At 71.6% G+C, this 88453-nt stretch carries 75 protein-coding genes, 1 tRNA gene and 1 pseudogene; 41 read left to right on the forward strand and 36 right to left on the reverse strand.

Annotation, left to right across the window (positions count from 1 at the left end):
• Positions 1 to 81: 81 nt before the first annotated feature.
• Positions 82 to 708, reverse strand: coding sequence for a 5-formyltetrahydrofolate cyclo-ligase (locus ABZ883_RS36115; protein WP_360913960.1), 627 nt, complete (start codon positions 706 to 708; stop codon positions 82 to 84).
• Between the two features lie 81 nt (positions 709 to 789).
• On the opposite strand from ABZ883_RS36115, the gene galU reads away from it, so the two are divergent.
• The 7 genes from galU to ABZ883_RS36150 all read left to right on the forward strand — a co-directional run bounded on the left by galU (position 790) and on the right by ABZ883_RS36150 (position 5848).
• Positions 790 to 1698 (forward strand): UTP--glucose-1-phosphate uridylyltransferase GalU, encoded by a 909-nt coding sequence (gene galU, locus ABZ883_RS36120; RefSeq protein ID WP_360913962.1) that lies wholly within the window; start codon positions 790 to 792, stop codon positions 1696 to 1698.
• Positions 1695 to 3065 carry a gephyrin-like molybdotransferase Glp gene (glp, locus tag ABZ883_RS36125; protein ID WP_360913964.1) on the forward strand — a complete coding sequence of 457 codons (1371 nt, stop codon included), beginning with the start codon at positions 1695 to 1697 and terminating at the stop codon, positions 3063 to 3065. Before galU ends, glp begins: the two co-directional genes overlap by 4 nt.
• 54 nt (positions 3066 to 3119) lie before the next feature.
• Positions 3120 to 3602 carry a cyclic pyranopterin monophosphate synthase MoaC gene (moaC, locus tag ABZ883_RS36130; protein WP_360913967.1) on the forward strand — a complete coding sequence of 161 codons (483 nt, stop codon included), beginning with the start codon at positions 3120 to 3122 and terminating at the stop codon, positions 3600 to 3602.
• Positions 3599 to 4087 carry a MogA/MoaB family molybdenum cofactor biosynthesis protein gene (locus tag ABZ883_RS36135; RefSeq protein ID WP_360913969.1) on the forward strand — a complete coding sequence of 163 codons (489 nt, stop codon included), beginning with the start codon at positions 3599 to 3601 and terminating at the stop codon, positions 4085 to 4087. The genes moaC and ABZ883_RS36135 overlap by 4 nt, the downstream gene beginning before the upstream one ends.
• Positions 4084 to 4704, forward strand: a complete 621-nt coding sequence (locus tag ABZ883_RS36140) for a GNAT family protein (RefSeq protein WP_360914137.1) — start codon at positions 4084 to 4086, stop codon at positions 4702 to 4704. Before ABZ883_RS36135 ends, ABZ883_RS36140 begins: the two co-directional genes overlap by 4 nt.
• 140 nt (positions 4705 to 4844) lie before the next feature.
• Complete coding sequence (locus tag ABZ883_RS36145; protein ID WP_360913971.1) at positions 4845 to 5717, forward strand: hypothetical protein; 873 nt, start codon at positions 4845 to 4847, stop codon at positions 5715 to 5717.
• Positions 5718 to 5774: 57 nt separating this feature from the next.
• Positions 5775 to 5848 (forward strand) — tRNA-Ala (locus tag ABZ883_RS36150).
• A 787-nt stretch (positions 5849 to 6635) separates the two neighbouring features.
• On the opposite strand, the gene ABZ883_RS36155 is transcribed toward ABZ883_RS36150, so the two are convergent.
• Entirely contained in the window at positions 6636 to 7673 is a 1038-nt protein-coding gene (locus ABZ883_RS36155) for a LacI family DNA-binding transcriptional regulator (protein WP_360913973.1), read from the reverse strand.
• Between the two features lie 254 nt (positions 7674 to 7927).
• Between ABZ883_RS36155 and ABZ883_RS36160 the strand changes: the two genes are divergently transcribed.
• From ABZ883_RS36160 to ABZ883_RS36190, 7 genes are all read left to right on the forward strand, one after another.
• A complete protein-coding gene (locus ABZ883_RS36160) occupies positions 7928 to 8884 on the forward strand; it encodes a sugar ABC transporter permease (protein ID WP_360913975.1) in 957 nt (318 codons plus the stop codon).
• On the forward strand, positions 8881 to 9702 hold the full coding sequence (locus ABZ883_RS36165; protein WP_360913977.1) for a carbohydrate ABC transporter permease: 822 nt from the start codon (positions 8881 to 8883) through the stop codon (positions 9700 to 9702). Before ABZ883_RS36160 ends, ABZ883_RS36165 begins: the two co-directional genes overlap by 4 nt.
• The gene (locus ABZ883_RS36170; RefSeq protein ID WP_360913979.1) at positions 9699 to 12437 is read left to right on the forward strand and encodes a family 78 glycoside hydrolase catalytic domain; all 2739 of its coding nucleotides are present in this window, start codon (positions 9699 to 9701) and stop codon (positions 12435 to 12437) included. The genes ABZ883_RS36165 and ABZ883_RS36170 overlap by 4 nt, the downstream gene beginning before the upstream one ends.
• Positions 12438 to 12462: 25 nt before the next feature.
• Positions 12463 to 13725, forward strand: coding sequence for an extracellular solute-binding protein (locus ABZ883_RS36175; RefSeq protein ID WP_360913981.1), 1263 nt, complete (start codon positions 12463 to 12465; stop codon positions 13723 to 13725).
• Between the two features lie 84 nt (positions 13726 to 13809).
• Positions 13810 to 16077 (forward strand): alpha-L-rhamnosidase C-terminal domain-containing protein, encoded by a 2268-nt coding sequence (locus ABZ883_RS36180; RefSeq protein WP_360913983.1) that lies wholly within the window; start codon positions 13810 to 13812, stop codon positions 16075 to 16077.
• 218 nt (positions 16078 to 16295) lie between these two features.
• Positions 16296 to 18497, forward strand: coding sequence for an alpha-L-rhamnosidase C-terminal domain-containing protein (locus ABZ883_RS36185; RefSeq protein WP_360913986.1), 2202 nt, complete (start codon positions 16296 to 16298; stop codon positions 18495 to 18497).
• 235 nt (positions 18498 to 18732) lie between these two features.
• Positions 18733 to 19734, forward strand: a complete 1002-nt coding sequence (locus ABZ883_RS36190; protein WP_360913988.1) for a LacI family DNA-binding transcriptional regulator — start codon at positions 18733 to 18735, stop codon at positions 19732 to 19734.
• A gap of 51 nt (positions 19735 to 19785) precedes the next feature.
• On the opposite strand, the gene ABZ883_RS36195 is transcribed toward ABZ883_RS36190, so the two are convergent.
• The 3 genes from ABZ883_RS36195 to ABZ883_RS36205 all read right to left on the reverse strand — a co-directional run bounded on the left by ABZ883_RS36195 (position 19786) and on the right by ABZ883_RS36205 (position 22706).
• On the reverse strand, positions 19786 to 20487 hold the full coding sequence (locus ABZ883_RS36195) for a flavodoxin (protein ID WP_360913990.1): 702 nt from the start codon (positions 20485 to 20487) through the stop codon (positions 19786 to 19788).
• A gap of 177 nt (positions 20488 to 20664) precedes the next feature.
• A complete protein-coding gene (locus ABZ883_RS36200) occupies positions 20665 to 21648 on the reverse strand; it encodes an aldo/keto reductase (RefSeq protein ID WP_360913991.1) in 984 nt (327 codons plus the stop codon).
• Positions 21649 to 21728: 80 nt separating this feature from the next.
• Complete coding sequence (locus tag ABZ883_RS36205) at positions 21729 to 22706, reverse strand: aldo/keto reductase (protein ID WP_360913993.1); 978 nt, start codon at positions 22704 to 22706, stop codon at positions 21729 to 21731.
• A 220-nt stretch (positions 22707 to 22926) separates the two neighbouring features.
• On the opposite strand from ABZ883_RS36205, the gene ABZ883_RS36210 reads away from it, so the two are divergent.
• The 4 genes from ABZ883_RS36210 to ABZ883_RS36225 all read left to right on the forward strand — a co-directional run bounded on the left by ABZ883_RS36210 (position 22927) and on the right by ABZ883_RS36225 (position 28444).
• Entirely contained in the window at positions 22927 to 23844 is a 918-nt protein-coding gene (locus ABZ883_RS36210) for a helix-turn-helix transcriptional regulator (RefSeq protein WP_360913995.1), read from the forward strand.
• Positions 23845 to 24408: 564 nt separating this feature from the next.
• Complete coding sequence (locus tag ABZ883_RS36215; RefSeq protein WP_360913997.1) at positions 24409 to 25149, forward strand: IclR family transcriptional regulator C-terminal domain-containing protein; 741 nt, start codon at positions 24409 to 24411, stop codon at positions 25147 to 25149.
• Between the two features lie 609 nt (positions 25150 to 25758).
• A complete protein-coding gene (locus ABZ883_RS36220; protein ID WP_360913999.1) occupies positions 25759 to 26832 on the forward strand; it encodes a PP2C family protein-serine/threonine phosphatase in 1074 nt (357 codons plus the stop codon).
• 109 nt (positions 26833 to 26941) lie between these two features.
• Positions 26942 to 28444 (forward strand): ATP-binding SpoIIE family protein phosphatase, encoded by a 1503-nt coding sequence (locus ABZ883_RS36225; protein WP_360914001.1) that lies wholly within the window; start codon positions 26942 to 26944, stop codon positions 28442 to 28444.
• A 35-nt stretch (positions 28445 to 28479) separates the two neighbouring features.
• Here the strand turns inward: ABZ883_RS36225 and ABZ883_RS36230 are convergent, their stop codons facing one another.
• Positions 28480 to 29070, reverse strand: a complete 591-nt coding sequence (locus ABZ883_RS36230; protein WP_360914003.1) for a TetR/AcrR family transcriptional regulator — start codon at positions 29068 to 29070, stop codon at positions 28480 to 28482.
• Positions 29071 to 29651: 581 nt separating this feature from the next.
• Here ABZ883_RS36230 and ABZ883_RS36235 point away from each other — a divergent pair.
• A complete protein-coding gene (locus ABZ883_RS36235) occupies positions 29652 to 32438 on the forward strand; it encodes an AAA family ATPase (protein ID WP_360914005.1) in 2787 nt (928 codons plus the stop codon).
• A gap of 26 nt (positions 32439 to 32464) precedes the next feature.
• Here the strand turns inward: ABZ883_RS36235 and ABZ883_RS36240 are convergent, their stop codons facing one another.
• On the reverse strand, positions 32465 to 33262 hold the full coding sequence (locus tag ABZ883_RS36240; RefSeq protein ID WP_360914007.1) for an SDR family NAD(P)-dependent oxidoreductase: 798 nt from the start codon (positions 33260 to 33262) through the stop codon (positions 32465 to 32467).
• Positions 33263 to 33777: 515 nt separating this feature from the next.
• Here ABZ883_RS36240 and ABZ883_RS36245 point away from each other — a divergent pair.
• The 3 genes from ABZ883_RS36245 to ABZ883_RS36255 all read left to right on the forward strand — a co-directional run bounded on the left by ABZ883_RS36245 (position 33778) and on the right by ABZ883_RS36255 (position 36520).
• Entirely contained in the window at positions 33778 to 34599 is an 822-nt protein-coding gene (locus ABZ883_RS36245; protein WP_360914009.1) for an alpha/beta fold hydrolase, read from the forward strand.
• A 177-nt stretch (positions 34600 to 34776) separates the two neighbouring features.
• On the forward strand, positions 34777 to 35631 hold the full coding sequence (locus tag ABZ883_RS36250; protein ID WP_360914011.1) for an alpha/beta hydrolase: 855 nt from the start codon (positions 34777 to 34779) through the stop codon (positions 35629 to 35631).
• 133 nt (positions 35632 to 35764) lie between these two features.
• Complete coding sequence (locus ABZ883_RS36255) at positions 35765 to 36520, forward strand: IclR family transcriptional regulator (RefSeq protein ID WP_360914013.1); 756 nt, start codon at positions 35765 to 35767, stop codon at positions 36518 to 36520.
• A 226-nt stretch (positions 36521 to 36746) separates the two neighbouring features.
• Here ABZ883_RS36255 and ABZ883_RS36260 read toward each other — a convergent pair whose 3' ends face one another.
• A complete protein-coding gene (locus tag ABZ883_RS36260) occupies positions 36747 to 37322 on the reverse strand; it encodes a helix-turn-helix domain-containing protein (protein ID WP_360914015.1) in 576 nt (191 codons plus the stop codon).
• Positions 37323 to 37414: 92 nt separating this feature from the next.
• Between ABZ883_RS36260 and ABZ883_RS36265 the strand changes: the two genes are divergently transcribed.
• Complete coding sequence (locus tag ABZ883_RS36265; RefSeq protein ID WP_360914017.1) at positions 37415 to 38245, forward strand: oxidoreductase; 831 nt, start codon at positions 37415 to 37417, stop codon at positions 38243 to 38245.
• A 74-nt stretch (positions 38246 to 38319) separates the two neighbouring features.
• Here ABZ883_RS36265 and ABZ883_RS36270 read toward each other — a convergent pair whose 3' ends face one another.
• The 6 genes from ABZ883_RS36270 to ABZ883_RS36295 all read right to left on the reverse strand — a co-directional run bounded on the left by ABZ883_RS36270 (position 38320) and on the right by ABZ883_RS36295 (position 44661).
• On the reverse strand, positions 38320 to 38979 hold the full coding sequence (locus ABZ883_RS36270) for a fasciclin domain-containing protein (protein WP_360914019.1): 660 nt from the start codon (positions 38977 to 38979) through the stop codon (positions 38320 to 38322).
• A gap of 79 nt (positions 38980 to 39058) precedes the next feature.
• On the reverse strand, positions 39059 to 40630 hold the full coding sequence (locus tag ABZ883_RS36275; protein ID WP_360914021.1) for a molybdopterin-dependent oxidoreductase: 1572 nt from the start codon (positions 40628 to 40630) through the stop codon (positions 39059 to 39061).
• Between the two features lie 1003 nt (positions 40631 to 41633).
• Positions 41634 to 41972, reverse strand: a complete 339-nt coding sequence (locus ABZ883_RS36280) for a YbaB/EbfC family nucleoid-associated protein (RefSeq protein ID WP_360914023.1) — start codon at positions 41970 to 41972, stop codon at positions 41634 to 41636.
• Between the two features lie 251 nt (positions 41973 to 42223).
• Positions 42224 to 42967: a hypothetical protein gene (locus ABZ883_RS36285; RefSeq protein WP_360914025.1), complete on the reverse strand. Its 744-nt coding sequence runs from the start codon at positions 42965 to 42967 to the stop codon at positions 42224 to 42226.
• A 183-nt stretch (positions 42968 to 43150) separates the two neighbouring features.
• Positions 43151 to 43834, reverse strand: coding sequence for a pyridoxamine 5'-phosphate oxidase family protein (locus tag ABZ883_RS36290; RefSeq protein WP_360914027.1), 684 nt, complete (start codon positions 43832 to 43834; stop codon positions 43151 to 43153).
• 125 nt (positions 43835 to 43959) lie between these two features.
• Complete coding sequence (locus ABZ883_RS36295) at positions 43960 to 44661, reverse strand: type 1 glutamine amidotransferase domain-containing protein (RefSeq protein ID WP_360914029.1); 702 nt, start codon at positions 44659 to 44661, stop codon at positions 43960 to 43962.
• A 241-nt stretch (positions 44662 to 44902) separates the two neighbouring features.
• On the opposite strand from ABZ883_RS36295, the gene ABZ883_RS36300 reads away from it, so the two are divergent.
• Positions 44903 to 45802, forward strand: a complete 900-nt coding sequence (locus ABZ883_RS36300; protein ID WP_360914031.1) for a helix-turn-helix transcriptional regulator — start codon at positions 44903 to 44905, stop codon at positions 45800 to 45802.
• A gap of 22 nt (positions 45803 to 45824) precedes the next feature.
• Here the strand turns inward: ABZ883_RS36300 and ABZ883_RS36305 are convergent, their stop codons facing one another.
• Entirely contained in the window at positions 45825 to 46997 is a 1173-nt protein-coding gene (locus ABZ883_RS36305) for a hypothetical protein (RefSeq protein ID WP_360914033.1), read from the reverse strand.
• A 737-nt stretch (positions 46998 to 47734) separates the two neighbouring features.
• On the opposite strand from ABZ883_RS36305, the gene ABZ883_RS36310 reads away from it, so the two are divergent.
• The 3 genes from ABZ883_RS36310 (at position 47735) to ABZ883_RS36320 (ending at position 50305) form a co-directional block, all read left to right on the forward strand.
• On the forward strand, positions 47735 to 48721 hold the full coding sequence (locus ABZ883_RS36310; RefSeq protein WP_360914035.1) for a helix-turn-helix domain-containing protein: 987 nt from the start codon (positions 47735 to 47737) through the stop codon (positions 48719 to 48721).
• 7 nt (positions 48722 to 48728) lie between these two features.
• On the forward strand, positions 48729 to 49508 hold the full coding sequence (locus ABZ883_RS36315) for a GNAT family N-acetyltransferase (RefSeq protein ID WP_360914037.1): 780 nt from the start codon (positions 48729 to 48731) through the stop codon (positions 49506 to 49508).
• A 74-nt stretch (positions 49509 to 49582) separates the two neighbouring features.
• Positions 49583 to 50305: a VWA domain-containing protein gene (locus ABZ883_RS36320; RefSeq protein ID WP_360914039.1), complete on the forward strand. Its 723-nt coding sequence runs from the start codon at positions 49583 to 49585 to the stop codon at positions 50303 to 50305.
• 1205 nt (positions 50306 to 51510) lie between these two features.
• On the opposite strand, the gene ABZ883_RS36325 is transcribed toward ABZ883_RS36320, so the two are convergent.
• Positions 51511 to 53136 carry an IucA/IucC family protein gene (locus ABZ883_RS36325; protein ID WP_360914041.1) on the reverse strand — a complete coding sequence of 542 codons (1626 nt, stop codon included), beginning with the start codon at positions 53134 to 53136 and terminating at the stop codon, positions 51511 to 51513.
• Positions 53137 to 53172: 36 nt separating this feature from the next.
• Here ABZ883_RS36325 and ABZ883_RS36330 point away from each other — a divergent pair, with 36 nt between their 5' ends.
• A complete protein-coding gene (locus ABZ883_RS36330) occupies positions 53173 to 54810 on the forward strand; it encodes an IucA/IucC family protein (RefSeq protein WP_360914044.1) in 1638 nt (545 codons plus the stop codon).
• 10 nt (positions 54811 to 54820) lie between these two features.
• Here ABZ883_RS36330 and ABZ883_RS36335 read toward each other — a convergent pair whose 3' ends face one another.
• From ABZ883_RS36335 to ABZ883_RS36350, 4 genes are all read right to left on the reverse strand, one after another.
• Positions 54821 to 55234: a PIN domain-containing protein gene (locus ABZ883_RS36335; protein WP_360914047.1), complete on the reverse strand. Its 414-nt coding sequence runs from the start codon at positions 55232 to 55234 to the stop codon at positions 54821 to 54823.
• A complete protein-coding gene (locus ABZ883_RS36340) occupies positions 55231 to 55494 on the reverse strand; it encodes a CopG family transcriptional regulator (RefSeq protein ID WP_360914050.1) in 264 nt (87 codons plus the stop codon). The genes ABZ883_RS36335 and ABZ883_RS36340 overlap by 4 nt, the downstream gene beginning before the upstream one ends.
• Positions 55495 to 55547: 53 nt before the next feature.
• A complete protein-coding gene (locus tag ABZ883_RS36345; protein ID WP_360914053.1) occupies positions 55548 to 56501 on the reverse strand; it encodes a hypothetical protein in 954 nt (317 codons plus the stop codon).
• Between the two features lie 111 nt (positions 56502 to 56612).
• Positions 56613 to 58076, reverse strand: a complete 1464-nt coding sequence (locus ABZ883_RS36350) for an NAD(P)/FAD-dependent oxidoreductase (RefSeq protein WP_360914056.1) — start codon at positions 58074 to 58076, stop codon at positions 56613 to 56615.
• 259 nt (positions 58077 to 58335) lie between these two features.
• Between ABZ883_RS36350 and ABZ883_RS36355 the strand changes: the two genes are divergently transcribed.
• On the forward strand, positions 58336 to 58800 hold the full coding sequence (locus tag ABZ883_RS36355; RefSeq protein ID WP_360914059.1) for a helix-turn-helix domain-containing protein: 465 nt from the start codon (positions 58336 to 58338) through the stop codon (positions 58798 to 58800).
• A gap of 1 nt (position 58801) precedes the next feature.
• A complete protein-coding gene (locus tag ABZ883_RS36360; protein ID WP_360914062.1) occupies positions 58802 to 59161 on the forward strand; it encodes a hypothetical protein in 360 nt (119 codons plus the stop codon).
• 18 nt (positions 59162 to 59179) lie between these two features.
• On the opposite strand, the gene ABZ883_RS36365 is transcribed toward ABZ883_RS36360, so the two are convergent.
• Positions 59180 to 61687, reverse strand: coding sequence for a SpoIIE family protein phosphatase (locus ABZ883_RS36365; protein WP_360914065.1), 2508 nt, complete (start codon positions 61685 to 61687; stop codon positions 59180 to 59182).
• Between the two features lie 283 nt (positions 61688 to 61970).
• Between ABZ883_RS36365 and ABZ883_RS36370 the strand changes: the two genes are divergently transcribed.
• Together ABZ883_RS36370 and ABZ883_RS36375 are read left to right on the forward strand one after the other, a co-directional pair.
• Positions 61971 to 62408, forward strand: a complete 438-nt coding sequence (locus tag ABZ883_RS36370) for an OsmC family peroxiredoxin (protein WP_360914068.1) — start codon at positions 61971 to 61973, stop codon at positions 62406 to 62408.
• A 136-nt stretch (positions 62409 to 62544) separates the two neighbouring features.
• Entirely contained in the window at positions 62545 to 63141 is a 597-nt protein-coding gene (locus ABZ883_RS36375) for a TetR/AcrR family transcriptional regulator (RefSeq protein ID WP_360914071.1), read from the forward strand.
• Positions 63142 to 63208: 67 nt separating this feature from the next.
• Here the strand turns inward: ABZ883_RS36375 and ABZ883_RS36380 are convergent, their stop codons facing one another.
• Positions 63209 to 63517, reverse strand: a complete 309-nt coding sequence (locus ABZ883_RS36380) for a GNAT family N-acetyltransferase (RefSeq protein ID WP_360914074.1) — start codon at positions 63515 to 63517, stop codon at positions 63209 to 63211.
• On the reverse strand, positions 63514 to 63783 hold the full coding sequence (locus ABZ883_RS36385) for a DUF2630 family protein (protein ID WP_360914077.1): 270 nt from the start codon (positions 63781 to 63783) through the stop codon (positions 63514 to 63516). The genes ABZ883_RS36380 and ABZ883_RS36385 overlap by 4 nt, the downstream gene beginning before the upstream one ends.
• Positions 63784 to 63984: 201 nt before the next feature.
• Here ABZ883_RS36385 and ABZ883_RS36390 point away from each other — a divergent pair, with 201 nt between their 5' ends.
• From ABZ883_RS36390 to ABZ883_RS36400, 3 genes are all read left to right on the forward strand, one after another.
• Positions 63985 to 65502 (forward strand): MFS transporter, encoded by a 1518-nt coding sequence (locus ABZ883_RS36390; RefSeq protein WP_360914080.1) that lies wholly within the window; start codon positions 63985 to 63987, stop codon positions 65500 to 65502.
• 253 nt (positions 65503 to 65755) lie between these two features.
• Positions 65756 to 66952, forward strand: a complete 1197-nt coding sequence (locus ABZ883_RS36395; RefSeq protein WP_360914083.1) for a MarP family serine protease — start codon at positions 65756 to 65758, stop codon at positions 66950 to 66952.
• A gap of 153 nt (positions 66953 to 67105) precedes the next feature.
• Entirely contained in the window at positions 67106 to 68014 is a 909-nt protein-coding gene (locus ABZ883_RS36400; RefSeq protein ID WP_360914086.1) for a DMT family transporter, read from the forward strand.
• A gap of 63 nt (positions 68015 to 68077) precedes the next feature.
• On the opposite strand, the gene ABZ883_RS36405 is transcribed toward ABZ883_RS36400, so the two are convergent.
• Together ABZ883_RS36405 and ABZ883_RS36410 are read right to left on the reverse strand one after the other, a co-directional pair.
• A complete protein-coding gene (locus tag ABZ883_RS36405; protein ID WP_360914089.1) occupies positions 68078 to 69154 on the reverse strand; it encodes a glycerophosphodiester phosphodiesterase family protein in 1077 nt (358 codons plus the stop codon).
• A gap of 141 nt (positions 69155 to 69295) precedes the next feature.
• Positions 69296 to 69928, reverse strand: coding sequence for an HAD family acid phosphatase (locus tag ABZ883_RS36410; protein WP_360914093.1), 633 nt, complete (start codon positions 69926 to 69928; stop codon positions 69296 to 69298).
• Positions 69929 to 70139: 211 nt separating this feature from the next.
• Here ABZ883_RS36410 and ABZ883_RS36415 point away from each other — a divergent pair.
• Positions 70140 to 70705, forward strand: a pseudogene (locus tag ABZ883_RS36415) (Uma2 family endonuclease).
• A gap of 39 nt (positions 70706 to 70744) precedes the next feature.
• Here ABZ883_RS36415 and ABZ883_RS36420 read toward each other — a convergent pair.
• From ABZ883_RS36420 to ABZ883_RS36435, 4 genes are all read right to left on the reverse strand, one after another.
• Complete coding sequence (locus ABZ883_RS36420) at positions 70745 to 70966, reverse strand: hypothetical protein (protein WP_360914096.1); 222 nt, start codon at positions 70964 to 70966, stop codon at positions 70745 to 70747.
• A gap of 32 nt (positions 70967 to 70998) precedes the next feature.
• On the reverse strand, positions 70999 to 71262 hold the full coding sequence (locus tag ABZ883_RS36425; RefSeq protein ID WP_360914099.1) for a DUF397 domain-containing protein: 264 nt from the start codon (positions 71260 to 71262) through the stop codon (positions 70999 to 71001).
• A complete protein-coding gene (locus ABZ883_RS36430; RefSeq protein ID WP_360914140.1) occupies positions 71259 to 72041 on the reverse strand; it encodes a helix-turn-helix transcriptional regulator in 783 nt (260 codons plus the stop codon). The genes ABZ883_RS36425 and ABZ883_RS36430 overlap by 4 nt, the downstream gene beginning before the upstream one ends.
• 101 nt (positions 72042 to 72142) lie before the next feature.
• Positions 72143 to 72832: a MerR family transcriptional regulator gene (locus ABZ883_RS36435; protein ID WP_360914142.1), complete on the reverse strand. Its 690-nt coding sequence runs from the start codon at positions 72830 to 72832 to the stop codon at positions 72143 to 72145.
• 168 nt (positions 72833 to 73000) lie between these two features.
• On the opposite strand from ABZ883_RS36435, the gene ABZ883_RS36440 reads away from it, so the two are divergent.
• The 4 genes from ABZ883_RS36440 to ABZ883_RS36455 all read left to right on the forward strand — a co-directional run bounded on the left by ABZ883_RS36440 (position 73001) and on the right by ABZ883_RS36455 (position 76690).
• Positions 73001 to 74512 carry an NAD(P)/FAD-dependent oxidoreductase gene (locus tag ABZ883_RS36440; protein WP_360914102.1) on the forward strand — a complete coding sequence of 504 codons (1512 nt, stop codon included), beginning with the start codon at positions 73001 to 73003 and terminating at the stop codon, positions 74510 to 74512.
• Positions 74509 to 75438 carry an alpha/beta hydrolase gene (locus ABZ883_RS36445; protein WP_360914105.1) on the forward strand — a complete coding sequence of 310 codons (930 nt, stop codon included), beginning with the start codon at positions 74509 to 74511 and terminating at the stop codon, positions 75436 to 75438. Before ABZ883_RS36440 ends, ABZ883_RS36445 begins: the two co-directional genes overlap by 4 nt.
• Positions 75435 to 76328 carry an SDR family oxidoreductase gene (locus ABZ883_RS36450; protein WP_360914108.1) on the forward strand — a complete coding sequence of 298 codons (894 nt, stop codon included), beginning with the start codon at positions 75435 to 75437 and terminating at the stop codon, positions 76326 to 76328. Before ABZ883_RS36445 ends, ABZ883_RS36450 begins: the two co-directional genes overlap by 4 nt.
• Before the next feature lie 98 nt (positions 76329 to 76426).
• On the forward strand, positions 76427 to 76690 hold the full coding sequence (locus ABZ883_RS36455; RefSeq protein WP_360914111.1) for a hypothetical protein: 264 nt from the start codon (positions 76427 to 76429) through the stop codon (positions 76688 to 76690).
• A gap of 138 nt (positions 76691 to 76828) precedes the next feature.
• On the opposite strand, the gene ABZ883_RS36460 is transcribed toward ABZ883_RS36455, so the two are convergent.
• The 5 genes from ABZ883_RS36460 to ABZ883_RS36480 form a co-directional block, all read right to left on the reverse strand.
• A complete protein-coding gene (locus tag ABZ883_RS36460; protein WP_360914114.1) occupies positions 76829 to 77413 on the reverse strand; it encodes a hypothetical protein in 585 nt (194 codons plus the stop codon).
• A gap of 74 nt (positions 77414 to 77487) precedes the next feature.
• Positions 77488 to 78711 carry an AAA family ATPase gene (locus ABZ883_RS36465; RefSeq protein WP_360914117.1) on the reverse strand — a complete coding sequence of 408 codons (1224 nt, stop codon included), beginning with the start codon at positions 78709 to 78711 and terminating at the stop codon, positions 77488 to 77490.
• Between the two features lie 822 nt (positions 78712 to 79533).
• A complete protein-coding gene (locus ABZ883_RS36470; protein WP_360914120.1) occupies positions 79534 to 82899 on the reverse strand; it encodes a S41 family peptidase in 3366 nt (1121 codons plus the stop codon).
• 69 nt (positions 82900 to 82968) lie between these two features.
• The gene (locus ABZ883_RS36475; protein ID WP_360914123.1) at positions 82969 to 84195 is read right to left on the reverse strand and encodes a serine hydrolase domain-containing protein; all 1227 of its coding nucleotides are present in this window, start codon (positions 84193 to 84195) and stop codon (positions 82969 to 82971) included.
• Positions 84196 to 84281: 86 nt separating this feature from the next.
• The gene (locus tag ABZ883_RS36480) at positions 84282 to 85937 is read right to left on the reverse strand and encodes an FAD-binding dehydrogenase (RefSeq protein WP_360914126.1); all 1656 of its coding nucleotides are present in this window, start codon (positions 85935 to 85937) and stop codon (positions 84282 to 84284) included.
• A gap of 118 nt (positions 85938 to 86055) precedes the next feature.
• On the opposite strand from ABZ883_RS36480, the gene ABZ883_RS36485 reads away from it, so the two are divergent.
• A complete protein-coding gene (locus tag ABZ883_RS36485; protein WP_360914129.1) occupies positions 86056 to 86841 on the forward strand; it encodes an SDR family oxidoreductase in 786 nt (261 codons plus the stop codon).
• Between the two features lie 502 nt (positions 86842 to 87343).
• Here ABZ883_RS36485 and ABZ883_RS36490 read toward each other — a convergent pair.
• Positions 87344 to 88126: an ABC transporter permease gene (locus tag ABZ883_RS36490; RefSeq protein WP_360914131.1), complete on the reverse strand. Its 783-nt coding sequence runs from the start codon at positions 88124 to 88126 to the stop codon at positions 87344 to 87346.
• A partial coding sequence (locus ABZ883_RS36495) for a DUF4162 domain-containing protein (protein ID WP_360914134.1) occupies positions 88123 to 88453 on the reverse strand: 331 nt, incomplete at its 5' end. The genes ABZ883_RS36490 and ABZ883_RS36495, both read right to left, overlap by 4 nt.

Raw genomic sequence — 88453 nt, forward strand, 5'->3', positions numbered from 1 at the left:
CACCCGCGGGCGGTGCCGCCGTGCCCCGCGCACGCGCGCGTCGGGGGTGGGGGGGCCCCGCGGCCCCGCCCCTCCTCGCGTTCAGCGGCCCGCGGGCCCGGCGGGCCGTCCGGGCGGCCCGAACCGCCGTACGCCGTCCGGGGTGACCGCCGCGTCCACCGGCCGGTCGTGCGGCTCGGCGGGCACGCGCTCCAGGACTTCGTGCCCGTACAGCAGGACCACCAGGGCCGGCGTCGCCCCGCACGCCTCCAGCCGGGCCAGCACGCGGTCGTAACTGCCGCCGCCGCGCCCCAGGCGCAGGCCGCGGGTGTCGACCGCCAGGCCGGGCAGCAGCACGGCGTGGGCGGCCGTGACGGCGTCGGGGCCGAGGCGGGGGCCGGTGGGCTCGTACAGGCCGCGGGACGTCCGCACGAGCGCGTCCGGGCCCTCGTAGCGGCCCCAGTCCAGATCGTTGTCGGGGAGCAGGACGGGCAGCAGGACCCGTTCGCCGCGCTCGCGCAGTGCCTCCAGCAGCGCGCGGGTGCCCGGCTCCGTGCCCATCGAGACGTAGGCCGCCACCGTGCGGGACCCACCGGACAGTTCGGGCAACTCCAGTGCATGCCCTGCGATTCGCCGCTCCACGTCCGTCCGGAAACTGTTCGTCAACCTGTTCCTCATCTTGAGGAGGTCTTCTCGCAACCCGGCTTTGCTATCGTGACCGCTACTCATTTGGCCCACAAACGCCGCCTATCGTCCTCAAGCAACCGGAACTTCATCTTCACCTCATATACAGCGGTTATTGTGCAGACCATGACTCACGTGCGTACTCGGATCAGCAAGGCTGTCATCCCCGCAGCCGGCCTCGGCACCCGTTTCCTCCCCGCCACCAAGGCGACACCGAAGGAAATGCTTCCGGTCGTGGACAAGCCCGCCATCCAGTACGTGGTCGAGGAGGCCGTCGCGGCCAACCTCTCCGACGTCCTCATGATCACCGGCCGCAACAAGCGCCCGCTCGAGGACCACTTCGACCGCAACTACGAGCTCGAAGAGGCCCTGACCCGCAAGGGCGACGAGTCGCGGCTCGCCAAGGTCCAGGAGTCCAGCGACCTGGCCACCATGCACTACGTCCGCCAGGGCAACCCCCGCGGCCTCGGCCACGCGGTGCTCTGCGCCGAACCGCACGTCGGCGACCAGCCCTTCGCGGTCCTTCTCGGCGACGACCTGATCGACCCCCGCGACCCGCTGCTCAGCACGATGATCGACGTGCAGGAGCGGCACGGCGGCAGCGTCGTCGCGCTGATGGAGGTCGACCCCAGCCAGATCCACCTGTACGGCTGCGCGGCGGTCGCCCCCACCGACGACGACGGCGTGGTCCGGATCACCGACCTCGTCGAGAAGCCCGCGGCGGACGAGGCGCCTTCCGCGTACGCCATCATCGGCCGCTATGTCCTGGACCCGGCGATCTTCGCCGTGCTGGGCAAGACGCAGCCCGGCCGTGGCGGCGAGATCCAGCTGACCGACGCCCTGCGCGAACTGGCCCAGGAGGACGGCCCCGACGGCCCCGTGCACGGCGTGATCTTCAAGGGCCGGCGCTACGACACCGGAGACCGTGCCGACTATCTGCGTGCCATTGTCCGACTGGCATGCGAACGTGATGACCTGGGCCCGGACTTCCGGACCTGGCTGCGTTCGTACGTCAACGAGGAGATGCAGGCTTGAGCAGTAGTACGGCCGCCGGTGCCGATCGCGTCTGGTCCGTCTCGGAACATCTCGACAACATCCTCCGGCAGTTGAGACCCCTGGAGCCGATCGAGCTGCAACTGCTCGACGCCCAGGGGTGCGTGCTCGTCGAGGACGTCATGGTGCCGGTGTCGCTGCCGCCCTTCGAGAACAGCTCGATGGACGGCTACGCGGTGCGCACCACCGACACCCAGGGCGCGGACGGCGAGCACCCGGCCGTACTGACCGTCATCGGCGACGTGGCGGCCGGCAGCGGCGAGCCGCCGGCCGTCGGACCGGGGGAGGCGGCGCGCATCATGACCGGCGCGCCGCTGCCGCCCGGTGCCGAGGCCGTCGTCCCGGTCGAGTGGACCGACGGCGGCAGCGGCGAGCCGGGCCCCGTCAGCGGCATGGCCGCGGCGAGCCGTACGCCCGGGGCGTCGTCCGGCGAGGTCCGGGTCTACCGGCAGGTCGAGGCGGGCGCCCATGTCCGGGCCCGCGGCAGCGACGTGGTCGCCGGTGAGCTGGCTCTCGCCGCGGGCACGGTCCTGGGTCCGCCGCAGATCGCGCTGCTCGCCGCCGTCGGCCGTGCCGCGGTGCGGGTGCGGCCCCGGCCGCGGGTCGTCGTGATGTCCACCGGCAGCGAACTGGTGCCGCCCGGCGAGGCGCTCGGTCCCGGCCGCATCCACGACTCCAACAGCTACATGCTCACCGCCGCCGCACGGGACGCGGGCGCCCAGGCGTACCGCGTCGGAGCGGTCGCCGACGACGCGGAGACCTTCCGCGCCACCGTCGAGGACCAGTTGATCCGCGCCGACCTGGTGGTCACCAGCGGCGGCGTCAGCGTCGGCGCGTACGACGTGGTCAAGGAGGCGCTGGGCGAGGAGATCGAGTTCCGCACGCTGGCCATGCAGCCCGGCAAGCCGCAGGGTTTCGGCTTCGTCGACGCGGGCGCCCGTGCCGAGCCCCCGACTCCCCCGACAACCGATGCCGCCGCGGAGGACGAGGAGGCGGCCGCGGAGCCGGAGCGCACCCCGCTGGTCGCGCTGCCGGGCAACCCGGTCAGCGCCTACGTCTCCTTCGAGTTGTTCGTGCGCCCCGCGATCCGCACGCTGATGGGTGTCGAGCCGGTCCACCGGCCGTCGGTGCGGGCGGTCTGCCCGACGGGCGTGACCTCCTCGCCGAAGGGCAGGCGCCAGTTCCTGCGCGGACGTCACGAGGCCGACGCCGGCACGGTCACCCCCGTGGGCGGGGCGGGTTCGCACTTGGTGGGGGCGCTCGCCCACGCCAACTCGCTGATCGTCGTTCCCGAGGACGTCACGGAGATCGCCGCGGGCTCCGAGGTCGACGTGGTCCTGCTCGACTGAGCGGGTAGCGTACTCCCACGCGAGCACGCGCGAGCAGTGGGAGTGTCCGTAGCGATGACAGAACAGCAGCGCCTGACGCACATCGACGCCGCGGGGGCGGCCCGCATGGTCGACGTGTCGGAGAAGGACATCACCACCCGTACCGCGCGCGCCACAGGCCGGGTCCTGGTCTCGGCGCGCGTCGTCGAACTGCTGCGGGGCGAGGGCGTACCCAAGGGCGACGCCCTCGCCACCGCGCGCATCGCCGGCATCATGGGCGCCAAGCGCACCCCCGACCTGATCCCGCTCTGCCACCCGCTGGCGGTCTCCGGGGTGAAGGTCGACCTCGCCGTGGGCGATGCCTCGGTCGACATCACCGCCACGGTGCGGACCACCGACCGTACGGGCGTCGAGATGGAGGCCCTGACCGCGGTCAGCGTCGCCGCGCTCACCGTGGTCGACATGGTCAAGGCCGTGGACAAGGGCGCGGTCATCACGGACGTACGGGTCGAGGAGAAGACCGGCGGCGCGTCGGGGGACTGGAGCCGCGACCGATGAGGGCACTCGCGATCACCGCCTCCAACCGGGCTGCCGCAGGGGTCTACGAGGACCGCGGCGGCCCCCTTGTCGTCGCGGGGCTCACGGAGCTCGGCTTCGCCGTGGACGGCCCGCGCGTCGTCCCGGACGGCGAACCGGTGGGGCAGGCCCTGCGGCAGGCGGTGGCGGAGGGCTACGACGTCGTGGTCACCACTGGCGGCACCGGGATCTCTCCCACCGACCGCACCCCCGAGGTGACCCGCGACGTACTGGACTACGAGGTCCCGGGCATCGCCGAGGCCATGCGCGCCGCCGGCCGCGAGAAGGTGCCCACGGCGGTGCTCTCCCGTGGCGTGTGCGGCGTGGCCGGGCGCACCCTGGTGGTGAACCTCCCCGGATCGACCGGCGGCGTCAAGGACGGGCTGGCCGTGCTGGCCCCGCTCCTCGTGCACGCCGTCGAGCAGCTCCGCGGGGGCGATCACCCTACGTCTGGGAGACCGAGCTGAACGTGTCCTGGCCGGCCGAGCTGGTGGACGGGGACGTCCTCCTCCGCCCGATAAAGATGCGCGACCAGCGCGCCTGGCGCGAGGTCAACCGCCGCAACCGCGACTGGCTGCGGCCGTGGGAGGCCACCGTGCCGCCCGCCCCGCCCGGCCACGTGGCCCTGCGGCCCACCTACCGGCAGATGGTCCGGCACCTGCGCCACGAGGCCGCCTCGGGGCGCATGATGCCGTTCGTCATCGAGTACCAGGGGCGGCTGGCCGGACAGCTCACCGTCGCCGGCATCACCTGGGGCTCGATGTGCAGCGCCCACATCGGCTACTGGGTCGACGAGGCGGTCGCGGGACGCGGCGTGATGCCGACCGCCGTCGCCCTGGCCGTGGACCACTGCTTCCGCGCGGTCGGCCTGCACCGCGTCGAGGTGTGCATCCGGCCGGAGAACGGGCCGAGCCGGCGCGTGGTGGAGAAACTCGGGTTCCGCGACGAAGGACTGCGCCCCCGCTATCTGCACATCGACGGGGCGTGGCGGGACCATCTCGTGTTCGCGCTGACGGCGGAGGAGGTGCCGGAGGGGATGCTGAACCGGTGGCGCCAGGCACGACCCGGCACGGCTCACAAATAAGATATCTGTTCGAAATTCGTCGCCGTTTCGGCCCTCGCACGAACGCAATCAGAAAAAAATTTCGGCGTATCAGCCAGATCGTGCGACACACCGCGCCAAATTGCGTATCCGCCGTCGCGAACCCCCCTACCGTGTGAGGCGTGAGCAGCAGCGGCCTCATTTACGCAGTCATCGTCGGGGCCTGGGCTGCCTACTTGGTGCCGATGTGGCTCCGTAGGCAGGACGAGCTCAACGAAGCGCGCCCGACGGAACGCTTCAGCACCGCCATTCGGCTGCTGTCCGGACGCGCGGCGCTGGAGCGCAGATACGCCAAAACGGCGGACCCGGACGAGGAGACCGAGGGAGACCCCACGGTCGACGTCCGGGACCTCGCCGTGCCCGCGCCCGAGGTGCCGGCCCAGCCCAGGCCGCTCGCGGCCAAGCCGCAGGCACAAGCGCAGGCGCAGGCGCAGACCGGGGCGCAGCTCAAGGCCAAGAAGCCCAATCCCCGGGCCAAGGTGCTCGCCGCACGCCGGCGCACCACCACGCTGCTCTTCCTCGCCTTCACCTTCGGCATGATCGTGGCCGCCGTCGGCGGCGTCGCCTTCCTGTGGGCCCCGGGCATCCCCGCGGTGCTGCTCACGTTCTACATCGCCCACCTGCGGGCCCAGGAGCGCCGCCGCTTCGAGGTCAAGTTCGACCAGCGCCGCGCCGCCGAAGCCGCCAAACGCCTCCGCGACGCCCGCACGGCCCGCGAGCACGTCCCCGAGGCCCCCGAGGTGGCCGAGCCCGCGCCGCTGCCGCCGGCCGAGGAGCCGGCCACTGCCGACCGTCGGGCCCTCGTGGAGCAGACCGACCACGCCGAGTGGGTGGACCAGCAGCGCACCCCCACCGAGGACGCCTGGGAGGTCCCGGCCCCCCGCCCCACCTTCTCCACCGCCCCCGTGGCCCCCCGCCGCACCCGCGACCGCTCCCGCACCCCCCTGTTCGACCAGCACTCCGACCGCGACCGCCCCCGCGCCGCCAACGAGTGATCCGCACCGGGTGAGCGGAGCACCCCCGCCGGGGTGCTAGAGTTTTCCTCGTTGCAAGGGCCTGTGGCGCAGTCCGGTAGCGCACCTCGTTCGCATCGAGGGGGTCAGGGGTTCGAATCCCCTCAGGTCCACAACACAACACAACAGGGCTGTTCACGAGATCCCGATCCGACGGTCACCGTCGGGTCGGGATCTCGGCGTTTCGGCCTCAACTTGTGTGAAAGCCGCCGCAGGCATGGGGGGCAGGCTCCCGCGGTCTCGCGACGTGTCGATCTTCAAATATCGGGGTGCCGGCCCGTTCAGGGGCTGCGACTCTGTCTTGCCGGTCAGGCGTGCTTCTCTCCTCGGCGGTCGGGTAGGGCGGCAGGACGCCGCCGGGTTCGAGGTTGAGGCCGTGATGGGGCTCTGCTCGCTTGCGGCCAAGTACCGCGGACATGCGGTTTCGGAGCTGGAGCGTCGGCGCCGGTCGCCGACAGGGGACCGGCACAGCCCAGGAGGGCCCCGCCGCGGCAGTAAAACGAGGGGGGCACACGACGTGGGGCGATCCTGCGGCCAGGGAGCGGCTTGTCGTGCTCGCAGAGCGGTTGTCAGGCGGTGGCGTACTCCTCGTCGGTGACGGGGTCAGCCAGTGCACGACATCGTGGTCGGTGTCGCCCTCATTGATGGCCGGATGGACCATCAGCCGGTTCGGCGCGGTGCCGTACGGGGACGCCACAAGTGTGGCGACAGCTCTGCAGGGGTGGACACCAACATCCCCTCCAACTGCCCTGCTGGAAGGCAGGGAGGCTCCCTCGACGGCCTGCTGGAGTGGTCCGACATCGGGCTCTGACTGGCAGAGAGATCCACGCTGGGTGCGCAACCTGGGAAGCCGATGTTTCGACGCGGTGCGAGGCGCATGGTCCGGGAGAGTCCGTCCGATCAGTTCGGTGGGGGCGCCGTGGTTCCGCGTGGCACGAGGCTGGGGGAGAACTTGATCTGAGCGGTGGGGCGGGTCCGGTCGGCGATGCGCTCGATGAGCAGTTGGGCTGCATTCACGCCGATGTGCCGGCCGGCCTGGTCGACGCTGGTGAGGGAGATGGGGCCGAGAGCGGCGAAGGTGGTGTTGTCGTACCCGGCGATGGAAATGTCGTCGGGCACCTGGAGTCCGGCTTCGGAGACGGCCTGCAGGACGCCCATGGCAACGACGTCCGCGCCGGCGAAGACGGCGGTGGGCCGCGGGGAGCGGGCGAGCAGTTGCTGTGCACCGAGGTAACCGCCCTGCTGGGTGTAGGTGGTGGAGACGACGTCGATCTCGTCCTCGAGGCCGCGGGCGCGCATCGCCTGCCGGTAGCCGGCGGCGCGGATCGCGTTGGGCATCTCCTCGATGCGGCGCGGATCGGTCTCGTCGTGCTCGATGTGCGCGATCCGGCGGTGTCCGAGATCGGCGAGGTGGTCGACGGCGAGGGCGGCTCCGGCCAGGTCGTCGTCGGAGACGGTGTCGTACGCGGCGGACTGGCCGTGCCGGCCGACCACCACGGTCGGGACGATGCCGGCGACGCGCTCCAGGTGGGACCGCGACGACACGGGCGCGACGAGGATCATGCCGTCCATCCCGCGGTCGACCATGGCCTCGGTGACCTTGGCCTCGGCGGCTTCGCCGTTGCGGCCCGGCGCCATGAGGACCTGGTACTCGGTGTCCCACAGGGCGTCGGTGATCCCGTCGAGGATCTCGGGGAAGAAGGGGTTGCGGATGTCGGGCAGCATCACGCCGACCGTGTAGGTCTGGCCGCGCATGCCCCGGGCCCCGGCGTAGGGACGGTATCCCAGGTCGTCTATCGCCTGACGGACCCTCGCACGCATCTGGGGGCTCGTGCCGTACGCGTTGCGCAGCACCTTGGACACCGCGGTCGTGGACACCTGGGCGTGCCGTGCGACGTCGACGATCGTGACGCGCTTGGGCTGCGCGGGCGGTTCCATTCGTCTCCCTTCAGGACGCAAGGTGGGAAACGTTGCCTGCCGTGCGGACGACCCTTCAGGCGATTCCCGTCGCCGAACCGTACCCCTCAGTAGAGCGTTTCGGCAGCTCGTAGCGGAACAGAGTAGGCCCGGGGTTCAGTAACTGCGCTGCATCGTGTCCGACATCTTGACGTTACGTCGCGCCCCTCCCTAGGGTCTGTCACACATTTTGGGGAACGTTACCCATTGATTTGAAACGTTTAAGAAGGGGGGTGATGTCAGTGTCCACAGCCTCGCGCGATCAGCTGTCGCCACGGGCCCCTGCCGTTCCGGGGCGCTCCGGCGGGGGCTTGCGGGTCCGGCGTCGCGCCGCTTCACCGTGGTGGTTCGCCGCCCCCGCGATGGCGCTGTTCGCCTTCGTCGTCCTCGTGCCGAGCGCCCGGGGCGTGTATTACGCCTTCACCAACTGGGACGGTCTCGACCCGAGTTTTTCGTTCGTCGGCCTGGACAACTTCACCGGCTTGCTGGACGACCCGGACGCGGTGCAGGCCATCTGGCACACGCTGCTGATCGCAGTGTCGATCACCATCGTCCAGAACGCGTTCGGGCTCCTGCTGGCACTCGGGGTCAACAGCCTCATCAAATCCCGCAACGTGCTCCGGGTCCTGCTCTTCGCGCCCGCTGTGATCACACCGATCGTGACCGCTTACCTGTGGCGCAACCTGCTCGGCCCGGACGGCGCGGTCAACAGCCTGCTCGACGCGGTCGGCCTGGGCTCCCTTCGACAGGACTGGCTCGGTGACCCGCAACTGGCGCTGTGGTCGGTCGTGGGGGTCATCGTGTGGCAGTTCGGCGGGTACTCGATGGTCATCTTCCTGGCCGGGCTGCAGTCGGTGCCGAAGGAGGTCCTGGAGGCGGCCGACATCGACGGCGCCGGCCCGGTTCGCCGGTTCTGGTCGATCACCCGCCCACTGTTGGCCCCCGCCTTCACCATCAACCTGATGCTGTCGATCATCGGCGGGATCAAACTCTTCGACCAGGTCTACGCCCTGACCGGCGGAGGCCCGGGCCACGCCACCGACACGCTGTCCACACTGATCTACAAAGACGCCTTCACCCTGGGCGAGTTCGGCTACAGCGTCGCTCTCGCGGTTGTCCTCACGCTCATCGTGGCGGTGGCGTCGACCGGGCAGTACCTCGTGCTGGCCCGCGGCGAGAGGGCCGCCTCGTGAACCGCTACCGCAAGCGCACCCTGGCGCTGGAGCTGGCCATGATCACCGTTGCCCTGGTGGTCGCCTTCCCGGTCTACGTCCTGGTCAACCTGGCTGTGCGACCGACGTCGGACAACTCCTCGCCGATCCGTCCGACGACCTCGCCCACCGTCGACAATTTCGTCCAGGCCTGGCAGCAAGGTGGCCTGGGGGGCGCGCTGTTCAACAGCGTGCTGGTAACGGCCGGCAGCGTGGTCGTCGTCCTGGCCGTGTCGTCGTTCGCCGCATACCCGCTGGCCCGGTCGACCGCACGCTGGTCGCGCGGACTGTTCCTGCTGGTGATGCTCGGACTGGTCCTGCCCTTCCAGCTCGCCGCGCTGCCGCTCTACCAAACGATGCGCGACCTGCATCTGCTCGGCACTCCCTGGGCCCTGATCCTCTTCTACTCCGGCTTGCAGGTGCCCTTCACCACCTTCCTCTACACCGGGTTCCTGCGCGCCCTGCCGCGCGACTTCGAGGACGCCGCACTCATCGACGGCTGCACACCGGTGCAGGGCTTCCGCCATGTGGTGCTGCCCCTGCTCAAACCCATCACCGTGACCGCGCTGGTCCTCAACGCCGTCGCGGTGTGGAACGACTTCTTCACACCGCTGCTGTACCTCAGCGGCAGCACCCAGCAGACCCTTCCCGTGGCGATCGCCGGATTCGTCGGGCAGTACGTCACCGACTGGAACCTGGTCTTCGCGGCCCTGGCGATCAGCATCGTGCCCGTTCTGGCTCTCTACTTCGCACTGCAACGCAGCATCATCAGCGGCTTCGCCGGAGGGCTGAAGGGATGACCCACGCCGTGAACCCCTCGCTCCTCACCCCCTACGCCCTGCAGACAGAGCAGCGCACCGAACCCCTCGGGACAGGAGAGCGGCACCCGAGGCTGTCCTGGAGACTCCGCAGCCGCCGCCGCGCTGCCGCCCAGAGCGCCTACCGCATCACCGTCGCGAGCCACCCCTCGGATCTGAACACCCCTAGCCGCCTGCTCTGGGACACCGGCCGCCGCACATCGTCCGACACCCTGCTCATCGGCTGGGACGGACCCGCTCTGACCTCCGCCACGCGCTACCACTGGCGTGTCGAGGTCTGGGACGAGACCGGCACACGCGGAGGCAGCGCGCAGTCCTGGTTCGAAACGGGCCTGCTGAACCCGGACGACTGGACGGCCCAATGGGTGGGCCGGGACGTGGTCAACCTCCCCACCTTCGACCCGCCCGAGGACGACGACCCCGAGGGCTCGGCACTGCAGTCACCGCCCCTGCAACTGCGCCGCGCCTTCCGGGCAACCAGCCGGCCGGTACGGGCCCGCCTGTACGCCACCGCACGCGGCGTGTACGAGCCCCGTCTGAACGGCGTCCGCGTCGGCGACTCCGAACTGTCCCCCGGCTGGACCGAATACCACCGGCGGCTTCAGTACCAGACCTACGACGTCACCGACCTGATCACCGAGGGCCCCAACGTCCTGGCCGCCATCGTTGCCGACGGCTGGTGGAGCGGGTACGTCGGCTTCGACCCGCGGCGCGCCGCACAGCACTACGGTGAGCGTCCTGCCCTCTGGGCCCAGTTGGTGCTCGACTTCGCCGACGGCTCCCGCCAAGTGGTCGCCACCGACCCCGAATGGACCGAACAGCCGGGGGCGATCCGCGCCGCCGATCTGCTCATGGGACAGACCGCCGACGCCCGCCGCCGCACGCCCGGTTGGGACGCACCCGGCCCGGAGCCCGTGGGTTTCTCCCCCGTGGCCGTCCTCGACACCGCGCCGGGACCCCTGGTCGCCGAGTCCGACGACCCGGTACGCGTCGTCCAGGACAAGCCGGCGGTCTCCGTGCACCACCTCGGCGACGGCCGGTACATCGTGGACTTCGGGCAGAACCTGGTCGGTCGCGTCCAGCTGACCATACGGGGCGCCGAACCAGGGCGGCGGATCGTCCTGCGCCACGCCGAAGTCCTCGACGAGGGCGAGCTGTACCTGGACAACCTCCGTCGCGCCCAGGCCACCGACGTCTACGTCGCCGACGGCACCGGCACCGAGGTCTTCGAGCCGCAGTTCACCTTCCACGGCTTCCGGTACGTCGAGATCGACCACTACCCCGGCGACTTGGCGGCCGGCGACGTGACGGCCCGGGTCCTGCACAGTGACACGCCCTGGACCGGCAGCTTCGACTGCTCCGATCCCACCGTCAACCAGCTGCAGTCCAACATCGCCTGGGGGCAGCGGGGCAACTTCCTCGCGGTCCCCACGGACTGCCCGCAGCGCGACGAACGCCTCGGCTGGCTCGCCGACGCCCAGATATTCGCCCCGACGGCGAGCCGCAACGCAGACGTGTCCGCCTTCTTCGCCCGCTGGATGCACGACATCCTCGACGGACAGGACAGCGACGGCGCGTTCCGGGACGTCGCCCCCGTCATGACACTGGACCGTGAGGCGGCACCGGCCTGGGGCGACGCCGGGGTGATCATTCCTTGGCACCTGTGGCGCACCTACGGCGACCTGCACGCCCTGGAAGGCTCCTTCGACGCGATGGCCGCGTGGGTCGAGCACATCCGCAGGCACAATCCCGACCTGCGGTGGCGGCACCGGACCGGCAACTCCTACGGCGACTGGCTGCAGGTCGGCGTCACCACCCCGCGCGATGTGCTGTCGACCGCGTACTTCGCCCGCAGCACCCAGGTTGTGGCCGATGCCGCCGAGATTCTTGGCCGCTCGCAGGCAGCCGCGCACTACAGAGCGCTCCACGCCGCCATCCGCTCGGCCTTCGTGGAGTCCTATGTCCACGACGACGGCAGCATCGAAGGAGGCACCCAGACCGGATACTTGCTGGCCCTGGGCTTCGGGCTGCTGCCGGAGGCGCTCGTGGACGCCGCCGTCGGCCACCTGGCCGCCGACATCGAGAAGCGCAACACCACGCTGACCACCGGGTTCGTCGGCACCGCCCTGCTCTGCCCGGTTCTGACCGACCACGGCCGCGCCGATCTTGCCTACGCCCTGCTGCACCAGGAGGCGTATCCGTCCTGGGGGCACTCGATCCGGCACGGCGCCACGACCATCTGGGAACGGTGGGACGGCTGGACCAGCGAGGGCGGCTTCCAGTCGGCCGCGATGAACTCCTTCAACCACTACAGCCTGGGCAGTGTCGGAGACTGGCTCTTCGGCCGGGTCGCGGGCATCGACCAGACGCTCTCCTCCGTGGCTTACAGCGAATTGCTCCTGCGCCCTCAGCCCGGGGGCCGGCTGACCTGGGCCAGGGCGGAGCAGGAGACCGCGCGCGGCCGTGTGGCCTGCGGCTGGTCCCTCGCCGACGGCCTGATCACGGTGACCGTCACCGTGCCGCCCGGTGCCACCGCCAGGCTGCACCTGCCCACGTCCGACCCCGCCGGCGTGAGGGAAGGCGACGCGCCCGCAGCCGGACGGCCCGGCGTACTCGCCATCGAGTCCCACCCGGCCGGAGCCGCACTACGGCTCGCATCCGGCCACTACGTCATCAGCGCCGCCGCCCCGGAGCCGACATTGCCGGTCCCTCAATGACCGCCACTTCACCGCGGGAGACACCATGAACAGACCCAGACTGTCCGCCCTGGTAGCGGTAGTGACGGCTGCAGGGCTGCTGGCAGGCTGCAGCGGTGGCACCAATGCCACCGCCGGAAAGTCCTCCACCACCTTGACCCTCGCCTCGGTCGACCAGGGATCCATCGAGGACGTCGTCAAAGCCTTCGAGAAGGCCAACCCCGGCGTCGACGTTCGCTTCACCACCAGCGGCGCCGACCAGTACCAGCAGCAGATCCGTACCAAGCTCGCGTCCGGCACCGCGCCGGACGTGATGTCGGTCTGGCCGGGCAACGGCAACCCTGGGGCCACCTACGTGCTGGCCAAGCCCGGATACCTCCTCGACCTGTCGGACCGGCCGTGGGCCGCCGAACTCCCCGACGCGGTCAAGACCGTCTCCCAGTACCAGGGCAAGACCTACACCGGGGTCTTCGGACTCAACGGCATCGGCGCCGTCTACAACCAGGACGCCCTGGACAAGGCGGGCCTCACCCCGCCCGGCACCTGGACCGACCTCCTGGACTTCTGCCATGCCGCCGCCGCCAAGGGAACCCCGGCCTTCGCCCTCGGCATCCAGGACAACTGGGTCACCCAACTCGTCCTGTACGCCCTGGCCGCCACCACCGTCTACGGCCCCGACCCCGACTTCGACCACAAGATGCAGGCGGGCCAGGCCACCTTCGCGAACTCGCCCTGGACGACCGCCATGGCCAAGTACCAGCAGATGGACAAGGCCGGCTGCTTCCAGAAGAACCCGCTGGGCACCAGCTACGAGGCCAGCCAGGAACTCGCCGCCACCGGCAGGACCCTCGGCATCGTCCAGGGCAACTGGGTCATCGCCCTCCTCAAGGGCAAGAACCCCAGCGGGAAGTTCACCCTCAAGCCCCTGCCGGCCACCGACACCCCGGCACAATTCCTCATGCCCGCCGCAGCGGGCGCCGGCTACGGAGTCAACGCCAAGGCCAAGAACAAGGACCTCGCGCTGAAGTTCGTCGACTTCGTCATGTCGCCGCAGGGCATGAACCTCTTCGTCACGAAGCAGGGCGGCCTTCCGGCCCTGGCGGACACCGGCTTCACCCCCGACCCGTCGCTGACGGAACTCTCCACATTCCTCAACGACGGCCGCACCGTGCCCTTCATGGACCAGCTCTGGCCCAACCCCAAGGTGCAGCAGACCATGCTCAGCGGCCTCCAGGAGATCTTCAGCGCCCAGTCCACACCGGACAAGGTTCTCCAGGCCATGGACGCCGACTACAAAACCGGCTCCTGACACAGACCCCGGCCGGGGTGCCTGACCACCCCGGCCGGTAGGGCGCACTTTTTCCGACACCCCTCCAAGGGAGAACACACCTTCATGATGAAACGATTCAACTCGGAGCGCGGGAACTCCTTCCGCGTGCCCCGGCGCTCCCGCGTCGTCATCGCCGCGGCGCTGCTCGCCACGATGAGTTCCGTCGTGGTCCAGGCCGAGGCCGCAGCACCCCAGGACCCCGCCTGGTACTCCTACGTCCTGGGTCCTGCCACGCCGCAGGTCTCCCCGGTCGACGTGGAAGCGCGCGGCACCGTGTCCCACCCCAACTCCCTGGTCAAGGGCAAGGGGAAGGAGACAACCCTGACGACGGTCGCCGGCGGCGCGCCAGCCTCGGTGCTGCTGGACTTCGGCAAGGACATCGCGGGCGCCCCTTACTTCGACGTCACCGCGCTCGAAGGCAACCCCACCCTGTCGCTGGCCACCTCCGAGGCCCGCCAGTACATCCGCACCCGCGCCGCCACCACCGTGTCCACCGCGGCGGCCACCGGCGCCACACAGGTGACCGTCGCGTCGGCGGCGAACCTCGAGGTCGGCAACGCGATCACTTTCGGCACCGGCGCCAACGCCCAGACCCGGACGATCACCGCGTTCAACACCACAGCCCGGACCGTCTCGTTCACCCCCGCCCTGACCGCGGGCCTTACGGCACAGACCGCGACGTCCTCCTCGCCGGGTGCGCCCAGTTCCGACGAGTCCCGCAGTCTGGCGGGCGTCGGCGGCATCGACACCCTGCAGCCCACCGCCACCGGCCGCATCTCCGGCAGCTACCACGGCGGGTTCCGCTTCGTGCTGCTCACCCTGACCTCGCCCGGCAGCATCTCCCTGTCCTCCGTCGGTGTGGACTTCCAGGGCGTGCGGGCCACCCCCGCCGACTACAAGGGCTGGTTCCTGTCCAGCGACGACGAGCTCAACAAGATGTGGTACTCCGGCGCCTACACGCTGCAGCTGAACCTGAAGCCCGCGGGGCTGAACGGCCTGCCGGACCAGCGGATCTACGACGGCGCCAAGCGGGACCGCAGCATCTGGACCGGTGACCTCCTGGTGCAGGGACCCACTGCCATGAGCACACTCGGGGACGAGGGCGCCGGCTACGTGAAGTCCTCCCTCGACGTGCTGCTGGCCACCCAGCGCGCCGACGGCGCCATCCCCGGATCACCGGACTTCAGCAAGGGCAGAAACCCCGCCGGCTCCCCGCTGTTCTACTCCAACAACTACTCCGGCTACGGCGCGCGCGCCGTCATCGACTACTACCGGTACACCGCGGACCGGGACTACATCGTCAAGGCTCTGCCCGCCCTGCGGGCCGAACTCGCCTACAACGACCGCTCCCTGACCGCGAACAACCTCGTCGCCTCCAACGACCGCGACTTCTGGCAGGCCAGCCAGACCGGCGAGGTCACCAAGTACAGCATCGACTACTACATCCTGCTCAAGGAGATGGCCTGGCTGGAGCGGCAGGTCGGCTCCGCCGCCAACGCTGACGCCGACGACGCCAAGGCCGAGGCGATCAAGCAGGCCGTCAACGCAAGGCTGTGGAACCCGCAGCTGGGCGCCTACGGACAGAGCAGCACCCACCCCGACGTGATGGTCGAGGACGCCAACGCCCTCGCCCTGCAGTACGGCTTCGTCCCCGCTGACCGGCAAACCAGTGTGCTCAACGCGCTGAAGACGCTGTGGACCCCGTACGGCGCCATCATGGGCCCCGGTCTGCTCGACCCGACCGGTCACACCATCGAACCGTTCGGCAACGGCATGGAGACCGCCGGCCGCTTCGCCGTCGGTGACGCGGGCGGCGCCTTCGACCTGATGCGCCGGACCTGGGGGCCGATGGTCGACGAGGACAACCCGCTGTACACCGGCGGCTTCTGGGAGTTCAAGAACAGCAACGGCGGCGTCAACCGCGCCACCGCCAGCCTCGCCCACGGCTGGGCCGCCTCTCCGACCGTCCAGCTCACCGAACAGGTCCTGGGCGTCACCCCGGTCGACGCCGGCTACGCCACCTGGAACATCAAGCCCCACACCGGAGACCTGAAGTGGGCCCAGGGGTCGGTCCCGACCAAGTACGGCAACGTCGCCGTGCAGTGGCAGGCCAACACCAAGACCGAATGGTTCACCCTCCACGCCGAGACGCCCGCCGACACCAGCGGCACGATCTCCGTTCCCGTCGGTGACCGCGCCACGGTCACCGTCAACGGCCGGACCGTGTGCAAGGCAGGCACGTGCAGCGCCTACCAGGGCACCGTCGCCGACGGCTACGCCCAGCTCACCGTTCCCGGCGGCACGTACGACATCACCGTCAGCCGCGGCTGACACACAACAGCCTGGTCCCCGCGCGTTCCTCGCCGCGCGCGCGGGGACCAGGCCCCACCGGCACCACTGGATCTGCGCTGACAGTCCCCGCGGCGGGGCCGACCGCCCCGGCCGCTCAGCCCCGCGTTCCCCTCAACGCCTCCCAAGGGAGATCCCACGTGCTGAACCACTTCCACCGCAGATGCGCAAGCCACTCCCGTGGATTCAGACGCTCTCGCGTGATCGTCGCTTTAACGCTGCTCGCCACGATGAGTTCCGCCCTCGTACAGGCCGAGGCCGCGCCGCCGCAGAACCCCAACTGGCAGTCCTACGTCCTGGGCCCGTCCACTACGCAGGTCCCTCCGGTCAGCGTGGAGACCCGGGGGAGCGTGACCAACCCGAACACCCTGGTGACCGGCCAGGGGACCCCGACCACCCTGACGACGGCCGCGGGCGGTGCACCCGCGTCGGTCCTCCTGGACCTCGGCAAGGACGTCGCAGGCGCTCCCTACATCGACGTCACCGCCCGCACCGGCAACCCCACGCTGTCGCTGGCCACCTCCGAGGCACGCCGCTACATCCGCACACCTGCCTCGACCACCGTGTCCGCTTCGGCGGCGTCGGGCGCCACGCAGGTGACCGTCGCGTCGGCGGCGAACCTCGAGGTCGGCAACACGATCACCTTCGGTACCGGCGCGAACGCCCAGACCCGGACCATCACCGCCTTCGATGCCTCCAGCAGGCGCGTCACGATCACGCCCTCACTGACCCGGAGCCTGACGGCGCAGACCGCGGCAACCAGTTCCCCGGGCGCGCCCAGTTCGGACGAGTCCCGCGGTCTGGCGGGCGTCGGCGGCATCGACACGCTCCGCCCCACCGCGACGGGCAGGATCTCCGGCAGCTACCACGGCGGGTTCCGCTTCGTCCTGCTCACCCTGACCTCGCCCGGCAGCGTCTCCCTCTCGGCCGCGGGCGTCACCTTCCAGGGCGTCCGGGCCACCGCCGCGAACTACAAGGGCTGGTTCGTATCCAGCGACGATCAGCTCAACAGGATGTGGTACTCCGGCGCCTACACGCTGCAGCTGAATCTGAAGCCCGCGGGGCTGAACGGCCTGGCGGACAGGCGGATCTACGACGGTGCCAAGCGGGACCGCAGCATCTGGACCGGTGACCTCCTGGTCCAAGGGCCGACCGCCATCAGTACCCTCGGCGACGAGGGCGCCGGCTACGTGAAGTCGTCCCTCAACGTACTGTTCGCCGCCCAGCGCTCCGACGGCGCTCTGCCGGGGTCTCCCGACTTCAGCAAGGGCAGCAACCCGGCCGGGTCCCCGCTGTTCTACTCCAACAACTACTCGGGGTACGGCGCACGCGCCGCGATCGACTACTACCGGTACACCGGCGACCAGGCCTACATCACCAGCGTCCTGTCCGACCTGCGTGCGGAACTCGCCTACAATGACCGGTCCCTGACCGCCAACCGCCTGGTCGCCTCCAACGACCGCGACTACTGGCAGGCCAGCCAGAGCGGCGAGGTCACCAAGTACAGCATCGACTACTACATCCTGCTCAAGGAGATGGCCTGGCTGGAGAGGCAGGTCGGCTCCGCGAGCAACGCCACTGCCGATGACGCCAAGGCGGAGTCGATCAAGCAGGCCGTCAACGCCCGGCTGTGGAGCACGCAGCTGGGCGCCTACGGACAGAGCAGCACCAAGCCCAACGTGATGGTCGAGGACGCCAACGCCCTTGCCCTGCAGTACGGCATCGTCCCGGCCGAACGGCGCACCAGTGTGCTGAACGCACTGAGGACGCTGTGGACTTCGTACGGCGCCATCATGGGCCCGGGTCTGGCCGACCCGACCGGTCACACCATCGAGCCCTTCGGCAACGGCATGGAGACCGCGGGCCGCTTCGCTGTGGGAGATGCCACCGGTGCCTTCGACCTGATGCGCCGCACCTGGGGGCCGATGGTCGACACCAGCGATCCCCTGTACACCGGTGCGTTCTGGGAGTTCAAGAACAGCAACGGTGGCGTCAACCGCGCCACCGCCAGCCTCGCCCACGGCTGGGCCGCGTCCCCGACCGTCCAGCTCACCGAGCAGGTCCTCGGCGTCACCCCCGTAAATCCCGGCTACGCGACCTGGAACATCAAGCCGCACACCGGCAACCTCCAGTGGGCCCAGGGATCCGTCCCGACCGGCTTCGGCAACATCGCCGTGCAATGGCAGTCCGACTCCTCGGCGTTCACCCTTCACGCCGAGACCCCGACCAGCACCAGCGGCACGATCGCCGTGCCGGTCACCGCCCAGGCCACCGTCACGGTCAACGGCCGTACCGCCTGCACCGCAGGCACCTGCAGCGCCTACCAGGGCACCGTCGCCGACGGCTACGCCCAGCTCACCGTGCCCGGCGGCACGTACGACATCACCGTCACCCGCGGCTGACCGCGATCCGCCTGGTCCCCGTACCTCCCCGCGGTCGGGGACCAGGCCCGCCGACCCGCTGCGACCACGGAGTCAGTGTTGCCCGGGGGCACTGCTCCTCCTCTCCGCGTGTGCCGGAATCAGAACAGGTCCGCACCGGCCTGGTCACCAGTAACCCGTCTGCCTCACACCGCATGCGGCAGGACGTCGCCTCGAGTCCCGGGAGTATCGGCTGAACCGGACGACGATCCGTGATGTGGCCGCCGCGGCCGGCGTGTCCGCCTCCACGGTCTCGAACTACTTCCACTGCCCGCACAAACTCACCGGCGCCACCCAGGAACGCGTTCGGCAGGCGGTGGAGACTCTCGGCTTTGTTCCCAACGACGCGGCCCGCATGCTCCGGACGGGAACGAACCCCGTGATCGGGTACATCGCGGCCGACCCCTTCGGCGCGGGGGCGTCCGAGGCTGTACGTGCCGTCGAGCAGCGGATCGCAAAGGAGAACATGCACCTCCTCATGGCTCACGGGAGCTCTGAGGAGCGCGAACGATCCTATCTACGGCTGTTCGCACAGCAACGAGTGGCCGGGATCATCGTCGAGCCCGTCGGAGACGTCGAATCCGAACTCGCAGCGATCCGCGCCCACGGCATTCCCAGCGTGCTGATCACACGGCAGGCGACTTCGACCACCCAGGCGTCCGTTGCGGCGGATCATGTCTTCGGAGGCCGCATCGCCGTCGAGCACCTCATCGGCCAGGGCCGAAGGCGGCTCGGCTTCGTATCGGCTGATCTCGACAACGTGCGTGTTCAAGACCAGCTCCGCGGTGCTGTGCTGGCTCTCAGCTCCGCACCCGGCGTTGCTCTGGAGGTCATTCGCGCAACCAGTGGATCCGTGGACGCGGGAGTCGCCTGCGCCGAGAGCATCGCTCAAAGACCGCAAGGAGAACAGCCGGATGGACTCTTCTGCACCAACCCCATGTTGGCGATCGGCGCGAGCCGGGTTTTCGCCGCCGGGTACGGCAGGGAAAAGTCCATGGATGTTGCCATCGTCGGCTACGACGCCCCCGAGATGACGTCCCTGGCCGCGGTACCTGTCACGGCCCTCCGAATCCCCTACCGGGAGATGGGCGCTGCGGCAGTGAACCTGCTCTTCGAGAGCATCTCCCAGATCCAGGAGGAGGGGAGCGCGTCTGGCGCTTCCACACGCTCTCACGTACGGCTCAACCCGGAGATCGTGTCGCTGGTGTCCACGGCGTAGGCCCACTGTGCCGACCCACGGGGCCACCGCGCCGCCCACCCGAGGGCGTGGTCATACGTGGGGAATCCCGACGCGTCGCAGCCACGCTTCGATGTCGGAATCAGCGCCTTCGACGTGTTCGCCGCGGACCGCGAGACCCTCTGCGACGGCGGCGCCGGGGCAGGAGGCGGCGTAGTCGCGTTGGGTCGTGCCCAGGCCGCTCATGGCGTAGGTGGTGACCGGGTGGACGGTCTTGCCCCGCCAGTCGAGGGCTTCGGTGAACGTCGTCATGATCATCGGTGCTCTGATGTTCCAGACGGGACTGCCCAGCAGGATCGTGTCGTAGCCGTCGAGAACGGGCAGGCGGCCGGCGATGGGGGGCCGGGCGTCGGTGTCCTGCTCGCGGACGTTGCGCCGGACGGTTGCGTCGTAGTCGTGCGGGTAGGGGTCGGCCGCCTGGATCCGGTAGGTGTCGCAGGTGATGCGACTGCTGATCTTCCTCGCCAGGACCTCGGTGTTGCCCACCTTCACGTCGGTGCGGCGGCCGTAGTAGTAGTTCTCGCCCGGCCGGGAGAAGCAGACCAACAGGACTCGCCTTCCGCTGCTTCCGGTCGTGGCAACCGACTGGGCGGGCGTGGAGGTTTCCGGCTGTGGTGAGGAAGGCGAGCAGCCCGTCAGGTGGCTTCCGGTCAGGGCGGCGGCCCCTGTGAGCAGTGCCCGGCGCAGGACGGTGCGCCGGGCAGGCATGGCAGTGCTGTGCTGTGGCGTGATCACGGTGGACACCTCCCGGTGAACCTCGGGCAGGGCGGGTGCCAGGCGGACGCCCCGAGCAGGTCGCGCAGGACATCCGCGATCGGCGGCGGTTGAGGGTGGGCACGGGGTGCTGCTGACGCCCAGGTCAGTCGTCCAAGCGGCGTTTGATGAACCGGACGACCGTCGGTGGGCCGTACATCAGAACCAGGTGGGCATGCGGGGCACGTAGGGCTCTTCCAGAGCGTGGATCTCCTCGTCGGTGAGTTCGAGGTCGAGCGCGGCGGCGGCGTCGGCCAGGTGGTGGGGTTTGGTGGCACCCACGATCGGCGCTGAGACGACAGGGTTCTTCAGGACCCAGGCCATCGCGACCTGCGCCATGGGTACGCCGCGGGCCTCCGCGATCTTCTGCACCGTTTCGACGATGGCCTGGTCGCTGTCGAGGAAGAGCGGCCTGCCCTTGGGGTCGACGACGGGATAGTCCTTCCCGCGGCGGGTGGCGGACTGCGCACCCCAAGGGCGCGCGACCCAGCCCGCCGCCAGAGGGCTCCAGGGCATGCTGCCTACGCCCTGGGCGGCGAGCAGGCCGAACATCTCCCGCTCTTCCTCACGGTGGATCAGGTTGTACTGGTCCTGCATGGACACGAATCGCGTCCACCCGCGCGTCTCGGCGGTGTGCTGCATCGTGGCGAACTGCCACGCCCACATCGAGGAGGCCCCGATGTAGCGGGCCTTGCCGGCCTTGACCACGTCGTGCAGGGCTTCCATCGTCTCCTCGACCGGGGTTTCGGGGTCGAAGCGGTGGATCTGGTAGAGGTCGATGTAGTCGGTGTCCAGGCGCCGCAGGGAGGCGTCGACCTGCTCCATGACGGCCTTTCGGGACAGGCCGGCTCCGCCCGGTCCCTGGTGCATGGGCTGGAACAATTTGGTGGCCAGTACGACGTCGTCGCGCTGTACGTACTTCTTCAGAGCCCGTCCTACGATCTCTTCCGACGTGCCCAGGCCGTAGATGTTCGCGGTGTCCCAGAAGGTGATGCCCAGGTCGACGGCCTGCCGGAAGACGGGTTCGGCCTGGTGGTCGTCGAGTACCCACGGCATGCGTTTGGCCGGGTCGCCGAAGCTCATGCAGCCCAGCGCGATGCGGCTGACCTTCAGCCCGGACGTCCCCAGGCGGGTGTACTTCATGACGTGTGTCCTTTCTCCAACACGCCGGCTCCCTGAGGCGCCGGCCATGCGGCCTTCGTGCGGGTGGGTACGGGCGCTGGTCAGCGCTCCATGATGCGCATGCCGGCCTCTTCGTGACTGTCGCCGGACGCGGGGGTGAGGTTGTTCAGCTGCTTGATCTGCTCAGCGGTCAACTCCACGGCGTCGGCAGCGGTGTTCTCCTCAACACGTGCTGCGCGCTTGGTGCCGGGGATCGGGGCGATGTCGTCGCCTTGTGCGAGCAGCCAGGCCAGGGCGACCTGGGCGGGCGTGGCGTCGGCCTGATCGGCGACGGCCTGGACCTCGTCGGCGATCGCCAGGTTGCGCCGGAAGTTCTCGCCGGTGAACCGGGGGTTGTTCTTGCGCCAGTCGGTGTCGTCGAAGTCGACGGTGGAACGAATCTGCCCGGTGAGGAATCCGTGGCCCAACGGCGAGTAGGGCACGAAGCCGATGTTCAGGTCCCGCAGCACGGGAAGTACTCGTGCTTCGGGGTCCCTGGTCCACAGGGAGTACTCCGACTGGACCGCGGACACGGGGTGGACCGCGTGGGCCCGGCGGATCGTGTCGGGGCCGGCCTCCGAGAGGCCGATGTGGAGGATCTTGCCCTCAGTGATCAGGTCGGCCAGGGTCCCGATGGTCTCCTCGATCGGCACCTGAGGGTCGACGCGGTGCTGGTAGTACAGATCGATGTGATCGGTGCCCAGGCGCTTCAGTGAGCCTTCGACGGCCGTGCGGATGCTGGCCGGGCTGCTGTCGAGCTGTCCGGACGGCCGTCCGGTGTGCGAGAGGAATCCGAATTTCGTCGCCAGCACCACATTCTCGCGGCGGCCCTTCAGAGCGCGGCCGAGCAGTTCCTCGTTGGTGTACGGGCCGTAGACCTCGGCAGTGTCCAGGAACGTGACACCGAGCTCCAGTGCCCGGTGGATCGTTCGGATCGATTCGGCGTCGTCCTCGCCTGCTCCGGTGTAGCCGTGGGACATCCCCATCGTGCCCAGGCCGATACGGGAAACATTGAGGTCACCGAGTGTTGCGTGCTTCACGACGTTGAGTCATCTCCACTTCAGATCCCATTCGGGGGGATACCGAGCCGTCCGGCTCGGATCACCGCGCTCCGTCCCACGATCCGCAGGACGGCTGCAGAGCGGCCGTATCCCACTGTTGCCCGTATGCGGCGCAGGTGGCAGGCCGGATCGTTCGGGGGTAACGACAGGGCCCCCCAGTCCGCTGCCGCCCAGGTCGGCGTGGTGTGACACTGAAGCCATGGCATCCGAGCACCCCACCGGCGACAGCGAGGGCGCGGAGCTGGGACGTTTCCTGCGCGCCCGCCGCACCCAGACCAGCCCGCAGCAGGCGGGTCTCACCGTCGGGCCGGGGCTGCGGCGCACGCCGGGCCTGCGCCGGGAGGAGCTGGCCACACTCGCCGGGATCAGCATCGACTACTACGTGCGCCTGGAACGCGGCAAGGAGACCCGACCCAGCCCGTCCGTCCTCGACGCCCTCGCCCGCGCACTGCGCCTGGACGACCAGGAACACCAGCATCTTCGGGATCTCGCCGCTCGGGCGGCCCGCTACGCACCCGAGCCGCCGCCCGCTCCGAGCCGCGTCGTGCGCCCGCACCTGAAGCTGCTGCTGGAGTCGCTGCGGCCGAACCCCGCCTACGTCATCAGCCGCAGCATGGACCTGCTGGCCTGGAACCCCGGCGGCCTCGCCCTGTACGCCGGCCTGGAGGACTGGCCGGTCAAGCACCGCAACCTCGCCCGCTACCTCTTCCTCCACCCGGCCGCCCGCGACCTGTTCCCGGACTGGGACCGCCAGATCACCGGGTGCGTCGCCCGGCTGCGCGCCATCGCCGGCACCGCCCCCGACGCCCCCGACCTGACCAACCTGGTCGGCGAACTCCTCCTCAAAAGCGCCGACTTCGCCGGACTCTGGGAGCGCTACGAGGTCACCGGCCACAAGCCCGCGCAGAAGACCTTCCACCACCCCCGGGTCGGAACCCTCACCCTCACCTCCCAGTCCATGCATCTGGAAGGCACCCCTGGCCAGCGCATCGGCGTCTACACCGCAGAACCCGGCACTGCTGACCACGACGCCCTGCTGCTGCTCGACATGACCGCGCCCCGGCCGGCGCAGGGCTCGGCCGGAGCGGACGCGGAGCAGGCCCGTCAGCGGCGCTGAAGAGGACTGCCGGGACCGCTGCCCCTTCCGTTGACAGCGGTCTGGCCCTTCTACCGCCCAGCCCGGGAAACGATCGCCTGGAGTAAGGCCGATCGACTTCATCACATCCGCGATGCCCACCTTGGTCACGCCGTCCTCGCGGAACAGCCGGGAGGCCGCGGGCACCACTCGCTCCCGGTTGGCCTTCGTTTCTGCTGGCGAGACGCGACTCATTCATCACCTTCCGTAATACCGGCCGGACCGACACCGCCGATCCGTGTCCCAGAAGGCATGGACGACGACCCGTACGTAAGATGGCGAACAGAATCTAATATCGCATCGCCGCCCGGACCGACCGGGGTCGGCGGCCATCTGCTCTAGAGCCGAAGCGGGCCCCTCGGCGCATTCTCCGTGATGTCGTCGCGCCTTTCGCCGATCGACCGGACATCCATTCCCCGTGTTTCGGGTTCCGGTGGCAACTTTCGTGGAGCAGCCGTAAGGAGTCCCGGCCGGGCGGCACTGCCCGTGGGGCCGGTCGGGCGGGATCCGCGACATGCCCGGAGAGGGACCGCGCAGGAGGCCACCATGACGACATTCGGACCGCCGGCCGCAAAGGGTGTCGGGCAGGTGCTCCAGGAATGGTCACGCATATTGGACTGCTTCTCGGTGGAAACGCCGTACCTGCACACATCCGACATCGTCCGCATGGCCGGCGTGCCGTCGTCGACCGTGGCGGACATGCTGCCCGCACTGGTCGACCAGGACCTGCTGCGGCGTGACGGTCCCTTCTACCGCGTCGGCCTGCGCATGATCCGGTGGGGAGCCTCGGCCGACGCGGCCTCGGAGCTCGTGACAGTGGCCCGGTCCTCGCTGCCTGCACTGCGGGACCGGACCGGGGAAGGTTGCGGCCTGCAGATCCGCCGGGGCAGTATGCACGTCACCGCGTTCTGGGCGCATTCACCGCAGGCGTTTGCGTATCCCGGATACGTGGGCCGTGTGCAGCCGCTGCGCGGCAGTGCGGCTGGTGGCATCTTCATGGCCCACGACGCGCATGCCCTCCGACTCGCCGGGGAGGGTGGCCCTCGGACCCTGGAGGGCTCCTTGGAGCGGATCCGCCGCCGCGGCTGGACTTCTGTCGACGACCCGCGGTTTCCCGGAATGGGCACCCTGGCGGCCCCGGTGTTCGATGCGAACGGCGCCGTCGCGGCCGCTGTCACCCTCGCAGGACGAATACAGAAACTGACCACCGATCGGGTCGAGGAACTCGCCGCGCAGGTCATGGGGTACGCACTCGGCATATCGCGCTATCTGTCGGCGTGCGGGTGAGAGTGCCGGAGGCGGAGCACAATGCGCCGCCCGCGGCGTGTGGGTTCGGTCCATTCGTCGCCGAAGGCCGTTGTTCCCACGTGCGGTTGAACACCCCGCTCGGCCGTCGCCTTCAAAAGCAGCCCCCGCGTTACTCGATTGCCTTTCACGTCCCGGGAAATAGCGCGTGGTTGGGCACGCGGTCCCGCCTCTCGCGCCGGGTCATGGTGGAGAGGCGAGTAGGTCGCTTGACGTACCGAACCGCCCGTCGCACAGTTGAATCACCCATGGATAAACGGCTTTCACTCAGTGGAAAGACGAAAGGCGGTGGAGCTGTGACCCATCCGGAGTCGCGTGGAAACCGAAGACGTCACCGCAACGGCGTGGACCCTCGCCGCCCATCGGATCTCAACCCGCCCTTTTCCGCCGCGATGGCACGAAAGCCGCGCCATGTTGATACGACGCAGCCCTTCCAGGGATATCCGGTCGCTCCCCCGACTCGTGATGCAGCTCTTCCCGCACGCCCCCGTCACCGGCGGCGGAGCCCGCTTGCTCCGGGGTCCTGAAGTCCCCGGGCGACCGAAGGCCCATGGCCGCGGCACTCGCACCCCGGGCTGGCGCGGTCGCGCTGTGCCGCCGCTCCTGCTGATCGCGGCCATCACCTCGGCCGCGTCGTTCGCCCCCCTGGCGATTCACCTGTCCCCCCTGCTCGTCGCGGCCCCCTCGTGCACCGGAACGTTCGCACGGGCACGCTTCACCGGCGTCGTCGCGCTCCTGACCGCCGCGGCAGTGTTCCTCGTGGACCGGCACGACGGCCTGCTCCACTCACCACTGCTCCCCATCCACATCGGAGCGGTCCTCATCGTCTCCGCGTTCGTCATCGCCTCCCGGGCGCTGCATGACCGCGACTTGCGCGAACTGGCCCAGGTACGGGCTGTCTCCGAAGCGGCCCAGCGCGTGCTGCTCCGGCCGATCCCGAGGGAGCTGGGCCCCCTCATCGTCGCGTCGATGTACCGCGCCGCGGCGGCGCACGCACTGGTGGGCGGTGATCTGTACGCGGCCGCCCGTACCGGCCACAGCACGCGCATCCTCATCGGCGACGTCCGCGGGAAGGGGCTGCCGGCCATCGACGACGCCTCCGCCGTCCTGGGCGCCTTCCGGGAGTCGGTCCAGCAGTACCCCACGCTCCCGGAACTCGCGGCCTCCCTGGAACGCAGCGTTCGCCGGCACCTGAGCGAGCTGCCCCGTATCGCACCCGACAGCAGCGAGCGGTTCATCACCGCCCTGCTGATCGAACTCCCCGACGACGAGGACATCGCCAGAGTCGTCAGCTGCGGGCACCCGCCGCCCCTGCTGCGCCAGGGCAGCCGGTTCACCCTGCTCCCCGTCACCCGGCCCGCCCCGCCGCTGGGGCTCGCACCGGACACTCCCGGGGCCTTCTGCCTCGACACTGTCGCCTTCGGCCCCGGAGACACCCTGCTCCTCTACACCGACGGCCTGGCGGAGGCCCGTGACTCCGCAGGCGACTTCTTCTCCGTCCTCGACCGTGCCGAGACATGGACCTGGGACTGCCCCAGCCGCCTCGTACAGCACATCAGCGTCGATGTGGACCGGCACGCGGGCAAGAACCTCCAGGACGACCTGGCCCTCGTCGCTGTCCATCACCCACGCAAGCCCGTCCGTTCCGATCGGGCCGCACCGTGAACGTCCACAGTCCGAAAGCCCGCGCAGACACCTCGGACTCCGAGCCGCGGATAAGGGGCGCGCCGTTTCGCGGGGCGCTGCGCACGACCTCAGAAGAACGGTGACGAGGATGGCCATACCGAGACTCCTCCTGCTCCGGCATCCGGGTGCACTGCTCGCCGGCTATCTCGCCGCGACCTGCGCCGTGCAACTCAACGCCTCCGCGGTGGGCCTGGTCCGCTGGTCGGACTACTCGGTCCTGGCGCCCCCGATGGCCGCGGCCCTGCTGCCCGTCCGGCACACCCTGGTCGTCGGAGCCTCCACGCTGGCGACCAGTGTGGCCATCTACGGTTTCGTCATTCCGGGCGTGTCGGAGGGCGGCCGGACGGTGGTCATCGCCGCGGCCCTCCTGTCGCTGGCCATGAGCCTGGTCATCTGCCGCGTCCGGATGCGCCAGAAGGCCAGGTGCGCCTTCGCCATCCCTCCCCCCGGCGCGGAGAAGGGAGGCCGCATGGCTGCCGAGCCGCGTCGCGACACCGGCGATCCCTGCGCGTCCCTGCTCGCCGGGGGATCCCCGACCGGGCGCCTCCCGCAACCGGCAGCCGTGGAACTCTCCTACTGCCGGGCCGACGACGGAGGCCCGCAGGGGTACTGGCTGGACGCCATCCCCCTGCCCGGAGCCCGGGTGGCCCTGGTCGCCGGCAGTGTGACCGAGGACGGAGAGCCGGCCCCCACCCTGGTGCCCGAACTCCGCGCCGCGGTACGCACGCTGGCGGACATCGACATGCAACCGGACGAGACGCTGACCCACCTCCAGGACGTCCTCCACCGGCTGCAGCCGGACGAGGCCGCCCACGACGTCACGGCGAGCTGCCTGTACGCCGTCTACGACCCCGTGACCGCGGACTGCACCCTCGCCTCCGCAGGCCATCCCGCCCCCATCGTCCTCAGCCCCGAAGGTGCGCCGATCGCCGTCGACCTCCCCTGCGGAACACCGCACGGACGCACACGGGCACAGGTCGCGACCGCCGAGATCCGGCTCGGCAGAGGCAGCGTGCTCCTGCTGCACACGCACTCCGCGCCGCCCACCGGATCCGGGCCCGGGCCCGACGGATCCGCGCTGCCCGGACGACGCATCGAGCCGCAGCCCTCGCTCGCGGCCACCTGCCACACCGCCCTGCGGGCCCTCGCGGCAGAGGGCGGTCCCCGTCACCTGCGCGTGCTCGCCGCACGAACCCTCACACTCGACACCACCACCGTCGCCACCTGGGACCTCGCCGCCGATCCGGCGGCCGTCTCCGTCGCGCGCCGGCACGTCACCGCCCAGCTGACGGACTGGGGCCTGGACGACGCCACCCCCACGACCGTCCTGATCGTCAGCGAACTGGTCACCAACGCCATCCGCCACGCCCAGCCACCGCTGCATCTCCGCCTGATCCGCTGCGACACCCGTCTCACCTGCGAGGTCACCGACGGCAGCACCACCACCCCGCACCTGCGCCGCGCCCGGACCCTCGACGAAGGCGGCCGGGGCCTGTTCATCGTCGCCCAGCTCACCTGCCGCTGGGGCACCCGCCACCACGCACAGGGCAAGACCATCTGGGCCGAACACGCCCCGCAGCACGAGCCGTAGAAGCCGGCGTCGGCGGACGCCGGCGTGCCCTGCCGTCAGCCCGCCGCGACGACCAGGCCGACGCCCTGGGCCAGGGTGCGCGCCGCGGTTTCGGAGTCGCCGAGGTAGCCCGCGACCATCGCTCCGTCACGCAGGGCGACCACCAGATCGGCGGACCGCCGGGGGTCCGCGACGCCCATGGTCGCGAGGGTGTCCTCCAGCACCTGGCGGAACCACTCGCGGTGCCTCAGCACGACTTGGTGGATCGGGCACTTCCTGTCCGGGTACTCCGCGGCCGCGTTGATGAAGGGGCAGCCCCGGAACCCCGGACCGCAGATCTCCTCGCCGATGCTGTGCGCGACGACATCGAGCAGCGCCGCACCGCCCCCCGTCCTCTCCGACGCGACGGCCACCCGGGCCCGGATGTCGTGATCGGTGGCGTCCAGGTAGCCGCGTACCAGGTCGTCCTTGCCCTCGAAGTGCCGGTAGAAGGTGCCGCGCGCGATGTCGGCCTCCGCCATGACCCGGTCGACGCCGACAGCGCGAATCCCTTCGGTGTAGAAGAGCCTGCTCGCCGTGCTCAGCAGTCGCTCCCGCGCCGCCGACTTGCGGCCGGTCGTGGCAGGCCCGCTGTTCGTCTCCGTCATGGACGCATTATATAGAACGTTCCTTCCAGGAACGGGCGCGGCGACCGTGCGCCCGGAGGCGGGGGCAGCCGTGCACGGCGTGCGAGGCCCCCTACGCGGACCGGCGGTACCGGCTGTTCCCCGGCGGGAGGGCGGGAGAAATAGCGGTGGGGGAAACGGGCGGCCTTTGTCCGCCGGAACGGAGGCGTCACGCCCGGGGGCGGGAGGGCGCCTTTTCCGCTCGCCTCGTCACCCGCGTCCCGGATTGCGCGCGGGGTCGCACCTGCCGCCGGACGGGTCACCCCGACTGCTCCTCAAGCGGCGCAGGTGACCGCCCGCCACCTGCGGATTTCCGTCGACGGAGCCCGTGCCCGGACGCCACACTACCCTCCGCGGAAGCTCACCGGATTCCCGCTTTCACTCAGTGAAAGAAATCTTCTCCCGGCTTTTCCGGGTGTGCCGAAGGTGTTATCGGAAATGCGGCCCGGCACGGCGATGCCGGAGCTTCGCGCGGTAGCATGAGCCTCCCCTTGTCAATGAATTCAAGAATTTCCGCCGAGTGGACTACGGCGGACGTGGTCGGCTGACGGGAGCGTGGACGGGTGGGCTACGGCGACCCCTTTGACGACGGAGCCGCCGGCGCTCTGGTGGGGCGTGCCAAGGAACTGGATCGCATACGCGACTTCCTCGGTGCCACCGACCGCGGCGGGGCGCTCCTGCTGTCGGGACAGGCGGGGGTGGGCAAGACGGTTCTGCTCGACGCCGTGGCGGAGTCGGCGTCCACGGCCGGGACGCGGGTGCTGCGTGCGGCCGGCGTCGAGTTCGAGGCCGACGTGAGCTACTCCGGGCTCAACCAGCTCCTCTTCCCCCTCTCCGAGACGTTCGGTGAGCTGGACGGCACCCATCAGGAGGCCCTGCGGGTCGCGCTGGGCTTCGGCAGCGGTGCGTCGCCGAACCGGCTCGTCGTGTCCAGCGCGACCCTGATGCTCCTTCGCCACGTGGCCGCGGCCGACTCCCTGCTGCTCGTCATCGACGACCTGCAGTGGGTGGACCGCGCCAGCGCCGCCGTGTTCGGCTTCGTCGCCCGCAGGCTCGGCGGCAGCCGGGTCGCCTTCCTGGGCGCCGTGCGGCAGGGGAGCGAGTCCTTCTTCAACCGCGGCGGACTGCCCGAGTACGAGGTGCCGCCACTGGACGAGACGGCGTCGCGGGCCCTGCTCGACGCGCGCTTCCCGAACCTCGCCGAACGCGTGCGGCGCCGGCTGCTGTCCGCGGCCGAGGGCAACCCGCTGGCCCTGCTCGAACTGCCCACCGTGCTGAGCGGGCAGCAGCGCATGGCGCTGGAGAACCTGCCCCCGGTCCTGCCGCTGAGCCAGCGGCTCCAGGCGCTGTTCCTCTCCCGGGTCTCCGGCCTCCCGGCCGCCTCCCGCCGTGTGCTGCTGCTCACCACCATGGACGGGACCGGCGATCTCGGGGTCCTGCAGGCGGCGGCGAGGGAGGCCGACTGCGGCGCCGACCTCGAAGATCTCGCCCCGGCCGAGCAGGACCAGTTGGTCACCGTCGACGAGGGCACCCGGCGGGTCGTCTTCCGCCACCCCCTGATCCGCTCGGCCGTCGTCGACGCCTGCTCCAGCGCCGAGCGCCGCGCGGCGCACCGGGCGCTGGCCCGGGCTCTGGCGCATCAGCCCGAGCGCCGGGCCTGGCATCTCGGTGAGGCGTCCGTCGAGCCGGACGAGCAGGTCGCCGCCCTGCTGGAGGAGACCGCCCAGCGCATCACGGCGCGCGGCGACGCCCTGGGGGCGGTCGCGGCACTGATACGGGCGGCCGACCTGAGTCCCCACGGGTCGGACCGGGCCCGCCGCCTGGCCGAGGCCGCCTACATCGGTGCCGACGCGACGGGGGAGCTGCGCGGCGTCTCGGAACTGCTCGAGGACGCCCGGCGCGCCGACCCGGACCTGGCGGGGTCGCTGCGCTCCGCGGCCGCCGCCGTCTATCTGGTCATCAACGGCGACGGCGACATCGACACGGCCCACCGCCTGCTGGTGGGCGCCATCGAGTCGGGTACCCACCAGTACGACGCCGAGGACAACGCTGTTGTGGACGCCGTGCACCTGCTGCTGCTCCTGTGCTTCTTCAGCGGCCGGGCGGAGCTGTGGGACCCCTTCTACGCCGCGCTCTCCCGCTTGCGCCCGGAGCCGCCCGCACTGCTGTCCGTCGCCGGCAGGACCTTCTCCGACCCGGCCCGTTCGGGGGCGGCCGCGCTGGACCGGCTGGAGGACATCCTCGGCGGGCTGCCCGAGGAGACCGACCCCGGCCGCATCGTCAGGGTCGGCACCGCGGCGCTCTACCTCGATCGGCTGCCGGCCCTCCGCGAGCCCTCGTGGCGGGTCGTCCGCCAGGGACGGGACGGCGGCCCGGTGCGCCGGCACCTCGGCGCCTTGATGCACCTGTGCCTGAACGACTACCTGACCGGCAGGTGGGACGAGTGCGTCGAACTGGCCGAGGAAGGAGCCCAGCTCTGCGAGGACTCCGGATACCGGTTCTTCACCTGGTACTTCTGGTACTGCCGGGCCGTTGTCGCCGCCCCCCGCGGGGAGGACGCGACCGTCGGCCTGCTCACCGGCCGCATCGAGCGATGGGCGGCGCCGCGAGGCGTCGGGACGGCACTGCACTACGCCCGGCACATACGCACCCTGGCCGATCTCGGACGCGGCGACTTCACCGGCGCCTACGGGCACGCGACGGCGATCAGTCCCTCCGGCACCTTCGCCTCCCATGTGCCGCACGCCCTGTGGGTGATGATGGATCTCGTCGAATCCGCGGTCCGCACCGACCGCCCGGCGGAGGCGGCCGCTCATGTGCGCGCGATCCGGGACAACGACATCGCCGCGCTCTCCCCGCGGCTCGCGCTCCTCGCCGGAGCTTCGGCCGCCCTGTCCGCCACGGACGACGAGGAGTCGGTGCGCCTGTTCGGCGAGGCACTGGCCCTGCCGGATGTCGAGCAGTGGCCGTTCGAACTGGCCCGGGTGCGGCTGGCCCATGGCGAACGGCTGCGACGGGCCCGGGCCAACACCGAGGCCAGAGCACAACTGACGCCGGCCCACGACGCTTTCGCCGAGCTCGGCGCCCGCCCCTGGATGGATCGCGCGGCCAAGCAGCTGCGGGCCGCCGGATGGGTCGCGCCGCGGGGCGACGCGGGCGGGAAGGTGCTCACGCCGCAGGAGCGGGAGATCGCGGACCTGGCGGCATCGGGGCTGAGCAACAAGCAGATCGCCGAACGGCTCTATCTCTCGCACCGCACCGTCGGGGCGCACCTCTACCAGATCTTTCCCAAGCTCGGCATCACCTCCCGCGCGGCGCTCCGCGACGCGCTCGGCGCCTTGGAGGAGTGAGACCCGCACGCTCCGCCCGCCCGCCGTCACCGGTCCCCGGCGGTGACCCGCGGCGGACGAGCGCCCTTCGGGCTGTCCACCACGGCCGCGACGGCCCGCGCCGTGCGGGCGAGACACGCCGCGGTGACGGCCTGACCGGCCAGGTGCACGTCGACGCGATCGACCAGACCGGGATACCGGCCCTCGTACGCCTGCGCCGTACCGAGGTCGTCGGGAAGGACCAACTGCGGCCGCCGGCCACCGGCTTCGGGCGCGACCAGGCCGGCCACGACGACCGCGGCCTCCACCCCGAAGCCGGCCAGTTCCTTCGCGTAGCTGGCCGCCAGGTGGTCGATCACCGCGACGCTCTCGGAGTGCAGGGCGAGCAGGGGGGCCTCGTCCGAGGGATCGGGGTGGGACACCACCCAGACCAGCAGACCGTCCCGGCGCTCGCGCATCTGCGGCAGCACGGCACGGTTCACCCGCTGGGTCGACAGCACGTTCGCGTCGTAGATCTGGGCCAACTGATAGGGGGTGAAGGACTCGACGGGGCCCCGGGGCACCGGTCCCATGGTGTGGACCACGCAGTCGATCCGCCCGGCTTCCGTCGTGATGCCGGTGACCGCGGCGCTGACCGAGCGCTGATCGGCGACGTCGAGGGCGATCGGACGCGGCCGAGCGCCCGGCCGGCCCGCGTTCCCGTCCGGTCCGGCGGCGACCGGGAGACGGCCTGGGGCCGTGTCCATTCCGGCATAGGCGATGTGGCCGGCTTCGGCCAGGGCCTGGGCAGTGGCTGCCCCGAGGCCGCCGGACGCCCCGGTGACAAGGATGATCTTCGACATCATGCTCCTCGGCGCATGGTGGGAGCGGTGGGACGGCCACGGTCCTGGCAGTCCGGCGCCGGCGCGTGACAGCGCGGGCACCTGCTCAGTATCGGTACCGGTGCCACCGGACCGCATAAGTCGTATGACAGTGCCGACGACTGGGGCTCACGGCTTGTTCCGGTCCGAGCGGCGGCCGAACCCGGTCGCCCGGGCTGCGGGACGCGGCTCCCGCAAACTTTCCGCCGAGGAATCCGGGCCGCGCACGGTCCGTGGCACCCGCGCTGCCGCCCGCCGACCGAGCGGACACCTGGCGCGCTGTCGAAACGACTGCCCGGCACGGCTCGGTGACGGTTTTCCCGCAGATGTTCGACGGATGTGGGTCCTGGGCCTGCGACGACACTCTGGGACCGCTGCAGGAGGTCGGCGCACGCTGCCTGCCTGACAGCCGGCCCCTGCTTTCACGGCTCCGCTTGCCCGCGGGCACCGGTTCGACTAGCTTAAATGAACAGAACGTTCTATCCATTTCGGAGGTCCGTATGCATGAGCCCCATGCCCCTGAGGCAGCCACGATCGTGCTCATCCACGGCCTGTGGGTGAACCCGCGCAGCTGGGAGGGATGGAAGAAGCACTTCGAGGCGCGGGGGTTCAGAGTCCTCGCTCCTGCCTGGCCCGGGCTCGACCGCGAGGTGGAGGAACTGCGGCGCGACCCCTCGGGCATCGCGGGCATCGGACTCCTCGAGGTGGTCGACCACTACGAGAAGGTCATCCGCGACCTGCCTCGTCCGCCCATCCTCATAGGCCATTCCTTCGGCGGCACCGTCGTGCAGATCCTGCTCGACCGGGGTCTGGGCAGTGCCGGGGTCGCCATCGACTCCGCGGCGGTCAAGGGAGTTCTGCCCCTTCCGCTGTCCACCCTCAGATCGGCCTGGCCGGTCCTGAAGAACCCCGCCAACAAGAACAAGGCGGTCCCGCTGACGGCGCGGCAGTTCCACTACGCCATCACCAACACGTTGAGCGAGGACGAATCGGCCGCCCGCTACGAGCGCTACGCAGTGCCCGGCTCGGCCCGCGTCCTCTTCCAGGGGGCGTTCGCCAACTTCAACCCCCGGGCCGTCACCCGGATCGACTTCCGGAACGGCCGCCGGTCCCCGCTCCTGTTCATCGCGGGAGAGGTCGACCACATCGTGCCGGCCAAGGTCAACAAGGCGAACTGGAAGCTCTACCGCAAGTCGCCGGCCCTCACGGAGTACCGGGAGTTCCCCGGCCGCTCGCACTTCATCATCGGCCAGGACGGCTGGCAGGAAGTCGCCGACTTCGCGCTGGACTGGGCCGTGGAGCACTCGCCCGCCCACGTGTGACCGCGGTCCGCGGCAGCACTGACCACGGAACCCGCTGACCGCCGGCCCTGATCGGCCGGCCTTCGACCGCATGAACGCGCCGTCCGTCACCGACGCTTCGGCGCGCCGCCCGCCGCCCTTCACGGGGGCTCCCCCGGGGACGCGATCGTCGCGCACCCATCGCTCAAGGAGAAACCCATGCTTCGCCGTCGTACGTTCCGTGTCGCCGTTCTGGCTACGGCCGGGGTCGCCCTCGCCGGCGGTGTGACCGCCTTCGCGTCGGCCGCGCCCGCCCACCACACCCCGGCCGGCCCCAAGCCGACCATCGTCCTGGCCAACGGCGCGTGGTCCGACGCCGCCAGCTGGGAGGGCGTCATCGACCGCCTGCAGCGCGAGGGCTACCCGGTCGTCGCGCCGCCCACCGGTCTGCGGGGCGTGGCCGCCGACTCCACCTACCTGGCCTCCTACCTCAACACCATCAAGGGCCCCGTCGTCCTGGTCGGCCAGTCCTACGGCGGCATGGTCATCACCAACGCCGCCACCGGGAACAAGAACGTCAAGGCGCTCGTCTACATCTCCGCCTTCGCGCCGGACAAGGACGAGACCGTCGAGGGCCTGACCAAGAAGTTCCCCGGCTCCCAGATCAGCAACGACCCCAACGCCCAGGTCCCCACCGCCCTGTTCCCCGTCGGCTACCCCAAGGCCGACGGCAGCATCGGGGTCGACCTGTACGCCAAGGCCGACCAGTACCGAAACCTCTTCTTCAGCAACCGCGTCAGCAGCAAGAAGGCCGCTGAACTCGCCGCCACCCAGAGCCCCATCAACGCCGCGGCCCTCAGCGAAGTCTCCCCCGGTGAGCCCGCCTGGAAGACCATCGACTCCTGGTACCTCGTCTCCAAGGACGACCATGTGATCCCGCCCGCCACCGAGCGCTTCATGGCCGAGCGCGCCCACGCCCACACCGTCGAGGCCGACACCCCGCACGCCGCGCAGGTCACCCATCCCGGCACCGTCGCCAACCTCATCGAGAAGGCCGCCGAGTCGGCCCACTGACGGCAGGCGGCCCCGGCATCGCCCGGCGCCCGACGCTCCCCGCACGACGGCCCGGGTCGTCGTGCGGGGAGGGGCCGCGGACGGTGCGTCCGGCGAACGGCGCGGAGACCGTCCCGCACACGAAGGAAGGGGCATGGACATGTCCGACGAACACGGCATGTCGGTGACCGGCAAGGTCCTGGCGCTGCTGGAGGCGTTCACCCACGAGAACCCCGCTCTCACCCTCACCGAGTTGTCCAGGCGAACGGGCCTGTCGCTGCCCACGGTTCACCGTCGTGCCGCCGAACTCGTCGCCTGGGGAGCCCTGGAGCGCGGACCCGACCGACGCTACCGGGTGGGGCTGCGCCTGTGGGAGGTGGCTGCCCTCGCACCCCGCGGCGTCCCGCTGCGCGATGTTGCCCTGCCGGTCCTGTACGACCTGTACGACGTGACGAAGGAGCAGCACATCCATCTCTCCGTGCGGGACCACCTGGACGTCGTCTTCCTGGAGCGCCTGAGCGCGCCGGGCGCCCCGCAGGCCGACAGCAGGGTGGGAGGCCGCTTCGGAGCGTTCGCCACGGGAGCGGGACTCGTCCTGCTCGCCCACGCGCCCGACGACGTCCGGGAGGAGTACCTGAGCACCCCGCCGCGTCGCTACACCAGCAACACGATCACCTCTCCCGCCCAGCTCCGCTCCCTGCTGGCCGATGTCCGCAGGGAGGGCTACGCCAGCAGCGACAGAATGGTCGGGCCGGACGTCCACTGCGTCGGAGCCCCGGTCCACGGTGCGGGCGGCTCGGTCGTGGCGGCCCTTTCGATCGCCTTCAGGGCGGGCAGTCAAACCCCCCAAACGCTCGGCCCCGCCGTTCGGGCGGCGGCCCGAAGGGTTTCCCGCGCCTTGCGCGAGTGAACACGTCCCGCGCCGGCCGTCAGTGGCCGGTGCGGGGGTTCCGTTGCGTGCCACTCGGAGCCGCTGTCGACAGCGGGCGCCCGATGCCCCCGCTCGTCGGACGGCCATCTCCTCGCGGATCAGGCGGGCCAGTTCCTCCGGGTGGGAGAGGAACCGGGAGTGCCCGCTGTCCATCACCCGCACGCGGTCGGCCTGATGGCCGGCGACACCGTCGCCTTCCTGGTCGTCAGCTCTGTGCCCGCCGGGGCCGGGAGGTCAGTCCCGGAGTGATCAGGGCGAGCCAGCGGGCGCGGGCTGCTGGTGGCTGATCGGTGGGTGCGGTGGAGAACAGCAGGTAGATGTCGCCGACGGTGATGTCGGGGTGGATGTCGCCGTCGGTCTGGCCGGCCTGGATGACAGCGGCGACGGCGGCTCCCGCGCGGGCCTCGTCGGCGTGGTCGCCCGGCTCCGCGCCGAGGACCTGGGCGGCGGCTTTCACCGCACGGTCGGTCGCGGAGGCCTCGACGACGCGGCCGAGGAACGCGGTCAGTTCGTCCGCCGCGCGGGCTCCGGCGTCGACGCGGGCGAGGACGGCTTCCGCGTCGTCCGCGACCCGGGCGAGCTGCTCGGCGACGACGGCCGCGACGAGGTCGGTCTTGGTCGGGAAGTGGCGGTACAAGGTGCCCACGGCGACCCCTGCCGCGGCGGCGATCTCGTCCATGCCGACCTCGGGGCCGTTCTCGGTGATCTGTTCCCCGGCGGCGGTGAGGATCTTCTTGCGGTTGCGGACCGCGTCGGCGCGGGGCGCCCTGGCCTGGGTCACGGGATTCGCCTGCCCTTTCACTTGCGTAAAGATGAACCATGGTTCAGGATGCTTTATGAACCGGAGTTCATCTTACTTGCGAGGACCTCATCATGCCCGCCAAGACCGCCCTCGTCACCGGTGCCTCTTCCGGCATCGGCGAGGCCACCGCCCTCAAGCTCCGCGACCTCGGCTACACCGTCTACGGAGCCGCCCGCCGCGCCGACCGCCTCGCCAAGCTCGCCGACCGTGGCATCCGCCCACTGGCGATGGACGTCACCGACGACGACTCCATGCGGGCCGGCATCGACAGGATCATCACCGAGACCGGACGTGTCGACGTCCTGGTCAACAACGCCGGCTACGGCTCCTACGGCGCCCTCGAGGACGTCCCCCTGGACGAGGCCCGCCACCAGTTCGAGGTCAACGTCTTCGGCGCCCTGCGCCTGACCCAGCTCGCCCTGCCCCACATGCGCGCCCAGCACTCGGGCACCGTCGTCAACATCACCTCGATAGGCGGCAAGATCCACAGCCCGCTCGGCGGCTGGTACCACGGCACCAAGTTCGCCCTCGAAGCCCTCAGCGACTGCCTGCGCCTGGAGACCAAGCCTTTCGGAATCGACGTCGTCGTCATCGAGCCCGGCGGTATCGCCACCGAATGGGGCTCCATCGCCGCCGACACGCTGGAGAAGTCCTCTGCCGACGGCGCCTACACCGCCCAGGCCGCCGCCATGGCCGCATCCATGCGCTCCGAGGTGAACGCCAAGCGCAGTTCCCCGCCCACCGTCGTCGCCGACACCATCGGCCGGGCTGTCACCGTCCGCCGCCCCAGAACCCGCTACGCCACCGGCTTCGGCGCGCGCCCGCTGATGGCTCTGCGCCGCCTCCTGCCCGACCGGGCCTTCGACACCGTCATCTCCCGCGCGAGCGGCATGCCCCGCTGAGCTGCCCGCGAGGCTCGTGAACCGTTCGACCGGCCGGGCCCGCGCGTGGCGGGCCCGGCCCATCGGGCTGCGCCCTACTGGGGCATGAGGACGGTGTCGACGATGTAGACGGTGGCGTTGGACGTGCTGACGTTGCCGCACACCACGTGGGAGGAGTCGTTCACGGTGTAGTCCTCCCCGGACCCGGCCGTGGTGAGCTTGCCCTTCTCCAAGGTCTCGAAGGACCCGTTGGCCAGCTGGGCCGGGGTGAGCCGCTGCCCCACCACGTGATAGGTGAGGACCTTGGTCAGCGTGGCCTTGTCGTTCAGCACCTTGTCCAGGTCGGCCTTCGGGATCTTCGCGAACGCGTCGTTCGTGGGCGCGAACACCGTGATGTTCTGGGCGTTGTTGAGCGTGTCGACCAGGCCGGCCTTCTTCACCGCGGCCACCAGTGTGGAGAGCACCGGATTGTTCGAGGCGGCCGTGGCCACCGGGTCCTGAGCCATTCCGTCGAAGCTGCCCGCGCCGTCCTTGGGCACCGCGGAACAGGCCGCGCCGAACGGCTTGTCCATGGCCATCGGGTCGCCGGGGCTCTGGTTGGCGGAGCCGTCGCCGGCCGGGCCGGAAGACGCCGTCGTGGACGAGGCGTCGGAAGCCTTGTCCTGGTTGTCGCCGCCGCAGGCGGTCAGGGCCAGCGGCAGGACGGCGGCAGCGGTGATCGCGATCGCGGTGCGGCGCAGGTGCAGGGCGTTCATCAGGGATTCTCCTTGATTGTCAGGGAGGTGAAGGCGGGCCTGTGGAGTGCCCGCCCGGAGGTGGAGACGGTGAGCCGGGTCAGTCCACGGTGATCACCACCGAGTGCCGGCCGCTGGCACCGTCGGGGACGGTCCGCGTTCGCAGGGCGGTCTGGACCACTCCGGTGCCGTCGGTGGCACGTGCGGTCAAGGTGTGCGGCCCGGGGGCGGCCTCCCAGGGGAACGACCACTGCCGCCAGGTGTCGGTGCTGGCCTGCGCGGCGAGGCGGGCGTCCCGCCACGGGCCGTCGTCGACGCGGACCTCGACGCGCTCGATGCCGCGGTGCTGGGCCCAGGCGACACCCGCGACCACGACGGTCCCGGCCTTCGGGCGGGCGAACGGCCTAGGTGTGTCGATGCGGGACTGCGTCTTGACCGGGGCCTCACGCGCCCACGCGCGCCTGACCCAGTAGGGGTCGTAGGCGGCGAAGGTGGTGAGTTCGAGATCCTCGATCCACTTGCACGCCGAGACGTATCCGTACAGGCCGGGAACGACCATGCGGACGGGGAAGCCGTGCTCCAGCGGCAGCGGTTCGCCGTTCATGCCGACCGCGAGCAGCGCGTCACGCCCGTCCATGACCTCTTCGACGGGCGTCCCGATCGTCATGCCGTCCACCGAGCGGGAGACCAACTGGTCCGCCGGGCCGCCCCGCGAGGGCGGCCGTACGCCGGCCTCGCGCAGCACGTCGGCGAGACGCACACCCAGCCAGCGGGCATTGCCCGCGTACGGGCCTCCGACCTCGTTGGAGACACACGTCAACGTGATGTCCCGCTCGATGAGTTCACGGCGCAGCAGATCCCGGAAGCCGAGATCCAGCGGCCGGGTGACCCCGATCCCGTGGACGCGCAGTCGCCACCGCGTCGCGTCGACCTTCGGGACCACCAGCGCGGTGTCCACCCGGTAGAAGTCGGCGTTGGGAGTGACGAACGGGCTGATCCCGCGGATCCGCAGTGCCGCACCGCGCGGTAACGGACGGGCGGGCGACCCCGGCAACGGCAGCCGGACGGCGGCGCGGGAGGCTGCCGCCTCCTTGCCGGAGGAGGAGGCCAGGGCGCGTCCCAGTGCTCCGGCTGCGGCGGACCCGGCGGCCGCCGAAGCGGCGGCCAACAGGAAGCGACGGCGGTCGCCGGCCGAATCCGACCCGGCTTCGCCGACGGGCGTGCCGACCCGCGTCAGGCGACCGGTCAGGAACCACAGCACAGCCGCGCCGGCCAAGGCGCCCGCCAGCGACGGCAGTACATCGATGACGCCGGCGGAGTCCGGCCGACTCAGCGCGGCCGCCGCTCCCACCCCGCCGAAAACGAGCACACCCGCCGCGCCCGCGCGCCGGTGCCGCACGGCCAGCAGGCCCAGCACGACCGCAAGAAGGCCCAGCACGGCGAGAATGCCGAGTTGCAGCACCAGCTTGTCGTGCGTGCCGAACGAGCGGATCGCCCAGTCCTTCACGGCCGCCGGCGTGCGGTCGATCGCCGCACCGCCCACCGCGACCACCGGGCCCGCCTCCGGCCGCAGCACACCCGCCATCAACTCCGCGGCCGCCAGGGCGGCACTCGCGGACAACAGCCCGGACAGCGCGCCCAGTACGCCGTGCCTCGGTTGCCACGTGCTCAAGATCCTCACACCGGTGATTCGTCACGCCCCCGGCCCGGGATTGGTGACTCACCCGAACGAGCGACCGGAGCCGCGACCACGCACGGCGTGACCTGGGCGTACAAGGACGTCCGAGTTCCCGGCGTCAACACCGCCGATGGGGGCCCGGTGACCCCGTCGCTCGGCACCGCGCGCGTGGACAGGTGCCGCCGGCGTCCCGTGAGGGCATGCACTGCGGAGTCGACGGACTTCGGACGTCCGTTGCCGCCCTCGATGCGGGACCGCGGCGACCCGCGGGCCGTGGCGGCCTCCTGCCGCGTGCGGGGCACGACGTGCGACGGCACTGTCACGGCGCCCTCGCGGAGCCTGCCCGCTGCGACGACGGCGGTCGTCCACCGGCCGGCGCTCTCCTGGGGCACCTCGGGCGCAGCGTCGAACGACCTGATCACCACCCGCACATCGGGGGTGTTCGACCCATGCGTCGGCTCGGGGGCCGCTGGCACAGTGGCGCCGGTGGACGTCTCCGTGCGAGGTGCCCGGTCGGAAGGTGCGTGGACCGTGCGGCCCCGGCCGATGAAGTGGCTGATTCGATCCTGCGGATCGACAACACGTTGAACGGGGTGAGTTGGGGTGGGTGGCCAGGAGTGCCGACAAGGCGCACGCCTTCCGCGAACGCCGGATCGCGGTGATGAAGCAGATGTCCGGCGGGAAGGACGGCCGGATCGGCGCACGTTCCGTGCCGGCCGGGGGACTCCGGACAACGGCTGCCGCGTTCAGTCCCGCGGAGTTCGGGCTGGAGACGGCATTCCCCGATTTTTCCGATGAGCCGGCTGCTCCGTCCGCAGACACGTCGGGCGGACCGGTCGTCGGTGTCACGGTGACGGTCGGGGCGCGGACCAGGAACGCGGTGCGGCGCACCCGGTTCCGGCAGGCGCGGCCGCTACGTCGAGCACTCGCCGGCAGACGAGGGAGTCGGCGGTGCAGCGCGCGGTCGGCGCCTTCGTGGACCCCGGCTCCCCGTGCCTCAGCCGGGGAGGTCCTCCACGTCCGTCCGGAGCGCGTCCAGCACGGGCGTCATCCGGGCGGCCTGCCGGGCGACGAGGGACTCCTGCGCTTCCCGGACGGCGGCGACGATCAGGGTGGCCAAGCCCTGTGCGTTGTCCGGGTCGGCGACGACGGACGAGATCCTCAGGTCCTGGAGCGTGCCCTGGCCGTCGACCGTCGCCCGGACCGCGCCGCCGCCCGCGGTTCCCTGGACGCTCGCGGAGCGCAGTTCGTCCTGGGCCTTGGCCAGTTCCCGACGGAGCCGCTGGGCGCTGTTCAGGAGCTTCCGCATACCGGGGCTGTCGCCGTCGAGATCCATCGTCGTCTTCCGATCGTGGGCGGCCGCGCTTTTCCGGGTCGTGGTGAGGGCCGGGAACACGCTGCCCCGGCCCGGCTGTCCACGTTCATGACCCCGGTCCCGCGGCCGGACCGGTCACCGAGCGCCGATGCCTCGCCGACTCCTTGGCCCAGGCCACTGTGCCAGCGGTGCCGCGACCGCCGCATGGGTCAAACACCCCTGACGTGCGCACCGCGCCCGGGTCGTTCGACGCTGCGAGCGGCGTGCACACGTCACCAGATGTAGCCGGAGTACCAGGAGGACAGAGGCGCGGCGGTGTCCGCCGTTCCCGCGAAGGTCGCCTTCCACATGCCGGAGCCCTGCGTGGTGACGGTGGTCCGGAAACGGCCGTCGCTGTCGGTGGTGTGGTAACTCCCGGGATAGCAGGTGGCGGTGCAGAACTGGAGCAGCACCTGCTGTCCGGCGTAGGGCTCGTCCGCGTGGGTCTCCCAGTTCGCCCGGGTCAGCCATCCGGACACGGTGGCGCTCTGGCCCTTCACCTTCGTCGAGATGCTTCCGACGAGCTTGCTCGACCGGAGGACGCGGAAGGTCGCGGCCGTGTCGGCGAAGTAGTGGTCCGAGGGGTTCCCGGAGGCGTAGGCGGACATCGTCCACGTGCCCGCCTGCGAGTTCTTCAGCGCGTCGAGGGTCGCGCCCACGGAGCAGGAGGCGTGGGTGACGCCCGTGAAGGTGCAGGAGCCGAGGCGCAGACTGCGGTCGTAGGTGAAGACGTTCGGGCCGTGGAAGATGCTCCCCTCGGCACTGCGGAGCCCCTCGGGATCGGACACGTTCATCGTGGCCGACACGTACGTCGACCCGGAGCTGCCGACCTCCAGGGAGGCGCCCCCGGACATGACGACAGGTCCTACGCGTGTGTTGCCGGAGACGATGTCGGCCTGTGCGTGCGGCGCGGCGAAGGCCCCGACGACCAGGGCGGCGGCGACGGCGGCCATCAGTGAGCGGACAGGTGCGCGCATGGAATCCCACTTCCCGGACTTCACTGCCGGACGATCCGGCACCACCACGGTGCCGTTCGCCGCGGGCGCGCACCCGGTCCCGCGGTACCCGGTGGCTCCCCCCGTGGGCTGAGCCCCCGCCCCGCGAACCGGTACGGCAGGGGGATGCGCGGACATCCCGCCGCCCCCCCGGGGCAGGCCGGGTCAGGTGTGCTCGATGCCCCGCCCGGTGACCCGCTCGGGGTCGACCCGGATCCACAGGTCGCGCTTGCCGCCGGCCCAGGGTTCCGCCGCCTGCTCGCACAACCGCCGTACGGTGTCCGGATCGCTCACGTGCTCGGCCGTGCCGACGGTCAGCACGCTCCATCCCGAGCTCAGGGCGTCGTCCACGTGGTCGACCTCGATGGCGACCTCCGAGCCCTCGGCGGCGGCCGTCACGGCGTCGGGATCGGTGCGGTAGACGATGGCGCCGCCGAGCACGGTGTAGTTGACCGGCAGAACCACCGGGCCCTCCGGCGTCGTCATCGCGACGCGCCCGACTCCGTGCGTGCCGACGAGATCCCGGCACTCCTCGGGGCCGAGCTTCCGGAGGACCGGCCGGGGCGCGGCGTCGCCCTGGCCCGCGGGCGCGTCGGCGGGACCCTCGAGCAGTTCGCGGGGAGTGGTGCGCAGGGCGGCCGCGACCCGGAACACGCCCGCCGGGTCGAAGTCGCGGCTGGTGTCCAGCAGTTGTTCCAGGTAGTGCGGTGACATACCCGCCCGGCGTGCCACGTCTTCGAGGTTCGTGCCGAGCATCGCGCAGCGCTGCCGCACACGACGGGCCACAACACCGGATCGAGGCTCCGGTGTCCCGGCCGGCCGGTGGGAGGACATCGAGTTCTCGCTCACGGCCATGCACCTCCTACGCCCGAGCATGCCACCGATGGCGTCCGAGTTCCTGTCGTCCGCGCCGCCCGGGCGGTCCTCGCGGGGAGGACCGCCCGGGTGCGGCGCCGCGGGGCGTGCGGCCGGGGTCAGCGGCCGGTGAGGGCGGCGACGAGCCTCTCGGCCAGCGGCTTGCTGGAGGCGGGGTTCTGACCGGAGAACAGGTTGCCGTCCACGACGACATGCGCGTCCCAGGCCGCGTCCGCGGACCGGACGACGGCGCCGCGGGCCGACAGCACGGTCTCCACCAGCCAGGGGGCGAGGTCGGCGGTCCCGTTGAGCCGCTCCTCCTCGTTGGTGAACACCGTCAGGGTGCGCCCCGCGAAGAGCCAGCGCCCGCCTGGCAGGTTCGCCGACAGCAGCGCGGCCGGGCCGTGGCACACCGGGGCGATGATCTTCCCGGCGGCGTCGGCCTCGACGAGGAGACGGCCCAGGTCCGGGTCGTGCGCCAGGTCCTCCATGGGGCCGTGGCCGCCGGGCAGGAAGATCGCGTCGTAGTCGGCCGCGTCGACGTCGGACAGCGCCTTGGGCGCGGCGAGCAGGTCGGCCGCCGCGTCGATGTAGGCGGCGAGGGCCTCCGCCTCCGGTCCGGCGACGTCGGGCCGCAGGCTCACGGGGTCGGCGGCCGGCCTGCCGCCCACCGGGGCGGCGATGTCGACGGTGAACCCGGCCCCCGTCAGGATGCGGTGCGGGACGACGAACTCCTCGGCCCAGTAGCCGGAGGGGTGCTTGCTGCCGTCGGTCAGCGTCCAGTAGTCGACGCCCGACAGCACCATCAGGATCCTGGCCATGTCGGCACTCACTTTCTCTCGCGTGGGATGCCCCGTGGGGGGATGCGTGGAGGGGACCGGGAGATCGCCCGGTTCCGGGGCCCGTGGGCCGCCCGGTGTCCTCCGCGATCCAGCACACCACGCACGGCACGGGCCGCGGGGGCCGCTTCCCGGGCCTGACCTGCCAGGGAGACCGCTGCCTGGGACGGAGCGACCCCCTTTCCCCGGTCGACCGGGCAGGGCCGCGGAGGACAATGGGGACATGGCCAGAAACGTCGAGCTCAGCGAGTTCCTGCGCCGGTGCCGCGGCCGCATCACCCCCGAGTCGGCGGGGCTGCCCGAGCGAGGGGCCTACCGGCGGGTGCCGGGGCTGCGCCGGGAGGAGGTCGCCCAGCTCGCGGGGGTCAGCACCGACTACTACACGCGGCTGGAACAGGGGCGGCAGATCAGCCCCTCCACGGGGGTGCTGGACGCGGTGGCCGCCGCGCTGCGGCTTGACGACGCCGAACGCACCCATCTGTTCGACCTCGTCGGGCCCAGGCCCGGCACGGGCCGCCGGTCCGCGCCGACTGTGCAGCGGGTCCGGCCCGGGGTGCGGCGGTTCCTGGACTCCTTCACCGACCAGGCCGGCGTCGTCCTGGGGCGCCGGACCGACGTGCTCGCCACCAACCACCTCTTCCGCGTGCTGATGGCCGACTTCGACGCCATGCCCGCCCGCGAGCGCAACCTCACCCGCTGGGTGCTGCTCAGCGATGCGGCGCGGTCGCTGTACGCGGACTGGGAGCGGATCGCCGCCGAGATGACCGCGATCCTGCGCCTCGACGCCGGCCGCCGTCCCGAGGACACCCGTACCGCGGAACTGGTGGGCGAACTGGCCATGAAGAGCGAGCACTTCCGGCGCCGGTGGGCCGACCACGAGGTCTTCGACCGCACCCACGGGCACAAGCGCCTGCGGCACCCCGTCGTCGGCGACCTGGGCATCGACTACCAGGCGTTCACGATGCCGGGCGAGACCGACCAGACCCTCTTCATGTACCTGCCCGCCCAGGACCAGGGCTCGCAGGACGCCTGGAAGCTGCTGGCCAGCTGGAGCGCCGTGGAACCGGCGGCGGGCACGGGCGCCTCCTCCCCGGCCCCTCGCGAGGCCGGGCGGCCCCGGTAGAAGGCCGGAACGCCGTCGGCGCTCAGGCCTCGGCGGGCTCGGACGCGGCGGGCTCGGCGTCCTCGGCGTCCTCGGCGTCCTCGGACACGGCGGGCTCGGACGCGGCGCGGCGCGGCGCGGGGACCCCGGCGTCGGGTGCCGCGGTGGCCGCGGTCGCGCTCGCCGTCACGGTCGCCTCTGCCGTCGCGGTCGTGCCCGCGGTTCCGGCCGGAGCGGCCGCCACGGCCGCGGGGACGGGAGCCGGTCCCCCTTCGACAAGGTTGTCGGCGGCGATGACGGCCGGGCGCCGGTCGCGGCGGACGTCCCCGACGGTGAGAGCCACCACGGCCGCGGAACCCACGAACTCCAGCACGTGCTGCGAACCGTCCACGAGGGTCTGCCCCATCGCGTCCTGGACGTACGCCCACAGGTCGGTGAGCGCCGGCGGCATCATGAACAGCGACAGGCCCGTGGAGAAGCCCGTCGCGACCGGGCGGCGCCTGGCGGCCAGCAGCATGCCGGCCCCGCACAGCAGGGTCAGGCAGGCCCACTGGTACGGCGTGGACACCCCGAGGATGGCGCGGCCGGTGCCCTTGCCGACGAGCAGGTCGCCCAGCACGCTCGGGCCGACCTGGAAGGCGGTCACCGTGTTCCGGCAGATGTAGAAGACGTTGAGCACGCCGAGCAGCACGCCGGAGGTGGTCGCCGTGACCTTCACGGGGCGGATCCTGCCGGCGGGCGTTCCGTCGGCGGCGGCGGCCTCGTACTCGATGTGCCGCGCCAGGAGCAGGAGCACGCCGAGGATCAGGGCGAGCGCCACGGCGAGGACGGCGGAGCCGCCGACGGCGTTCACCGAGGGGCCCTTGAGGGAGCCGAACCACGGGTCGTCGGGCGAGTTCAGCAGGAAGTACCAGACCGCGGGCAGGCGGAAGCCGAGTGTCACCGCGCAGGCGGTGACCAGCAGTCCGCCGGCTCCCCGGGTCCCGCGGAACGCGGCGATTCCGGCGGCGAGTTGCAGGGCCGCCAGGCCCAAGTCCAGGGAGGACGTGGCCGACAGGCCGGGGACCCAGCCGGTCGTCCACATCTCCCACGCGTCCGGCAGGCCGCGCACGGCGGCGTCGTACACGAGCCAGAAGGAGGTCTGGACGAACAGCGCGAGGCTGAGCACGGCCACGGCGATACGCAACTGATGGACCGACACGGCGGGCTGATACATGGCGCGCTGTCCCCTTTTACGTCTTCTGTGTGTCTGTGTCGGACGGTTGCCGAGGCGGCGACGACCCGATGACGGAGCAGATCATAAACCGGTTTCCGTACGGCGGGAGAACTGAACAGGTCCAGGAAGAACACAGCGTGACAAAGCATCAGACACAAGGGAAATGATTCGTCCAGGATCGACGCCCGCATTCGATTCCCGGACGCGGTCCTTCCATTCCCGCCGAGGTGCCGCCCGGCGCCTGTCCGCGGAACCGGGATCGTGCGCGGTGCGCCCGGACCCGGGAACGTCCCGCATTCCGCGCGGGCGCCGGTACGGGGACCCGGCGGGGCGGCCGCCCGGGACTTCCCGCCCGCTTGCGGTTCATGGGAGCCGAGTGCCGCCCTTGCCGCACCGGAACCGCACTCTGGCGCGGCCGTACTATTTCGGGAGGTGTGGGGTCGGCAATAATGCGGGAAGCGGCCTTCGACCCGGCCGCGGCGCGTTGTGCGCGCCGCGCCTCGCCGCGGGGACGACCCGCCGCGAACGCCTCAAGGGCAATGGCGCCCGCTCGATGTGCCGGTCCCCGGTGGGGGGCGCGGACCCGAAACCGGCGGCCGACCGCAATGGATCAAGGAATTGCCTTCAGCTTCGATGACTGAGTCACGTATGACGTCCCTGCGCGCCCGGACGGCGCGCGTGGCCGCGCGCCCGCTCCGCGCCCGCACCGGGAGGGCCGGCACCGCGGGAGAGGCGCCGTGAACCCCGCGCCGCCCCACGACGACGGGGTCCGCTACCGCGAGGACATGGTCCTCACCGCCGAGCAGGCGCGGACGTCCGCGCGGCATTTCCGGGACTGGGAACGCGGTCCCTTCTCCCACCTCGTACGCCTCGCCGTACCGGAGGCGGCCGTCCCCCGCGGATTCCGCTTCGTCGCGAACGGCCATCTCATCGACGGGCTGCTGTCCGCCAAGGTGTACTGCGACACCCTGACCGGCGTGTCGGGGAGCCATCTCGACCAGGACCCGATCGTCGCCGACCTGGTGACCTCGGGCTGGATCGAGTTCGCGGAGGGGAAGCGGAAACACTCCGTACAGCCGGGGCAGATATGCATTCGCGACACGAAGGCGTCCTGGGAGTTCGCCTGCGCGCCCGCGACGACCGCGCACGTGATCTCCATTCCGCGGCACCTCGTGCTGCCGCACATCGGATCACGGAGAACCATCGGGCGGGCCCACATATCGGACGTCGATGTTCCCGAGGTTCGCTTCTTCGTCAATTTTCTGGAAGCGATCAACAAAAGCAGCGGCGACCTGGAGGGTTCGGACACCGCGCGGAAGATGGTCCGGGACGCCTGCGCGACGCTGTTCTCGCACATCATCTCGGAGCGCCCCGGCGCCGGGCCGAGTGATCATCCCGAAGCCGTGGTGGTGGCCGCCAAGAGCGTCATCGAAGAGAATCTCGACAGCGGCGACCTGTCCCCGCCGATGGTCGCCCGGAGCGTCGGGGTGTCCCTGCGCACGCTGCACCGGTGCTTCTCGGCCTCCGGCGAATCGGTCATGGGATTCGCGCGCCGGCGGCGTCTGGAACGGGCGCACGACGAACTCGTCGCACCGGGCGGCGCGGCCGGAATGTCCGAGATCGCCGCACGCTGGCTCTTCTCGGACGCGAGCCACTTCATCCGGCAGTTCAAATCCGTCTACGGGGTCACCCCCGCCGCCTACGTGAGAGACCAGAGAAAGTGAGTACCGCATGACGACCCGAGGGCACGACCCGCTCGCACCGATCGCGTCCGCGTACGCCGGCCTCGTGGAGAACCTGGCGTCCCTGACCACCGGGCGCACGCGACGGGGTCCGGGGGGCGCCGTGCTGGCCGTCACCGGGGCACCGGTCGCCTCCCTGAACGGAATCGTCGCGCCCGGCCTGGAGCCGGACCCGGACGAGATAGCCGCGCTGGCGGCCTCCGAGCCGTGGGACGTTCCCTGGGGCGTCCACGTCCGCGGGGTGCCGGGACCCGGCGTCACCGAGGTGGCCGCGTGGCACGGACTGACCCTGTTCCACCGCACACCGCTCATGGTCCGGCACCCCGAGCAGGGGATGCCGGAGGAACCGGCGACCGGGTCGCTGAAGGTACGGGCGATCGGCGGCAACGAGTTCGACGTGTACGTCGCGACCATGGCGGAGGGCTTCGAGGTGCCGCCGGAGGTCTTCCGGGTCTTCGCCGATCCGGCCCTGGACCGCATGACCGGTGCCACGTTCTTCCTGGCCGAGGCGGACGGTGTGCCGGTGGGGACGGGGATGGCGATCGTGACCGGCGAGCTGACCGGGATCTTCAACATCTCCACGCTCCCGGCCCACCGGCGCCGCGGGCACGGCACGGCGATCACCACGGAGATGGTCAGGACCGGCTGGGCCGCCGGCGCCACCACCGCCTACCTCTACGCGAGCGAGATGGGCCAACCCGTCTACGCGGCCGCCGGGTTCCGCACCGAGGAGTACCTGACGACGATCTCGGCCCCGTCCCCGGCGTGACGGGCGGCGCCCCGCCTACTGTGGGGCGGGGCGGCCCGGCCGGACCGTCACCGGACGGAAGGGGGCACGGGGAGATGGGGATCGGGCTGGAGAAGGTGGCCGCCGCGGCGCCCGGGCTGGTGGGGCTCTACAAGGGCGCGCGGGTGTCCCTGGAGAAGGCCGGGGCCGCCGGGGAGCGCGCGGCGGTCTACCTGGTGCTGGACCGCTCGGGCAGCATGCGGCGGCACTACCGGGAGGGAACGGTCCAGCGGCTCGCGGAACAGGTGCTGGGGCTGGCGGCGAACCTGGACGACGACGGGGTCGTGCCCGTTGTGTTCTTCTCCACGGAGGTCGACGGCATCGCGGAACTCGGGCTGGAGCACTACGCGGGCCGCGTGGACGCGCTGCACGAGAGCTACGGCCACATGGGACGCACGAACTACCACCTGGCCATGCGGGCGGTGATCGACCACTACGAGGCGTCGGGCGCCCGGGAGCCCGCGCTGGTGGTCTTCCAGACCGACGGCGGACCGACCTCGCGGACCGCGGCGGAGCGCCTGCTGTGCGAGGCGGCCCGGCTGCCGCTGTTCTGGCAGTTCGTGGGTTTCGGGGAGCCCGCGAGCAAGGAGTTCGACTTCCTGCGCAAGCTGGACGAGCTGCCCGTGCCGGGCAGGCGGCCGGTGGACAACGCTGGCTTCTGGGCGGCGGGTCCGGAGCCGCGCGACGTACCGGACGCGACGCTCTACGAGGCCCTGGTGACCGAGTTCCCCCAATGGCTGGCGGCCGCCCGGGCGGCCGGGATCGTCCCGGCCCACTGAGGGGCGGCCCGGCGGTCCGCGTGAGCGCGGGACCTCGCGGCTGTGCCTTGTCCCCTCGCGGTGCGCGTCGGTGCGGGATGTCGCGGATGTGCCTGCGGTGTGCGGTGTTGCGGTCGTTCGTGACGCCGAGGGCTGGGGGCGGCTCGGGCAGTCGGGATTGCCCCGGCGGTCCACGTCGCCGCGGGACGTCGCGGATGTGATGTGCCTGCGGTTCGCGGCGGCCGAACGGCATGTACCGCTGGGGTCGTTGGTCGCGCCGAGGGCTGTGGGCGCGGCGGGCGGGGGTCGTTGAGGGGTGGCCCGGCGGTCCTCGTGAGTGCCTGTTGCGGGCGGCAGTCGAACGGCGTGTGGTGCTGGGGTCGTTGGGCATGCCGAGGGCCGGCAGCGGCCCGGGTCCCCTGGCGGTCCCGCGTCGGCGTGAGACGTTGCGGTGTGCCGTGTTGTGGTCGTTCGTGATGCTGAGGGCTGTCGGCGGCTCGGGCGGTCGGGATTGTCCCCTGGCGGTCCGCGTCGGGGCGGGACCTCGCGGTACGGCACGTGCCCACTGGCCGCGGGGCGCGCGGTGCGGCCGCGTGGGCCTCGGCGGAGCGGGTGTGCGGGCGGGGCGTGGCGGTCGTCCGCCGCGGGTCCGTGCAAGGACTGCCACCGGCCGATCCGGGCCTGGCGCGCTGCCCCCGTGGGGGCACGGCGTGCGCCCGTACCGGGCGGTTGCCGGACGGGCCGGACCGCAGCAAGGCAGCGGTGCCGTGACGCGGCGGTCCGCGTCGGCGCCGGACCTCGCGGCCCGGCACGCGCCCCACTGGCCTCGGCGGAGCGGGTGCGCGGTGGGGCGTGGCGGTCGTCCGCCGCGGGTCCGGCAGGGACTGCCGCCCGGGGACCGGCCGATCCGGGCCTGGCGCACTGCCCGCGTGGTGGCACGGCGTGCGCCCGTACCGGGCGGTTGCCGGACGGGCCGGACCGCAGCAAGGCAGCGGTGCCGTGACGCGGCTGCCCGGGTCCCCTGGCGGTCCGCGTCGGCGCGGGACCTCGCGGTACGGCACGCGCCCACTGGCCGCGGCGGAGCGGGTACGCGGGTGGGGGCGTGGCGGTCGTCCGCCGCGGGTCCGGGCAAGGACTGCCACCCTGGGAGCGGCCGATCCGGGCCTGGCGCACTGCCCCCGTGAGGGCACGGCGTGCGCCCGCGGCGGGAGCCCGAACGGTACGGGTCAGCGCAGGGGGTTGGGGAGGCGGGCCCACCGGTCGCCCGGGGTGGAGGTTTGCAGGCGCATCAACGTCAGGGCCTTGACGGGGAGTTCGGGGGCGAACAGGGCCGCGCGGTCGGTGCGGGTGTCCGGGGTGTCCGGGAGGTCGTCGCAGGCGCGGGCGGCCTCCGCCGCGACGGCGGCCCACAGGCGGGCCTCGGTGGGGCGGTGCGCCTCGCCGAGCGCGGAGACCAGACTGCCGAAGGTGGTGGCCACCAGGGAGCCGTACGCCTTGGCGTGCAGCACAGCCGGGTCGTTGCTCAGCCCGCGGCCCAGCGAGGGCGTCGCGAAGCCGTTGCGGGCCAGCCGGGCCGGGCTGATCCGTACGTCGGCGAGGTCGCGGTAGACCAGCCGCCGCGGCCGGGCCCGCCGGTCGAGGACGACCAGCAGGTTCTGGCCGTGGGCCTCCAGCGCGACACCCCAGGACAGCAGCCGGAGCACGGCCGGCAGCGCGAGCCGTGCGAACGCGGTGAGCCACGCCTCGCCGTCCTCCGACAGCAGGGAGCGCACGAGCGCCGGTCCGCCGTCCGCGGGGCGCCCGATGAGTGCCGCCACCGGCACCACGGTCTCCCCTTCCGCGGGGTCCGCGAAGTCCTCCGGGGACTCCCGCACCAGCGCGGCCAGATCGGGACTGGGCGTGCCGCGCAGAACCGCGGAGGCCGCCGCCAGGTTGCGCGTGACGCGCAGGCTGCCGCCCTCCAGCCGCCGGGTCAGCCCGTCCAGCAGTTCCGACAGCCGGGCGCCGTCCGCGACGGACTGGGCCGAGATGTCGCGCACCGCGGAGGTCATCCGCATGCTGAGGGCCGTCTTGAGGTGCGGCCCGCCGTCGAGCGGTGCGAAGGTCCGCACCGACATCAGCGGCCGCGCGGCGATCGCCGCGGTGGCGTGGGGGCGTACGCCGAGGCCCGCCAGGACGTGCCGGGTCTGCCACGGGTGGACGGGCAGCAGCAGCCGGTCGCCGTCCCGCAGCCGGTCCGGCCAGTCGCCCGACACCACGGCCTCGGCGGCGGGTACGGCGACGAGGTCAAGGCCCACGACCGGCCGGTGCTCGGGGCCGTAGGCCAGTTGCTCGGCCGGTGAGAAGCCGGGGCGGCTGCGGCAGCAGGGGTGGTAGGGGTGCCCGTCGACCACGCCCTGCTCGAAGCCGCTCAGGGCGTCGGCGGGGCCGTCGGGCGCGGGCGCGCCCGCCCGCGACAGGGCCAACGAGGCGACGCTGTGCTCCAGTTCGTCCAGCAGCGGCCCGGAGCCGGGCAGGCCCAGGGCCTCCAAGAGCGCGGCCGGGTGGTCGTACGGGCGGCCGTCCAGCCGCAGGACCAACTCCTCGTGCGCGGCGCCGAGATCGTGCGGAAGTCGCGGCGGCCCGGTCAGCGACCGCCCGTCGTCCAGGCGCACCTGCCCCGGCCCGTGGACGGTCAGGCCGGGCAGCGGTTCCAGGAGCAGGCCGCGCCAGAGGCGGCCGAGGACGGCGGCGCGGGCGCCGGGCAGCGCGGCGGCCCAGGCATCGGCCAGGCCGGGACGCAGGGCGGTCAGCCCGGTGGCGAACGCCGCCTCCGTGGGGCGCCGCGTCGCGGTCGTCGAATCGGGGTGCATGATGGGTTCTTAGCCTACGCAGGAGGACGCCGCACCGTGGAACGAGCAGCGGGAGCACCGGCGCGGACCCGCGACCGGGCCGACGAGCTGGCCGCGACGGCCTTGCTGAACTGCCTGGTCCGCGAAGTCGCCGAGCCCGCCGAGCCCGCCGAAGGTGCCGAGCCCGGCGGGCCCCCCGTCCCCGGCGTCCTCCGGCTGCCCGCGACGGGCCGGCTCCTGCGCGTGCGCCCCGGCCGCCACCCGTCCCGCCCCGAGCTGCTCGCCCCGGACGGCGACTGGCACCCCCTGACGTTCGACGGGCTCGTCGACCTCACCGCCGGCGAGCTGACCGCCCGCACCGGCACGGCCAACGCCACGCTGCCTGCCGAGATCCGCGACAGCCGCGACGTGCTGGCGGCCCTGCTGGCCGCCCGGGAGGACGCGCCGCCGCCGGCCGATCCCTACCTGCGGTCCGAGCAGTCCCTCGTTGCCGGGCACCGGTACCACCCCGCGCCCAAGGCCCGCGGCGGCGGCGCCCCGGCGAGCTGGCTGCCGTACGCGCCCGAGGCGCACACCGCGTTCCCGCTGACGCTGCTCGCCGTGCGCGCCGACCTGCTGGCGGGGGAGGGCGACACCTCGGCCGTCGACCGCCTGCACGACGACGTGCCGGACGGCTACCGGCTGCTGCCCGCCCACCCGTGGCAGCTGGAACTCCTCGGCGACCTGCCCGCCCTGCACGACGGCCGCATCCTGCGGCTCGGCCGCACGTCCGTGGCCGCCGTGCCCACGGCGTCGCTGCGCACGGTGTACCTGCCGGACGCCGACCTGTTCCTCAAGTTCAGCCTGGACGTGCGGATCACCAACGACATCCGCCGGCTGTGGCGGCACGACCTGCACTGGCTCGGCCCGGTGGACGAGGTCCTGCGGACCGTCACCGGCGCGGAGATCCTCTCCGACCGCGGCCACCGCACCGCCGACCTCGGCAGCCGGGACGCGTACGAGGCGCTGGCGGTCCTGGTCCGCGACGGCCTCGGCGGCCACGTCCGGCCCGGCCTCACCCCGCTGCTGGCGGCGGCCGTCGCCGAGGGCGGCTTCGAGGGCGACCCCCTGGAGGCGGCGCGGCGCGACGAGCACACGGCCCTCGCCTGGTGGCAGGCGTATCTGGAGAGCGTCGTGCCCCCCGTGCTCGCGGCCTGGTTCGGGCACGGCGTGGTGCTGGAGGCCCACCTGCAGAACGTCGTGATCGCCGTGGACGGCGACGGCCTGCCCGCGCAAGCGGTCTTCCGCGACCACGAGGGCGTCAAGCTCGACGAGGAGCGGCACCGCGAGCTGCTGCGCCGCCACGCGCGGGACGGCGAGCCGGCACCCGGCGTGAGCCCGGTCCACGGCTGGCAGCGACTGGTCTACTGCCTCGTCACCAACAACCTGCTGGAGATCGCCGGAGCCGTCGCCGACGGCCGCCCGGACCTCACCCCCGTGCTGTGGGCCCGCGCCCACGCCCTGCTCGCCGACTGGGCCCGCGCCCACGGCGACCCGGCACCCGTGCGGGAGCTGCTGGCCGCACCGCACATCCCGGCGAAGACCAACCTCCTGCTGCGCTGGACGGCCGCGGACGGCGCCGCCTCGCGCTACGTGCCCCTGACCAACCCCCTGCTGCCCCGCAACGCGGCCGTGCCCGCCCTGCGGCTGCGGTGACGGACGCGGGTCACACCTTCAGGACGGTGACCCGCCCGCCGCACAGTGCGGCGAGGTCCTCGGGGTCGGAGGTGAGGATCGTGACGGGTCCGGGTGCGGCGAGTGCCGTGGCGCCGAGCATGGCGTCGATGGCGTACCGGTGGCCGTGCAGACCGGCATCGGCGAGAAGCGCGGCGGCACGACGGGCGATCGTCTCGGTGACCGGCTCCACGACCAGGCGGGAGAGCGTCCACTCCAGAGCCGGACGGTTGATCCCGGGGTGCATCACTTCCACGAGTGTGGCCGCCGAGGTGATCACGCGCAGGTCGTCGGCACGGGCCAGGGCGAGCCATCCTGACATCGTCCGGTCCCGCAGCACCGCCTTGGCCAGTCCTTCGCTGTCGAGGACGAGGGTGCCACCAGGGGAGGCGGCGGAGGGGCTCACGCGGCGCTCGCCCCGGCTTGCGACTGCTCGTTCCGCGCCTGCTGGAGTTGGTCACGAAGTGACTGGATCTCCTCGTCCGTGACGGGGCCGTGCTCCGCTTCGGCGACCTGGACGAGTTCGTTGAGGTTGTCCCGTTCGATCTGGCGGGCGACGGCCGCCGCCACGTAGGCGGACAGGCCGGACGGTCCGCTGCGCGCTTTCGCCGCTTCGGCTATGTCGCGGGGCATCGTGATCGAGTATTTGCCGGTGGGCTCGCTCATGCCACCCATCCTACCCCTGGTGGCATCGGAGAGGGCGTGCCTCCACCGGGGGCTCAGCGTTCCTCGCCGGCCTGGTCGGGGACCAGGCGTTCCAGGACGTTCTGGAACTCCTCGCCGACGGTGATGAGGAGTCCGTCGCCGTCCTTCTCGCTGAGCTGGGTGAGGACCCCGTCCCGCCACCAGTAGACGTACGGGCTGATCGGCCCGACCGCCTCCTCGTGGCCGGCGGCCGCGAAGCCCGCCATGCCGTTGAGGGCCGGGATGACCGCGCTGTCGCGGATGGCGTGGAAGGCCAGCTGGTGGCGGAACGGCATGGCGACGAGCGCCCCGTCGTCGGTGAGCGGCGCTCCCGTGACGCGTTCGACCAGCTCGTCGAGGGCCAGGACCCGCGCGGCGGTGAAGAAGGAGTCGCCGACGACGACGTCGAAGCGGACATCGGCGTGGCGGACGACCTCGTGCCGCTCCACGGGCAGGTCGCGGAGGTTGAGCAGAGCCCGGCCGCGCAGCTCCCGGATGTCGCCCAGCGGGGCGAGCGCGTGGTCGGCGAGCGTCATGACGCTCTCGGGCAGGTCCAGCGCGAGCACTTCCAGCAGCCCGGGGGCGGCGATCCGGGCGTACCGGAAGGTCTCGGGGTCGATCATGTCGGGGGTGACCAGCCGCGGGTAGAGCCGCTCGCGGATCTCCTCGGGCGGCATCGTCTCCAGCGGGGACGGGCCGTCGAGGGTCCGCAGCACGGCGCCGACGTGCTCCCGGGCCAGCTGCGGCCACACCCGCGGACCGCGCCGGTCGTTGTGGCACAGCGCCGCCAGGTTGCCCGTGCCGAACTTGCGGCCGGAGCTGTCGGTCACGAGGTCCGCGAAGACGGTGACCTCCAGGCCGAGTTCGGCGAAGGCCTCACGCACATGGGCGCGAAAGCGCGCGCCCTCGTCCACGGAGAAGAAGGCGTACTCGGGGTCGCGAGGCGCGTCCCGCTGGTCGCGCTTCGGCCCGCGCCGGAAAATCCCCACCTCTGCAGCTCCCTGGACCTGGACTCGACGGGCAGAGCGCGATCCTATCGGCCGCTCGCGCCTTCCCGATGGTGAAGCGTCCTCCGCGCGGAGGCGCGGAGGACGGGGGGTCTACTGGTCCCGGTACGCCTCCAGCAGCCGCAGCCAGACCTCGCTGATCGTCGGGAACGACGGAACGGCGTGCCACAGCCGCTCCATGGGCACCTGGGCGGCGACGGCGATGGTGGCCGAGTGCAGCAGCTCAGCCACCCCCGGCCCGACGAAGGTGACGCCGATGAGGTGGTTCCGGTCGAGGTCCACGACGGCGCGGGCGTGGCCGCGGTAGTTCTCGGCGTGCAGGTAGGCGCCGGAGACATTGCCGATCTCGTAGTCGACGACCTTGATGCGGCGGCCCGCGCGCTCCGCCTCCTCGGCGGTGACGCCGACCGCGGCGGCCTCGGGCTCGCTGAAGACCACCTGGGGGACCGCCTCGTGGTCGGCGGTGGCCGCGTGCGCGCCCCAGGGGGCGGTGTCGAGCGGCTCGCCCTTGGCCCGGGCGGCGATGGCGGCGCCGGCGATGCGCGCCTGGTACTTGCCCTGGTGGGTGAGGAGGGCGCGGTGGTTGGTGTCGCCCGCGCAGTACAGCCAGCCGCCGTCGACGTTGCGGACCTGGCAGCTGTCGTCCACCTCCAGCCAGGCGCCGCCGGCCAGGCCCACGGTGTCCAGGCCGAGGTCCTCGTTGTGCGGCACGCGGCCGGTGGCGAACAGGATCTCGTCGGCGGTGAGTTCCGAGCCGTCGGACAGCGTCGCGGTCACCGGGCCGGAGTCGCCCTCGCGGCGCACGGCGGTGACGGACACCCCGGTCCGCAGGTCGACGCCGGCGCCCCGCAGCCCCTCCGCGACGAGCTCCCCGGCGAAGGGCTCCCAGCGCGGCAGCACGCCGGAGCCGCGCACGAGCACGGTCACCTGGGTGCCGAGCGACTGCCAGGCGGTCGCCATCTCCACCGCCACGACGCCGCCGCCGACCACCAGCAGGCTCCCGGGCACCTCGTGCGCGCTGGTCGCCTCACGGCTGGTCCAGGGGCGCACCTCGGCGACCCCGGGCAGGTCGGGCAGGAGCGCGCGCGTGCCGGTGCACACCGCGACCGCGTGGCGGGCGGTCAGCACCCGCTCGCCGCCCTCAGGGGTCCGGACGACGACGCGCCGCGGCCCGTCGAGCCGGCCGACGCCGCGCACCAGGTCGACGCCGACCGAGTCCAGCCAGCCGACCTGCCCGTCGTCCTTCCAGCCCCCGGTGGCCCAGTCGCGCCGGGCCAGCACGGTGGCCGCGTCCAGCTTCCCGCCGGCGGCCTCGCGCGCGCCGGGGACCGCGCGGGCGGCGCCCAGGGCGGCCTGCGGACGGAGCAGGGCCTTGCTGGGGATGCACGCCCAGTAGGAGCACTCACCGCCCACCAGTTCGGCCTCGACGATCACGGTGCTCAGCCCGGCCGCCTGGGTGCGGTCGGCGACGTTCTCGCCGGTCGGTCCCGCTCCGATGACGATGACGTCGTAGGTGTCCGTGCTGCTGTCTGCGCTGGTCCGCGCCGCGGTGGTCATGGTCCCACCGTAGGCAACACCGCGCCGTCGCACAGCCGGAACGGCCACCCTCGTACGCCATCACCCGCCGCCGCCCCGGCGAAGGCCGGTGCGGCGGTGCGACCGGCTGAGCCGGAGCCGGCGCGCAGGTGGTGGCCGGCGGCATACCCGAGAGGTCGGCCGACCGGGTGAGTTCGGTTCGGACGAGGCTCGTCCCTCGCTTCGGGTTGCGTTTGTTTCGTTTGTTGCGAATAATTCGATTACGGCAAGGGAGGGAACAATGGGCACGGTCGTAGGCAGGAAGATCGAACCGGGTGCGGTCGACGCGAAAGACGCGCAACGGGCACTGAGGCGGATCAACGACTACCTCTCGCACGCGGCCCGGGGTGACGGCGGCATCCGGGCTCACCTGGAGACGGGCGCAGCCGACGAGGCGCTTGTTCTGCCGCGGCCGGTGGCGGAGATGTTCGCGTCGATACTGGCGGCCCTTGCGCAGGGGCAGGGCGTCCAGATCCTTCCGGTCGACGCGGTACTGACGACGCAGCAGGCCGCCGACATGCTGAGCGTGTCCCGCCCCTACCTGATCGGCCTCCTGGAGTCCGGCGAGATCCCCTACACCTTGGTGGGGCGGCATCGCCGTATCCGCTTTTCCGACCTGCGCCAGTACCTGCGCGAGGACGATGTGAAGCGCAAGGATGCGGCTGACGAACTGATGCAGCTGGATCAGGAATTGGGACTGCTCTGACGTGGCATTCGCGGTGGTCTACGACGCATGCGTCCTGTATCCGAACACGCTGCGTGATCTGTTGATCCGTGTCGGCCGGAGCGGGTTGGTCCGTGTCCGCTGGACCGACATGATCCTCGATGAGGTGGACCGGAACATCGCCCGGGACTATGACATCGCTCCAGAGAAGCTGCAGCGCCGGAGAGCCCTCATGGATCTCATGGGACTGGACGATCGCGTCGTCCATGCCTGCGTTCAGGAGATCGCCACCTCTCGGCGCCGCCCGCCGCAGACCTTTGAGGACGTGCTGGGTCAGCTGGAGAGATCAGGGCTCACCGAGTCCGTCGCCGCTCTGCGCCTCGGTCCGGGAGGCGTGAACTGAAAGGGACGGACGCGGCGGTCACGCCGGGAGTTGCTGTTCGGTCCAGATGACCTTGCCCTGCTCGGTGTAGCGGGTGCCCCAGCGGCGGCAGAGCTGGGCGACCATGAAGATGCCGCGGCCGCCCTCGTCGGTGGTGGCCGCGCGGCGCAGTCGGGGGGAGGTGCCGCTGGCGTCGGCGACCTCGAAGACCAGGGCCCGGTCGCGCACCAGACGGGCCTGGACGGGGCCCTGGGCGTGCCGGAGGGCGTTGGTGATCAGCTCACTGGCGATCAGCTCGGTGGTGAAGGTGAGTTCGTCCAGGTCCCATGCGCGCAGCCGGCGGGTGATGGCGCAGCGCAGCGCCGAGACGGCGGCCGGGTCGTCGGGGACGTCCCAGCAGGCGACCTGCCCGCCGTGGAGGGCGCGGGTGCGGGCGACCAGCAGCACGATGTCGTCGGCCGTGGGTGCCGGGCGCAGCGCGGACTCCACGGCCGCGCACAGCTCCTCCGGAGTCCCGTCCCGGGGCGCGGCGGCCAGCGCCCGGCCGAGTCGGCGCATGCCGGCCTCGGGGTCGGCGTGCCGGCCCTCGATGAGGCCGTCGGTGTAGAGGACCAGGGCGGTGCCCTCGGGGAGGTCGAACTCCGTGGTCTCGAAGGGGATCTGGCCCAGTCCGAGGGGCGGTCCGGCGGGCAGTTCCGGGAAGCGCACGTCGCCGTCGGGTCCGAGCAGTGCGGGCGGCAGGTGGCCGGCGCGGGCGAGCTGGCAGCGCCGGGCGACGGGGTCGTACACCACGTACAGGCAGGTGGCGCCGGCCAGTCCGGTGTGCGCGCCGCCCTCCTCGTCGAGCCGTACGGCCAGGTCGTCCAGGCGGCCGAGCAGTTCGTCGGGGGGCAGGTCGAGGGCGGAGAAGTTGTGGACCGCGGTGCGCAGCCGGCCCATCGCGGCGGCCGCGTGGATGCCGTGGCCGACGACGTCGCCGACGACGAGGGCGACCCGCGCGCCGGAGAGCGGGATGACGTCGAACCAGTCGCCGCCGACGCGTCCCGGGGCGGGCAGGTAGCGGTGGGCGACGTCGACGGCGTGCTGCGCGGGCAGGCCGTGCGGGAGGAGGCTGCGCTGGAGTTCCAGCGCGAGGTGGTGCTCGCGGGTGAACAGCCGGGCGTTGTCGACGCAGACGGCCGCGCGGGCGGCCAGTTCGCGGGCGAGGGTGAGGTCGTCCTCGGCGAAGGGCGGGCTGTCGGCGGTCCGGTGGAAGGTGGCGACGCCGAGCGGGGTGTCCCTTGCGCGCAGCGGTACGGCGATGAGCCCGTTGCCCGCCCGCACCGGGCCGTCGCCCGCGAGGGCGCGCGCCTGGGGGCCGTCCGGCGCGGCCGGGACGGGGTCCGCGGGGGCTTGCGCCGCGCCCGTCCCGGTGTCGGCCACCCGGCACAGGTCCGGTGCGGCGGTGTCGTCGGGCTGCGGGGTGCCGCCCAGGACGACGGGGGCGAGGAGGTCCACGGTGGCCCGGTCGGCGAAGCGCGGGACGGCGGCCTCGCAGAGTTCCGCGGCGGTGCGGACGACGTCGAGCGTGGTGCCGATGCGCAGGGCGGCGTCGCTGAGCAGTTCCAGCCGCAGCCGGGCGGCGACGGCGAGCCGGCCGACCCCCGCGTCGCCGACGAGCAGCGGCCGGCGCCCGGCCCGCGGCCCGGTGTCGCCGGAGATGCTCACCTCGACCACCGCGCCCTCAGCGCCCTCCGCGCCCACCGCGCCCTCGGTGAGTGGCCGGCACAGAAGCACGGCCGTGCGTCCGCGGGAGAGCGGCAGTTCGGCGGCGTCGCGCCGTCCGGCGGCGATGAGGCGGGTGGCGGTCTCGGCGAGGGACGCCTCGTCGCCCGCGGTGAGTCCGGCGGGGGGACCCACGGGCTGGATGCGGCCGTCGCCGTCGAGCCGCAGCGCGGCGGGGCCCGGCATGCGGTGCTGTGCGGCCAAGTACGAGTGCAGCATGGCGCGTTCGCGGCGCCCGGAGTCCTCCAGCAGCCGGTGCTCGATGGCGAGGGCGGAGCCGCGGGCGAGTTGCGGCATGAGGGGGTGGGCCTCGTCCTGGAGGCTGGTGAGGTCCAGCACCCCTTCGATGCGTCCGGTGACGGGGTGCCGCAGGGGTACGCCGAAGCAGGTGAAGCGGCGCAGGGCGGCGCAGTAGTGCTCCTCGCCGCTGACCCGGACGGGGCGCCGGGCGGTGAGGGCGGTGCCGATGCCGTTGGTGCCGGCGTCGCGTTCGTGGTAGCCGAAGCCGGGGGCGAGGCCGACGTCGTCGAGGGCGGGAAGCAGCGGGGGCCGGGCGGCCCTGCGGTCCAGGACGAGCCCGCTGCCGTCGGTGAGCAGGACGGCCGTGCCGGACCCGGCGAGGGCGTCGGCGAGCCGGTCGAGGACCGGCCGGGCGGCCCGGGCGAGCGGGCCGGCGAGGTCGATGTCCCGGGTGTACGGGACGTCGAGGCGTTCGGGATCGAGGCCGGCGGCCTGGCAGCGTTCCCACGACGCGAGGATCGGCACCCGTACGGATTCCTCCACCTGGCTCACTCCTTGACGTCCGCGTCCTCTTGCCGAACGTAGGACCGGCGGCGACCGGCCGGGGGCGGGACCGTGAAATCCCTGCGTAGAGCCACTCTTGTGGGTGACGAGCCGTTTGACAGGGGCAACATGTCACCGGAACGCCCGCCGATCGACGTCGCGAAGCGGCGGCCGGTGGTGGAGACTTGGACGCGCCGCAGGCCGCCGCCCGGGTGCCGGACCGCCGTGCACGCCGGGGAGCGCCCCGGAGGCGAACCGAGCCACATATTCGGAAGGATCCACCATGACCACGCCCAGCGAGACGACGCGCGTCGCCCACACCGTGTGGGACGGCTCCCTCATCGAGGGCAGCGGAGTCGTCACCCTCGACTCCTCCGGGGTCGGCGAGTTCCCGGTCACGTGGGTGGCCCGCTCCCAGGAGCCGGGCGGGAAGACGAGCCCGGAGGAGCTCATCGCCGCCGCGCACTCCAGCTGCTTCTCCATGGCCCTGTCCGCCGGCCTGTCCCGGGCCAAGACCCCGCCGGCGCAGCTGCGCACGCAGGCCGACGTCACCTTCAAGCCGGGCACCGGCATCACGGGTATCCACCTGACCGTGGTCGGCGAGGTGCCGGGTCTGGACGAGGCGGAGTTCATCAAGGCCGCCGAGGACGCCAAGGCCAACTGCCCGGTGAGCCAGGCCCTCGCGGGCACCGTGATCACCCTCACCGCGTCCCTGGCCTGAGCCGGTCCCGCCGCGCTCCCCGGCGCGGCCCGGACGTTTTTCACCGCCCATCGAAACGTTTCGGTTTCGGTGGGCGGTGCCATATTGTCGTTGGATACGAAACCGTTTCGCAGGGGACGAGAGACGGAGAGCCGAGATGACCACGGACGCGAGCGCCCCGGCGCGGCGTACCCGCCTGACACCCGAGCGTGAGCAGGAGCTCTACGAGGCGGTGATCGAGCTGCTCGGCGAGGTCGGTTACGAGGCGCTGACGATGGACGCGGTGGCCGCCCGCACCCGGTCCAGCAAGGCCACCCTCTACCGGCAGTGGAAGAGCAAGCCGGAGCTGGTGGTCACCGCGCTGCGCTGCACCAAGCCGGCGCACGCCCCCGTCGACACCGGTTCGCTCGACGGCGACCTGCACGCGATGGCCGACGGGTTCGGCGACGGCTCCGAGGTGGACACCTCGCTGATGCGGGGCCTGGCGCACGCCTCCGCCACCAGTCCCGACCTCGCCGAGGCGATGCGCGAGCACCTCATCGACCCCGCGCTCGACGGGATGCGGCAGTTGCTGACCCGGGCCGCCGACCGCGGGGAGATCCCCGGGGACAGCCCGGCGGCCGCCTTCATGCCGCACATGATTCTGGGGGCGGTGATCACCCGTCGCATGCTGGAGGACGTGGAGGTCGACGCCGGCTTCATGCACCGCTACATCGACGCGGTGGTGCTGCCGGCCCTGGGCTTCCGGCGCTGACGCGACGGGCCGCACCGCCCGTCGCCCGGCGCCCGTCCCCCGTCGCGTCGCCCGTCCCCGGCCCGGCTCAGTCGCTGACCATGCTCCGCGGCTTGTACTCCAGGTCCTGGTACTCGGGGTGGTGCGTGATCCAGCCCGCGATGAAGGGGCAGGCCGCCAGCACGCTCTGCCCGCGCTCCCGGGCCTCGTCCAGCGCCTGGCGGGCGAGCGCGGAGCCCACGCCGCGGCCCTCGAACTCCGGGTCCACCTCGGTGTGCAGGAAGGCGATCATCTCGGGCGTGCGGATGTACGCCGAGAAGCCGGCCAGCCTGCCGTCCACGTGCGCCTCGTAGCGGCGGGTCCCCGGGGAGTCGGTGATCGTCGGTACGGCGCTCACGACTGGTAGCCCTCCACTGTGCCGGAGGGCCGCACGCGGGCCTGGCCCGGGTCCTCCCCGATCTCGGTCTTGGCCCGGCGCTGGCGCAACAGGTCCCAGCACTGGTCGAGTTCGCGTTCCAGTGCGTCGAGCCGGTCGCGCTCGGTCGCGCCGTCGATCTGCCCGGCGGCGAGCAGTTCGCGCAGCGTCCGCTCGTCGGAGACCATCGCGCTGATCCGTTGCAGTATCGCCTGTTCCGGGCGATTTCCCGTGTGCTGGTCGGCCACGGTACGCACCTCCTCGTTCGCTCGGCACCCACTCTAGGCAGCGTGTCGCGGCCAGGCGATCGAAACTCTTGCGTTTCGATGGATCGGGACCTAGGCTTCAGGCGTACGAAACGGTTTCGTATCGCTCGTACCCGGTCACCCGTGGCCATGCCTGTCCCACGCCTGTCCCACGCCTCTTCCGAACGACGGGAGCACGTCCCCATGTCCCAGAGCACCGCCGAGCCCCGCGCCGGCGTCGCCGCACCCCCCGCCGGGGGGACGCAGGGCGATCACGACGGCCACGCCAGGCGCTGGTGGGTCCTGGCCGTCATCGGTGTCGCCCAGCTGATGGTCGTGCTGGACGCGACCATCGTGAACATCGCCCTGCCCTCCGCCCAGGCCGACCTCGGCTTCACCGACGGCAACCGGCAGTGGATCGTCACCGCGTACGCGCTGGCCTTCGGCAGCCTGCTGCTGCTCGGCGGCCGGATCGCCGACCTCTTCGGCCGCAAGACCGCGTTCCTCATCGGCGTCGCCGGCTTCGCCGCGGCCTCCGCGCTCGGCGGCGCGGCCGGCAGCTTCGAGATGCTCGTCACCGCGCGCGCCCTCCAGGGCGGATTCGGCGCCCTGCTGGCGCCCGCCGCGCTGTCGCTGCTGACGACGACCTTCACCGAATCCAAGGAACGGGCGCGGGCGTTCGGCATCTACGGCGCCATCGCCGGGTCCGGCGCGGCCGTCGGCCTGCTGCTCGGCGGCGTGCTGACCGAGTACCTGAACTGGCGCTGGACCCTGTACGTCAACCTGGCCTTCGCCGTCGTCGCCTTCCTCGGCGGCATGACCATGCTGGAGCGCGCCCAACGCCGTCCCGGCGCCACCATCGACCTGCCCGGCACGCTGCTGGTCACCACCGGTCTGTTCGCCGTGGTCTACGGCTTCTCCAACGCCGAGAGCCACGACTGGGGCTCCCCGCAGACCTGGGGCTACCTGGTCGCCGGCGCCGTGCTGCTGACCGCCTTCACCTGGTGGCAGACCCGGGCCGCGCACCCGCTGCTGCCGCTGCGCGTGCTGCTCGACCGCAACCGCGGCGCCTCCTTCGCCGCCTCGCTGGTCTCCAGCGCGGGCATGTTCGCGGTCTTCCTGTTCCTGACCTACTACCTGCGCCTGACCCTCGGCTTCTCGGCGGTCAGGACGGGTCTGGCCTTCCTGCCGCTCGTCGCCGCGCTGATGGTGGGCGCCCAGGTCGCCACCGTCGTGCTGGTGCCCCGCATCGGGCCCAAGCCGGTGGTCCCCGTGGGCTTCGGCCTCTCCGCCGCGGGCCTGGTCTGGCTGACCGGCCTCGGCCTGGACAGCGGGTACCTCACCGACGTCCTGCCGCCGCTGCTGGTGATCGGCCTCGGCATGGGCCTGATCTTCCCGCCCGCCATGAACCTGGCCACCACCGGTGTCGGCCCCGAGGACGCGGGTGTCGCGTCCGCCGCCGTCAACGCGATGCAGCAGATCGGCGGCTCGATCGGCACGGCCCTGCTCAACACCCTCGCCACGAGCGCCGCCACGGACTACATCGCCGGCAAGAACCCGGCCGACCCGCTGGTGAAGGCGAACGCCGCGCTGGAGAGCTACTCGACCGCCTACTGGTGGGCGGCGGCCTTCTTCGCGGCCGGCCTGGTGATCAGCTTCGTGCTCTACCGGCGCGGGGCGCCGCAGCAGGACCCCGGCGCGGCGCCCGTCGTGCACATGTGACGTCGGCGCTCCCCGGCCGCGGGACCTCTCCTGGAGCGGTGGGACGGTCCCGTGCGCGCCCACCCGTGGGGACGGGGTACGGCGCGATGAACGGCCCGGTGACGGCCTCCGTAGAACGTCTACGGAGGCCGGAACCGGGCCGTTCGTATGGCTTTTCGGGCAGATAGCGCGTGCGGTGCGACACAAAAGGGAACCGATGGTCGGTTAATGTGCGTTTTTACGAGTCCATACGGTTTCGGGAAAGGCCTCTCGGTTGAACCTGCTCGACCTGCTGCTGCTCGTGCTGACGGTCGCCTACGCGGTCGCCGGCTACCGGCGCGGACTGGTCGCGGGCACCATCTCGCTCGCGGGCTTCCTCGGCGGGGCCGTGATCGGCGTGTGGCTGCTGCCGTACGTGCTCCAGTACGTCGAACCGGGCACCCCCCGCGCCACCCTCGTCGCCCTGCTCACCGTCCTCATCCCGGCGGCCGCGGGCCACGCCGTCGCCTCGGGGGTCGCCTGGAAGGTGCGCACCGGACTGGACTGGGGGCCGCTGCGCTGGCTCGACGGCGTCGGCGGCGCGGCGGCGAACGCCGTGGCGGTGCTGCTGGTCGCCTGGGTCGCCGCGAGCGTCCTGGTGACGGCCTCCTCCAACGTGCTCGCCCAGTCGATCCGCGGCTCCGCGGTGCTCGGCGCCGTCCAGGACACGATGCCGCGGCAGGCGCCCAGCTGGTTCAGCAGGGCGACCAGCGCCCTGGCCGAGGCGGGTTTCCCGCAGGTCTTCAACCCCTTCGAGTCCGAGCCCGTCAACGGGGTGCCCGCGCCGTCCGGCGACAGCGTCACCGACGCCGCCACGCGGGCCGCCGCCCGCAGCACGGTGAAGATCGAGGGCATCGCCTTCGTGAACGGCCGCCGCCAGGGCCAGGAGGGCACCGGCTTCGTCTACGCCGACGGGCACGTCATGACCAACGCCCACGTCGTCGCCGGCGTCGACGACCCCGCCGTCCAGATCGGCGGCGCCGGGCGCGCGTACCGGGCCACGGTCGTGCTCTTCGACCCCGGCAAGGACGTCGCGGTCCTCCACGTGCCGGGGCTGCACGCCCCCACGCTGGACTTCACCGACGCCGCCGAGCGCGGGGACGGCGCGGTCGTGGCCGGATACCCCGAGGACGGCGGCCTGGACCTGCGCGCGGCGACCGTGGCCGGCCGTATCCGCGCCACCGGCCAGGACATCTACGGGGACGGCATCGTCACCCGCGACATCTACCAGGTGCGCTCGATCGTGCGCCCCGGCAACTCCGGCGGCCCGCTGCTGAACACCGCGGGCCATGTCTACGGGGTCGTGTTCGCCCGCTCCACCACCGACGCCACCACGGGCTACGTCCTCACCGCCGACGAGGTCCGCGACGACGCGCGCCGCGCGGCGGCCGCCACGCAGGCCGTGGACACGGGCAGCCGCGCCGCCCTGTGACCCCGGGCGGTGCCCGCGGGCGCGACGTTAGACTGACTCTTTGATCGGACATTCCGGACTCGCCGGCCGTCGCGGACCCCGCGACGCACAGCGGCCCCGCGCCGGAACAGGGACCGGACGAACCAGCGCAGGCAGGGGAGTGGTGCAGCCGACATGATCCTGTCGGTCCTCTTCGCCGTGATCGCGGCGTGCAGCAACGCCCTCGGGACGGTGCTGCAACGGCAGGCGGTGCTCAAGGTGCCCGCCTCCACCTCGCTGCGCCTGGGACTCATGCGCGACCTGCTGCGCACCCCGGTCTGGCTCGCCGGCATCGCCGCGGTGATCGGCGCCGCGGTCTTCCAGGCGCTCGCCCTCGGCACCGGCTCCCTCGCCACCGTGCAGCCGGTCTTCATCCTCGAACTGCCGCTGGCCCTCGTGATCGGCGGAGCCGTCTTCCACGTCGAGCTCTCGCAGAAGGCGTGGCTCTGCGTCGGGTGCATCGCCGTGGGACTGGGCGTCTTCCTGTTCTCCCTGGCCCCCGCCGGAGGACGCGAACAGGTGCCGGGCATCTGGTGGGTGCCGACGCTGCTCATCGTCGGCGGGCTCGGCGCGGCCCTGGTGGTGGCCGGGCTGCGGCGCCCGCTCGGCCTGACCCGCGCCGCCTGCCTCGGGGCGGCGGCCGCCGTGGGCAACGCGCTGACGGCCGCACTGATCAAGTCGTCCATGGACATCCTCGGCCACCAGGGCATCGCGGCCTGGCTGCTGTCCTGGCAGACCTACGCCTTCGCCGCCACGGGCGGCTTCTCCCTCTTCCTGCTCGGCACCGCCATGCAGGGCGGCCCGCTCATCGCCTCCCAGCCCGCCCTGACCCTCTGCGACGCCGTGGCGGGCTTCGCCCTCGGGGTGATCCTCTACGGGGAGCAGCCGCGGACCGGGCTGTGGATGCTGCCCGCGGTCGCCGGCTTCGCCCTGCTCACCTACGGCGTCTTCGCGCTCTCCCGCACGCAGTGCCTGTACAAGTGCGTCCACCCCGAGGAGAACGTGCCGGTGGCCGCAGGGCAGCCGGCCGGATCGCGCATGTGAACGCGCGAACGCCCCCGGAACCGCGCGGTTCCGGGGGCGTTCGCATGCCTGCCGCGCCGTTCGTCAGTGACGGGGCGCCTTGTAGGCGCGGGGCATGCGCATGCCGCGCTCGGCCATGATGTCGCGGACCCGGTTCGGGTAGTCCGTGATGATGCCGTCGATGTTCATGTCGAGCAGCGCCTTGATGGTGGCGGGGTCGTCACAGGTCCACGGGACGACCCGCAGGCCGAGCCAGTGGGCGTCGTCCACCATCTTCTTGTTGACGTAGAACGTGAAGTTCGGGTCGGCGACGGTGCCGTTCTGCGGCAGGCCGTACACCGGCGAGAGCGCCGTGACGCCCGGGATGGCCGCGGCGGCCTTCACGAAGTCGCCGTCGTAGTCGTCGGCGTCGATGCCGCCGAGCCACGGCGAGGCGCCGGGCTTGCCGACCTGGAGGAAGTCGAAGTTGGTGAGCGCCACCAGCGGGTACTTCGGCGCGAGCTTGTGCATCTCGTTCAGCGCGCCCCAGTCGAAGGACTGGATGGTGACCTGCTTCTCGATGCCCGAGCGGTGGATCTCCTCGAAGACGCGGCGCACGAACAGCTCGCGCGGCGCGGTCTGGGTCGGGGCGCCGGCCTCCACCTTGGTCTCGATGTTGAGCGTGACCTTGTTGGCCCGGTAGCTCTTGACCAGGTTCAGGACGTCCTTGAGCTCCACCATGCGGAAGCCCTTGATCTGCTCCTGCTCGGGGAAGCCGGGCAGCTGCTGGTAGCCGCAGTCCATGGTCTTGATCTGCGCCAGGGTCAGGTCCTTGATGTACTTCCCGACGTACGGGTACATCGGGTCGCCCGGCGTCACCGGCGCGGTGTCCTTGCACTTCTGGGCGCTGATCTGCCGGTCGTGGTTGACCACGACCTTCTCGTCCTTGGTGACGTGCGTGTCCAGCTCCAGGGTGCTCACCCCGAGGCGCAGCGCCTTGCCGAAGCCCTCGAGGGACTCCTCGGTGGTCATGCCGAGGCCGCCGCGGTGGGCCTGGAGGTCGAAGTGGTTCTTCTGGGACGGAACGTGGTGGTGATGGTGGTCCGTGGCCGCCTGGGCGGTCGCGGGGACCACCAGCGCGGGCACCACGGCCAGGGCGGCGACTGCATGCCGGAGGGACATTTATACCTCGTCTACTTCAGGCGAACTGGACTTCGGCGAAGGTAGGGGGCAGGTAAAGCCCGGACCAAGCATCGGTATGAGGACATGGTGAACGCCCGGGGAACGGACGTTCCCCGGGCGTGGCGCGGCGTCGGCGGGACCTCAGTCCAGAGTGCCGTTGTAGTCCGGCAGCTTGAACGTCCGCTCGGCGTGGCCGCCCACCAGGTCGGTCGTGTTGTTCCCGATGTTCGCGATGATCGTGTAGCCGCGCTGCTCGATCGCGGCGCGCTGCGCCGTCTTGTACGCGCTGACCTCGGCAAAGAGGTCCGGGATCGAGCGGCCGTACAGGCCCGCGACCGGGTAGCCCTCGTGGTCGAGGTTGTAGTACGTCGCCGGGTAGATGAAGTCCGGCCGCGCGGTGACGAAGAAGATGTCCACGCCGCGGGCGTCGGCGTAGCGCGCCAGGTCCCGGGTCGGCGCGACCGCCTGCGGGAACCACCAGTCGAAGTAGGTCTCCAGCGACGTGTTGTCGATGTCCAGCACGATCGCGAGCTTCTCGCCGGGGGCGGGCTCGGCGGTGCGGTCCTGCACATAGGTGTGGGCCTGGTCGATGACCGCGCGGACGTCCCGCTGCCAGGTGCCGTAGTCGACGGAGGCGCTCGCGCTCACGCGCGGGGCCACCGGCGCCTCGGCTGCGTGCGCGGATGCGGGGAGGGCGAGGCCGGTCATCCCGGCGGCCGCGATCGCCACGGTGAGGAGGCCGCGTCTGACGCTGAAGGGCTTGAGGCTTGTCATGCACCGCACGATTGCTTGCCCGGGTGAGCGCCTGCCGACGCGGTGGTTACCTGCGGGTAACGAATGCCCGGGCGGGCTTGGTTGGGGCCTCTCCCGGCCGGGCCCGATGCCAAGGCCGGCATCGGTGCGCCGGCAGCCACGCATGCGTCCCGCCCTCATGGGCTGAGCGTCCGTGGCGCGGGTCCGTCGCCGTTTCCGGGGGAGGTGCGCCGTGACCGCCGACATGACCGTGCCGGAGTGGATGCACGCCCCGATCACCGCGGCGCAGTACGACTCCTGGCCCGCGGAGCAGTGCGGGGGCATCGAGATCGTGGACGGGATGGTCGCGGTGAGCCCGAGAGCGTCCCAGCGCCACCATCGGCTGGCTCGGCTTCTGGCCAATGCCCTGGACGCGGCCGCATCCCCGGAGTGGAATGCCGCTACGGATGTCGATGTCCGCCTTCAGGACCTGCCGTTGACGCATCGTCGTCCGGACGCCGTGGTCTACAAGGCGGACACCATCGACGTCACGCCCACCCGGCCCGAGCATGTGCTGCTGGTCGTCGAGGTGGTTTCGCCCGGCTCGGAGACCACTGACCGGATCGCGAAGAGGGAGCAGTACGCCAAAGCCGGGATCTCCTTCTTCTGGCGGGTGGAGCAGACAGCCAACGGAGTCCCTCTGGTGTACACCTACGTGCTCGGTCCCGCGGCTGGGTCTATCGGGACGGGGATGTCTTCGCGGATGTCGTCAAGACCACGGTGCCGTTCCCGATCGAGGTCGGCCTCGGCTCGATCTGATGCGTGACTTGGCCTCGCTCGACAGCGCCGGAGTCGCGCTCAGTCGTCTTCGGGCAGGTAGAAGTAGACCGTCCCCGATCGCCAAGGTCCGTGCTCGGTCATCTCCGACTCGATGACGACATCCTGAACCTCAACAGGGCCCAATGCCTCGATCGAATCGGCCAGCCTCCGCAAGAGCGCCGACACGTTGTCGCAGCCCGGACCCGCAGGGTTGGCCTGGGAGAAGTGGCGAATGGTCCAGGACTCCGGAGTGCTCGTCATGGGCTTGATCGTAAGTCCCGCTCCCGCCTGGCCTATACGGCGTCCTGGGCGGTCGCGGCGGCGAACGCGACGAACCCGACGAACGCGGCCCACGCGTCGGGCGGGAACGTGAGCACGGGGCCCGTCCGGTCCTTGGAGTCCCGCACGTGCACCGCCGCCGCGCAGGACGCGACCTCGACGCAGTCGCCGCCGTCGCTGCCGCTGTGGGTCGACTTCCGCCAGTCGAGGGCGACTTCAATGCATTGGCCGCCGTCGTCACCGCTGTAGCTGGACTTGAACCACACGAGTGCGCTCACAGCTCGCCCGCAATCTGCTCGATGACCTTCGCCGAATCCTCGGGGGTGAGGGCCTGCGCCCGGATCGTGCCGTAGCGGTGGTACAGGTCACTGACCCTCGCGCGATCATCGCTCAGGTACCCCCCGACCTGTCCCTCAGCGTAGGCCAGCCACTGCCGTTCGGCCGTTTCAAGGAACGTGAAAGGTCCGTTGAATCCGGCCACGGCCTCGTAGCGCGTCGGCATGACCTGGATCTGCACGTTGCGGCGCTCTCCGAGTTCGAGGATGCGCCCCAACTGGTCCTTCATGGCCTGCCTTCCACCCACGGGCCGGCGCAGAAGCCATTCCTCCAGGACGAAGGACAGCATGCACACCGGCTTGCGCGTGATGAGCGCCTGGCGGGCGAGTCGGCCCTCCGTCCAGTGGTCGATCTCGTCCTCTTCGAGCGCCGGGCAGCGGGCGTTGAACACCGCACGCATGTAGGCCTCGGTCTGCAGAAGCCCATTGACCACGTGGGCGTCGTAGAATCCGATGCTCGTCGCCCGAGCCTCCTCGTCCGCGTACTCGCCGTACCCCGCGGGCAGCTTCTCTCGGGACAGGTGCGGCGCGACCGCCCGCAACGCACCGGGGGAGCCGAGCAGTTCCTCCGCCTTGTCGATGAAGGCCTTGCTGGCGAGGCGTTCGCCGGACTCGATCTTGATGGCGAGCGATTTCGAGTAGCCCGTGTGCGCGGCCAGTGCGTCCAAGGTGATCCCCCGGCCCTCGCGGAGGGCGCGGAGGAGGTCGCCGAAGATCGCCATGCTCACGGAGCGCTTGTCCTTGGGCACCGTCACATCAACCCCCGTCCGTGAAGCGACAGTCACTCTCGGTAACGGTAGCCTCTCCGGACACCAGGCGCGGGCTATCCCTTGAGTTCCTCGCGCAGTCTGCGGTCCATCGCGAGGGCGAGTTCCACCTCGACGACGACCTCCACCAGGGGGCGCAGTCGGGCTATCGCCTCCGTGAGGCGGGTCGTGTCGCCGGCCTGGAGGTCGGCCTCGGCGCCGGGGAGGACGTGGGAGCGGGCGAGTTGCACGAAGAGCTCGGCGAGCAGGTCCATGCGGTGGCGCATGTCGCGGCCGGCGGACAGTACCTCGGCGAGCGGGATGCCCTCCTTGACCAGGCCGGACGAGGCCTCCAGCAGGCGGCGGCTGACGTGCACGACGTCGTCCCCGTCGACGGCGATGTAGCCGATGTCCAGGGCGGTGGCGAGGTTCTCCGCGGTCGCCTGGTCCCCGTAGTAGTCGGCCAGCGCCTCGGGGGTCAGCCGCAGCGGCTCCTCCTCCGACCAGGGGGTGGGCAGGGCCGGGTCGAGGCCGAGCAGTTCGCCGACGTCGTGGCGGCCGCTCTCCCAGGCGTTCATCAGCTCGGCGATGCCGCCGAGGGTGTGGCCGCGCTCCAGCAGGGCGGTGATGGTGCGGAGCCGGGCGAGGTGGTGCTCGTTGTACCAGGCGATGCGGCCCTCGCGGCGCGGGGCGGGGAGCAGTTTGCGCTCCCGGTAGAAGCGGACGGTGCGGACGGGCACGCCGGCGGCCTCGGCCAGTTCGTCCATCCGGTACTCGCGCTCGTGCGTTGCCACGCCCGCCAGCCTAGGCGGTGCGCCGGGGCAACTCGCGCGCTCCGACCTCTACCGCTGGTAACGCGTTCTGGTCTACGCTCCGAATCGCGCCAGTGAACACTGGCGCGATCAGGTCCGAGGGCGGCACCGAGAGGCGGCGGTATGGCCGGGCGCAGCGAACACGTACGGGTGGCGGTCATCGGATCCGGCTTCGGCGGGCTCGGCGCGGCCGTGCGCCTGCGGCGGGAGGGGATCACCGACTTCGTGGTGCTGGAGCGGCGCGACTCCGTCGGCGGCACCTGGCGCGACAACAGCTATCCGGGGTGCGCGTGCGACGTGCCCTCGCACCTGTACTCCTTCTCGTTCGCGCCGAATCCGCAGTGGCCCCGTACGTTCTCCGGCCAGCCGCACATCCGGGCCTATCTGGAGCGCGTCGCGGACACCTTCGGCCTCCGTCCGCATCTGCGGCTGGAGACCGAGGTCCGCCGGGCCCGCTGGGACACCGAGGCGAAGCACTGGCAGGTCGCCACCTCGCGCGGCGAGCTGACCGCCGACGTCCTGATCTCGGCGGGCGGCCCGCTCTCCGACCCGAAGCTGCCGAACGTGCCGGGCCTGGACTCCTTCCCGGGCGCGGTCTTCCACACCTCGCGGTGGGACCACGACTACGACCTCAAGGGCAAGCGCGTCGCGGTGATCGGCACCGGCGCCTCCGCCATTCAGATCGTGCCGGCGATCCAGCCCGAGGTGGCGAGCCTGACCGTGGTGCAGCGGACCCCGCCGTGGGTGATGCCGCGCATGGACCGGGACATCACGGCGGCCGAGCGGTGGCTGCACGCCAAGGTCCCGGCGACCGCCACGGCGCGGCGCGGAATGCTGTGGCTGCTGCGGGAGTTGCAGGTCGGCGCCTTCACCAAGCGCCCGGCGCTGCTGCGCGGCGTGCAGCGGATCGCGGCGTCGCACCTGGCGAAGTCGGTCAAGGACCCGGTGCTGCGGGCGAAGCTCACCCCGGACTACCGGATCGGCTGCAAGCGCATCCTGCTGTCCAGCGACTACTACCCGGCGCTCACCCGGCCCAACACCGAGGTCGTGGCCTCCGCGCTGAAGGAGGTGCGCGGCTCGACCGTCGTCATGGCCGACGGCACCGAGCGCGAGGTCGACGCCATCGTCTTCGGCACCGGCTTCCACGTCACCGACATGCCGATCGGCGACCGGGTGGTCGGCGCCGACGGCCGGACGCTGGCCGAGCACTGGAAGGACGGGATGGCCGCGCTGCGCGGCTCCAGCGTCGACGGCTTCCCCAATCTGCTGTTCGTCATCGGGCCCAACACCGGCCTCGGGAACAGCTCGATGATCCTGATGATCGAGTCCTCGCTCAACTACATCGCCGACTACCTGCGGGCCCTGGACACCACCGGCGCCGTCGCGCTGGACGCCCGGCCGGAGGCGGTGCGGTCGTGGAACGAGGATGTGCAGCGCCGGATGGTCCGCACCGTGTGGAACACCGGCGGCTGCGTCAGCTGGTACCTGGACGACCAGGGCCGCAACACCACCGTCTGGCCGGGCACGACCGCCGGGTTCCGGCGCGCCACCCGCCGGGTGCGGCTCGACGAGTACACGATCATGACCGCCGGCGCCCCCGAGCAGCGCCCGGCCCCTGTGGAGGTGGCTTCATGACCAGCGGCGTCTTCGACCTGCCCAAGGCCCGGTACGCGCACGTCGTGCGCTCCGCCGACGGCACCGCGATCAACGTGGAGGAGTACGGCCCCGAGCCGGGCGCGGCGCCGACCGTCGTGCTGATCCACGGCTGGACCTGCAACACCCGCTTCTGGGCCCCGGTCATCCACGAACTGGCCGGTCAGTACCGGGTCGTGGCGTACGACCAGCGCGGCCACGGCCGCAGCGGGACCCCGCGCCGCGGCGGCTACAGCACCGACGCGCTCGCCGACGACCTGACGGCGGTGCTGGAGTCCGTGCTCCCCTCCGGCGAGAAGGCGGTGCTGGTCGGCCACTCCATGGGCGGCATGACGGCGATGGCGGCGGGCGACCGGCCTGAGATCCAGTCCCGTACCGCAGCGGTGCTGCTGGCCAGCACCGGCAGCGGGCGGCTGCTCGCCGAGACGCTGGTGCTGCCGCCGCGGGTGCGCGCCCAGCGGGTACGGGACGTCTTCCACCGCTTCCTGCTGGTCAGCGCGGCACCGCTGGGCCCGCAGTCCGCGGTGACCAGGGCGGCCCTCAAGTACGGCATCCTGGGCCCGGATTCGAGCCCGGAACTGGTGGCCGCGACGGCACGCATCGTGCACGCCTGCGGGCGCAGGCAGCGCGCGGCGTGGGGCCGGGTGCTGGCCGGGCTCAACCTGGACGCGGGGGTGGCGGCGCTGCGCATGCCGACCGCGGTGCTGGTGGGCACCGCCGACAAGCTCACCCCGCCGGTGCACGCCCGCGGACTGGCCGCCCGGCTCTCGCACTTCGCCGGGCTCACGGAACTGCCGGGGCTCGGCCACATGACGCCGCTGGAGGCCCCCGCGGCGGTCGCGGGCGTGGTCCGCACCCTGGTCACGGACCATCTGCCGCAGGCCCGGGTCACGGAGGAGACGGCATGAGCAGGTCGCTGGACGGCCAGGTCGTGGTGGTGACCGGCGCCGCCCGCGGGGTCGGTGCGCTGCTCGCCCGCACCCTCGCCGCACGCGGCGCCCGCCTGGCGCTCGTCGGACTGGAGCCGGACGAACTGAAGGCCGTCGCGGCGGAGATCGGCCCCGGCACCGGGCACTGGACGGCCGACGTCACCGATCGAGAGGCGATGGCGCGTGTCGCCGAGGAGGTCGTGGAGCGGTACGGACGCGTCGACGCCGTGGTCGCCAACGCCGGTGTGGCGACGGGCGGTCCGTTCCTCGACACGGACCCGGCCGACTTCGACCGGGTCGTCCAGGTCAATCTGCTGGGCGGCGTCGTCACCGCCCGAGCCTTCCTGCCGGCGCTCATCGCCTCGCGCGGCTACCTGCTGCAGATCGCCTCGCTCGCCGCGATCGCCCCGGCACCGCTGATGACCGCGTACTGCGCGAGCAAGGCGGGCGTCGAGGCGTTCGCGCACTGCCTGCGCGCCGAAGTGGGCTTCAAGGGCGTGCGGGTCGGCGTGGGGTATCTGAGCTGGACCGACACCGACATGGTGCGCGGCGCCGACGAGGACGCCGTGATGCGCGAGGCGCGCCGCCGGCTGCCGTGGCCCGCCAACCGCACCTATCCGGTGGCGCCCGCGGTGGAGCGCATCGCGGACGGCATCGCCCGCCGTGCGCCGCACGTCTACGCCCAGTGGTGGCTGCGCGGCATGCAGTCGGTGCGCGGCGTCCTGCCGGGGCTGATCGGCGGCGCGATCGGGCGGCGCGAAATGCGCCGCCTGGAACCGAGGATCGCGGCGGCGGGCGGCATACGGCCCGGTCTGGTGGGCCCCGGTGGCGCGGCCGATGCGCGGTCCCGGGCCGAAAAGGCGCTCTGACCAGGAGCGTTCACGCTGCGCATTCGTACGAAATGCGTAGCGTGTCCGGACGTGTCAGCCTGGTCGAGGCCCAGTCCACACATCACGAAGGAGTGATCATGGGCAAGAACGACCCCACGCGAAGCAAGGCCGGGCAGCAGCGCCAGCAGGACCGCCCGCAGGAGCGGATCGGCCAGACCCGGGACAAGTCCCAGGGCATGACCGACGAGCAGATGCGCCAGCAGGGCGAGCAGGGCAGGACGCAGCAGCGGCAGCCCGGCCAGGGTCAGTCCGGCAAGCAGTCCCCGCAGTCGGGCTCCAAGGGCACCGGCCGCGAGCAGTCCGGCGCGCCGCGCGACGACCGGCAGCACCGGGACCACTGACCCGCGTGGTCAAGGCGTGAACGCCGAGGGGCGCGTCCGCAAGGGCGCGCCCCTTCCCGCGTCCGGCCGCGTGCGAACCCGGGCCCGGCGCACACTTCCCGGCCAGGATTGAAAGGCCGCCCCAGTGACCGAGTGCGCTTAGTGGGGAACCTCCCAACTGGAGATATCTTCAATAAACTCCTGGTAGGAGCGATTCGACCCCATGGGTTTCGTCAGCAGTCCATTCGTCAATGCCGCCGATGCGATCTCAGGGCCATCGCTCTCCCTGAAGCGTGGAGTGGTGAGAATACCCTCGAGGTCCTCCTTTGGAGTCTGGCGACGCCCGCTATCTTTCCCCTGCCACGCCGCCGGGATTTTCCATGAAGGTCGGTAGAGCGTAAATGCCTCCGGGAAGAGGAGGAGCCACGCTTCGGACTCCGCCGCAGCAAGTGCATAGACGGAAGCGGAAACGCCAGTCGCCTTGGCCAGCGCATTGGAGACGGCCTTCCGTGCAGAGTCATAGGCAGGGCCAGGGCAGGCGTCCATGTCCTCATGAACAGCGATACCTACGAAGTCACCGGCCTTCAGGCGGGCTTTACCGCGCGCCTTACCCACCAGGGTGCCCGCTGCCGTTGCCAGCTCGGCGCCCGATTTTTTCCGCAGCCGCACAGGGTCGGTGATCTCAGTGAGAGTGATGGCGGCCACAAGTTCAGGATGGGCCGCCCTTATGAACGTAGCCAGCATGCGGCGATCGTTAACACTCTCGCCCGCGAGTACAACGACACCCCGACTCAAGGACTTGTGTATTCGCCTGTGACTCACAGGTCGTCCTCAGTCAAGTCGCCGCCAAGAACGCCGGAGAACCACAGCTCCCCAAGGGGCTGATCGCCTGTCTCTGCGACGATGGCCTCGATCTCTTCCGTAGTTAGAGCAGGAATAATGGACGCACCACCTTCGTCGCGATCGCACACGATGAACTCGTGAGGCTCCAATCTGTCGACGAGTGCCGGTGAGTGGGTCGCCACAATAAATTGCGTTCGCTCTGACGCTTCCCGCATCCGCTCCACAATGAGCTCCAGGGCTTGTGGATGCAGACCATGGTCGATCTCTTCAACGCACGTCAGCGCCGGAGGCCGGGGATCGTAGAGCATGGCCAATAGACCGAGTAGGCGCACGGTTCCGAATGAGGCGTCAACAAGGGGAGTGGTCCGGCGCAGGCCTCGTTCATGAAGCACCACAGCAAGTCGATCCGCATAGCCCCCGACCTGCTCGAATTCGATGGACGCCAATTGCGGAAGGATGCGGCGGGCATCTCGCGTTAACAGTGCCCAACGCTCCTCGTCGGTGCTGAGTTGGACCAGAAACGCTGCCAGGTTCTCAGCGTGGGACTCCAAGCGGCCGGCCTTGATCGAGCGGGCACGCGTTGGTTGTCGAGCAGCGGTAACGTCGACGTCGAAAACCCTAAAAGATGACAAGCGGTCTGCAACTCTTGCAACCTCTTCCCCGCCGTCCGAACGCCCCAACCGGGGCAGGGTGGAGAGGCCACTGCTCAACCTCTGGATACCAAAACTACCCCCATCGGACTCGCGACCGGCTCTCCTGTCTACGACACGGGCTTCATCGCCAGAAATGGTGATGCGCCGACCTCGGCCCTGTGTTCGCTTGAACTGGAAGCTCTCCTGGCGTGACAACGTGTAAGAGTCACGGCTGCTAGGCGAGGAACGCCTACGAATGGTCAGTGAGTACTCGTCAGGTGCTTTGGCGCTTGCATGCGTCGTCCAGTCCGCTTTGAGGCGGATGGCCATGGATGTCGGCGGCTTGTCGCCACCCCAGAAGGCTACCTCGTCGAAGCCACCGCGCTCGTCGAGCGCAGGCTGGAGGTCAGTTCGGATGATTGCGGCAAGGAAGTCGAACACCTTCAGTACGTTCGACTTTCCCACTCCGTTGGGACCCACCAGGACCGTAAGCGGGCCGAGTGGGATGGTCACGTCACGAAGGCTGCGGAAGTTCTCAACGTGTAGTTCTAGAAGGCGGCCGGGCATGAGACGAACCTATCGGGTAGCAGATCGCCGGGTGGCGTATGTGTCCGGGGTGGGCAGCGTCGAGCCTGATGTGCTCTTGTACTGCCACAAAGCAAGCTGGGATCCGAGGTGCCGGCACATCGTCGAGGGCTGCCTGCAGTGCGAGTGTGCAGGCCGCAATGTCGAGTAGCCTCCTTCGTGGCCGTCGTTACACCCGGACCGCGCACCCCGGAATGGCGCTAGCGGTCCCTCAAGCGGCAACAGCCGCGAGTGCAGCGTAGTTGGTGCAACTGACACAGGAGCCTGCCTCTGCAAAGGTTAGAAGGCCGATTGGTTCGTAGGAGAGCGTGAGTGGCGACCCCGTCAAGGAATGGCGCATCTCAACTCATGTCCGCCCCTTTCACCCATAAGCCTGAATAATGCAACGATCGTTCGGGCCCGCACCGAGTGCCCACCCACCCTCCTGTGCCACGGCTGAGGCGGTGCGAGCAGTGAGCTAACCGCGACAGCATTGCACGGCGTCAGAGAGGGGGTGCACTCTTCCATCTGAGTGACGATCCGGCGCTGCCCCGGCGATCGACGCACAAGTAGCTGGTTGCGGTCGCGTCATTTCGGCTGTGGCGGCTGGGCAGCAGGGCCTCCAAAGCTAGTTCACCGCTGCTTGAGGCCAGAGGACGAGGTTGCTCAACGAGTTGTCCGGCCGGTCGTGAAGGGAGCCGGCGCATCACATCTCCAACGCCTTGGCACCCTGATAGTCCACTCTGCCAGCCGCGGACTATCTGTGGACCCATCGCGTCGGTGCTGCCGCGTGCAGCACTTTGAATGGACTGGATACACCGTCGCTCAGCGCCGCGGCGGAAGCGGCGGTCGCCGCCGGTCGGGGCGGTCGGACAGATCGGGGGGCGTGGCGGCGGGATGCTTCTCCAGCAGGTCCAGCGCGGTCTGCACCGCCACCTCCAGGTCGGTGCGCCGGCCCTCCGCCCAGTCCAGCGGGGTGCGGATGCAGGGGATGTCCGGTTCCACGCCGTGGTTCTCCACCGACCAGCCGTACGCCTCGAACCAGGCGGCGTTCATCGGCACCGTGATCACCGTGCCGTCGCCCAGCCGGTGCCGGCCGGTCATGCCGACCACGCCGCCCCAGGTGCGGTGGCCCACCACCGGGCCGATCGACAGCAGCCGGAACGTCGCCGTGATCATGTCGCCATCGGAGGCGGTCGCCTCGTCGGCCAGCGCCACGATCGGCCCGCGTGGCGCGTTGCCCGCGTAACTCACCGGCTGCGCGTCGCGGATCCAGTCCCAGCCGAGGATCCTGCGGGTCAGGCTCTCCACGACCAGGTCGCTGATGTTGCCGCCCGCGTTGCCACGCACGTCGACGATGAGCGCCGGGCGCACGACCTCCATGCGCAGATCGCGGTTGAACTGCGCCCAGCCGGAGCCGCCCAGATCCGGGATGTGCAGATAGCCGCACTTGCCCTCGCTCAACTCCCGGACCACCAGGCGCCGTTTGGCAACCCAGTCCTGGTAGCGCAGCGGCCGCTCGTCCACCAGCGGCACGACCGCGACCCGGCGCGGAGGGCCGTCGCCGGGGGGTGTGAACGTCAGCTCCACGGTGGTGCCGCCCGCCGCCGACAGCAGCGGACCGGGACCGTCGACCGGGTCCACCTCGCGGCCGTCGACATGGGTGAGCGCCGCCCCCTCCGGAATGCCGGTGCCCGCCAGCGGCGAACGCGCCCTGGAATCGGAGGACTCGCCGGGCAGGATGCGGCTCACCACCCACCGGCCGTCCTTGGTGTGCGCGAAGTTGACGCCCAGCAGCCCGATCGGCCGCTGGTAGTGCGGAGGCCCCTCGTTGCGTCGGGCCGGGGCGACGTACGCGTGCGAGGTGCCCAGCTCGCCCAGGACCTCGCGCAGCAGATCGGCGAACTCGTCGGGCGTGGAGACCTGTTCGAGCAGGGGACGGTACTGGTCGAGCACCGCGGGCCAGTCGATGCCGCACATGTCCGGCGCCCAGAAGTAGTCGCGGATGATCCGCCCGGCCTCCGCGTACGCCTGGCGCCACTCGGCGGGCGGGTGCGCCTCGTGCAGCACGCGCCGCATGTCGATGTAGACGGTGGAGTCCATGTCGCCGGGCTCGTAGGCGGGCACGACGGTCAGTTCGCCCTCGTCGAAGACGACCAGTTGCGTGCCGTCGCCGCTGACCCGGTACCAGTCCATGTGCCGCACCAGCTCGACCCGCTTGGACTTGGCCAGGCCGAAGTACTCCAGCGTCGGCCGGGCCGAGGGATCGGTCGGATTGACGAACGTCTCGCCCAGCGCGCCCGAGATCGGCCAGCGCAGCCACGTCAGCCCGCCGCGCACCGCCTCCAGCGAGCTGTACTTGGAGGCGGGCACCGGGAACGGCGTCACCCGCATCGGCAGCCCGGCCGCCTCCACCGCCAGCGGGCCCTCGGTGAAGCCCGCCGGGTCCAGGCCGCCGCCGGGAGGCCTGCCCTCCACGGGCAGCGCGAAGGGGGACGGCGTCGCCGAGTGCAGCGGCACCAGGTGCGGGCGGCAGCCCAGCGGGAAGGACAGGTCACCGGTGTGCACGTCGTACACCGGGTCGAAGCCGCGCCAGGACAGGAAGGCCAGATAGCGGCCGTCACGGGTGAAGACCGGCTGCTCGTCCTCGAAGCGGCCGTTGGTGACGTCGATGACCGTGCGCTCGCCGTCCTCCGGGTCCGGCGCCAGCCGGGCGATCCGGATCTTGCGCAGCGAGCGGCCCACCACCGGATGCGACCAGGCGATCCACGCCGAGTCCGGGGAGAAGGCCAGGTCGCGCACGGGACCGTTGTCGGAGCGGTCGAGTTCGCCGACCGCGCCCGTCTCCGCGGAGACCAGCAGCAGCCGCCCGTCGTGGGCCGCGACCGCCATCGTCTCCCCGTCGGGGGAGGGCACCAGCTCCTGCACCCGGCCGATCTCCCCGCACGCCAGGCGTGCGCCGCCACTGTGGCAGGGGGCGCGGGCGCCCTCACCGGCCGCCTCGTCAGCGCCCTCCGCGGCCTCGGCCCCCGCCTCCCCTCCCTCCCGCAGTGCCTGCGCCACCGCGTCGTCCTCGTCGGCGATCTCCGCGACGGCCAGCGCCGCCGGGCGGCCCGGCAGCGCCGCGATCTCGATCGCGTCCTCGCCGTCGGCGTCCGTGACGAAGGCGATCCGGCCGGTCTCGCCCAGCATCGCGGGCAGCCGGACCCGGGAACCGGGCTCGTCGGAGATCGTGCGGGCCGGGCCGTCGCGGTGCGTGAGCCAGTACAGGCTGCCGCGTACGCACACCGCGCTCGCCCGGCCCGTACGGTCCACGGCCAGACCGTCCAGATAGGCCGCGGCCGGGACCTGGTACGGGCGCCGCCCGGCCCGCGTGCCGCCGAGGTCGATCTCCAGCCGCCGCGGCACCGAGTCCGCGGTCAGCTCCCCGACCATCCACAGCGCGCCCGCGCACTGGTAGACCACGCGCCGGCCGTCGGTGGACGCGTGGCGGGCGTAGAAGTCCGCGTGGTCGGTGTGCCGCCGCAGGTCCGTGCCGTCGGGCCGGCAGGAGTACAGGTTGCCGATGCCCTCGTGGTCGCTGAGGAAGGCGATCCGGTCGCCCACGAACATGGGGGACTCCAGATGCCCGCCGATGTCCGGCGCCAGCAGCTCGCCCTGGAGCCACAGCCGGCCGGTCGCCCCGCCCCGGTACCGCTTCCACGAGGCGGGCTCGTGCGGCGCGGTCGCCGACAGCAGCAGCGTCTGGTGCTCCCCGGCGGCGCTGTCCCGCACGGCGATGTCGGACACCGGCCCCCACGGCAGCCGGCTGCCCGGCCCGCCGTCGGCCGGGACGGCGTACCCCCACGTGTAGTGCGAGAACGGCTCACCGTGCGAGGAGACGGCCAGGATCCGGCCGTCCGGCGTCCAGGACCGCACGCGGGTGTCGGGACTGCCCCAGTAGGTGAGCCGGCTCGCCTGCCCGCCCTCCACCGGCGCGAGATGGACCTCGGGGTCCAGCGAACGCCAGCTGTTGAAGGCGATCGACGAACCGTCCGGGCAGAAACGGGGATGGCCCACCCGGGTCCGGTCGGCCGTCACCCGCCACGCGCGCCCCTCGTCCAGGGGCGCGACCCAGATGTCGTCCTCGGCGACGAAACAGAGCCGTTCACCGTGGACATGCGGAAACCGGAGGTACGCGGCGTCGCTCACCCATCCATCGTTCGCGGGTCCCGGAGCCCGGGCAACTTTTGCCGTGGTTCGCCCGGTTCCCGCCCTGCGTCAGCGCAGGCACTCCCGTACCGCCCGCACCAGCGCCTGCGCCCGCGGGTCGGCGGTGACGTTCTTCTGCATGCCGTTGGTGACGTAGCCGAAGCCGATCCCCGAGTCCGGGTCGGCGAAGCCCAGCGACCCGCCGCGACCCGGATGCCCGAAGGAGCCGGGGGACAGGAACGGCGAGGACGGGCCGTGCAGCATGTAGCCCAGACCGAAGCGGGTGTTCACCACCAGCACCCGGTCCGGTCCCTCGGACTCGGCCGTGCGCGCCGAGGTCAGCGTCGCCGGGGCGAACAGCCGCGGACCGCCGTCCGCCAGGCCGCCGACCAGGGCGGCGTAGAAGCGGGCCAGCGAACGCGCGGTGGCGATCCCCGCGGACGCCGCGAGTTCCGCGGCACGGTAGGCGGGGTCGTTCTCGTCCGGCAGCGGCTCGATGGCGCCGAACGCCCGCCGGGTCAGCGACTCCGGGTCGTCGTACGCCTCGCTCACGCTGCGCTTCGGACGGGCCCGCAGCCCCGCCGCCGGCGGCGCCTCCGGGGCCGTGATCGCGGCGATCCGGCCGACCCGTGCCTCCTGCCCGGCCGGCAGGCCCACCCACAGGTCCAGGCCCAGCGGACGGGCGATCTCCTCCGCCACGTAGCGGCCGATCGACCGGCCGCCGCTCGCGCGCAGCACCAGCTCGCCTATCAGCCAGCTGTAGGTCATCGCGTGATAGCCGTGGTCGCTCCCGGGCGCCCAGAACGGCGCCTGCGCCGCTAGCGCGCGCGGGCCGCTGACCCCGTCCAGCGCCTGCGCCGGGGTGAGCGGGACGTCCAGCGCCGGCACGCCCGCGCGGTGCGCGAGGGCGTCGCGCACGGTCACCCGCTCCTTGCCGGCCGTCTTGAACTCGGGCCAGTACGTGCCCACGGGCGCGTCCAGATCGAGCTGGCCGCGCTGGTGCAGCAGCAGCAGGCACGCCGCCGCCACACCCTTGGTCGCGGAGCGGACCACCTGCGCGGTGTCCTCCGCCCACCGGGGCCCGTCGGCCGCACCGTCGGCGTGCGCGGCACCGGCCCACAGGTCCACGGCCTTCTCGCCGTCCCGGTACACCGTCACCGCGGCGCCGAGCTCCCCGCGCTCCTCGAAGTTCCGGGCGAAAGCCTCCCGGACCGGTTCGAAACCGTCCGCCACCGACCCCAGGACGTCCACCACTGCCCGTACTCCCGCCTTGCCGCCGCCGCTGCTCCCCTCCATGGTGCCTCCCGCGCGCGGCGTCCCCGGACCGGGGTCGCACACCGGTACGGCCCGGGCCGGCGGAGGCGCGCGGCGCGCGGCGCAGCTCAGGCGGTCGCCGCTGCCGCCGCCCGGCCCGCCGTACGACCCGAGAAGATGCAGCCGCCGAGGAACGTCCCCTCCAGCGAGCGGTAGCCGTGCACCCCGCCGCCGCCAAAACCGGCCGCCTCGCCCGCCGAGTACAGACCCGGCAGCGGCTGCCCGTCGGCGCGCAGCACCCGGGCGTCCAGGTCCGTCTCCAGCCCGCCGAGCGACTTGCGGGTCAGGATGTTCAGCCGCACCGCGATCAGCGGGCCCGCCTTCGGGTCCAGCAGGCGGTGCGGGGCCGCGGTGCGGCTCAGCTTGTCGCCGAGGTAGTTGCGGGCCCCGCGGATCGCGGTGACCTGCAGATCCTTGGTGAAGGTGTTGGTGATCTCCCGGTCGCGGGCCACGATCTCGCGGCGCAGCGCGTCCTCGTCGAGCAGATCGTCCTTCGTGACCGCGTTCATGCCCCGCACGAGCGCCGCCAGGTCGTTCTCCACGACGAAGTCCACGCCGTGCTCCTTGAACGCCTCCACCGGGCCGGGCGCGCCCGGCAGCACACGGCGCAGCACCTCGCGCACGCTCTTGCCGGTCAGGTCAGGGTTCTGCTCGGAGCCCGACAGCGCGAACTCCTTCTCGATGATCCGCTGGGTGAGGACGAACCACGTGTACTCGTGGCCGGTCCGCATGATGTGCTCCAGCGTCCCCAGCGTGTCGAAGCCCGGGAACAGCGGCACCGGCAGCCGCCTGCCCGTCGCGTCCAGCCACAGCGAGGACGGGCCGGGCAGGATACGGATGCCGTGCCGGGCCCAGATCGGGTTCCAGTTCTCGATGCCCTCGGTGTAGTGCCACATCCGGTCGCCGTTGATCAGATGGCCGCCCGCCTGCTCGGCGACGCCCAGCATCAGACCGTCCACGTGCGCCGGGACCCCGGAGAGCAGCTTCGCCGGCGGCGTGCCCAGCCGCTCCGGCCACGCCTTGCGCACCAGGTCGTGATTGCCGCCGATGCCGCCCGAGGTGACGACCACCGCCTGGGCGGAGAGCCGGAACTCCGAGCGGACCTCCCGCGAACTCGCCTTGCCGCGCTCGGCGTCGCTGTCCACCAGCACCTCGCCCGCGACACCGTCCACGGTGCCGTCGGTCGTCGTCAGTGCCGTCACCCGGTGCCGGAAACGCAGCTCGACCAGGCCCTTGGCGACCGCCTCCCGCACCCGGCGCGCGAACGGCGCCACCACCCCCGGCCCGGTGCCCCACGTGATGTGGAAACGCGGCACCGAGTTGCCGTGCCCGGTGGCCAGGTAGCCGCCGCGCTCGGCCCAGCCGACCAGCGGGAAGAAGCGCAGGCCCTGCGCGTGCAGCCAGGCACGCTTCTCGCCCGCCGCGAAGTCCACGTACGCCTCGGCCCACTTGCGCGGCCAGTGGTCCTCGGGGCGGTCGAAGCCGGCCGTGCCCATCCAGTCCTGGAGGGCCAGCTCACGGCTGTCCTTGATGCGCATCCTGCGCTGCTCGGGCGAGTCCACGAGGAACAGGCCGCCGAACGACCAGAACGCCTGCCCGCCGAAGTTGGACTCCGGCTCCTGGTCGAGCAGGATCACCTTCCTGCCCGCGTCGGCGAGTTCCGCGGTGGCGACCAGCCCGGCCAGTCCCGCTCCGACGACGACGACGTCCGCGTCCAGCGCCATGGGTGTGTGCCTCTCCGCTCCCGTTCGGTGTGCGTGCACGTTACGCTACGCGCCAGTAGCCGGGCGAGAGGGTGCGCGCGACGAAATGCTCTCCCCGGAGCGGCGGAAGGACCCGGGCATGCGCAGATTCGAAGGACACGTCGCCGTTGTCACCGGAGGCGGCCAGGGCATCGGCGCGGCCACCGCGCGCCGGCTGATGTCCGAGGGGGCGGCGGTCCTGCTCGCCGACGCCGACGGGGAGCGGGCGGCCGCGACGGCGGCCGCGCTCACGCAGCAGTCCGATGGCGGCGGCCTCGCCGACGCGATCGCCTGCGACGTCGCCGACCAGGCCGCGGTCGACGCGGCCATGGCCCACGCCGCGGACCGCTTCGGGCGGATCGACGTCCTGGTCAACAACGCGTACGCGTGCCACGTCGACCCCCCGCGGTTCGAGGACCTCCTCGACGCCGACTGGTACGAGGACATCGAGGTCACCCTCACCGGCGCGATGCGCTGCGCGCGGGCCGCCCTGCCGTGGCTGACGCAGGCCGGCGGGCGCGGCGCGATCGTGAACATCGGCTCCGTCAACGGCCACGTCGACTTCGGCAACCACGCCTACAGCGCCGCCAAGGCCGGCCTCGCCTCCCTCACCCGCACGCTCGCGGCCCATGCCGCGCCGCGCGGCGTCCGCGTCAACCTCGTCGCCCCGGGCACGGTCCGCACCCCCGCGTGGGCCGGCCGCGAGGCCGACCTCGACCGCATCGCGGAGATCTATCCCATGGGGCGCGTCGGCGAGCCGGACGACATTGCGTCGGCGGTGGCGTTTCTCGCGTCGGGGGACGCGGGGTGGGTGACGGGGGTGGTGCTGCCGGTGGACGGGGGTGTGCTCGCGCACCACGCGGGCTTCGCCCGCGCTCGTCCCTGACGCGATCTGTCCGCCTGGTTTTTCCCCGCCCTCCCGCCCGAGTACCCGGCGCGGTAAGTGCGGGCCCCGCTCTGTTCGTTGTGGGGGTTCGGTGCCGCGCCGGGGTACGTCCTCAGCGCTCGCGGTTTGCGCCCACATTGTTCGGCATCGACCACGCGGTCTCCGCTCGTCGCTTCCGGGCGCACCCCGCCACACCCCCTCCCGGGTTCGTTGGGGCGACTGACGGCCGGTGGGGGTTCAGAAGGGCACTTGCGCCAACCCCGGACCGCTTCTCACCCACCCACCGGGGATCAGGCGCGAGAGCTCACGGAGGGGGCGGGGGAGTTGGGGGCACCTCCCAGCGGTAGCTGGGGGAGGGTGGTGTTCTGGACTGTGGAGCATATTTGGGTGCACAACCCGGGGCACGCAGCAGCAAGTTCCTGAGGCACCTAAATGTGCTGTCCAGAATGGCAGCCCCGCTGGGGGCACCCCCGGCCGGAGGTTGGGGGAGGGCGGGCGGGTGCTACCTGCGGTTGAAGGCCGCGTTGGACCAGACGTAGCCGAGCGCGGCCAGCGCGACGCACCAGCCGACCGCGAGCCAGCCGTTGTTGCCGATCTCCGTGCCGAGCAGCAGGCCGCGCAGGGTCTCGATGGCCGGCGTGAACGGCTGGTACTGGGCGATCGGCTGGAACCAGCCCGGCATCGCGTCGATGGGGGTGAAGGCGCTGGAGATCAGGGGCAGCAGGATCAGGGGCATGGCGCTGTTGCTGGCGGCCTCGGCGTTGGGGCTGGCCATGCCCATGCCGACCGCGATCCAGGTGAGGGCCAACGCGAACAGGGCGAGCAGTCCGAGCGCGGCGAGCCATTCCAGGGCGGTGGCGTCGGTGGAGCGGAAGCCGATCGCGACGGCGACGGCGCCGACGAGGACCACGCTGGCGATCGACTGCAGGACGCTGCCGACGACGTGCCCGATGAGTATCGAGCCGCGGTGGATCGCCATGGTGCGGAAGCGGGCGATGATCCCTTCGGACATGTCCGTGGCCACGGAGACGGCCGCCCCGATGACGGTGCTGCCGATGGTCATGAGCAGGATCCCGGGGACGATGTAGGCGATGTAGGCGGCCCGGTCGCCGCCGCCGTCGATGCCGGCGCCCATCACGCCGCCGAAGATGTAGACGAACAGCAGCAGCAGCATGACGGGGGTGAGCAGCAGGTTCAGGGTGAGGGAGGGGTAGCGGCGGGCGTGCAGGAGGTTGCGGCGCAGCATGGTCGTGGAGTCGCGGACGGCGAGGGCCAGGTTGCTCATCGGACGGTCTCCTTGGTCTGGGCGGTGTCGGTGTCGGTGTCGGTGAGGGCGAAGAAGACGTCGTCGAGGTCGGGGGTGTGCACGGTGAGTTCGTCGGCCTCGATGCCGGCGGTGTCGAGTTCGTCGAGGAGGGTGCGCAGGTCGCGCTGGGTGCCGTCGCTGGGGATCTGGAGGGTGAGGGCTTCGTCGTCCCGGGTGGCCTTGCGCAGGGCGGAGGCGGCGCCGAGGTAGGCGGCGGGGTCGGTGAAGCGGAGCCGGACGTGTCCGCCGGGGATGAGGCGCTTGAGTTCGTCGGCGGTGCCCTCTGCGGCGATGGTGCCGTTGTGG

The organism is Streptomyces sp. NPDC046977 (assembly GCF_040644455.1).
Taxonomy (GTDB): domain Bacteria; phylum Actinomycetota; class Actinomycetes; order Streptomycetales; family Streptomycetaceae; genus Actinacidiphila.

Bases quoted from the DNA above. Each gene is read 5' to 3' on its own strand.
- ABZ883_RS36240 (WP_360914007.1), bottom strand. From the start codon at position 33,262: ATGATGTCGAAGATCATCCTTGTCACCGGGGCGTCCGGCGGCCTCGGG.
- ABZ883_RS36390 (WP_360914080.1), top strand. From the start codon at position 63,985: ATGTCCCAGAGCACCGCCGAGCCCCGCGCCGGCGTCGCCGCACCCCCC.
- ABZ883_RS36460 (WP_360914114.1), bottom strand. From the start codon at position 77,413: ATGCTGGCTACGTTCATAAGGGCGGCCCATCCTGAACTTGTGGCCGCC.
- ABZ883_RS36315 (WP_360914037.1), top strand. From the start codon at position 48,729: ATGACGACCCGAGGGCACGACCCGCTCGCACCGATCGCGTCCGCGTAC.
- ABZ883_RS36270 (WP_360914019.1), bottom strand. From the start codon at position 38,979: ATGAACGCCCTGCACCTGCGCCGCACCGCGATCGCGATCACCGCTGCC.
- ABZ883_RS36225 (WP_360914001.1), top strand. From the start codon at position 26,942: ATGGCCATACCGAGACTCCTCCTGCTCCGGCATCCGGGTGCACTGCTC.
- ABZ883_RS36435 (WP_360914142.1), bottom strand. From the start codon at position 72,832: ATGGACGAACTGGCCGAGGCCGCCGGCGTGCCCGTCCGCACCGTCCGC.
- moaC (WP_360913967.1), top strand. From the start codon at position 3,120: ATGACAGAACAGCAGCGCCTGACGCACATCGACGCCGCGGGGGCGGCC.
- ABZ883_RS36115 (WP_360913960.1), bottom strand. From the start codon at position 708: ATGAGTAGCGGTCACGATAGCAAAGCCGGGTTGCGAGAAGACCTCCTC.
- ABZ883_RS36400 (WP_360914086.1), top strand. From the start codon at position 67,106: ATGATCCTGTCGGTCCTCTTCGCCGTGATCGCGGCGTGCAGCAACGCC.
- ABZ883_RS36450 (WP_360914108.1), top strand. From the start codon at position 75,435: ATGAGCAGGTCGCTGGACGGCCAGGTCGTGGTGGTGACCGGCGCCGCC.
- ABZ883_RS36410 (WP_360914093.1), bottom strand. From the start codon at position 69,928: ATGACAAGCCTCAAGCCCTTCAGCGTCAGACGCGGCCTCCTCACCGTG.
- ABZ883_RS36455 (WP_360914111.1), top strand. From the start codon at position 76,427: ATGGGCAAGAACGACCCCACGCGAAGCAAGGCCGGGCAGCAGCGCCAG.
- ABZ883_RS36155 (WP_360913973.1), bottom strand. From the start codon at position 7,673: ATGGAACCGCCCGCGCAGCCCAAGCGCGTCACGATCGTCGACGTCGCA.
- ABZ883_RS36255 (WP_360914013.1), top strand. From the start codon at position 35,765: ATGGACATGTCCGACGAACACGGCATGTCGGTGACCGGCAAGGTCCTG.
- ABZ883_RS36440 (WP_360914102.1), top strand. From the start codon at position 73,001: ATGGCCGGGCGCAGCGAACACGTACGGGTGGCGGTCATCGGATCCGGC.
- ABZ883_RS36280 (WP_360914023.1), bottom strand. From the start codon at position 41,972: ATGGATCTCGACGGCGACAGCCCCGGTATGCGGAAGCTCCTGAACAGC.
- ABZ883_RS36350 (WP_360914056.1), bottom strand. From the start codon at position 58,076: ATGACCACCGCGGCGCGGACCAGCGCAGACAGCAGCACGGACACCTAC.
- ABZ883_RS36300 (WP_360914031.1), top strand. From the start codon at position 44,903: ATGGCCAGAAACGTCGAGCTCAGCGAGTTCCTGCGCCGGTGCCGCGGC.
- ABZ883_RS36180 (WP_360913983.1), top strand. From the start codon at position 13,810: ATGATGAAACGATTCAACTCGGAGCGCGGGAACTCCTTCCGCGTGCCC.
- ABZ883_RS36490 (WP_360914131.1), bottom strand. From the start codon at position 88,126: ATGAGCAACCTGGCCCTCGCCGTCCGCGACTCCACGACCATGCTGCGC.
- ABZ883_RS36485 (WP_360914129.1), top strand. From the start codon at position 86,056: ATGCGCAGATTCGAAGGACACGTCGCCGTTGTCACCGGAGGCGGCCAG.
- ABZ883_RS36230 (WP_360914003.1), bottom strand. From the start codon at position 29,070: ATGACGGAGACGAACAGCGGGCCTGCCACGACCGGCCGCAAGTCGGCG.
- galU (WP_360913962.1), top strand. From the start codon at position 790: ATGACTCACGTGCGTACTCGGATCAGCAAGGCTGTCATCCCCGCAGCC.
- ABZ883_RS36295 (WP_360914029.1), bottom strand. From the start codon at position 44,661: ATGGCCAGGATCCTGATGGTGCTGTCGGGCGTCGACTACTGGACGCTG.
- ABZ883_RS36445 (WP_360914105.1), top strand. From the start codon at position 74,509: ATGACCAGCGGCGTCTTCGACCTGCCCAAGGCCCGGTACGCGCACGTC.
- ABZ883_RS36285 (WP_360914025.1), bottom strand. From the start codon at position 42,967: ATGCGCGCACCTGTCCGCTCACTGATGGCCGCCGTCGCCGCCGCCCTG.
- ABZ883_RS36465 (WP_360914117.1), bottom strand. From the start codon at position 78,711: ATGCCCGGCCGCCTTCTAGAACTACACGTTGAGAACTTCCGCAGCCTT.
- ABZ883_RS36175 (WP_360913981.1), top strand. From the start codon at position 12,463: ATGAACAGACCCAGACTGTCCGCCCTGGTAGCGGTAGTGACGGCTGCA.
- ABZ883_RS36430 (WP_360914140.1), bottom strand. From the start codon at position 72,041: ATGGCGATCTTCGGCGACCTCCTCCGCGCCCTCCGCGAGGGCCGGGGG.
- ABZ883_RS36325 (WP_360914041.1), bottom strand. From the start codon at position 53,136: ATGCACCCCGATTCGACGACCGCGACGCGGCGCCCCACGGAGGCGGCG.
- ABZ883_RS36480 (WP_360914126.1), bottom strand. From the start codon at position 85,937: ATGGCGCTGGACGCGGACGTCGTCGTCGTCGGAGCGGGACTGGCCGGG.
- ABZ883_RS36215 (WP_360913997.1), top strand. From the start codon at position 24,409: ATGACGACATTCGGACCGCCGGCCGCAAAGGGTGTCGGGCAGGTGCTC.
- ABZ883_RS36375 (WP_360914071.1), top strand. From the start codon at position 62,545: ATGACCACGGACGCGAGCGCCCCGGCGCGGCGTACCCGCCTGACACCC.
- ABZ883_RS36160 (WP_360913975.1), top strand. From the start codon at position 7,928: ATGTCAGTGTCCACAGCCTCGCGCGATCAGCTGTCGCCACGGGCCCCT.
- ABZ883_RS36250 (WP_360914011.1), top strand. From the start codon at position 34,777: ATGCTTCGCCGTCGTACGTTCCGTGTCGCCGTTCTGGCTACGGCCGGG.
- ABZ883_RS36370 (WP_360914068.1), top strand. From the start codon at position 61,971: ATGACCACGCCCAGCGAGACGACGCGCGTCGCCCACACCGTGTGGGAC.
- ABZ883_RS36305 (WP_360914033.1), bottom strand. From the start codon at position 46,997: ATGTATCAGCCCGCCGTGTCGGTCCATCAGTTGCGTATCGCCGTGGCC.
- ABZ883_RS36245 (WP_360914009.1), top strand. From the start codon at position 33,778: ATGCATGAGCCCCATGCCCCTGAGGCAGCCACGATCGTGCTCATCCAC.
- ABZ883_RS36210 (WP_360913995.1), top strand. From the start codon at position 22,927: ATGGCATCCGAGCACCCCACCGGCGACAGCGAGGGCGCGGAGCTGGGA.
- ABZ883_RS36420 (WP_360914096.1), bottom strand. From the start codon at position 70,966: ATGACGAGCACTCCGGAGTCCTGGACCATTCGCCACTTCTCCCAGGCC.
- ABZ883_RS36200 (WP_360913991.1), bottom strand. From the start codon at position 21,648: ATGAAGTACACCCGCCTGGGGACGTCCGGGCTGAAGGTCAGCCGCATC.
- ABZ883_RS36170 (WP_360913979.1), top strand. From the start codon at position 9,699: ATGACCCACGCCGTGAACCCCTCGCTCCTCACCCCCTACGCCCTGCAG.
- ABZ883_RS36340 (WP_360914050.1), bottom strand. From the start codon at position 55,494: ATGAGCGAGCCCACCGGCAAATACTCGATCACGATGCCCCGCGACATA.
- ABZ883_RS36320 (WP_360914039.1), top strand. From the start codon at position 49,583: ATGGGGATCGGGCTGGAGAAGGTGGCCGCCGCGGCGCCCGGGCTGGTG.
- ABZ883_RS36355 (WP_360914059.1), top strand. From the start codon at position 58,336: ATGGGCACGGTCGTAGGCAGGAAGATCGAACCGGGTGCGGTCGACGCG.
- ABZ883_RS36475 (WP_360914123.1), bottom strand. From the start codon at position 84,195: ATGGAGGGGAGCAGCGGCGGCGGCAAGGCGGGAGTACGGGCAGTGGTG.
- ABZ883_RS36265 (WP_360914017.1), top strand. From the start codon at position 37,415: ATGCCCGCCAAGACCGCCCTCGTCACCGGTGCCTCTTCCGGCATCGGC.
- ABZ883_RS36405 (WP_360914089.1), bottom strand. From the start codon at position 69,154: ATGTCCCTCCGGCATGCAGTCGCCGCCCTGGCCGTGGTGCCCGCGCTG.
- ABZ883_RS36135 (WP_360913969.1), top strand. From the start codon at position 3,599: ATGAGGGCACTCGCGATCACCGCCTCCAACCGGGCTGCCGCAGGGGTC.